The organism is Neisseria mucosa (assembly GCA_003028315.1).
Taxonomy (GTDB): domain Bacteria; phylum Pseudomonadota; class Gammaproteobacteria; order Burkholderiales; family Neisseriaceae; genus Neisseria; species Neisseria mucosa.
Genome location: CP028150.1, coordinates 2,527,052 through 2,642,394, shown reverse-complemented (window position 1 = coordinate 2,642,394; position 115,343 = coordinate 2,527,052). Strand labels below are relative to the sequence as shown.

The 115,343-nt window shown below is 50.2% G+C and carries 90 protein-coding genes, 1 tRNA gene, 12 pseudogenes and 1 riboswitch (1 of these 104 cut by a window edge); of the genes and pseudogenes, 40 read left to right on the top strand and 63 right to left on the bottom strand.

All coding sequences use genetic code 11. From position 1 onward, the window contains the following. Positions 1 to 597 precede the first annotated feature (597 nt). Complete coding sequence (locus tag NM96_13360) at positions 598 to 1,809, bottom strand: acetate kinase (GenBank protein ID AVR80162.1); 1,212 nt, start codon at positions 1,807 to 1,809, stop codon at positions 598 to 600. A 55-nt stretch (positions 1,810 to 1,864) separates the two neighbouring features. On the opposite strand from NM96_13360, the pseudogene NM96_13355 reads away from it, so the two are divergent. Beyond that, positions 1,865 to 2,114 (top strand): annotated as a pseudogene (locus NM96_13355) (hypothetical protein). Between the two features lie 2 nt (positions 2,115 to 2,116). Here the strand turns inward: NM96_13355 and prpF are convergent. The 11 genes and pseudogenes from prpF to NM96_13300 form a co-directional block, all read right to left on the bottom strand. Next, positions 2,117 to 3,286 (bottom strand): 2-methylaconitate cis-trans isomerase PrpF, encoded by a 1,170-nt coding sequence (gene prpF / locus NM96_13350; GenBank protein ID AVR80161.1) that lies wholly within the window; start codon positions 3,284 to 3,286, stop codon positions 2,117 to 2,119. 41 nt (positions 3,287 to 3,327) lie between these two features. Continuing rightward, on the bottom strand, positions 3,328 to 5,937 hold the full coding sequence (gene acnD, locus NM96_13345; GenBank protein AVR80160.1) for a Fe/S-dependent 2-methylisocitrate dehydratase AcnD: 2,610 nt from the start codon (positions 5,935 to 5,937) through the stop codon (positions 3,328 to 3,330). Between the two features lie 79 nt (positions 5,938 to 6,016). Further along, positions 6,017 to 6,226, bottom strand: coding sequence for a hypothetical protein (locus NM96_13340; GenBank protein AVR80159.1), 210 nt, complete (start codon positions 6,224 to 6,226; stop codon positions 6,017 to 6,019). Between the two features lie 117 nt (positions 6,227 to 6,343). After that, positions 6,344 to 7,498, bottom strand: a complete 1,155-nt coding sequence (locus NM96_13335) for a 2-methylcitrate synthase (GenBank protein ID AVR80158.1) — start codon at positions 7,496 to 7,498, stop codon at positions 6,344 to 6,346. An 80-nt stretch (positions 7,499 to 7,578) separates the two neighbouring features. After that, positions 7,579 to 8,457, bottom strand: a complete 879-nt coding sequence (locus tag NM96_13330; protein AVR80157.1) for a methylisocitrate lyase — start codon at positions 8,455 to 8,457, stop codon at positions 7,579 to 7,581. A 1,059-nt stretch (positions 8,458 to 9,516) separates the two neighbouring features. Beyond that, positions 9,517 to 10,950: an MFS transporter gene (locus tag NM96_13325; GenBank protein ID AVR80156.1), complete on the bottom strand. Its 1,434-nt coding sequence runs from the start codon at positions 10,948 to 10,950 to the stop codon at positions 9,517 to 9,519. 84 nt (positions 10,951 to 11,034) lie between these two features. Next, positions 11,035 to 11,185: pseudogene (locus NM96_13320) on the bottom strand (IS5/IS1182 family transposase). Between the two features lie 142 nt (positions 11,186 to 11,327). Next, positions 11,328 to 12,098 (bottom strand): hypothetical protein, encoded by a 771-nt coding sequence (locus tag NM96_13315; protein ID AVR80155.1) that lies wholly within the window; start codon positions 12,096 to 12,098, stop codon positions 11,328 to 11,330. 19 nt (positions 12,099 to 12,117) lie between these two features. Continuing rightward, complete coding sequence (locus NM96_13310) at positions 12,118 to 13,380, bottom strand: putative DNA modification/repair radical SAM protein (protein AVR80154.1); 1,263 nt, start codon at positions 13,378 to 13,380, stop codon at positions 12,118 to 12,120. Positions 13,381 to 13,502: 122 nt separating this feature from the next. Then, positions 13,503 to 13,724 carry a hypothetical protein gene (locus NM96_13305; protein AVR80153.1) on the bottom strand — a complete coding sequence of 74 codons (222 nt, stop codon included), beginning with the start codon at positions 13,722 to 13,724 and terminating at the stop codon, positions 13,503 to 13,505. A 76-nt stretch (positions 13,725 to 13,800) separates the two neighbouring features. Then, positions 13,801 to 14,514 (bottom strand): nicotinamide riboside transporter PnuC, encoded by a 714-nt coding sequence (locus NM96_13300; protein AVR80152.1) that lies wholly within the window; start codon positions 14,512 to 14,514, stop codon positions 13,801 to 13,803. A gap of 395 nt (positions 14,515 to 14,909) precedes the next feature. On the opposite strand from NM96_13300, the gene NM96_13295 reads away from it, so the two are divergent. Beyond that, positions 14,910 to 15,482, top strand: coding sequence for an NAD(P)H-dependent oxidoreductase (locus NM96_13295; protein AVR80151.1), 573 nt, complete (start codon positions 14,910 to 14,912; stop codon positions 15,480 to 15,482). A 91-nt stretch (positions 15,483 to 15,573) separates the two neighbouring features. Here the strand turns inward: NM96_13295 and nhaC are convergent, their stop codons facing one another. The 7 genes from nhaC to NM96_13260 form a co-directional block, all read right to left on the bottom strand. After that, on the bottom strand, positions 15,574 to 16,962 hold the full coding sequence (gene nhaC / locus NM96_13290) for a Na+/H+ antiporter NhaC (protein AVR80150.1): 1,389 nt from the start codon (positions 16,960 to 16,962) through the stop codon (positions 15,574 to 15,576). 246 nt (positions 16,963 to 17,208) lie between these two features. Beyond that, entirely contained in the window at positions 17,209 to 17,865 is a 657-nt protein-coding gene (locus NM96_13285) for a hypothetical protein (protein ID AVR80149.1), read from the bottom strand. A 193-nt stretch (positions 17,866 to 18,058) separates the two neighbouring features. After that, positions 18,059 to 18,946, bottom strand: a complete 888-nt coding sequence (locus NM96_13280) for a cell division protein (protein ID AVR80148.1) — start codon at positions 18,944 to 18,946, stop codon at positions 18,059 to 18,061. A 182-nt stretch (positions 18,947 to 19,128) separates the two neighbouring features. After that, a complete protein-coding gene (locus tag NM96_13275) occupies positions 19,129 to 20,928 on the bottom strand; it encodes a bifunctional biotin--[acetyl-CoA-carboxylase] ligase/pantothenate kinase (GenBank protein ID AVR80147.1) in 1,800 nt (599 codons plus the stop codon). Next, positions 20,925 to 21,431 carry a D-glycero-beta-D-manno-heptose 1-phosphate adenylyltransferase gene (rfaE2, locus tag NM96_13270; protein ID AVR80146.1) on the bottom strand — a complete coding sequence of 169 codons (507 nt, stop codon included), beginning with the start codon at positions 21,429 to 21,431 and terminating at the stop codon, positions 20,925 to 20,927. The genes NM96_13275 and rfaE2 overlap by 4 nt, the downstream gene beginning before the upstream one ends. 189 nt (positions 21,432 to 21,620) lie before the next feature. Continuing rightward, positions 21,621 to 23,033, bottom strand: coding sequence for a PepSY domain-containing protein (locus NM96_13265; protein ID AVR80145.1), 1,413 nt, complete (start codon positions 23,031 to 23,033; stop codon positions 21,621 to 21,623). A gap of 320 nt (positions 23,034 to 23,353) precedes the next feature. After that, positions 23,354 to 23,830, bottom strand: a complete 477-nt coding sequence (locus tag NM96_13260) for a cyclic pyranopterin monophosphate synthase MoaC (GenBank protein AVR80144.1) — start codon at positions 23,828 to 23,830, stop codon at positions 23,354 to 23,356. Positions 23,831 to 24,092: 262 nt separating this feature from the next. Here NM96_13260 and NM96_13255 point away from each other — a divergent pair, with 262 nt between their 5' ends. Further along, positions 24,093 to 26,795 (top strand): phosphoenolpyruvate carboxylase, encoded by a 2,703-nt coding sequence (locus tag NM96_13255; GenBank protein ID AVR80143.1) that lies wholly within the window; start codon positions 24,093 to 24,095, stop codon positions 26,793 to 26,795. A 198-nt stretch (positions 26,796 to 26,993) separates the two neighbouring features. Here NM96_13255 and NM96_13250 read toward each other — a convergent pair. Then, positions 26,994 to 27,141 (bottom strand): annotated as a pseudogene (locus tag NM96_13250) (IS5/IS1182 family transposase). 77 nt (positions 27,142 to 27,218) lie between these two features. Here NM96_13250 and NM96_13245 point away from each other — a divergent pair. The 3 genes from NM96_13245 (at position 27,219) to NM96_13235 (ending at position 29,416) form a co-directional block, all read left to right on the top strand. Continuing rightward, on the top strand, positions 27,219 to 27,587 hold the full coding sequence (locus NM96_13245) for a hypothetical protein (protein ID AVR80142.1): 369 nt from the start codon (positions 27,219 to 27,221) through the stop codon (positions 27,585 to 27,587). A gap of 88 nt (positions 27,588 to 27,675) precedes the next feature. Continuing rightward, positions 27,676 to 28,032, top strand: a complete 357-nt coding sequence (locus tag NM96_13240; protein ID AVR80141.1) for a hypothetical protein — start codon at positions 27,676 to 27,678, stop codon at positions 28,030 to 28,032. Between the two features lie 37 nt (positions 28,033 to 28,069). Further along, positions 28,070 to 29,416: a chloride channel protein EriC gene (locus tag NM96_13235; GenBank protein ID AVR80140.1), complete on the top strand. Its 1,347-nt coding sequence runs from the start codon at positions 28,070 to 28,072 to the stop codon at positions 29,414 to 29,416. Between the two features lie 50 nt (positions 29,417 to 29,466). On the opposite strand, the gene NM96_13230 is transcribed toward NM96_13235, so the two are convergent. Continuing rightward, entirely contained in the window at positions 29,467 to 29,790 is a 324-nt protein-coding gene (locus NM96_13230; GenBank protein ID AVR80139.1) for a hypothetical protein, read from the bottom strand. Positions 29,791 to 29,835: 45 nt separating this feature from the next. Continuing rightward, positions 29,836 to 30,717 (bottom strand): lauroyl acyltransferase, encoded by an 882-nt coding sequence (locus tag NM96_13225; protein AVR80138.1) that lies wholly within the window; start codon positions 30,715 to 30,717, stop codon positions 29,836 to 29,838. Between the two features lie 560 nt (positions 30,718 to 31,277). On the opposite strand from NM96_13225, the gene NM96_13220 reads away from it, so the two are divergent. Then, positions 31,278 to 31,559 carry an ArsR family transcriptional regulator gene (locus NM96_13220; protein ID AVR80137.1) on the top strand — a complete coding sequence of 94 codons (282 nt, stop codon included), beginning with the start codon at positions 31,278 to 31,280 and terminating at the stop codon, positions 31,557 to 31,559. A gap of 189 nt (positions 31,560 to 31,748) precedes the next feature. Continuing rightward, on the top strand, positions 31,749 to 32,519 hold the full coding sequence (gene xth / locus NM96_13215) for an exodeoxyribonuclease III (protein AVR80136.1): 771 nt from the start codon (positions 31,749 to 31,751) through the stop codon (positions 32,517 to 32,519). A gap of 131 nt (positions 32,520 to 32,650) precedes the next feature. On the opposite strand, the gene prmC is transcribed toward xth, so the two are convergent. The 8 genes from prmC to NM96_13175 form a co-directional block, all read right to left on the bottom strand. Further along, a complete protein-coding gene (gene prmC, locus NM96_13210) occupies positions 32,651 to 33,514 on the bottom strand; it encodes a peptide chain release factor N(5)-glutamine methyltransferase (GenBank protein ID AVR80135.1) in 864 nt (287 codons plus the stop codon). A gap of 516 nt (positions 33,515 to 34,030) precedes the next feature. Continuing rightward, a tRNA-Asn gene (locus NM96_13205) sits at positions 34,031 to 34,106 on the bottom strand. Between the two features lie 95 nt (positions 34,107 to 34,201). After that, the gene (locus tag NM96_13200) at positions 34,202 to 34,561 is read right to left on the bottom strand and encodes a hypothetical protein (protein AVR80134.1); all 360 of its coding nucleotides are present in this window, start codon (positions 34,559 to 34,561) and stop codon (positions 34,202 to 34,204) included. 39 nt (positions 34,562 to 34,600) lie between these two features. Next, positions 34,601 to 35,242 (bottom strand): peptidase M23, encoded by a 642-nt coding sequence (locus NM96_13195; protein ID AVR80133.1) that lies wholly within the window; start codon positions 35,240 to 35,242, stop codon positions 34,601 to 34,603. A 5-nt stretch (positions 35,243 to 35,247) separates the two neighbouring features. Further along, complete coding sequence (locus NM96_13190) at positions 35,248 to 35,784, bottom strand: GTP-binding protein (protein AVR80132.1); 537 nt, start codon at positions 35,782 to 35,784, stop codon at positions 35,248 to 35,250. 12 nt (positions 35,785 to 35,796) lie between these two features. After that, entirely contained in the window at positions 35,797 to 36,888 is a 1,092-nt protein-coding gene (locus NM96_13185) for a response regulator (protein AVR80131.1), read from the bottom strand. Positions 36,889 to 36,912: 24 nt separating this feature from the next. Continuing rightward, the gene (locus NM96_13180) at positions 36,913 to 38,364 is read right to left on the bottom strand and encodes a 23S rRNA methyltransferase (GenBank protein ID AVR80130.1); all 1,452 of its coding nucleotides are present in this window, start codon (positions 38,362 to 38,364) and stop codon (positions 36,913 to 36,915) included. A 145-nt stretch (positions 38,365 to 38,509) separates the two neighbouring features. Next, positions 38,510 to 39,886, bottom strand: a complete 1,377-nt coding sequence (locus tag NM96_13175; GenBank protein ID AVR80356.1) for a 23S rRNA (uracil(1939)-C(5))-methyltransferase RlmD — start codon at positions 39,884 to 39,886, stop codon at positions 38,510 to 38,512. Positions 39,887 to 39,983: 97 nt separating this feature from the next. Between NM96_13175 and NM96_13170 the strand changes: the two genes are divergently transcribed. Together NM96_13170 and NM96_13165 are read left to right on the top strand one after the other, a co-directional pair. Further along, positions 39,984 to 40,982: a L,D-transpeptidase gene (locus NM96_13170; GenBank protein ID AVR80129.1), complete on the top strand. Its 999-nt coding sequence runs from the start codon at positions 39,984 to 39,986 to the stop codon at positions 40,980 to 40,982. Between the two features lie 283 nt (positions 40,983 to 41,265). Then, positions 41,266 to 42,309 (top strand): N-acetyl-gamma-glutamyl-phosphate reductase, encoded by a 1,044-nt coding sequence (locus tag NM96_13165; protein AVR80128.1) that lies wholly within the window; start codon positions 41,266 to 41,268, stop codon positions 42,307 to 42,309. A 63-nt stretch (positions 42,310 to 42,372) separates the two neighbouring features. Here NM96_13165 and NM96_13160 read toward each other — a convergent pair. After that, a pseudogene (locus NM96_13160) lies at positions 42,373 to 42,489 on the bottom strand (transposase). Here NM96_13160 and NM96_13155 point away from each other — a divergent pair. Then, a protein-coding gene (locus tag NM96_13155; GenBank protein AVR80355.1) for an IS5/IS1182 family transposase occupies positions 42,486 to 43,278 on the top strand; the annotation gives its coding sequence in 2 pieces (ribosomal slippage) (positions 42,486 to 42,751 and positions 42,750 to 43,278; 795 coding nt in all). The pseudogene NM96_13160 and the gene NM96_13155 overlap by 4 nt on opposite strands. A gap of 77 nt (positions 43,279 to 43,355) precedes the next feature. On the opposite strand, the gene NM96_13150 is transcribed toward NM96_13155, so the two are convergent. After that, complete coding sequence (locus tag NM96_13150) at positions 43,356 to 44,435, bottom strand: 3-dehydroquinate synthase (protein ID AVR80127.1); 1,080 nt, start codon at positions 44,433 to 44,435, stop codon at positions 43,356 to 43,358. Positions 44,436 to 44,630: 195 nt separating this feature from the next. Continuing rightward, positions 44,631 to 45,179, bottom strand: a complete 549-nt coding sequence (locus NM96_13145) for a shikimate kinase (GenBank protein AVR80126.1) — start codon at positions 45,177 to 45,179, stop codon at positions 44,631 to 44,633. Between the two features lie 386 nt (positions 45,180 to 45,565). Here NM96_13145 and NM96_13140 point away from each other — a divergent pair. Beyond that, a pseudogene (locus NM96_13140) lies at positions 45,566 to 45,757 on the top strand (IS110 family transposase). On the opposite strand, the pseudogene NM96_13135 reads toward NM96_13140, so the two are convergent. After that, positions 45,669 to 46,070: pseudogene (locus NM96_13135) on the bottom strand (IS5/IS1182 family transposase). The pseudogenes NM96_13140 and NM96_13135 overlap by 89 nt on opposite strands. Positions 46,071 to 46,120: 50 nt before the next feature. On the opposite strand from NM96_13135, the gene NM96_13130 reads away from it, so the two are divergent. Then, positions 46,121 to 46,968 (top strand): IS630 family transposase gene (locus tag NM96_13130; protein ID AVR80125.1). Its coding sequence is split into 2 segments (ribosomal slippage): positions 46,121 to 46,436 and positions 46,436 to 46,968, totalling 849 coding nucleotides; the frame shifts between segments, so codons are not numbered across the junction. A 2-nt stretch (positions 46,969 to 46,970) separates the two neighbouring features. On the opposite strand, the pseudogene NM96_13125 reads toward NM96_13130, so the two are convergent. From NM96_13125 to NM96_13090, 8 genes and pseudogenes are all read right to left on the bottom strand, one after another. Further along, positions 46,971 to 47,579, bottom strand: a pseudogene (locus tag NM96_13125) (IS5/IS1182 family transposase). 97 nt (positions 47,580 to 47,676) lie between these two features. After that, positions 47,677 to 48,093 (bottom strand): DNA modification methylase, encoded by a 417-nt coding sequence (locus tag NM96_13120; protein AVR80124.1) that lies wholly within the window; start codon positions 48,091 to 48,093, stop codon positions 47,677 to 47,679. Between the two features lie 211 nt (positions 48,094 to 48,304). Further along, positions 48,305 to 49,152 (bottom strand): IS630 family transposase gene (locus tag NM96_13115; GenBank protein ID AVR80123.1). Its coding sequence is split into 2 segments (ribosomal slippage): positions 48,305 to 48,837 and positions 48,837 to 49,152, totalling 849 coding nucleotides; the frame shifts between segments, so codons are not numbered across the junction. A 166-nt stretch (positions 49,153 to 49,318) separates the two neighbouring features. After that, positions 49,319 to 51,454, bottom strand: a complete 2,136-nt coding sequence (locus tag NM96_13110; protein AVR80122.1) for a type IV pilus secretin PilQ — start codon at positions 51,452 to 51,454, stop codon at positions 49,319 to 49,321. 18 nt (positions 51,455 to 51,472) lie between these two features. Then, positions 51,473 to 52,027 carry a pilin assembly protein gene (locus NM96_13105; protein AVR80121.1) on the bottom strand — a complete coding sequence of 185 codons (555 nt, stop codon included), beginning with the start codon at positions 52,025 to 52,027 and terminating at the stop codon, positions 51,473 to 51,475. A 17-nt stretch (positions 52,028 to 52,044) separates the two neighbouring features. Then, complete coding sequence (locus NM96_13100; protein ID AVR80120.1) at positions 52,045 to 52,731, bottom strand: pilus assembly protein PilO; 687 nt, start codon at positions 52,729 to 52,731, stop codon at positions 52,045 to 52,047. Next, complete coding sequence (locus NM96_13095; protein AVR80119.1) at positions 52,732 to 53,346, bottom strand: pilus assembly protein PilP; 615 nt, start codon at positions 53,344 to 53,346, stop codon at positions 52,732 to 52,734. A 1-nt stretch (position 53,347) separates the two neighbouring features. After that, a complete protein-coding gene (locus tag NM96_13090; protein AVR80118.1) occupies positions 53,348 to 54,457 on the bottom strand; it encodes a pilus assembly protein PilM in 1,110 nt (369 codons plus the stop codon). Between the two features lie 146 nt (positions 54,458 to 54,603). On the opposite strand from NM96_13090, the gene NM96_13085 reads away from it, so the two are divergent. Together NM96_13085 and NM96_13080 are read left to right on the top strand one after the other, a co-directional pair. Continuing rightward, positions 54,604 to 57,003 carry a penicillin-binding protein 1A gene (locus tag NM96_13085; GenBank protein AVR80117.1) on the top strand — a complete coding sequence of 800 codons (2,400 nt, stop codon included), beginning with the start codon at positions 54,604 to 54,606 and terminating at the stop codon, positions 57,001 to 57,003. A 257-nt stretch (positions 57,004 to 57,260) separates the two neighbouring features. After that, positions 57,261 to 58,268 carry an IS5/IS1182 family transposase gene (locus NM96_13080; GenBank protein AVR80116.1) on the top strand — a complete coding sequence of 336 codons (1,008 nt, stop codon included), beginning with the start codon at positions 57,261 to 57,263 and terminating at the stop codon, positions 58,266 to 58,268. Here NM96_13080 and NM96_13075 read toward each other — a convergent pair. From NM96_13075 to NM96_13065, 3 genes and pseudogenes are all read right to left on the bottom strand, one after another. Continuing rightward, positions 58,237 to 58,386: pseudogene (locus tag NM96_13075) on the bottom strand (IS110 family transposase). The gene NM96_13080 and the pseudogene NM96_13075 sit on opposite strands and share 32 nt — an antisense overlap. Before the next feature lie 621 nt (positions 58,387 to 59,007). Beyond that, positions 59,008 to 60,456: a hypothetical protein gene (locus NM96_13070; GenBank protein AVR80115.1), complete on the bottom strand. Its 1,449-nt coding sequence runs from the start codon at positions 60,454 to 60,456 to the stop codon at positions 59,008 to 59,010. A 50-nt stretch (positions 60,457 to 60,506) separates the two neighbouring features. Next, complete coding sequence (locus tag NM96_13065) at positions 60,507 to 61,001, bottom strand: MarR family transcriptional regulator (protein AVR80114.1); 495 nt, start codon at positions 60,999 to 61,001, stop codon at positions 60,507 to 60,509. 463 nt (positions 61,002 to 61,464) lie between these two features. Beyond that, positions 61,465 to 61,509: riboswitch (PreQ1 riboswitch) on the top strand. Positions 61,510 to 61,513: 4 nt separating this feature from the next. Here NM96_13065 and NM96_13060 point away from each other — a divergent pair. The 4 genes and pseudogenes from NM96_13060 to NM96_13045 all read left to right on the top strand — a co-directional run bounded on the left by NM96_13060 (position 61,514) and on the right by NM96_13045 (position 64,059). After that, a complete protein-coding gene (locus NM96_13060) occupies positions 61,514 to 61,987 on the top strand; it encodes an NADPH-dependent 7-cyano-7-deazaguanine reductase QueF (protein ID AVR80113.1) in 474 nt (157 codons plus the stop codon). 75 nt (positions 61,988 to 62,062) lie between these two features. After that, positions 62,063 to 62,746, top strand: coding sequence for a 7-cyano-7-deazaguanine/7-aminomethyl-7-deazaguanine transporter (locus NM96_13055; GenBank protein ID AVR80112.1), 684 nt, complete (start codon positions 62,063 to 62,065; stop codon positions 62,744 to 62,746). A gap of 268 nt (positions 62,747 to 63,014) precedes the next feature. Continuing rightward, positions 63,015 to 63,807 (top strand): IS5/IS1182 family transposase gene (locus NM96_13050; GenBank protein AVR80111.1). Its coding sequence is split into 2 segments (ribosomal slippage): positions 63,015 to 63,280 and positions 63,279 to 63,807, totalling 795 coding nucleotides; the frame shifts between segments, so codons are not numbered across the junction. A 7-nt stretch (positions 63,808 to 63,814) separates the two neighbouring features. After that, a pseudogene (locus NM96_13045) lies at positions 63,815 to 64,059 on the top strand (transposase). Between the two features lie 190 nt (positions 64,060 to 64,249). Here NM96_13045 and NM96_13040 read toward each other — a convergent pair. Further along, positions 64,250 to 65,057 (bottom strand): annotated as a pseudogene (locus NM96_13040) (IS481 family transposase). 319 nt (positions 65,058 to 65,376) lie between these two features. On the opposite strand from NM96_13040, the pseudogene NM96_13035 reads away from it, so the two are divergent. Then, positions 65,377 to 65,502 (top strand): annotated as a pseudogene (locus NM96_13035) (transposase). 169 nt (positions 65,503 to 65,671) lie between these two features. Here the strand turns inward: NM96_13035 and NM96_13030 are convergent. After that, complete coding sequence (locus NM96_13030; GenBank protein AVR80110.1) at positions 65,672 to 66,994, bottom strand: peptidase M23; 1,323 nt, start codon at positions 66,992 to 66,994, stop codon at positions 65,672 to 65,674. Between the two features lie 286 nt (positions 66,995 to 67,280). Here NM96_13030 and NM96_13025 point away from each other — a divergent pair, with 286 nt between their 5' ends. Continuing rightward, entirely contained in the window at positions 67,281 to 68,282 is a 1,002-nt protein-coding gene (locus NM96_13025; GenBank protein AVR80109.1) for a hypothetical protein, read from the top strand. 196 nt (positions 68,283 to 68,478) lie between these two features. Here NM96_13025 and NM96_13020 read toward each other — a convergent pair whose 3' ends face one another. The 5 genes from NM96_13020 to NM96_13000 form a co-directional block, all read right to left on the bottom strand. Continuing rightward, the gene (locus NM96_13020; GenBank protein ID AVR80108.1) at positions 68,479 to 82,266 is read right to left on the bottom strand and encodes a hypothetical protein; all 13,788 of its coding nucleotides are present in this window, start codon (positions 82,264 to 82,266) and stop codon (positions 68,479 to 68,481) included. Between the two features lie 474 nt (positions 82,267 to 82,740). Next, on the bottom strand, positions 82,741 to 82,944 hold the full coding sequence (locus NM96_13015; GenBank protein ID AVR80107.1) for a hypothetical protein: 204 nt from the start codon (positions 82,942 to 82,944) through the stop codon (positions 82,741 to 82,743). Positions 82,945 to 83,009: 65 nt separating this feature from the next. Beyond that, positions 83,010 to 83,630 (bottom strand): hypothetical protein, encoded by a 621-nt coding sequence (locus NM96_13010; GenBank protein ID AVR80106.1) that lies wholly within the window; start codon positions 83,628 to 83,630, stop codon positions 83,010 to 83,012. A 168-nt stretch (positions 83,631 to 83,798) separates the two neighbouring features. After that, positions 83,799 to 84,077: a hypothetical protein gene (locus NM96_13005; GenBank protein AVR80105.1), complete on the bottom strand. Its 279-nt coding sequence runs from the start codon at positions 84,075 to 84,077 to the stop codon at positions 83,799 to 83,801. After that, positions 84,074 to 84,964 (bottom strand): LysR family transcriptional regulator, encoded by an 891-nt coding sequence (locus NM96_13000; GenBank protein AVR80104.1) that lies wholly within the window; start codon positions 84,962 to 84,964, stop codon positions 84,074 to 84,076. The genes NM96_13005 and NM96_13000 overlap by 4 nt, the downstream gene beginning before the upstream one ends. Positions 84,965 to 85,084: 120 nt before the next feature. On the opposite strand from NM96_13000, the gene NM96_12995 reads away from it, so the two are divergent. The 15 genes from NM96_12995 (at position 85,085) to NM96_12925 (ending at position 103,180) form a co-directional block, all read left to right on the top strand. Then, the gene (locus NM96_12995; GenBank protein ID AVR80103.1) at positions 85,085 to 85,741 is read left to right on the top strand and encodes a histidine kinase; all 657 of its coding nucleotides are present in this window, start codon (positions 85,085 to 85,087) and stop codon (positions 85,739 to 85,741) included. 425 nt (positions 85,742 to 86,166) lie between these two features. After that, entirely contained in the window at positions 86,167 to 87,474 is a 1,308-nt protein-coding gene (locus tag NM96_12990; protein ID AVR80102.1) for a nucleotide sugar dehydrogenase, read from the top strand. A 164-nt stretch (positions 87,475 to 87,638) separates the two neighbouring features. Beyond that, a complete protein-coding gene (locus tag NM96_12985) occupies positions 87,639 to 89,057 on the top strand; it encodes a hypothetical protein (protein ID AVR80101.1) in 1,419 nt (472 codons plus the stop codon). A 169-nt stretch (positions 89,058 to 89,226) separates the two neighbouring features. Then, entirely contained in the window at positions 89,227 to 90,504 is a 1,278-nt protein-coding gene (locus NM96_12980; protein AVR80100.1) for a hypothetical protein, read from the top strand. 13 nt (positions 90,505 to 90,517) lie between these two features. Further along, positions 90,518 to 91,591, top strand: coding sequence for a hypothetical protein (locus NM96_12975; protein AVR80099.1), 1,074 nt, complete (start codon positions 90,518 to 90,520; stop codon positions 91,589 to 91,591). A gap of 14 nt (positions 91,592 to 91,605) precedes the next feature. Continuing rightward, a complete protein-coding gene (locus NM96_12970) occupies positions 91,606 to 92,778 on the top strand; it encodes a hypothetical protein (GenBank protein ID AVR80098.1) in 1,173 nt (390 codons plus the stop codon). Then, positions 92,771 to 93,388 (top strand): sugar transferase, encoded by a 618-nt coding sequence (locus NM96_12965; GenBank protein ID AVR80097.1) that lies wholly within the window; start codon positions 92,771 to 92,773, stop codon positions 93,386 to 93,388. Before NM96_12970 ends, NM96_12965 begins: the two co-directional genes overlap by 8 nt. Beyond that, on the top strand, positions 93,375 to 94,349 hold the full coding sequence (locus NM96_12960; GenBank protein ID AVR80096.1) for a carbamoyl phosphate synthase large subunit: 975 nt from the start codon (positions 93,375 to 93,377) through the stop codon (positions 94,347 to 94,349). The genes NM96_12965 and NM96_12960 overlap by 14 nt, the downstream gene beginning before the upstream one ends. Then, positions 94,336 to 95,022, top strand: a complete 687-nt coding sequence (locus tag NM96_12955) for an HAD family hydrolase (GenBank protein ID AVR80095.1) — start codon at positions 94,336 to 94,338, stop codon at positions 95,020 to 95,022. Before NM96_12960 ends, NM96_12955 begins: the two co-directional genes overlap by 14 nt. A gap of 47 nt (positions 95,023 to 95,069) precedes the next feature. Next, on the top strand, positions 95,070 to 95,852 hold the full coding sequence (locus NM96_12950) for a formyl transferase (GenBank protein ID AVR80094.1): 783 nt from the start codon (positions 95,070 to 95,072) through the stop codon (positions 95,850 to 95,852). Beyond that, on the top strand, positions 95,845 to 97,020 hold the full coding sequence (locus NM96_12945) for an aminotransferase (protein ID AVR80093.1): 1,176 nt from the start codon (positions 95,845 to 95,847) through the stop codon (positions 97,018 to 97,020). The genes NM96_12950 and NM96_12945 overlap by 8 nt, the downstream gene beginning before the upstream one ends. 195 nt (positions 97,021 to 97,215) lie before the next feature. Beyond that, a complete protein-coding gene (locus tag NM96_12940) occupies positions 97,216 to 99,108 on the top strand; it encodes a nucleoside-diphosphate sugar epimerase (protein AVR80092.1) in 1,893 nt (630 codons plus the stop codon). 91 nt (positions 99,109 to 99,199) lie between these two features. After that, positions 99,200 to 100,333, top strand: coding sequence for a polysaccharide export protein Wza (locus tag NM96_12935; GenBank protein ID AVR80091.1), 1,134 nt, complete (start codon positions 99,200 to 99,202; stop codon positions 100,331 to 100,333). Between the two features lie 159 nt (positions 100,334 to 100,492). After that, positions 100,493 to 100,939: a low molecular weight phosphotyrosine protein phosphatase gene (locus NM96_12930; protein ID AVR80354.1), complete on the top strand. Its 447-nt coding sequence runs from the start codon at positions 100,493 to 100,495 to the stop codon at positions 100,937 to 100,939. 48 nt (positions 100,940 to 100,987) lie between these two features. Next, entirely contained in the window at positions 100,988 to 103,180 is a 2,193-nt protein-coding gene (locus NM96_12925) for a tyrosine protein kinase (protein AVR80090.1), read from the top strand. Between the two features lie 309 nt (positions 103,181 to 103,489). On the opposite strand, the gene NM96_12920 is transcribed toward NM96_12925, so the two are convergent. Together NM96_12920 and NM96_12915 are read right to left on the bottom strand one after the other, a co-directional pair. Next, a complete protein-coding gene (locus NM96_12920) occupies positions 103,490 to 104,185 on the bottom strand; it encodes an LrgB family protein (protein ID AVR80089.1) in 696 nt (231 codons plus the stop codon). A gap of 12 nt (positions 104,186 to 104,197) precedes the next feature. Then, a complete protein-coding gene (locus NM96_12915) occupies positions 104,198 to 104,677 on the bottom strand; it encodes a hypothetical protein (GenBank protein ID AVR80088.1) in 480 nt (159 codons plus the stop codon). A 14-nt stretch (positions 104,678 to 104,691) separates the two neighbouring features. Between NM96_12915 and NM96_12910 the strand changes: the two genes are divergently transcribed. Beyond that, positions 104,692 to 105,576 (top strand): LysR family transcriptional regulator, encoded by an 885-nt coding sequence (locus NM96_12910; protein AVR80087.1) that lies wholly within the window; start codon positions 104,692 to 104,694, stop codon positions 105,574 to 105,576. Positions 105,577 to 105,649: 73 nt separating this feature from the next. Here the strand turns inward: NM96_12910 and NM96_12905 are convergent, their stop codons facing one another. Continuing rightward, positions 105,650 to 106,003: a hypothetical protein gene (locus NM96_12905; protein AVR80086.1), complete on the bottom strand. Its 354-nt coding sequence runs from the start codon at positions 106,001 to 106,003 to the stop codon at positions 105,650 to 105,652. A gap of 150 nt (positions 106,004 to 106,153) precedes the next feature. Between NM96_12905 and NM96_12900 the strand changes: the two genes are divergently transcribed. Together NM96_12900 and NM96_12895 are read left to right on the top strand one after the other, a co-directional pair. Further along, positions 106,154 to 107,281, top strand: a complete 1,128-nt coding sequence (locus NM96_12900; GenBank protein ID AVR80085.1) for an oxidoreductase — start codon at positions 106,154 to 106,156, stop codon at positions 107,279 to 107,281. Then, positions 107,278 to 107,937 (top strand): NAD(P)H-dependent oxidoreductase, encoded by a 660-nt coding sequence (locus NM96_12895; protein AVR80084.1) that lies wholly within the window; start codon positions 107,278 to 107,280, stop codon positions 107,935 to 107,937. The genes NM96_12900 and NM96_12895 overlap by 4 nt, the downstream gene beginning before the upstream one ends. A gap of 163 nt (positions 107,938 to 108,100) precedes the next feature. Here NM96_12895 and NM96_12890 read toward each other — a convergent pair whose 3' ends face one another. After that, on the bottom strand, positions 108,101 to 109,183 hold the full coding sequence (locus NM96_12890) for a phospho-N-acetylmuramoyl-pentapeptide-transferase (GenBank protein AVR80083.1): 1,083 nt from the start codon (positions 109,181 to 109,183) through the stop codon (positions 108,101 to 108,103). Here NM96_12890 and NM96_12885 point away from each other — a divergent pair. Next, positions 109,182 to 109,343: pseudogene (locus tag NM96_12885) on the top strand (sugar ABC transporter permease). The gene NM96_12890 and the pseudogene NM96_12885 sit on opposite strands and share 2 nt — an antisense overlap. Before the next feature lie 35 nt (positions 109,344 to 109,378). Here the strand turns inward: NM96_12885 and NM96_12880 are convergent. The 7 genes from NM96_12880 to NM96_12850 form a co-directional block, all read right to left on the bottom strand. Continuing rightward, a complete protein-coding gene (locus NM96_12880; protein AVR80082.1) occupies positions 109,379 to 109,567 on the bottom strand; it encodes a hypothetical protein in 189 nt (62 codons plus the stop codon). Between the two features lie 2 nt (positions 109,568 to 109,569). Then, complete coding sequence (locus NM96_12875) at positions 109,570 to 110,937, bottom strand: UDP-N-acetylmuramoyl-tripeptide--D-alanyl-D-alanine ligase (GenBank protein AVR80081.1); 1,368 nt, start codon at positions 110,935 to 110,937, stop codon at positions 109,570 to 109,572. A gap of 50 nt (positions 110,938 to 110,987) precedes the next feature. After that, positions 110,988 to 111,719: a hypothetical protein gene (locus NM96_12870; GenBank protein ID AVR80080.1), complete on the bottom strand. Its 732-nt coding sequence runs from the start codon at positions 111,717 to 111,719 to the stop codon at positions 110,988 to 110,990. Between the two features lie 40 nt (positions 111,720 to 111,759). Further along, positions 111,760 to 112,620 carry a peptidase gene (locus NM96_12865; GenBank protein ID AVR80079.1) on the bottom strand — a complete coding sequence of 287 codons (861 nt, stop codon included), beginning with the start codon at positions 112,618 to 112,620 and terminating at the stop codon, positions 111,760 to 111,762. Between the two features lie 24 nt (positions 112,621 to 112,644). Next, a complete protein-coding gene (locus NM96_12860) occupies positions 112,645 to 113,166 on the bottom strand; it encodes a M23 family peptidase (GenBank protein AVR80078.1) in 522 nt (173 codons plus the stop codon). Between the two features lie 187 nt (positions 113,167 to 113,353). Continuing rightward, positions 113,354 to 114,832 carry a UDP-N-acetylmuramoyl-L-alanyl-D-glutamate--2,6-diaminopimelate ligase gene (locus NM96_12855; protein AVR80077.1) on the bottom strand — a complete coding sequence of 493 codons (1,479 nt, stop codon included), beginning with the start codon at positions 114,830 to 114,832 and terminating at the stop codon, positions 113,354 to 113,356. A 24-nt stretch (positions 114,833 to 114,856) separates the two neighbouring features. After that, on the bottom strand, positions 114,857 to 115,343 hold the 3' portion of the coding sequence (locus NM96_12850; protein AVR80076.1) for a penicillin-binding protein. It continues 1,262 nt past the right edge of the window; the window shows 487 of its 1,749 coding nt (coding positions 1,263-1,749); its start codon lies off the right edge, out of view; the stop codon is at positions 114,857 to 114,859.

Sequence of the window (115,343 nt, the reverse complement as noted above, 5' to 3'; positions counted from 1 at the left end):
TTTACCTTGATTTCAAAAACAAGATCAATCTAAGGATTCGCAAAAAACCTAATATCGAATATTATTTTATGTTTATTAAATAATAATATCTTATTGATTTAATTTAAACGTCAAATAAGATATAGGGAAACGGGCATTCTATATCCGCACCATTACTCAATCAAGTAACTATTTTAAATGAAATATGACAAACCATCCCTTTAATAATTTATTGTCATTTTTCTTTACTCAATATAATGATTATTTAGAGAATAATTTGCAGGCATTCTAATCCCATACGGAATGTAAAACATATCTGAATTACGTTTCATTGTTGCTTACTTACCTCTTTTAATTTCTTATGAAACTATTTCAATATTTCAAATTAACATAATAAACATTTATTCCTAAAATTTAACTTTTTCCTGAGTCGGGAAAGTATCTGTTTCATAATCTTGCTTTTAAGCTGAAAAACATCCCCTACCCTCTTAGTTCTCTTCCAAATAACAAAGAAAAGCATAAGATCGTCTTTCCAAACAAAGAGGTCGTCTGAAACCTATCTTTCAGACGACCTCTTTTCTATTTCATTGTTATTTCAAAAACGTGCTGCCTCAGCCCCTAGCCTGCTTCTTGTAAGAAGCCTGCCAGTTCGGCGGTGTCGAGTGCGATCATCAGTTCTTCGTTAGTCGGTACGACCAAAACGGCGGGATTGGAACCTGTCGGGCTGATGATACCTGAGTTGCCGTAGCGTTTTTCCATATTGGCTTTGGTGTCGATGTGCAAACCCAAATAGTCGAGGTAGGCGACGGTTTTGGCGCGGATGTTGCGGGAGTTTTCGCCGATGCCGCCGGTGAAGACGAGGGCGTCTATGCCGCCGCAGGCAACCGACATCGAGGCGATGTATTTGGCGAGGCGGTAGGTCATGACTTCGAGGGCGAGACGTGCGCCTTCGTGGCCTTCGTCGGCGGCGATTTCGAGGGTGCGGCAGTCGTTGGAGAGTTCGGAGATGCCGAGCAATCCTGATTTTTTGTTCAGCATTTCATCGACTTGCTCGATGTTCATGCCGGCGTGGGCGGTCAGGTAGCTGTACACGCCGGGGTCGATGTCGCCGCAGCGGGTACCCATGACGAGGCCTTCAATGGGGGTGAAGCCCATGCTGGTATCGACGGATTTGCCGTTTCGGATGGCGGTGATGGACGCGCCGTTGCCGAGGTGGGCGACGATCATGCGCAAATCTTCCAGCGGTTTGCCCAAAATCCGCGCGGCTTCGGGGGCGACGTAGCGCATGCTGGTGCCGTGGAAGCCGTAGCGGCGGAAGGCGTGTTTTTTGCGCAATTCGCGCGGTACGGCGTAGGTATAGGCGCGTTCGGGCATGGTTTGGTGGAACGAGGTGTCCATCACGCCGACGTTGGGCAGGCCGGGGAAGTGTTCCTGCGCGGCGAGGATGCCGCTGATGTTGGCGGGGTTGTGCAGCGGGGCGAGCGGGATGCAGGCTTTCAGTTCGTCGAGGACGTCTTGGTCGATGAGGACGGACTCGTGATATTTTTCGCCGCCGTGGGCGATACGGTGGCCGATGGCTTTGATGCGGTCGTGCAGGCCGTGTTTTTCCAGTTCGTTCAACAGCATACCCACCGCGCCGGCGTGGCAGTTGCGGCCGGTCAGGGGAACTTGGCGTTTGTTGCCGTCTTTGCTGAAGGTGATGACGGCTTCGGGCGTACCCAAACGTTCGCCGAGGCAGCTTAGGACGACGCTGCCGCTTTTGCGGTCGATAACGGCACCTTTGAGCGAGGAACTGCCGCAGTTCAGGACGAGGATGAGTTGGTCGGACATGATATTTCTCCTTGTAGTTTGTGGTTGTTTTTTTGGTGGGGTCGTCTGAAAAAGGATGGGCGTTGGGCGGGGTGTGTTTCAGACGACCTTTTGGGCAAGCTTATGCCGCATTTTCTATCGTCATTCCCGCGCAGGCGGGAATCCATATTTGCTCACAAGCAAGCTCTGATAAAAATCAGGAAACAGAATATCGACTGTGGATTCCCGCCTGCGCGGGAATGACGGCGGTTAGACTATTCGACTTTATTGCAATCCTTTATCAAATGTCGTCTGAAACAGTGGACAGTGATGTCCGTCCTACATGATTTCAAAAACAATCATCGGGAACGCGCACCCGCCCTTCCATAATCACGCGCGCACTGCGGCTCATAACGGCTTTTTTCACCACCCAGATGCCGTCCGAACACTCTGCCGCCGCGCCGACGCGCAATGTGCCGGAAGGATGGCCGAAGCGCACTTCGTTGCGCGTTCCGCCGCCTGCGGCGAGGTTGACCAGCGTGCCGGGGACGGAAGCAGCAGCGGCGATGGCGACCGAGGCGGTGCCCATCATGGCATGGTGCAGTTTGCCCATGCTCAGGGCGCGTACCAGCAGATCGATGTCGGCAGCGTTCACGGTTTTGCCGCTGGAGGCGGTGTAATCGGCGGCGGGGGCGACGAAGGCGACTTTCGGCGTGTGCGCGCGGGCGGCGGCCTCGGACACGTCGTTAATCAAGCCCATTTTCAGCGCACCGTAAGCGCGGATTTTCTCGAATTTTTCCAGCGCAGCGGCATCGTTGTTGATGTCGTCCTGCAACTCTTTGCCTGTGTAACCCAAGTCGGCGGCGTTCAGGAAAACGGTTGGAATGCCGGCATTGATGAGCGTGGCTTTCAGACGACCTATGTCCGGAACGTCCAGCTCGTCCACCAGATTGCCGGTCGGAAACATACTGCCTTCGCCGTCGGCGGGATCGAGGAATTCGATTTGCACTTCGGCGGCGGGAAAGGTAACGCCGTCCAACTCGAAATCCCCCGTTTCCAACACTTCGCCGTTTTGCATAGGAACGTGGGCGATGATGGTTTTGCCGATGTTTTTCTGCCAGATTTTCACCGTGCAGATGCCGTCTGAAGGGATTTTGCCTTTATCGACCAAGCCCTGCTCGATGGCGAACGCGCCCACGGCGGCGGTGAGGTTGCCACAATTACCGCTCCAATCGACGAAAGGCTTGTCGATGGAAACTTGCCCGAAAAGGTAATCGACGTCGTGGTCGGCACGTTCGGACTTGTCCAAAATCACCGCCTTGCTGGTGGACGAGCTGGCGTTGCCCAAACCGTCTATCTGCTTGCCGTAGGGGTCGGGGCTGCCGAGTACGCGCAACAGGATTTTGTCGCGCGCGCTACCCGCTTCCCGCGCCGCCTCGGGCAGGTCGGATCGTTTGAAAAACACGCCTTTTGATGTACCGCCGCGGTAGTAAACGGCGGGGATTTTGATTTGCGGCATTCTGTTTCTCCTTGTTTCTGATTCGGGTTTTCAGACGACCTCTACGCCGCGTTTCCTTCCAAAAAGTCCTGTGCAAACCGTTGCAGCACGCCGCCGGCTTCGTACACCAGCACTTCCTCTGCGGTATCGAGGCGGCAGGTCACGGGGACTTCGACGGTTTCGCCGTTTTTGCGGTGGATGACGAGGGTCAGGTCGCCGCGCGGTTTGCGTTCGCCGACCACGTCGTAGGTTTCCGTGCCGTCCAGTTGCAGGGTGTGGCGGTTGGTGCCGGGTTTGAATTGCAGCGGCAATACGCCCATGCCGATAAGGTTGGTGCGGTGGATGCGCTCGAAGCCTTCGGCGGCGATGGCTTCCACGCCCGCCAGCCGCACGCCCTTCGCCGCCCAGTCACGGCTGGAACCTTGGCCGTAGTCCGCGCCGGCGATGATGATGAGCGGCTGTTTGCGGTTCATATAGGTTTCGATGGCTTCCCACATGCGCATGGTTTCGCCCTCGGGTTCGACGCGGGCGAGCGAGCCTTGGCGTACGCTGCCGTCTTCGTTTTTCACCATTTCGTTAAACAATTTGGGATTGGCGAAAGTGGCGCGTTGGGCGGTGAGGTGGTCGCCGCGGTGGGTGGCGTAGGAATTGAAGTCTTCTTCGGGCAAACCCATTTTCGCCAGATATTCGCCCGCCGCACTCGCCGCCAGAATCGCGTTGGAAGGCGAAATGTGGTCGGTGGTGATGTTGTCGGGCAGAATCGCCAAGGGGCGCATTCCCGTCAGGCTGCGTTCGCCCGCCAGCGCGCCTTCCCAATAGGGCGGACGGCGGATGTAGGTGGACATCGGGCGCCAGTCGTACAGCGGACTCGGAGCTTTTTGTGCTTTGCCGGTGTCGAACATCGGTACATACACGTCGCGGAATTGCTGCGGTTTCACATATTCGGCAACAACGGCATCGATTTCTTCGTCGGTCGGCCAGATGTCTTTCAGGCGGATTTCCCTGCCGTCGTCTGAAACGCCGAGCACGTCGTTTTCAATATCGAAACGGATGCTGCCTGCGACGGCGTAGGCCACCACCAGCGGGGGCGAAGCGAGGAAAGCCTGTTTCGCATACGGGTGGATGCGACCGTCGAAGTTGCGGTTGCCCGACAGTACGGCGGTGGCATACAAATCGCGGTCTATGATTTCCTGTTGGATTTTCGGGTCGAGCGCGCCGCTCATGCCGTTGCAGGTGGTGCAGGCGAAGGCGACGATGCCGAAGCCGAGTTTTTCCATTTCGGGCAACAGACCTGCTTCTTTCAAATAGATTTCCGCCACTTTCGAGCCGGGGGCGAACGAAGTTTTGACCCACGGTTTGCGTTTCAGCCCGAAGCGGTTGGCGTTGCGCGCCAAAAGCGCAGCGGCAACGACGTTGCGCGGGTTGGAAGTGTTGGTGCAACTGGTAATCGCGGCGATGATGACCGCGCCGTCGGGCATGAGGCCGTCTGAAGGCTCTTCGTAGGGCTTCGCCAGCCCTTTCGCTGCCAAATCGACGGTGGCAAAACGCGCGTGCGGGTTGCTCGGGCCTGCCATGTTGCGCGTTACGCTGCTCAAATCAAACTTCAACACGCGCGGATAAACGGCGGTTTTCAGGTCGTCCGTCCACAGTCCGGCGGTTTTGGCGTAGGTTTCCACCAATTTCACCTGCGCGTCGTCGCGGCCGGTCAGTTTCAAATAATCAATGGTTTGCGCATCGATGGCGAACATGGCGGCAGTCGCGCCGAACTCCGGCGTCATGTTGGAAATGGTCGCGCGGTCGCCGATGGACAGGCTTCTCGCGCCCTCGCCGAAAAATTCGACAAACGCCCCGACCACGCGTTCTTTGCGCAGAAACTCGGTCAGCGCCAACACAATATCCGTCGCCGTAATGCCCGGCTGGCGTTTGCCCGTCAGCTCCACGCCGACAATATCAGGCAGACGCATCATGGAGGCACGACCCAACATCACGGTTTCGGCTTCCAAACCGCCCACGCCTACGGAAATCACGCCCAATGAATCGACGTGCGGCGTATGAGAGTCAGTACCCACACAAGTATCAGGGAATGCCACGCCGTTTTTGACTTGGACAACCGGAGACATTTTTTCCAAGTTGATTTGGTGCATGATGCCGTTGCCCGCCGGAATCACGTCCACATTTTCAAAAGCGGTTTTCGTCCAGTTGATAAAGTGGAAACGGTCTTCATTGCGGCGGTCTTCGATTTCGCGGTTTTTGCGGAACGCATCGGGGTCGTAGCCGCCGCATTCCACTGCCAGCGAGTGGTCGACGATAAGCTGCGTCTGCACCACCGGATTCACTTTGGCAGGATCGCCGCCCTTCTCTGCAATCGCATCGCGCAAGCCCGCCAAATCCACCAGCGCGGTCTGCCCCAAAATATCGTGGCACACCACCCGCGCGGGATACCACGGAAAGTCGATTTCCTGCTTGCCTTCTATCAACTGGCCCAGCCAGCTTTGCAGCGTCGGCAAATCAACTTTGTCCGCGCGGTTGACCAAGTTCTCCGCCAAAATGCGGCTCGTGTAAGGCAGCTTGTCGTAAGAGCCGGCTTGAATGTCCTCACACGCCGCACGCGCGTCGTAGTATTCCAAATCCGTACCGGGCAGCGGTTTGCGGTAACGTTGGTTGGCAGCCATGTTCAGTTCTCCTGTGGATCTATTTTTCTTGTGGTTTGAGGTTTCAGACGACGTTTGTTGGAAGGGGTCGTCTGAAACTTTAATATTCAGTTTTTAATGGATAACAACGATTGCACGTTGTCTGAAATCCGTTCGGCTCGCGGGCTTTTCCTGCATTTTGGCGAAACCGTGAAAAAAGTTGCCGCGCTGCCTCCGTCATTCCCGCCGCGGCCTGTCCTCGCTTAGGCGGGGGCGGGAATGACGGCAGACGTTGCGGCTGGTTTTTCAGACGACCTTCTCTCTCTCGCATATTTCAACAGGCCGTCTGAAAAGCGGAACCGTAGGCGAATCTCAGTTTTCCGCGGGTAAAACCCACGCTACACGTCGTCTGAAATCCGATTGGTATTTCCTACGGCTGTGGTCCGTCTCAGCGTTCCTCAATCTCCACAAACGCCAAATCTTCAGGGCCGGTGTAGTTCGCGCTCGGACGGATGATTTTGCCGTCTTTGCGCTGTTCGAGGACGTGTGCCGCCCAGCCGGTGGAGCGCGAAATCACGAAAAGCGGCGTGAACATGGCGGTCGGTACGCCGAGTTTTTGGTAGGACACAGCGGAGAACCAGTCTAAGTTGGGGAACATCTTTTTCTCTTCCCACATCACGCTCTCCAAGCGTTCGGCGATGTCGAAGAGGCGCATGTCGCCCGCTTCGCGGCTCAAACCGCGCGCCACTTCTTTAATCACGACGTTGCGCGGGTCGGAAATGGTGTAAACCGGATGGCCGAACCCGATAACGATTTCTTTGCGGGCGATGCGTTCGCGGATGTCGGCTTCGGCTTCGTCGGCGTTGCGGTAGCGTTTTTGGATGTCGTAGGCAACTTCGTTCGCGCCGCCGTGTTTCGGACCTTTGAGCGCGCCGATGGCGCCGGTGATGCAGGAATACATGTCCGAACCCGTACCGGCAATCACGCGGGCGGTGAAGGTGGAGGCGTTGAACTCGTGTTCCGCATACAGAATCAGTGAAACGTGCATGGCCTTAACCTGCGATTCGGTCGGGCGTTTGCCGTGCAAAAGGTGCAGGAAGTGGCCGCCGATGGTGTCTTCCTTGCTTTCGACGTCGATGCGTTTGCCGTTGTGCGAATATTGATACCAGTAGAGCAGGATGCTGCCGAGGCTGGCAATGAGTTTGTCCGCAATATCGCGCGCTTCGCTTTCGGGGTGGCTTTCGCGTTCGGGATGAACGCAGCCGAGCATGGACACGCCGGTACGCATGACGTCCATCGGATGCGTGTGCGCAGGCAGGCTTTCCAAAACCTTAATCACGCGGATAGGCAGGCCGCGCATGGATTTGAGCTTGGCTTTGTAGGCGGCGAGTTCGAATTTGTTGGGCAGGTGGCCGTGAATCAGCAGGTAGGCGACTTCTTCAAACTCGCATTTCTGCGCCAAATCGAGGATGTCGTAACCGCGGTAGCTCAAATCGTTGCCGGTGCGGCCGACGGTACACAGCGCGGTATTGCCCGCCGCCACGCCGGAGAGGGCAACGGATTTTTTCGGTTTGAAGGTCGGGGTTTCGGTGGTTGCAGTCATGGTATTTCTCCTTTGTGTTTTATGGGTTTTGGGTTTTCAGACGACCTATTCAAGGTTGAGGGTCGTCTGAAAACGGTTTTTTACTTCTGAAACAATTTATCCAGCTTCTGCTCGAAGTCGTGATAATTCAAATGCTCGTAAAGCTCGGCGCGGGTCTGCATGGTATCGACCACCGCCGCCTGCGTGCCGTCGCGCATAATCGCCTCATAAACATTCAGCGCGGCCTTGCTCGCGGCGCGGAACGACGAGAGCGGATACAGCACCAGCGACACGCCGTTGTCCGCCAGCTCGCGCTGCGTATAAAGCGGCGTCGCGCCGAATTCGGTAATGTTCGCCAACACGGGCACTTTCACCGCGTCCGCAAATTGCCGGTACATCGCCAAATCCGTCATCGCTTCGGGGAAAATCATGTCCGCGCCCGCTTCCACGCAAGCCTGCGCCCGCTCGATGGCGGCATCCAAACCTTCCACCGCCAGCGCGTCCGTCCGCGCCATAATCACAAAATTCTCATCCACGCGCGCATCGACGGCGGCTTTAATGCGGTCTACCATTTCATCTTTAGAAACAATGGCCTTGTTCGGACGATGCCCGCAACGCTTCTGCGCCACCTGGTCTTCGATATGCACCGCTGCCACACCCGCACGCTCGAAGTTGCGAATCGTGCGCGCGATATTGAACGCCCCGCCCCAGCCGACATCGATGTCCACCAGCAAAGGCGTATCCACATTGTCCGTAATCCGCCGCGCATCAATCAGCACATCTTCCATCGTGGTGATGCCCAAATCCGGAATCCCGCACGAACAGGCCGCCACGCCGCCGCCCGACAGATACACCGCCTTAAACCCGCTCTGCGTCGCCAGCCGCGCAAAATAAGCGTTCACGCAGCCGACCACGGCAAGGGGATTCGACTCCTTCACAGCTTGGCGGAAACGGGTGCCGGCAGAAAGTTGGCTCATGATATTTCTCCTTTGTAGATTAGATTTTTTTCAGTATCGACTCAGCGGCCCGGTTTCCGCAAAACCTGAAACGAACCGTTCAAAAAGAAACAATGGTTTCAAAACCGTTTTCAGACGACCTTTCAAAACCCAAACCTACCAGGTCGTCTGAAAAATCAAAATCAATAAAAACAATCAGTTAACAAATTTAATACAAACAATTCGGCTAAGGCAGAGGTATATGGAATTTTTAATAATTTTTAAATTCGGAAAGGAAATACAGTTGGAAAGACAGAATTTTCAAAACCCAAACCGTCCGCAGAAATGCGGAAACCCCGGTTCGGGCGAAGAGCCGTCAGACCGCCGCGACTGCCCAAAAGCAGACGACGACGGATGCGGCAGAGATAGAAGACGATCTATAACAAGACGGAGAAGTTTGGTACAGATTCATGATAGGGTTCCTTTGTAGTACTATGTAGTTTTTATAAGTATGGACAAATTTAAAAAATAATTTTCAGGCTGTCAAACACTTTTTCTAAAATATTTTTAAAAAATTCAATCATTAATAAACAATACTTCATAAATAAAACCAAAAACTCCCGCCTTAAAACAACCCAAATCTATAACTGACGGAGATTATACCGTTCCAAACCAATCAGAACGATTTTAAACAATCTATCTCAAAAACAAATATAATTAATTCATTTTTCGAGAATTTTTATTCAAGCGCGAAAATAGGTATCCACACCACCCAAACCGCCCAATTTTGCACTCACTTACTTTCAGACGACCAAAATCAAGATAGCATCATGATTTTGAATTAAAAATAATAAGATTTAAAAATGTAGTCATATGTAGTTTTAAATATAAAAAGGTCGTCTGAAAACCGTAACCCTATGATTTCAGATGACCTCACTCCCAGCCGTCGTTTTTGGTTTACCTGTCAGAGAAAGTTTTGTATTTCATGAAAAAGTTGTTTACTTATATCAGATTCAGGTTCATCCACCCTAAAACACAAAAAGGTCGTCTGAAACCTATAAACACATGGTTTCAGACGACCTTTTCTCACATTCTCAGCACGCGCTATGACTCTGTTTGATGCCGCTTTAGGCGCATGGCGAAAAACACCATCACCGCGCCCAACACTAGCGCGCTGCCCATCGCCAGATGGATGCCGTCGAGCATGGCCTGTTGCGGCGAGGCGGCGGAGGACAGTTTCTCGCCGATATTGGTCGCGCCGACGAAAAATGCCGCGCCGATCGCGCCGGCAATCGGGTTGATGGTGGTCAGAATCGCCGCGCCGTGGGGATTGAGTTTTTTCGGCAGCGCGTTCAAGCCGTGGGTTTCGCCCGTTACGCAGGCGGATACAGACACCGCCATCAGCGTGAACATGGCGGTCAGCATCATGACTTGCGTGTCAATCCGCAAAAACAGCCACAACACCGCCAGCGACACCGTCAGCATCACCGTGGCGGGCAACACGACAAACCGTCCGCCTTTCTTGTCCAGCAGTTTGCCGAACAAAGGCGCGGCAACCGCTTGGGCGATACTCGCGGGCATCAAAATCAGCCCCGTCGCCGTACCCGTCAGCATCAGCACCTGCTGCGTGTACATCGGCATCAGCAGTTCCAAACCTAAAAACAGGAATACCGCGCCCGCCAGAATCACGACGCAGTGGCGGAACTGCTTATATTCAAACGCCCGAAGGTTCAGCAGCGGCGTCGCCAAGCGGGACTGGCGGTATGCGAACCAGCCCACCAGCGCGACGGAGGCGGCAAACAGCAGGATAAATTCCGCCAGCGGCAGACTGGCGAAATTACTGCTCGCATACACCAGCCCGCCGAAGCCAACAATCGACAGTACGGCAGACAAAATATCAATCTTCGGACGGCTGATGGTGCTCAAATTAACCGTCAGATACTTGCCCACCAACGCCATCGCCGCCAGCATAAACGGCGCGGTAAAGCCGAACAGCACGCGCCAATGCGTGTGGTCGATGATGATGCCCGACAGCGTCGGCCCTATCGCGGGCGCGGCGGTGAACATCATGGTAATCACGCCCATCGCCGTTCCGCGTTTGTTCGGCGGGTAAATCGACAAAACGCCGTTAAACAGGAGCGGCACGAAAAACGCGGCAGACACCGCCTGCACCATCCGCCCCGCGACCAGAATCCCGAAAGTCGGCGCAAACGCGCAAATCAGCGAACCCGCCAGAAACGTCGCCTGCGTAAACAACACCATCTTGCGCGTTTCAAACCATTGAATCACGCCTGCCGTAATCGGCGTGAACGCGCCCATCACCAGCAAAAAGCCCGTCGTCAGCCATTGGACGGTGGTCTTATCGACACCGAAGTCCTTCATAATCGGCGTGAGCGCGACATTTAAAAGCGTGTCGTTGAGATAGCCGAAAAACGCGCCGATAAACAGCGTCGCCACAACGGTTTTGGCAGGAAAATCGGGATTGTCGGCGTGGTATTCGTGAGCCGTATCGTCTGTTTCAAAATCGGAAGCGTGCATAACATCGTATTGAAATGTTTGAGGAACACGGATTTTAGCATGGAGATGCAAAAGGTCGTCTGAAACTATAGTGGATTAAATTTAAATCAGGACAAGGCAACGAAGCCGCAGACAGTACAGATAGTACGGAACCGACTCACTTGGTGCTTCAGCACCTTAGAGAATCGTTCTCTTTGAGCTAAGGCGAGGCAACGCCGTACCGGTTTAAAGTTAATCCACTATACAACGCGACAATAAAATTATTGGGTATACACTCGATGAGTAGGAGCAGTTATTCAGGGCCGTATGGCCTCCTGCTGAAAAATGTCAGCCTCAAGATAAGTAATAAGTTTATTCGCTATAAAGCCTGTCCGAACCTGTTTTCGATAGGCATTTTTTTATTTTAAAACAGCAGGTTGTTTTTCAGTAAGGTATTTCCAATAGCGTTGCGGCATTTGTTGGCGGTGCAAGCGGGGATTGCGTCGGGATGGAATATTGCTGCTGTTGAAATAGTCCTGCCAAAGGGCTTGGTAACTGCGTTCGTCAGGGGTGTACGATGTTTGGATGCGGTCGGCTTCAAGCCCGTTGATTGCGTGCAGGCCGTTTGGGTCGCTTAAGATGCCGTAATGGCGCTGCATATCGAATATTGCCCATTGCTGTTGCGGATAACGGTTGCGGAAATGGCGTGTAATCAAGGGCAACACATCGTATTGAGGTTCGATACGCGCGAGATACAGACCGTCTGTCAGCTCTTCAAAACGGACAAACGCTTCCATCCGGTGTTTTTCATGTCCGACGGTTTTCACCCATTGCGCCCATTGCATCACATCGTAAAGACCGTAATCGCAGAGCACGTCTTTGCGCATCGGGCGGGCAAGCATCAGGCTGACGATGCGCAGAAAAGTGTCGGGCATCTCAGGTAGGGCGATTAAAAAACCATACAGCAGTTTGACCATACCGCTGCGCCCGATTTGCTGTTCGAGCCGTTTGAAAACGCGCTGGGCGCGTTCGGGGGAGGTGGTAACGGTTTCGCTGTGGCTGAATAAATCCGTATCCTGCGCATCATGGGTAATATGCACGTTTTCAGGAGCGTATTTGCAGGCGTAAACATGAAACACGGTGCTTAACAGGCCGTCGAAGCTGCCGTCGTAGTGCAAAGTGAGTTGCATAATGTTGACCTTTTCGTTATCAGCCGAACAAATCGGTTTGCACGGCATCGCTTTGGCTGAATTTGGAGCGTGTGTTTTGTAAAAGCAGGCCGCGCAGTTGCGGGCTGTCGATTAGGTCGGCGTAGCGGTTGGGTTCGGGCAGGGTGATGAAATAGCGTGCGCGGTTTAGTGCCACGCCCATTTTGCGCAGGTGTGCCATGGTAATCATGCGGAAGCGGCGCGCCTGTACGATTTTACGGGCGGACTTCACGCCGATACCGGGCACGCGCAAGATGATTTCAAGCGGCGCGTGTTGCAGCGGCACGGGAAACCATTCGCGGTGGCGCAGCGCCCAAGCGAGCTTGGGGTCGAAATCCAAGTCGAGAAAAGGTTGCTGTTCGTCTAAGATTTCATGATCGGAAAAGCCGTAAAAACGCATCAGCCAATCTGCCTGATAGAGCCGGTTTTCGCGTCGCAGCGGCACTTGTGTCGATAAAGGCGGCAGGCGTTTGTCTTCCAATACCGGTACATAGCCCGAGTAATACACGCGTTTGAGGCCGTAATGGCGGTAAAACCCGCCTGCGGCGCGGATGATTTGGCGGTCGGTTTCGCCTGCCGCGCCGATAATGAACTGCGTGCTTTGTCCGGCAGGGGCGAACTTGGGCGTGGATTTGATGGTTTTGCGGCTGTCGGCAAAGGCGGTGATTTCGTTACGGACAAACGCCATCGGTTGCGTCATATCGCTGTGTTTTTTTTCGGGCGCGAGCAGCTTGAGGCCGGAAACGGTGGGGATTTCCATGTTGACGCTGAGGCGGTCGGCATACAGCCCGGCTTCGTGCAGGATTTCGGCAGACGCTTTCGGAATGGTTTTGAGATGGATGTAGCCGTTAAATCGATGTTCTTCGCGCAGTTTTTTAGCAATCCGCACCAAGCGTTCCATGGTGTAGTCGGCGTTTTTGAAGATGCCGGAACTCAAAAACAGTCCTTCGATATAGTTGCGGCGGTAAAAGCTCATGGTCAAATCCACCACTTCATCGACCGTAAACGCCGCGCGCGGGATGTCGTTGCTGCGGCGGGAAGCGCAATAAGCGCAGTCGTAGATGCAATGGTTGGTCAGCAGGATTTTCAGCAGCGATACGCAGCGGCCGTCTTCGGTGAAACTGTGGCAGATGCCCGCGCGCGAAGAGTTGCCCAAGCCTTGTCCGTCGTTGCCGCGCGAACCGCCGCTCGACGAGCAGGAAACATCATATTTGGCGGCATCGGCTAAAATTTCGAGCTTACGGCTGATTTTTTGATAGTCCATAGCTTATCTGTTATTAGAGAAAGTTAAGTTTTTTTATTATAATTGTAAGATTTTATTTAGTCAGCTAAATTTTTCCTTAGTTTGAAGGATGATTCAGACAGACATGATGCCTGTCTAAGCATTTATGAAGGTTTGTAACGCGACAGAATGCTACGTTTTGGATTGAAAGCAAAATGCAAGATATTCGGGTTAAGCAGGAGTATGATGAAAAACGCGCCGATAAACAGCGTCGCCACAATGGTTTTAGAAAGGAAGTTGGGATTGTCGGCGTGGTATCCGTGAGCCATATTTTCTGAGTCAATATCGGAAGCGTTAATATCAACATATTGAAATATTTTAGGCATGCAGATTGGCATGGATATGCAAAAGGTCGTCTGAAACCCGATACCGGATTTTCAGACGACCTTTGAAGCTTGATAATTATTTTCCCGAATGCCGTTTTACCAGCTTCGTCCAGTTGATATAGCCGTAAACCGAATTGCACAAATACATGACGTACATCAGCAAAAGCGGCAGGCTCGTTTCTCCGTTTTTCAACCATGCCGCAGCCCACAGCGAAATCGTCAGGATATTGACCACAATCCACAATGCCCATTGCTCGCGGTAGCGCAGAATCATCAACACCTGAGCCACAATCGACACGACGACCGTTACGCCGTCAAGGGTCGGCAACGCGCTGCCTAAGTGGTGCAGCCATTCGATATATGCCGAAGTCCCCACAACGGACACGGCAACCACCAGCAACCACTGCCTGACCGTCAACGCCTTCGCCTTCACTTCCTCCGTTTCCGCCGTTTCGCCCAGAGCCATATGTCTGCGCCACATAGCGAAACCGACAAACTGGACAGGCACATACACCAATAAATTCAGCATCATCTCGCCGTAGAGCTTAAACGTATAGGAAACATAAGCATACAGCGATACGGAAATCAGCCCAAACAAATAATTGCTGATTTTCCCTTTACCGACGAAGACGACGCACAAAATGCCCGTTACCGCCGCAATGCTCGCCAGCCATGAGTCGGGATTGAAGACGAACACGACCGCCTGTATCCCCAAAAACATCAGCAGCCACACCGCTTCGAAATGCGTCCAACCGCCGAACAATTCGCGTTTCCACCAGTCTAATGACATGATTTTTCCCTCTTTTTTCTTTATTGATGCTCGATGTGGGATGCCTCTCAAACCCAAAAATCCATCCCATATTGCATATGTTTTACATTATGCGTAAGTTTCAATTCGCACGCAATAAAACAATTACTAAAGTTATATATCTAATTAAAACTGTTGCCCAAGGAATACAGTGAATCCGAAAAAAACAAGGCTTTCCATCTGTCGATATGTCTTCAAGCAACTGAATTTTCATCAAAATTCCCATAACAACCGCAAAGAAACGAAATCTCAGCGTGTACGACCTGCCCGTAGATAAAGCCGCCTTAACGCGATGCCCTAATCTTGACCGTTATCCGCGCCCATTTTAAAATGAATTTACGAATCGTTTTTATTTTCACACAATCAGGAGAAAATTCATGGCAAAAAAAGTCAGCATTTTAGTAGGCAGCCTGCGTAAAGGCTCGTTTGCCCGCAAAGTGGCGCAAAACGTCATCCCCATGTTCCCCGAAGGCTACGAAGCCCAAATCGTCGAAATCGGCGGCTTGCCGCTCTACAATTTCGACTACGACGACCCCGCCGAAACCGACTTCCCCACGCCCGAAAGCTACACTGCCTTCCGCGAAACCATCAAAGCCTCCGCCGGCGTATTGTTCGTTACCTCCGAAAACAACCGCACTGTCCCCGCCTGTCTGAAAAACGCGGTAGACATCGGCTCCAAACCCAACGCCGACGTCGCATGGAAAAACACGCCCGCAGGCATCATCAGCCATTCCGTCGGCAAAATGGGCGGTTACAGCTCGCAAAAAAACCTGCGCCTCGCCTTGTCCTACTTCAATATGCCGCTGACCGGACAGCCCGAAGTCTTCCTCGGCAACTCCCCTACTCTGTTTGAGTTTGACGATAACGGCAAACTCATCGAATCGGCACGCAGCTTCGTCCAAGGCTATATCGATCAACTCGTCGCCCTGATCGAGAAAAATCCCAAATAAGCCGTCATCTATTCCGTCAAAGCATTTCCATAAAAAAGGTCGTCTGAAAACCTATGCCGAAGGTTTTCAGACGACCTTTGTATCCCCTGCTTTACGCAGTTTCTTTCTTGCTCAACGTCAGACCTGTCCAACCGAACAGCAGCGTCAAAATCAGGCTCAAATAGCAGAAGAAGGCATAAGGCAGGTATTCCCAAACGGGTACGCCGAGGGCGTGGCTGATGAACACGCCGCACACGCTCCACGGCACAAGCGGATTGATGACCGTACCCGCGTCTTCCAGCGTGCGCGAAAGGTTGCGCGAATGCAGTCCGAGCTTGTCGTACACGGGTTTGAAGGTTTCGCCGGAAAGCAAAATACTCAAATATTGTTCGCCGATGAGGAAATTGACGCCGACCGACGTGGCGGCAACGCTGAATGTAGCGCGTCCGGCGGTAGTCAGGAACGCGCGGATGGCGTCCAGCAGCGACGGAATCACGCCGAGCGTAAACAATAATCCGCCCAAACTCATGCCGAGAATCACGATGGTTTGCGTGAAGAACATGCTTTCCAAACCGCCGCGCGAAATGAGTTTGGCGATGTCTTGAAACGCTTCGCCTTCGAGTTTGTAGCCGCCGTAAAACCATGTGCCGAGCTGGTTCAAGTCGGGCGTGCTGTGGAAATAAGTTACCGCAAGCGCGGCGAGGATGGTGAAGAGCATGGCGACAACGGCGTTGATGCGCAACAGCGCCAGCACGACCAACAGCGCAAACGGAATCAGCGAATAGCCGTGCACCAAGCCCGTCGCTTCAAGCTGGCTGCGGAAGGATTCGACGCTGTTCAAATCGTGGGCGGCAACATTGGGCAAGAGCCACAGCATCAATGCCGCGCTGATGAGCCACGCGGGAATGGTGGTGTACATCATGTTTTTGATGTGTTCGAACAAATCAATGCCGACGATGGAGGCGGAAATACCCGTGGTATCGGAGAGCGGGGACATTTTGTCGCCAAAGAACGCGCCGGAAACAATCGCACCCGCCGTCATCGCCAAATCGGCATGAAACGCCGCCGCCATGCCCATAAAGGCAACGCCGACGGTGGCGCAAGTGGTCAAACTGCTGCCGATGGACACACCGATGACGGAACAAAGCGCAAAGGCGGAGAAATAGAAATAAGTAGGGGAAATAAGCCCGAAACCGTAATACATCAGCGTTGGAATCGCGCCGCTCATCATCAGCGCGCTGACCATCAGCCCGATGAAGAAAAACAGGTAAATCGCGCCCATGCCCTGCCCCACCGCGCCGACCATGCCTTTTTGCATGTCGTTATATTTCAACCCGCGCGCGAGGCCGTAGAGGATAAGGACGGTAATGGCGGCAATGATGGACATATGGGGCAGCCAGCCCAGCGAAATGATGGTGTAACCCATCGCCCCGATTAACGCCACGACGACGGCAAGAGCTTCTCCGCGCGGCATATCGAGCAGTGATTTGAATGTAAACATATTGCTTTGCCTGTTTTGTGTGTATTTAACGAAGTTTAGCACACGGGGTCGTCTGAAAAACCGCTTTTCAGACGATCCCGTGATTTTTTATGAATGTAGCAATAGATTTTTATTAAAACAATATAATTTTAAATTGGATTTTTTAGAAGAAAATATCTATTTTTTAGTATTTAAGAAATATTATGGCTTTTTATACCACAGATAACCATATCGGCCATCATATGAAAATACTGGGCGAATTTCGTTTTATTCCGCTTCACACTGTTTCAAGTTAAACCTTGCCGCAGACGCTTCGCGTTTGTAATCTGTTTCGTTGATGTAATTTGGCCGATAATCCCGCAGCCATTCGGACAATGGGGCAAGCGTTTTGCGGCAGGCCGCTTTATCTCCGGCATTTTTAAAGCTGACTGCCAAGTCATTCAAAACCCGCATCCAGTCGGTCAGATAGAGGAATCTGCCGCATTGGTTCAGATATTGCCGCTTTAGGTTTGCCGCCTCTCGGAAACGTTTTTCCCGATAGGCAGCCCGGAAACGCCGCTCTGCCGCTTCTGCATATTTCGGGGCGCAGGCCGTCGGCATTTTATAATAAACCCTGTCGAAAAAAGCATTATGCCCGCAATAGCTTTGACAGGCTTCTCGGGCGGTTTCGGGGATGTCCAAACGCACGCTGTCGCGCTTGAAACTGAAATGCACGACACAGCCCTCCCCGTCACTGGCAATACGGTTGCGAACGATGCCTTCATAATCGCACACATTGCCGTTTGGATTGACTGTACTGACGGAAAAACTGCTGCCCTCAAGCGTCAACACCCCGCTACTGAGCCGGTCGTCGGCAATGACGTAGTTTTGTGCGGCAGCATGCAGGGATAACACGGCGGGAAGTAAAAAGATTAAGGGTTTCATCAATACGGACACTCCTCAGAATTGACGGTCTCAGGCACTTGGCAAAGCTTTCACGCCCGAAATGGATTCATTAAGAAAATACCCTTACCTCCTTTTCCACCCAAGCAGGAAGGAAGGCAGGAACTTTCACGGTTTGAATGGGCTATATTTCTGTAAAAAGGTCGTCTGAAAACGTTCAGACGACCTTTGGGTTTTATTTGCAGGTTTTCATATTCAGGCTGCCGTAGCGGCCGACGATGTTGCGGATTTCCTGTGCGTCTTTTTCATCGACCGACATGAAGATGACGGTCATGCGGGAAACGCTGAGGGTGCTGTCGGCGGCGTTGCCTTTGTCGTCTTGTTCGACGATGCGCGCGCCGCCGAAGCCTGCTGCGGACAGGCGCGAGATGAGGACTTGTGCGGAGGAGCGGCTCTTCATCACGCCGAGGCTGATTTCGCCGTTGTGAAGCGTGCCGTTGAAGCCTTTGTTGCCGAGCGCTTCGAGGCGGTTCATGGCTTCGCTGTCGGCGGGCAGCACGACGCGGAAGGTTTTGGCGGCGTGGTCTTTCGATGCACCGCGTTTTTCTACGGTGCGGCTGGCGGCGTGCGGCCAGCGGGTCAGCAGGCCTTTGATACGGTGGTAGTCGTCTTCGTCCAGGGTAACGCTGGCGTTAGACGTACATTGGCGGGCGGCGGATGCGTTTTTGGCGGCGGGATTTTCGTTGGCGGCAGCAGCCGGATTGGTGTTTTCGGCGGCGGCTTTTTCTTTTTCGCGGCGGGCTTTTTCTTCACGTTCTTTTTTTTCTTTTTCGCGGCGCGCCTGTTCCTCTTCTTCTTTTTTCTTGCGTTCGGCTATGGCTTCTTCGGATTCGGGCTCGGGCAGGTCGGCTTGTGTTTCGTCGGTTTGCAGCCAGTCGGGTTGCGCGTTGTCGGCAGGCGCGGGGGCTTGCTGAGGGCGCAGGGATTCGGGTTGGGCGAGTTCGTGGGCGCCGCCTTCTACGGGCGCGGCGTTGGGGGATTTGGCGTTGTTGAGGCGGTGCGTAATCATGCCGCCGAAGACGATGATGTTGAGTGCCACGAGGGCGGCGAAAAGCCATTTCATGAGTTGTTTTCCTTTTTTGTGTTCGGTTGCCGTTGCGGTGTGCGGGCGGTTTTGTGTTGTTATTGGTTGTGGCGGATCGGCGTCAAAGCCAACCGGCTGAAGTTTGCTGCGTCTGAAGGTCGTCTGAAAAGCGGTGTTGCGTTTCAGACGACCTTTTTGAATCTGTGCTACGGCATTGCTGCTTATTCGGGCAATTTATCAGGCTGTTCCTGCTCTTGCGCGACCCAGTTCAATAAGCCGTAAATGACGAGATTATCTACAATTTTTACTGTATTGTCCAAAACAAACTGCTTGGGCAGGGCGTTGACGACTTTGCTTGCGCCGCCGCCGGTGATGATGACGTCGACGGGTTTGCCTTCGCCCGTTTTTTGTTGCAGCCGCCCGTGCATCATGATGACGGCTCCGCAAACGGCATCCATCATGCCGCTGGTGATGGCGTTGGGCGTGGTGGTGGGGAAGGGGTACACTTTGCCGGCGGGGCGGTCGAGGTTGGCGGTTTTGGCGGCGAGGGCTTCTTTCATGAGGTGGAAGCCGGGCATGATGGTGCCGCCGAGGTAATGGTTGTCTTCGGTGAGCGCGTCGGTGGTTACGGCGGTGCCGCAGCTGACGACGACGCAGGCATTTTGGCTGAAACGGCGGCTGCCCAAGGCGTTGAACCAGCGGTCGGAGCCGTGTTCGGCGGGGTTGCGGTAGTGGTTGCGGATGCCGAGCGCCTGCGGCATGGAGGGCAGCCAGCGGACGGGCGCGGTCAGGTGAGCTTCGACCAGGGCTTTTTTGAGGTCGCCGCACACGGCGCAACCGACGATACGGGTGCGGTCGTCTGAACGCGCTGCCCATTCTTCGCCAAGCTTGCTCAAATCGCGGTACGGCGCGCGGGTGACTTCGTTGAACACGCCGTTTTCCACCCATGCCCATTTGAGCTGGCTGTTGCCGCCGTCGAGCAGGAGGAGGCGTTCGGGCGGGCGCGGCGCGGCGGCGCGGGGCGTGTCGTCGGGGCGCAGGCTGATTTCGCCGCTGACGACGGTTTGTTCGCCTGCGGCTGTCATCAAGTGCAACGCGCCTTGTGCATCGACGCTGAGGACGGTGCCTTCGTTTACGGTCTGCCCGTCGCGCAGGAGCAAGACGGGTCTGCCGTGGTCGCGGTGGGCGGTTTGGTATTCTTCGAGGAAGGGGGCGAACCCGTTTTGCGCGTATTGCGTCAGCACGGCATTGAGTTCGCCCAATAATTTGTCCAACAGCGTTGAAGCGGGAATGCAGTGTACGGAGGCGGTGCCGCGGGCAAGCTGCGCGTTGTGGAAGAGGGCTTGGACGGAAGCGGCGTTTTCGACTTCTTTGGGCAGGACGAAATTGATGCCTATGCCGATGACGGCGGCGGTTTTGCCTTCGTTGCGGACGGTTTCGATCAGGATGCCGCCGAGTTTGTCCCTGCTGGCGACCAAATCGTTCGGCCACTTGATTTGTATGTCCAAACCCGATGCTGCCAAGGCGCGGCGGCAGGCGAGCGCGACGGCGGGGGCGAGTGAGCCGAGTTCGTGCTGCGGTTTGTCGAATACCCAGCCAAAGCTGAACATCAGGCATTCGCCCAGCCGGTGTGTCCACTTGCGTCCCTGCCGCCCGCGGCCTTTGGTTTGCAGATGTGCGACGCAGAGCGATTTATGGGCTTGTTCGGGCGAAGTGCGTGCCAGATTCAGGATTTCGTCGTTGCTGGACGTGCATTCGTGTTTTAAGGTCGTCTGAAAACCGCGTTCCGCGCCCAAGCGCTGCAAGGCTTCTTCGTCAAACAAAGCAAGCGGGCGCACGAGCCGCCATTGCCCGTCGTGCTGGCGCAGCAGTCCGCGGATGTGTGCGGGCATCTGTTGCCAAAAGCCGTTGAGCTGGTGCGGCTTCACGCCCGCGATACGCGCGAGATGGGAAACGTGTTGCGGCAGACCGTCGGCGAGTTCCGCCAAAACCCGACTGTGCGGCAGTTTCAGCGCGGTCATTTGCCGCCCTCGGCTGCGCGGATTTTTTCCAGCGTTTTCGTGGTGGAAGTCTGGTGCAGGAACGGAATGGAAAACACTTTGCCGCCGCGCGCCAGCGTTTCTTGCGCGCCGACGATTTTTTCGACCGGCCAGTCGCCGCCTTTAATCAGGATGTCGGGTTTGATTTGCTCGATCAACTCGGCGGGCGTGTCTTCGTCAAACCAAGTGACCAAATCCACGCTTGCCAATGCCGCCGCCACCGCCGCGCGGTTTTCCAGCGGGTTGACGGGACGGTCGTCCCCCTTGCCCAAACGGCGCACGGACGCATCCGTGTTCAAAGCCAGCACCAATGCCACCCCCGCCGAACGCGCCTGCGCCAGATAGGTAACATGCCCCCTGTGCAGAATATCGAAACAGCCGTTGGTAAACACCAGCGGGCGGGGCAGTTCGTGCAGACGTTGCGCCAATTCTTCGGGCGGGCAGATTTTGCGTTCGAAATCGGGGAGGGACCAGTCAGACATAATCGGGATTCCGTCAGGGATAAACAGACAGGCGGTATGATACCGAAGCGGGCGGAAAAGGAAAACCGCGGGGTAAAAATAAGGAAAGGTCGTCTGAAAACCAAAATCGGATTTTCAGACGACCTTCAAACCCATCCTATTCGCGGGCGATGCCCACGCTGCGTATCGGTTTGCGGGAAACGGCTCAAACCATTATTTGAACCACCTCGACAGCACCGGAATCCGCGACAGCAACGCCATATCCAAGAGCCAAATCACGGCGATGGCGGCGATGGCGGTCGGAAACAATACCGCCACGATCAAAAGCGGCACAGCCATTGCCCACCATACCGGCAGCTCGATTTTCTGCGCCGGAGGAACCAGTCCGCCCGCTTTGGACGGGCGGCGTTTCCACCACATCACGCAGCCGCTGATGCAGATGAAAATAACCGCCAGGCAGAACAAAACGTTCGCCAACACGCTCCACCAGCCCAGCGTTCCCATGTGCAGCGCGATGCTGGCCGCCATGAATTTGCCGAAGAAGTTGTAATCGTCGAAACGGATGTCGGCCAGGATTTTGCCGCTGTATTGGTCGATGTGCACCGTGCGGTCGGCGGTCGGGCTGACCATGTCGTAGCTCATCGAATCCTGCGACAGCGTCCACACGCCCGTTTCGCCTTTGGGCAGGTTGAGCTGGTAGCGGCCTTTGAAACCGATTTCGCGGGCGAAGCGGTCAACCGTTTCCAAAGTCATCGGTTCGCTCGGATTGATGCCGTTTTCGCCCTTCGTCGTACCGGAAACAGGCATGGGCGTGAGTTCTAGAATCCACGGCACTTCTTTGGTTTTGCCGTCGTTCAACACATCGCCGTGGGTCGGCACGACGGATACGGGGTTCGGTTCGACCCCCCATTTGCCGGCGGGGAACTGGCTCCAAGACTGAACGAACTTACCGCCCCAAATGCCCGCCCAAGCAACACCAGACAGGCAGAACAACAATAAAATCAAAGAAACCCAAGTGCCGAATGCACCGTGCATGCTACGCCACCACGAGCGTCCTTTGCCCGTTTGCGGCACAAGCATGGATTTCAGGCTGCGCTGTTTCGCCCACCAAAGATAAATCCCCGTAATCATCATCAGGATGGTCAGCGATGCGGCAGTTTCTATCAGATAATCGCCCGCCGTGCCGAGCATCATATCGCCGTGGATTCCGTCCATCGTGTGATACCAGCCCTCATTGCGCGGCATGGAACTGACGACTTTCGCCGTGTAAGGATCGACGGCGACCATGGTCGCTTTGTCGTCGTTGTTTACGCGGAACACGGCAACCATATCGTCGGCGCGCGGCGCGATATATTGCACCACCGAAGCGGTTTCAGGGTTCACAGACTGCCGCGCCGCTTCCGCCTGTGCCGACAAAGGCTGCACCTGCGCCTGCGGGGTAACGTGTATGCGCTCGCCCTCTTTACCGGTGATGTTGGCGAATAGAAGCATGCCTAGACCTGTTACGGCAAGCAGGGTCAGAAAGGGCGCGACCAATAGCCCGAAATAAAAATGCCACCGCCACACGGTCAGATAGCGGCGGTTGGCTTGTTGGTCGGAACGGGGCGCAGGTTGGGATGTGTCCATAAATTCTCTCTGTTGTTTTATCGTGGGTTAAAAAAGAAAAACGCCTGCCCGCGCGGGAATGACGACATAGGTATTCCCTATTTGAATTTGTTGCAATACTATACAAAATAACTAAAAAACTAATACTTTATAAGTATAATCGAATTTTCAAACATGAACAATTTCTGATAATACTGCCTCATCATAAGACAGCACCAACAAAAAACCGTATCAAACAAAAACAGCTCCCTGTCCGAAAGCGTTTCATCATAAAGCTTTGCTGAAAAACAAGGTCGTCTGAAACCTCAAACCGGGTTTTCAGACGACCTTTGTTTGTTCAATCAGAATTCGATGTTTTCGTAGGCATCGTCGAATACAAACGGGCCGCGTTCGCCGCCGCTTTCGGATTCGAGGTGGATGCGGGTCATCATCATGGACTGGTCGACTTCTTTCATCATGTCGTAGATGGACATGAGGGCAACGTTGACGCCGGTAATGGCTTCGGTCGTGATGCTTTTGCCGCCTTCCGAAGTGACGGTTACGGTAGCTTTGACGTAGGCGAGTTCGAGATCGACATCGAAATCGACGCGGACGTGTTGCAAGACAGCGGGTTGGTAAAGCGGGACAATCAGTCCGACCTGCTTGATGCCTTGGACGGCGGCAACACGGGCGACGTTGAGGATGCCTGCGTTTTGGGTGGCGTTTTCCGCCAAAACTTTGATGGCGGAGGTACTCATGTTGATGGAGCCGCTTGCCACTGCGGTGCGGACGGTGGGTTGGCGTTTGTCGTTTTCGCGTACGGAATTGAAGTTGAACATACTGTGCCTGCGTGAAAATAGGATTTTATGTCGTAGTATTTTACGGGATTTCTACGCTTCGGACTATGCTGCGGATACGAACGGCAGAATAATCGGACTGAAATGCACGGACGGCTTTGTTAAGGAATTAACGGCTTGACTTGTGCGGACGCGGGTTACATCAAGTTTCGGTGTTTTGCAACACCTTTTCCGATGGCGGTTTCAGACGACCTGCTATACAATGTTTTACGTTTGTTTTTAAGATAAATAAAGAGAGAAAATCATGCAACTGCATATCCTGAACAATCCCAAAGACGCGGCTCTAGCGGCAGACGCGGAATTTTTGAAACAATCTTTGTACAAACTCCTGCACGAAGAAGCCTCGCCTTTGGTAGTGGAAACGGTCAAACTGTTGTCCACTTCGGACGACAGCGCGGCTTTGATTGAGAAGGTTTTGCCGCAACTGGACGAACAGCAAACCCACGACCTGACGCTTGCCTGCGGCTTGTTCGCGCAGATTCTGAACATCGCCGAAGACGTACACCACGAACGCCGCCGCCAAATCCACGAAGAGGCGGGACACGGCGGCGCGGAAGGCAGCCTGGCGGAAACGGTACGCAAACTCAAAGCGGCGAAAGTCGGCGGCAAAACGGTTCAAAAACAATTAAATACGACCAATGTTACCGCCGTTCTGACCGCGCACCCGACCGAAGTGCAACGCCAAACCGTGTTGAACTTCAACCGCCGCATCCGCGCCCTCCTGCCCCGCCGCGAACGCTGCACCCATGCCGACGCGCTGGCGGAATTGCGCCGCGAAATCGACACCATCTTGTTGGGCTTGTGGCAAACCAGCGAAACGCGCCACCACAAACTCAGCGTCAACGACGAAATCAACAACGGCGTATCCATCTTCCCGATGAGTTTCTTCGAGGCACTGCCCAAACTCTACCGCAGCATGGAACGCGAGTTTCAGACGACCTATCCTGATGTGGACGTGCCCGACATCTTAAAAATCGGCGGCTGGATAGGCGGCGACCGCGACGGCAATCCGTTTGTCTCCGCCGAGACCCTGCGTTTTGCTTTCCGCCGCCATGCCGACGCGGTGTTCCGTTTTTACCGTGGTGAACTCGACAAACTCTACCGCGAGCTGCCGCTTTCCGTCCGCCGCGTCAAAGTCAACGACGACGTGATGGCGTTGTCGGACGAATCGCCCGACGAAGAAATCGCCCGCACCGAAGAGCCGTACCGCCGCGCCATCGCCTACATCATGGCGCGCGTGATGGGCAAAGCCCGCTCGCTCGGCTTGGGTATGGGCTGCAAATTCGGCTTTATGATGCCTTACGCCTCCGCGCAAGAATTTTCAGACGACCTCCACAAGCTGCAACGCTCCCTGCGCGACAACGGCAGCGCGCTTTTGGGCGAAGGCAGGCTCGCCGACCTGATCCGTTCCGTATCCGTGTTCGGCTTCCACATGATGCCGCTCGACTTGCGCCAACACGCGGAAAAACACGCCGATGTCGTCGCCGAACTCTTCAAACACGCCGGTTTGGAAGACTACGGCAGCTTGTCTGAAACGGAAAAACAAACCGTCCTGCTGCGCGAGCTGAAACACCAGCGGCCGCTGTCCAGCCCGTTCATCACTTACAGCGAACACACCCGCCGCGAAATGGCGATTTTTAACGAAGCGCGCAACATCAAAGACGAATTCGGTGAAAACGCCGTTACCCAAAGCATCATCTCCAACTGCGAACAGCCCAGCGACCTGCTCGCCCTCGCGCTGTTGCTTAAAGAAAGCGGCCTGTTGACGGTTGAAAACGGCAAACCGCAAAGCCGCATCAACATCGTCCCCCTCTTCGAAACCATCGAAGCCCTCGAAAACGCCTGCCCCGTCATGGAAACCATGTTCAGCAACGAATGGTACCGCGACCTGCTGCAAAGCCGCGACAACATTCAAGAAATCATGCTCGGCTATTCCGATTCCAACAAAGACGGCGGCTACGTTACTAGCTCTTGGTGCCTCTATCAGGCGGAATTGGGCTTGGTCGAACTCTTCAAAAAATACGATGTCCGTATGCGCCTCTTCCACGGCCGCGGCGGCAGCGTCGGACGCGGCGGCGGCCCGTCTTACCAAGCCATTCTCGCCCAACCGGCGGGCAGCGTGGCCGGACAAATCCGCATCACCGAGCAAGGCGAAGTCATCACCGCAAAATACGCCGACCCCGGCAACGCCGTGCGCAACCTCGAAACCCTCGTCGCCGCCACGCTCGAAGCCAGCCTGCTGCCCGATCAAAAAGACCCCGAACCCGCGCTCATGCAGGCATTGTCGGACGTATCGTTCAAATACTACCGCGAGCTGATTACCCACCCAGACTTCATCGACTATTTCCTGCAAACCAGCCCAATACAGGAAATCGCCACCCTCAACCTCGGCAGCCGCCCCGCCAGCCGCAAAACTTTGGCGCGGATACAGGATTTGCGCGCGATACCGTGGGTGTTCTCATGGATGCAAAACCGCCTCATGCTGCCCGCGTGGTACGGCTTCGGCAGCGCAGTGGAAAGCCTGTGCGAAGGCAAACCCGAAACCCTTGCCGCCCTGCAGGAACACGCGCACCACAACCCCTTCTTCCAAGCCATGCTCTCCAATATGGAACAAGTCATGGCGAAAACCGACATCACCCTCGCCGAAAACTACGCCGGCTTGAGCGAATCGCCCGAAAAAGCCGCCGTCATCTTCGACATGATTAAGGAAGAATACCAACGCAGCCGCAAAGCCCTGCTCGACCTTTTGCAAACCGACGAACTCTTGCGCGACAACCGCAGCCTTGCCCGCTCGCTTGCCCTGCGGATTCCGTACCTGAACGCGCTTAACGGCCTGCAAGTCGCCATGCTCAAACGCCTGCGCAAAGACCCGCACGACCCGCACACCCTCCTGATGGTGCACCTGACCATCAACGGCGTGGCACAAGGTTTGCGCAATACAGGTTAAGGCAGTACGAAAAAAGGTCGTCTGAAAACCGTTTCAGACGACCTTTAGACCAAGCGCAAACCGTAACGCGGGCTTTATTTGAGAAAGCCCATACTGTTCTGCTGCATCACTGTGTTTACCGGGGTATGGCAGCCGCTTCGGCGTTGCGGATGATCAACGTACTGACACACCTTAGCTCGGTATAGTGGATTAAATTTAAATCAGGACAAGGCGACGAAGCCGCAGACAGTACAGATAGTACGGAACCGATTCACTTGGTGCTTCAGCACCTTAGAGAATCGTTCTCTTTGAGCTAAGGCGAGGCAACGCCGTACTGGTTTAAAGTTAATTCACTATACTGCCCCATATCGCCGCACCATAACATTTCAGACGACCCCGAGGTCGTCTGAAACACAAAAACAGCTTACGTTAAGGCGACTCATTATGTCTGACATTGTCTTTATATTGTTATTCGGCAGGCTTCAACCCCACAGGACACCCGACTCATCCGACTCGCCCGTCCCCTTTTGGCATTCGGCGGCAGGCTCGGCTTTGATTTATTTATGTATACGCACAGTGACAAGCAGCCTTTCTGATTCGATTTCCAAAGCCTTTGACAGCCTCCCCCTCATTCTATTTCAAACTATCTGCATGTTCGGCTGCTTGCTTCTGTATTTCAAAATGTTGCGTACCACATCCAACCCGAAACGCCGCCGGTTTATCTATTGGGGACTGGGCATTCTTTCAGGTATAGCCTTAACCCTACTGACCGAAAAATTGTTTTCTTTGGCAAACTTATTTATTATGCATTGACTGGAGGGGCAATAGGCTACCCCCTCTTTTTTCAGACGACCCCGAGGTCGTCTGAAACACAAAAACAGCTTACTCCAAGGCAATAATCATGTTAGACATTATATTCATATTAACATTAGGCAGACTTCAAGCTTCAGGAACACTAGACTTTCCCGACAAGCCCTATCCCATCTGGAAATGGGCAGTAGGCGCGGGTGTGCTTTATGCCATGACAATGACACTGATAGGGTACGTTCTTCATTCCTCCTTTTCCCCCTTCAGCTTGTTACTGACTGCCGCCATCTCATCCGCCACGTTCGCACTCTATTTCAAACTGCTGCGTGCCACCACTGACAAACCTACGCAGCACCAATGTATTTACTGGGGTGTCGGCATCGCTTCGTCATTGTTGCTGTCTTTCGTTTTTGGCTATCTTAGCGCATTGGCGAACCACCTTCCGCAATAACCCTTTTCAGACGACCTTTTCCACACTTCCGCATACCATGCCGACCAAACCGCCCGCCTACCACATCACGCACAAAATCCACCAAACCCGCCGCATCTCGCGTAAAAGCATTGCTTTTCTGTTCCTGCTGGCAGGTTCGGCATTGGTCGCGCTGACCGCCCTCCTGTTTGCCTGGATGGCAGATTTCGCGTTAGAAATGAATGCGGAGCTGGTGCAAAAATATCCTTGGTTTGCCTGGGTCGCCCTACCCTTCGGGCTGCCACTCATCGTCTGGATCACCCGCCGTTTCGCCCCCTACACCTCCGGCAGCGGCATCCCGCAAGTGCTCGCCAGCCTCGCCCTGCCCTACGGCGCCAACAAAACCCGCCTGATCCGCCTCCGCGAAACCCTCCTCAAAATCCCGCTGACTTTCCTTGCCATGTTTGCAGGCGCATCCGTCGGGCGTGAAGGACCGTCCGTCCAAGTCGGCGCGGCAGTCATGAGCGCGTGGGGCGCATGGTGCAAAAAACACGGCTTCGCCTTTCGCGGCATGCAGGAAAACGACCTTATCGCCGCAGGCGCGGCAGGCGGGCTTGCCGCCGCGTTCAACGCCCCGCTGGCAGGCGTGATTTTCGCCATCGAAGAACTCGGGCGCGAAGTCATGCTGCGTTGGGAGCGGCAAATCCTGCTCGGCGTCCTCGCCGCCGGTTTCATCCAAGTCGCCATCCAAGGCAACAATCCCTATTTTTCAGGCTTCAGCGGCGGCGCGCTCGACAATATGCTCGGCTGGGTATTGGGCTGCGGACTCGCGTGCGGCATCGCAGGCGGACTGTTCGGACGCACCCTGTATCTCGGCGCCACCGCCTTCGCCCCCGCCAAATGGCGCGAACACATCCGCCGCCACCCCCTGATTACCGCCGCCCTCATCGGCATCCTGCTCGCCGCCATCGGCACGCTTTACCAAGGCAAAACCTACGGCACAGGCTACCACGAAGCCGCCCAAGCCCTGCGCGGCATCCACGAAGCCCCCGCCGGACTCGCCGCCGCCAAATGGTTCTCCACCGTCCTGACCTACTGGACAGGTACGCCCGGCGGCATCTTCACCCCCTCCCTGACCATAGGCGCAGTCTTGGGCGAACACATCGCCATCCTCACCGGACTCGACCAAGGCACCCACGTTCTCGTCCTCATCTGCATGGCAGCCTTCCTCGCCGGTGCCACCCAATCCCCGCTCACTTCCGCCGTCGTCGTGATGGAAATGACCGGCGGACAAAACCTCCTCTTCTGGCTGCTCATCGCCTGCATCTTCGCCTCACAAGTCTCCCGCCAATTCTCCCCCCGCCCCTTCTACCACGCCGCAGGCACACGCTTCAAACGACAGGTGGAACAAAGCGGACAGAAGTGAAGCCTGATATTGCCGATGTGGGAAGGTGTAGGAAAGGTCGTCTGAAATGTTTAGCGATTCGTGGGCAAAGCCCACGCTACAAAGTTTATTGACAACACAATTGCCGTAGCGTGAACTCTGTCCACGAAAATGATTGACGCAAAAAGGTCGTCTGAAAACCCGATGTAGGTTTCAGACGACCTTTCATATTTGAACTTTCTATCGGTTTTGGCTGACTCGGTATCCGTAACGTGGGTTCTACCCACGAAGATAATTGACGGACAGATGTTTGAAATTTTGAGTGGCTCGCGGACAAAGCCCTCACTACGGTGTCTGCCGACAACACAAGCACCGTCGCGTGGAATCCGTCCACAAAAATGATTAAAAAAGGTCATCTGAAAACTCAAACCCCAGGTTTTCAGACGACCTTTCACATTTTTTCACCCATGCCCGGGAGGCTCCGGCGCACCTGCGGGCTGTTTGTAGCGGTTGTACATAAACAGATACTGCATCGGGAACCGGCGTATCCAATATTCCGTATTTTCATTGATTACCCGCGCATCGTGTTCTTTATTGCCGTTCAGTTCGCCGCGTAAGGGTTCGATATGTAGGACAAACCCGCGTCCTTGCGGCAGGCGTTCTCCGCAGAAAAACAATGCCTTGACCCCTTTTACCTGTGCGAGCTTGCCTGCCAGCGTCATAGTAAAAGCCGGTTTACCGAAAAACTCTGCCCACACACCGTCTCCGCCTTCTTCGGGTGCGGGGACATGGTCGGGCAAAACGATGGTGGCTTCGCCCGCACGCAAAGCTTTGATGACCTGTTTAACGCCTTGAATACTGGTCGGCGCGGTTTTACCTTTGCCGCGTACGCGCCCCGCCTGCATGACCTCATCCATTGCTTTGAGCTTCGGCGGTTTGTACATCGCCGTGAGCGGGAAAGGAAGCTGTTGGCTGATATATCGTCCGGCAAGGTCGTAGCTGCCGATGTGCGGGGTAATAAACAACAATCCTTCGCCCGCATCCAACGCAGCCTGTACATGTTCCCATCCGCGTACTTCTACAAACAATTTTTCTATGCTTTCAGGTCGTCTGAAAAAAGCCACGGGCAATTCCAACCCGCCTTTGACCGTTTCGCGGAACACAGCCTTGACCGCCGCTTCATCGGGCTGCAAACCGGCCGTCCGCATATTGTCAAATACGCGTTCGCGATCCTCACGGCGCAGATAATAAACCGCGCAGCCCAACACGCCCGCCAATGCGTGCAGCAGGCGCAGCGGCATGGCGGCGAAGAGTTTGAAGAAAAAGGTAATCAGAATATACATAAAGGTATACCAAAGAAAGGTGGTCGGATTGTATAGCCGAATACGCAGGCAGTCGATACCTCGTTGACTGCCTGCACGCCGTTGCCATCAAGATGCACCTTCAAATCAAATAACAAAATTGATAGTAACTGTTGTAAAATTTTTACAGACTAAAAACGTACCGATAAGACTTTCCCTAAAACTTCGTTAATATTCCAAAACAGCCAACCACTATCAATACAAATACCGAAGAACAGTTTTATTTTTATATTTAATTGTTTTATAAATATTTTTTATAAAACCCTAATTCTATACTTCTGCTGTTTTTATTTTCATATAGATTAAGCCTGTTTTTCATTTCTAAAAAATCGTCCCTTTTACCCATTTTAAAATACTTCGGGATTTGCCCAAACAACAATTATTTACGGCAAATTTAAACGCATATGCTCTCTTTTGCACCTGAATGCGGTACACTTACAAACATAAGCATTTGAAATTTCTTAGAAATATAAAAAGAATCACAATCATATTCTTTTTGTAATACTCCTCAAATCAAGCTAACGAATAGAAAGGCATACATCATGGAAACCAAACGTCTCTCTTCCCTTCTCAAACTCATCGCCAACCCCGAACGCATGACCATTTTGTTCATGCTGATGGACAGCGAACGCAGCATCGCCGAATTATCCGAAACGCTCGGACAACCTGCAACCGCCGTTTCCAACCATCTCGCGCGCCTGCGTTCCGAAGGTCTGATCGATTTCACCCGCTACCACCGCATCATCGAATACCGGCTGGTATCCGAAGAAGCCGCCGTCATCCTCGATACGTTGCGCCATTTGGAAAACCGTAAAGCCGCCTAAAGGCTGTTGAGCCTTGTTTTCTCAAACGGATTTTTGTTTCAAAACCGGCAGCCGCCGAAATTCCCTGATGTTACAATAGCGTCCCGTTTACCCAACAAAAGCGGTTTTCATGAACCGCTTTTGTTTTGTCCTTATTTTGCCCGAAAAGCCCGAAACGCTTTTCAGACGACCCTCACACACGGAATCCGCATGAAAATCACCACTTGGAACGTCAATTCCCTCAACGTGCGCCTGCCGCAGGTGCAAAACTGGCTTGCCGACCATCAGCCCGATATCCTCGTCTTGCAAGAACTCAAGCTCGACCAAGACAAATTTCCTGCTGCCGCCCTGCAAATGATGGGCTGGCACAGCGTTTGGAGCGGACAAAAAACCTACAACGGCGTCGCCATCATCAGCCGCAGCGAACCGCAAGACGTGCACGTCGGCCTGCCTGCCCTACCCGACGACCCGCAACGCCGCCTCATCGCCGCAACCGTCAACGGCGTGCGCGTCATCAATGTCTATTGCGTCAACGGCGAAGCCCTCGACAGCCCGAAATTCCAATATAAAGAACAATGGTTTGCCGCATTGACTGAATTTGTCCGCGACGAAATGACCCGCCACGAAAAACTGGTCTTGCTCGGCGACTTCAATATCGCGCCCGCCGATGCCGACTGCTACGATCCTGAAAAATGGCATGAAAAAATCCACTGCTCATCCATCGAAAGACAGTGGTTCAAAAATCTGTTGGATTTGGGCTTGACCGACAGCCTGCGCCAAATCCACCCCGAAGGCGCGTTTTACACTTGGTTTGACTATCGCGGCGCGATGTTCCAACGCAAACTCGGACTGCGCATCGACCACCAACTCATCAGCCCCGCCCTGTCTGCCGTGCTGAAAGACGTTTATGTCGATTTGGACGCGCGCGCGCAAGAACGCCCGAGCGACCATGCGCCGGTCGTGGCTGAATTTGATTTGTAAGGCGTAATCTTAAAAAAAGGTCGTCTGAAAACCAAAAATTGGGTTTTCAGACGACCTTTTTTAAATTCCGGGCTGTATTGGCGTGTACGGGTTTGACGTTTGTTTTTTTATCATTCAAACCACCAAAACTCTTATTCAATATGTCGCCTGATGCCCAAAGTCAGCCTGTCTAAACCTGCCAAATCTTGTCGGGTTTCAATCTCCGTAAAACCATTTTCCGACAAAATCTGCCGTACTGCCCCACCTTGGTTATATCCATGTTCCAACAGCAACCACCCGCCCTCTTTCAAAAATTCAGGCGCACGCTGTGCCAGCTCCCGAATACAGGTCAAGCCGTCGGCAAAATCGGTCAATGCCGTTTGAGGCTCAAAGCGCAAATCTCCTTGATTCAAATGGCTGTCATCTGCCTCAATATAAGGAGGGTTGGAAACAATAATATCGAAACGATATTTGTCTTCAGACGACGTTTTATCTGTATCGAACCATGATCCTGATGCAAACTCAACTGCTGCACCTAAATTTTCTGCGTTTCGACGGGCAACAACCAAAGCCTGCCTGCTAATATCAGACGCGCGTACTTCTGCGTCCTTCCGTTCCAATGCCACCGTAACGGCAACCGCTCCGCTACCGGTACCCAAATCCCAAACCCGTCCGTTTTTCGGAAGATGTTCGATAACCGCTTCAACCAAATGCTCGGTTTCCGGACGGGGAATCAAAACATCAGGGCAGACTTCAAACCAACGGCCATAAAACTCTCGACCACCCATGATATAAGCCATTGGTTCACCATTCAGACGACGCTCCACCAAACTCTCTAGCCGTACGAAAACATCTGCCGGAATCGCTTCTGCTCCCTGCGTTATTAATTGAACACGGCTGTAACCTCCTGCCTTTTGCAAAAGCATACGTGCCTCTATGCGCGGTAGTGGAGACTGCCGTATCCAGTCATCTAATGTCATCACTCTTTTTTCATTCATTTCCATCTCATCATCCATCAACTCTGCCTGCTAAAAACAAACATAAAATACTTCCAAGATTTCCTTGAATTTACCAACATTTAATTTTCCAAGTAGCTTTTTTTGTTCACCAAGCAACAGGATTAAGACGGGAAACATAACAATGCTGGAAGCTTTGTGAGGATTTCCCTATAGAAGATGTCGTTTGATGAAAAAACACAAAAATTATTGAAGGTCGTCCCCCTTATACTGCTTCAAAATTCCTACACATTTATCCTATACCCTATACATTTTCTTATATTTAGTAAATGAACATATCTAATAAAAAGCAACCAGGAAACAGTACAAGCATCATAATTAAACGCTAAACGTTCTTAAACCACTATTTTCCTTGAGTAACCAAGGATTAGGCTGTGTATTCCTGATTGGAAAATTTTCTATAAATAAGGATGCGTCGTATTTAAAACATCATAAAAGCTAAGAGGTCGTCTGAAATATTTCAGACGACCTCTTAGTGAATAAGGCAAAAGCCTGAAACAATCAGGCTTTTATATTTGGCTCCCCGACCTGGGCTCGAACCAGGGACCTGCGGATTAACAGTCCGTCGCTCTACCGACTGAGCTATCGGGGAAAGATTTTGGATTATAGAGAAAGAAGTAACTTACGTCAACACTATTTTAAAAATACAATGGTGTAAGTTCCCAAAATACAGATAAATACCGGAATTTATAGAATTTCAGCAATATGCTTCGCAGCACGCTTGGCATCCAACAAAATCAAGCCCAGCTTACCGCTTTCTCTTGCCATCAAAGCCAAAACAGCGTTTTCTCCTGCCTGACTCAGCAAAATATAACCTGTCTTCCCTTTCACCATAACCTGATCAAGCTCACCACAAGCCAACTCATGGACGGAGCGGTTACCCAATGCCAGCAATGTTGCTGACATTGCACCAACACGGTCTGCATTTAAATGCGACGGCAGCATAGTTGCAATAGGCAAACCGTCAGTAGAAATAACGGCTGAAGCAGTAATATCAGGAGAGGTATTATTCAAATCGCTCAATACAGAAATCAATAATTGTTGCATACATATTCCATTCTAAAATAATAATCGGTATCTAGTGTGTTAACGGCTTCCATAGCGGTGGTATAAAACTTTGACCAAGGTTACAAATGCCTCCTTGTTCAAATCAGGCATACCGCCGATAACCAAAATCAACTTGGTATTACCGATATATAAGGGGAAGAAAGTCAACTCACTTTGTCCTGAAGGATCGCAAATACCCCATGCATTATTATTAATATGCAGATTATTACGGATTAATAGGCGATGGCTGCTGTCCATCTTTGTCACTTCACTGGCCAAAAGCCCCAACTCTTCGGCAGCCTCGTGATGGAAATTCGCATTTGCAAAATACAATCCGTTCTCGTCTGCCAATAATGCCTTACCTGAGCTTGAAAGTTGCTCCAATACAGAAGGCAATTGCTCGTCAGTAAGATGCATATCCTCATTACTGGCATTTTCATCACCATACAAAAACTCAAGGCGTTGTAGGCGGTACAGCAAATTCAAAGCGGTATTGATATCACTGGTATCTGCCCATGCCAAAATTTTCTCACTGCTGATAACCTCTGTCGGGCTTGCTTTCAACAAACTATATAACAAAGTGCGGCTGGCACTGGGAGTATCACTCGTCACCGCATAATATGCCCCTGCCGGTGTAACTTTAGGATATAAATTTGATTGTAAAGAAAGAGTCGATTCCATTTATTTTATACCTCTAAACCCGGGTCGATTGAGAACAACATTGCACTTACCAATTGTTTTACATCATCTTCTCTTCGAGCATCAATCTCAAATACCGGCACATTAAAATTGTTTTGAGCCAAGTATTTCTGATAAACGTCAACGCTTGGCAGTGATCGAATATCCATCTTGGTGACACCGACAACCAGCGGGGCTTTTTTCAATAATTCACGGAAAGCCTCTAAGAAAAATTGCAGGTCTTTTAGTGGGTTAGTACGGGTATTATCCAAAAGTAGAACCAAACCCATACTACCTTGACTTAAAATCTCCCACATAAAATTAAAGCGTTCCTGCCCCGGTGTACCATAAAGGTGGACCTTCACCTCTTCATCCAAATGAATAACTCCATAATCCATTGCTACAGTAGTATAACCTTTTCGCACCAATGTCATATCGGAAGCTGATGCGTCCGTTTGCACAGGAGGTTCATCCGACAAAGCTGAAATAGCTGTTGTTTTACCCACTCCGACCGGACCGGTAAAGATAATCTTATTTTCCTTCATTACATGTCCTTCTTATCGTTTTCCCAATAACTTACGCATCAATCGTTGCAGCAGTCCGCGTGGCTGTTCTTGCGACGGTCCTGCAATCTTCTCAGCATCTTTTACCATCTGACTATCAGGCACATTGCTATTTACATCAACTTGTTCGGAAACATTAGTCTGATTGTGTGCGTATTCAGTGTCCGTTGCCAAGAAACCGGTTACGGAGGTAGCTGCAAGATAATTCAATATATCAGGCATCTCCAACGGCATAACCTTATAGAGGATATTCAGATTAACCGATGTTTTAGTTAGAAAGGCAGATAACCTCATAGATTCAGGGACTGGAGCCAGCCTGGTCAGATTGGGCCAGCGTTTCAATGTAAAAATAGTTTGAGGGGTCATCGGATAAATCAGACGACCTTGTGCAGTCCAAATCGCCATCTGCCACAGACAAGACATAATGGTAACTTTGGCTTTCTCCTTCCATTGAGGATTATCAGGTACTACTTTGCATACCACAGAAAGATTATCATCTTTACAAAGCCCCTCCAAATCATGCGCATTAACAGTCAACAAAACACGCTGAATACTTGGGAAAACTATCAATACCGGCTTGCCCTCATGTAAAACGGCAATATCCTGATGGCCTTGACTAGCGAACTTCAATGCTCCCAACAATCCTTTATTCGGATTAAACCGTTTGATTGTTGCTTTTCGCCCTTCTGTACTACCATTACCCTGAGTATTTTGTTTTGCTGCCTCACTATCAGCAGGATTAAAAACATTGCCACCTTGAGCCAAACTTCTCAATACAGGAAACAAGGTATCAAATTTGACCGGTTTAGGGAGATATGGCGTTTCCACGGAAGGTTCTTGTGAGCAAAACATCGCAACTGGAATATCGGAATATTCGGTTTTTAACGTTTTCCAAGTCTCAATACCGTCAGCCGTATCTGTATCTACCAGAACCAAATCCGGCTTTTCAGCAGAATCCGTACCGATAATTTGATAATTCGTCGTATTGTGCATTTTGAAAGCCATACGGAATACAGCTTCCTGCTGCTCATTCATATCACGAAGCATAACCCGTATGGTTTTAATTTTAGGTAACAGATTGTCCATAGATGGTACTCTCTAAATGTTATTTTATTTTTTTGAATATTGATTTACGCGTTGAAGCAAACGGCTCATAGCCAAAATAACCTCTTCCGGCAAACTGACAACGCGTTCACGCAAGATGCGTAAGAAATGTTCCAAACGTGCCCAGTCTTCAACTCTTTCGTAAAGATCAAACAACATGATATATAGCTGAGACTCTTGCGGATATTGCAGTACAGCCTGCTCCAAAGTATCAACAGCCAAATCTAACTGACCATACATCAATAGCGACTCGACTTCTTTTAGAGCCTCATCAGCAGGTGAAGAATTCATGCTGATAACGGACGAGTCTTTTTGTACCAAATCTCGGTATTTTGCCTTCATTTGCAAAGAAGTAGGTTGCAAATAACCTCTGGCCAAACCGATTTCTTTTACGCGGTTCTCATTTGGTCCCTTTTCCAAATCATCAAAAACCTCATGATAGCCTAGACTATATCCCCAGCCGAGCATACGTTCTTTCACTTGGCGGCCATATTGGCCGAGTGAGTGATAAAGCTTCCACAAATGTTGCGCAAACTGACCAATTTCTTCATTTTGGTAGTCCAATTTCAAAGCATCAATAATTAAGCTGGCAGGTTTAGAAGAGGTTTGAATAGCACGGTTGTATTGTTGTACGGCCGTTTTATAATCAACCTTATCCTTCAAAATTTTCGCACCATGCTCAGGCTTAACAAACCCAATAACTGCACCCATTTCCTCAGGGGTGATGTCATTAAATTCTTTTTTTCCCAACACGATTAAAGAACGTTTTGAAGCTTGAGAAGTTGGAGAAGTGTGCTGCACATCATCTGAAGAAGTTGAATCCGATTCTGAAGAATCTTCAATTCCTGAAGGTTCGCCAATTCTGCGCTCAATTTCCTGCAAGCTCCATCCCAAACGTTCCTCCGCCAAAACCCGCAGGCGCAAGTGCGTCGGCTCAGTCATTAAACCGATCTTAACGTATTCAGCCAAGCTCTCTTCAGGCAAAACCAATCCGTGTTTTTCCAAAGCATCAGCCAACATATCGATATTACCGACACGGAGACTCAGCCCGATTAATTCATGAACCAGCTTTTCGGGAGCTCCATCACCTAATCCGTTCAGATACCCGGCTAAAGACTCCGCAGCCTTGCTTTCATAACCGAACTGTTTGTACACCTGATATTCAGTCAGAGGATCAACTTCCTGGGCAGATACTGATGCTGTTGAGCCAGAGGTCTCTCCACCACCCCATTCCCAATCTTGCTGTTCAGTATTAGAAACGGATTGATTGACCTGATCCATCCAATCAGGAGTGAGAGCATCCTCATCTTTTTGATTTGATTTGTTATGATGTATTGATGATTTGGCAACCTTAGTTGTTTTTTTATGTGTCGTTCCGCTTTGTTTGAAGCGGATAAACAGCAATACAACCAACAAAAGCGCCAACAATACGATTAAAAGTGAATAATCCAAGAACACCTCCCGTTACTGTGGAGCAGCAAACAAACTATATTTTATATTCATATCCAGCAACCATCAAAATTGCCGAATCATCTTATTTTCTGAGTAAATTATGATAACATGATTCAACCGATAATTACATAAAAAACCATTTTGCAAATACCTATATACTATTTTCCAAATCGAAGACACCTATAGATTCGACATGCGAAGTCTGTGCAAACATATTCATTACCCCTGCCAATTTCAGCTTATAGCCCTTATTTACCAGCACTTCCGCATCTCTGGCAAAGGTTGCCGGATTGCAAGAAACATATACTATCCTTACCGGCAAATACGGAGCATGTAGTGATTTGACAACAGCATAGGCACCGCCTCTCGGGGGATCAAGCAACATCTTGTCGAATTGACCCCATGACGCTACCACAACCTCATCTGTTTCAAACAAATCCGCTTCAAAGAAGGATACCCTATCGGAACAACCGTTAGCCGAAGCATTGTTTCGTGCTCGCTTAACCAACGAACCTTCACCTTCGATTCCAACTACCTCAGCCCCGCTTTTTGCCATAGGAATACTGAAGTTTCCAAGCCCGCAAAACAAATCTGCAATACGCTCGTTTTTCTGAATATCTAGAAGTTTCAAAGCCCTGCCAACCATCACTCCATTTAAGCCTGCATTAATCTGGGTAAAATCCCCGGGTTTGTACGGCATTTCAACCTCAAACTCAGGTAAAGCATATCCCAAAGGCTGACAATCTTTCGGATAGAATGGCTGGGCCTCCTGTCTTCGGGCTTGCAGCCAAATCTGCCACTGTTTTTTCTCATGACCGAATATCGTATCAAACCATTTTTCAAGTTGTCTCAATTTTTGACTAGGCGGTTTTTTTCCGGAACAAATGTTCAAAACCGTTAGTTTTTCGCTATTAAAAAACTCAATGAATAGCAAATCCAAATCTATCAAACTTTGCAACATTTGCTTTATTTTTGGCAACTTCTCAGAAATATGAGCCGGCAACACCATACATGAATCGACATCAATCACTTCATGACTCTTTTTTGCCTTAAAACCGATTTTCAGACGACCACCTGCATCCTTTGAAATACTCAGTCTGGCACGCTCCCGATAATGCCATGGTGTTCCATATATAGCTGGGAGAATCTGCTTGGGTCGGATTTTGCCGATGCGTTCCAACTGCTCTTCCATAATGCGTTGTTTAAATGCAATCTGGGCTGTCGAATCAATGTGCTGTATTGAACAACCACCGCATGTATCAAAATACCTACACTTCGGCTCAACTCGATTTTCCGAATATCGGGTAATGTCAATGACCCGTGCTTCATCAAATTGTTTTTTCGAACGGATGATTTCAAACCGCACCCGCTCACCCGGTATCGCTCCTTCAATAAACAATGCCTTACCATTAACGCGCGCGACACCTCTTCCTTCATAATCCAAAGAAAAAATATCCGCCTCGCTCTCATATTGCCTGTTATCTGTCCGCATCTTCATCAAGAAAATCCATTTTGCCCGACAGGGCACATTTTGTTTGCAAAAACGCATATTCTCGCACAAAACCAAAAAGATTCAGGTATGATTGCCCGAAATATTTCCTCCCCCCCTTTTTAAATTTTAAAACATGAAAAAAATTCTCTTCAGTACAAGCCTCGCGGCTCTGACCGCCTACGCAACTGCCAACACACCCGTTCCTGATGTTTCGCCCGTTTCACAAGGTCAACATGTTGTCATCAACATTCCGCAACAGCGTCTGTTCCTCTATACCGACGGACAACTAACAAAAATTTATCCTGTTGCTGTCGGCAAAGCCATGACCCAAACCAACCTTGGGGAACACAAAATCGGAGCCAAAGCTTTTAATCCTACTTGGCACATTCCGAAATCTATTCAGAAAGAACGCGGAGACGGCGTCAAATCCGTACCTCCCGGCCCCAATAATCCTCTGGGTCCTGTTTTTGTCCGTTTGGGCGACCCGAAATTCAGTTTGGGCATTCACGGCACGAACGCGCCTGCCAGCGTACCGGGTGTCCGCAGCCACGGTTGCGTGCGAATGAAATCTCCGGATGCGCTTGAGTTTGCAAAAACCATCGCAACCGGCGCCCCTGCTTCCGTCATTTACCAACTTGCCAGCCTCAACGAAGATGCCAATAAAAATCTTTGGCTGGCTGCATATCGCGATCCTTACAATAAAAAGAACCTCGATACCGATGCCCTGAAAAAAAGTATTGCCGCTTGGGCTAAGGCGCACAGCAAAACGATTAATGCCGCCCGTATCGATGCAATTTTGAAGGCGCGTACCGGGGCGGCAAACTGTTTGACCTGTGCTAAAGGCGTCAAATTGAAAACCCCGCTGAAATCCTTGGCATGGATGAGCGGCTCCAGTACCTTCAGCAAACCGAAAGTCATGCCGAAACCCACCCCTGTGAAAGATGAAGTATTGCCCGCCGGTTCTGAAATCGAAATAGATGCGGAAGATACTCCGACTCCGAAAGCAGCTTCGGCATACTCACCGAGAAAACCCAAAGCTGCCGAATACACCTCTCCACCGGCAGCTTCTACACCTTCCTATCCAAAATATGATCTGCCGGCAGACGGAGATCCTACTTCATTGCTGTTTTGAGTAGAGATTGCTCTATAACTGTTTAAAATAAAATAGGTTCCTCACCATTTATTCTGTATGAACAGGAATAACCATTAGGTGGTTTCCCTTTAAAGGTCGTCTGAAAACTTGTCTTCCATGTTTTCAGACGACTTTTCTTTTATATATGTCAGTACCGTTTCGTATTACTCATAGTGGCTGTTTCCACTATACATCACCGTTCCTCTATAATGGACAACAGTATTCGAACGAAGTCGATACCGGCAAATCTGCCCACATCTAAAAATTACTCTTGGAGAAATCTATGAATTCGAAAATCAAAGTCGGCGTTGTCGGTGCAACAGGCTACACCGGCGTAGAGCTTTTGCGGCTTCTCAGCAGTCATCCGAATATTGAAATTACAACGGTAACCAGCCGCAGCGAGTCAGGTAAAGCAGTTTCCGATTACTTTCCCAGTCTGAGGGGAATCTACGATCTGACCTTTCAAACACCCGAACACGCCGGTTTGGAAAAATGCGATATTGTCTTTTTCGCCACCCCAAATGGAATCGCCATGAACGATGCTCCTCGTCTTTTGGAAAAAGGTATCCGCATCGTCGACTTATCCGCTGACTTTCGTATACAGGATATTTCCACATGGGAACATTGGTACAAAATGAAGCACGCCAGCCCGGATATTGTTCCTCAAGCGGTGTACGGATTAAGTGAATTAAACCGAGATGCCATCGCATCTGCACAAATCGTTGCCAACCCCGGTTGTTATCCGACCTGCGTTTCACTGCCTTTACTCCCTCTGCTGAAAGAAGGTCGTCTGAAACCACATATGCCGCTGATTGCGGACTGTAAATCAGGCGTATCCGGCGCAGGTCGGAAAGCCAATACCGGCTCACTGCTTTGCGAAGCCGGAGATAATTTTAAAGCCTACGGCATTACGGGACACCGACACCAGCCCGAAATTCGGCAAACCATCGCCACATTGCAACCAGGAATTGCCGAACATTTCATCTTCGTTCCCCATCTGACACCCATGATCCGAGGTATGCACGCCACTTTATACCTTCATCTTGAGGACGGTTGCAATCCGGAAGCTGTTTTACGCGAATTTTATCGGGACAGCCCTTTTGTGGACATCATGCCGGCCGGCTCAACACCAGAAACCCGCAGCGTGCGCGGTGCGAACCTTTGCCGTATCAGCATCCAAAAATCTTCATCTGACAATGTATGGATCGCTCTGTCCGTCATCGACAACTTAGTTAAAGGGGCGGCAGGACAAGCTGTTCAGAATATGAATATCATGTTTGGCTTTGATGAAAAACTCGGTTTGATACAAACTCCACTCCTACCTTAATCATATAAAAGGTCGTCTGATAACTTTTCAGAACGTGTCCATTGTCTCAGCCTCTGCTGTAAACTATAGTGGATTAACTTTAAACCAGTACGGCGTTGCCTCGCCTTGCCGTACTATTTGTAATGTCTGCGGCTTCGTCGCCTTGTCCTGATTTAAATTTAATCCACTATATCGGCATGAACAGAAAAACCTACCCAAGCGATATCAGTCGCGAGCAATTTGCGCCTCTCCTTCCCCTGCTGGAAAGTGCCCGTAAACGCACAGCGCCACGCCAGGTGGACTTGTACGATGTCTTTTGTGCCATTCTCTACCTGCAACGCACTGGCTGCTCCTGGCGCGCTTTGCCGGGCGACTTCCCCAAATGGCGCACCGTGCATTCCCACTTCCAGAGATGGACCGAACCACGCGAGAGTGGCATCAGCATCCTTGAGGAAGCATTAAAAAAATCAGGTAGTTGCGGAGCGCCGCAAGCAGGGGCGCCATGAAGCAACTACTTTCCTGATTATTGATGCGCAGAGTGTGAAGAACACGGATACCGCCATGGAAAAAGGCTACGATGCGGACAAGAAGGTTAGCGGTATCAAGCGATATATAGCGGTTGACACGCAAGGTTTGCCGCATGCCCTTGCGGTAACGACGGCGGATGTTACGGATAGAAAAGGCTGCCTGGTGGCATTGGAACGTGGGCGGGATAACCTTGGTGCGATACAAAAAATCCTTGCTGACGGTGGTTACACGGGTAAGGCATTTGCTTCGTCGGTACAGGAGTTGATTGGTGCGGAGGTAGAGATTGCCAAACGAAACGAATTGCACCGTTTTGCAGTATTGCCGAAGCGATGGGTAGTAGAGCGCAGCTTTTCCTGGTTGGAAAAGAACAGGCGGCTTTGGAAAAACTGCGAGCGTAAGTTGAGTACCAGTCTGCAAATGGTAGCTTTGGCTTTCTTGGGAGTCCTGCTACGAAGACTATGAACACGCTCTCAGACGACCTTTTCTATTTTTGACCCATGCGACAATGAATATGCACGGCATATTTACTGGAATGCACATTACAAATACGGCTGCAAAGTCCGCTTTAAAATATCAATATCGCTAACTTCAGTAATATTGGCTTCCCCCAAACGGTTCAGCCCGATAAAACGCATCACGCCGCTACTGACCTTTTTGTCATGGCTCATATGGCTGATCCATTTTTCAAACGGAAATTTAGGCGGAAATGACGGCAATCCTGCAGCATCCATTAAAAAAGCGATTCGACGTGTATCCGCATCGGAAATTTTACCAAATTCTTCGGATAATCTACCTGCCAGCACACAACCCGCTGCTACTGCCTCACCATGCAACCATACTCCGTAACCCATTTCCGCCTCGATGGCGTGTCCGAAAGTATGGCCGAGATTAAGCCACGCGCGGATACCTTGTTCGGTTTCATCTTTGGCAACAATGTCGGCTTTCATTTTGCAGCAGTGATATACCGCCTGCGTCAATTTCTCTTGGTTTTGCACCATCAAATCCTCAATGTTTTGTTCCAACCACTCAAAGAAATCAACATCGCCAAGTGCACCATATTTAATAACTTCCGCCATACCTGCCGATAATTCTCGGCGCGGCAAGGTCTTCAATGTTTCCAAATCAGCCAAGACCGCCTGCGGTTGGTAAAACGCACCAATCATATTTTTTCCAAGCGGATGGTTGATGCCCGTCTTCCCACCTACGGATGAATCCACTTGACTTAACAGAGTTGTCGGGATTTGGATAAACGGCGCACCTCGTTGGTACGTGGCAGCGGCAAAGCCGACCATATCGCCGATTACCCCGCCACCCAATGCAATTAGTGTAGTTTTCCGTTCGGCCCTGTTTTCCATCAATCCGTCAAAAATAAGGTTCAATGTCTGCCAGTTTTTATATTTTTCGCCATCCGGCAAGATAATGCTGAAATGCCTGATACCGATTCTGTCCAAACTCATTTGAAGACTTTTCAGATATAAAGGCGCAACAGTTTCGTTGGTTATGATTGCGGCCGTTTTATTCAAATAAGGCTTGAGTAAACTATCAGCCTGACCGATAAGGTCATACCCGATAAAAATAGGATATTGATGAGACGGAGTTTGAACAGTCAAAGTACGCATAGGAGAAGACTCCTTATCAAAATAAATCATGTGGGAACAACGCAAAATAATATACGCTTGCCGCTCTGTTGAAAACTGACTAGATAAAGAACGTTTTATCAAGCAAAACCAATAGGGCTGCAAACATATAACTAAAGGTCGTCTGAAACCATTTTTATTACATTTCAGACGACCTAATCAACAAAGACAACACTTTTAATCATCATATTCAATGAATTGTCGCTCATCCAAACATTCAACCAATTTTCGAAGGGTTTTAGCACAACTCTCCGACTCTATAACGATATGCGCGGTCTCACGATAAATCGGATCTCGAACCGTATACAATTCACGTAATTTCTTTAAAGGATCGTCCGTTTTTAAAAGCGGGCGGCTGCTATCATAACGTGTACGCTCTAACAGCACTTCAGGTAATGCATGCAAATAAACCACCGTACCATGCTCACGCAGGCAACGTCGGTTTTCTTCACGCAAAACCGAGCCACCTCCCGTCGATAACACAATGCCGTTTAATGCCGACAGCTTTTTCAGCATCAAAGTCTCACGGTGTCGGAATCCTCCCTCTCCCTCCATCTCGAAAATAGTGGAAATAGAAACACCTGATGCTGAGCAAATTTCCAAATCACTATCATAAAACGGGCAGTCGTACATTTGAGCAAACTGCCTTCCCAGCGTTGTTTTTCCTGCCCCCATCAATCCGATAAGAATTAAATTACCATTGAGCTTTTCCATGAAGGTGTTCATCCGATACAAGATTTATGAATACTGCCAGGCATGCGTTGGCACTTATTTATACTTAGTTTTCCGACAATACCGATTATATCGTGTTTAACCCTGCTTACCTAAGACCATGGATGGTATTAAAGATTACGTGATGTTTTCAGACGACCTATTTATAGTAATAGCAGCTTTGCCCCACTCATTTGTCACAAACAATTTAGAATGAAAGTAGCCTCAGTGTATAAAAACCCAATCTCTCGCTCTGCAAGTCTAGATTGAACTCATCAGGGAATAGAAATACATCATCGAATATAGCTATCACCATTTATGGATATTTCACCATATTCCTTCCAAAATAAACAAAAAGAGACCTTTGCAAAAAAGCCTTTCCCCCAACAGCCGAAACCCAAACACAGGTTTTCGTCTATTTCCGCCCCTAATTGCTCCTGATTTTACCCAAATACCCCCTTAATCCTCCCCGGATACCCCATAATCAGGCATCCGGGCCGCCTTTTAGGCGGCAACAGGCACACTTAGCCTGTTGGCCGCTTTCAACAGGTTTAAACACATCGCCTTCAGATGGCTTTGCGCACTCACTTTGAGCAGACCAAAATAGGCTGCCCGGGCGTAGCGGAATTTACGGTGCAGCGTACCGAAGCCTTGTTCGACCACATAACGGGTCTTCGACGAATATCGGTTACGCTTTGTTTGATTTTCCGTCAGCGGACGGTTGCGGCAGGCTTTGCGCATAATGCCGTCTAACAACTGATGCTCTTTCAGATGTTGCCGGTTTTCCTTACTGTCGTAGCCTTTGTCGGCATAGACGGTCGTACCTTCGGCAATGCCTTCCAACAAAGGGGACAGATGGTTGCACTCATGGGTATTGGCAGGAGTGATGTGCAGTTTCTCGATATATAGTCAATTAAAAATAAAATAGTACAATACTCAACTTTGAAGGTCTAACCATGGCATACTCTGCGGACTTAAGAAACAAAGCTTTAAACTATTACGAACAATGCAAAAACATCAGCCAAACCGCAGCAACGTTTAACTTGTCAAGAAACACGCTTTACCTGTGGATTCGCCTTAAAAAACAAACAGGCAGCCTAAAACATCAAGTTACCGGTCTAAATGCCGTCAAATTGGATAGGCAAAAACTGGCTCAATATGTTGGGCAACACCCGGATGCCTATCTGCATGAAATCGCCAAACATTTTGATTGTACGCCAGCCGCCGTTTGCTATGCACTCAAACAGATGGGGATGACGCGCAAAAAAAGACCACCACTTACAAAGAACAAGACCCGGCCAAAGTAACGCATTATTTGACACAGCTGGCCGAATTTTCCGACTACCAACGTGTTTATTTGGATGAAACAGGATTTGACCGCTACCTGTTCCGTCCCTATGCCCGCAGCCTGAAAGGGCAAATAGTGAAAGCGCAGATAAGTGGAAAAAGATACCGACGCTTATCTCTGGTGTCCGCACAAGTCGGCAACCGGCTGATTGCTCCGATGGTTTATCAAAATACGATGACCGGAGTCTTTTTTGAAGCGTGGTTTCAGCAATGCCTACTGCCCGCATTGACTCAAAAATCGGTGATTATTTTAGATAATGCGCGATTTCACCGTATGGGTGTCTTACGGGAAATGGCGGAAAAATGGGGACATAAGGTATTGCCTCTTGCACCTTATTCACCTGAGCTCAACCCGATTGAGAAGGTGTGGGCGAATATTAAGCGGTATCTGCGAACCGTATTGTCTGATTACGCCCGATTTGACGATGCGCTACTGTCCTATTTTGATTTTAATTGACTATAGCCTTCCTCATCGGTACGGGTATGTTGTTTGTAACCGAGTTTGTAGAGGCCGTTTTTCTTTGTCCAACGGGCATCTTTGTCCTTACTCGGTGTGGTTTGTCCGCTGACTTGTCCTTCCTCGTCGACTTCTATGGCCTGACGCTGTTTGCTGCCGGCAGTCTGAATAATGGTGGCATCAATGACGGCGGCGGATGCCTTCTCTAATTTTAGGTTTTTTTCGGCCAGTTGTCGGTTAATCAGTTCCAGCAATTCGGACAGGGTGTCGTCTTGCGCCAGCCAGTTGCGGTAGCGGCATAAGGTGCTGTAATCGGGGATGCTCAGTTCGTCAAAACGGCAAAACAGGTTGAAATCGATGCGGGTGATGAGGCTGTGTTCGAGTTCGGGATCGGAGAGGCTGTGCCATTGTCCGAGCAGGACGGCTTTGAACATGGACAACAGGGGATAGGCGGGACGTCCACGGTGGTCTCTAAGGTAACGGGTTCTTTGACGGTTCAGGTATTGTTCGATCGGTTGCCAATCAATCACCTGATCCAACTTCAATAGTGGGAAGCGGTCGATGTGTTTGGCGATCATGGCTTGTGCGGTTTGCTGGAAGAAGGTGCTCATGGAAAATCCCCTAAATGTCTTGATGGGAATTTAGGGGATTTTGGGGAATTTTGCAAAGGTCTCCAAACATTAATTAAAGTTTAGATAAATCAACAGCCTAATAAACGGATATCAAATGAAGCATACCCTGATCATTCACATAGATAAAAACATTATTTTTTCTAAATACATATATTGAAGAGTTCTTCTCACATAGCCAATTGTACTTTTCAGCAAAATTTAGCCAGTCATCAATACCGGAAAAATCTGAAAACAAATCATTTAAAACTACAGATTTGGCATTTTTGTTCTCAAAATTTATCTGCATACAGATTATTTTTTTATTTTCTAACGAGAACATTATATTTTCATAATTATCTAAAAATATTTTTGATTTTTTAGAAATCCTCATAGGGTTTAATACAAAACCTTTGATTTCTTGGCAAATATCTTCTTGATCATCCCCTACATGAAGCTTACCAATCCTTCCGCTTTCAACAACATCACTAACTAAATACAGTTCACATCGATTCATCACCACTTCCTCACACACAAATTTAGTCTTATACCCACTAACCTTTTTAATTGGCAACCTTATTTATACCGATATCAGGAATTTTCTATTCTTCTAATAAACCCAGGTCGTCTGAAATTTTTCAGACGACCTTTTCACGACCTTTTTTGAATACCAAACAATACATATAAAATTTATTAAACAGGGGTATATCTAGGCAAAGAATTTATAGTTAATTAAAATCAAAATAGGACAGTAACGCATCGTCAAATCGGGCGTAATCAGACAATACGGTTCGCAGATACCGCTTAATATTCGCCCACACCTTCTCAATCGGATTGAGCTCAGGTGAATAAGGTGCAAGAGGCAATACCTTATGTCCCCATTTTTCCGCCATTTCCCGTAAAACACCCATACGGTGAAATCGCGCATTATCTAAAATAATCACCGATTTTTGAGTCAATGCAGGCAGTAGGCATTGCTGAAACCACGCTTCAAAAAAGACCCCGGTCATCGTATTTTGATAAACCATCGGAGCAATCAGCCGGTTGCCGACTTGTGCGGACACCAGAGATAAGCGTCGGTATCTTTTTCCACTTATCTGCGCTTTCACTATTTGCCCTTTCAGGCTGCGGGCATAGGGACGGAACAGGTAGCGGTCAAATCCTGTTTCATCCAAATAAACACGTTGGTAGTCGGAAAATTCGGCCAGCTGTGTCAAATAATGCGTTACTTTGGCCGGGTCTTGTTCTTTGTAAGTGGTGGTCTTTTTTTGCGCGTCATCCCCATCTGTTTGAGTGCATAGCAAACGGCGGCTGGCGTACAATCAAAATGTTTGGCGATTTCATGCAGATAGGCATCCGGGTGTTGCCCAACATATTGAGCCAGTTTTTGCCTATCCAATTTGACGGCATTTAGACCGGTAACTTGATGTTTTAGGCTGCCTGTTTGTTTTTTAAGGCGAATCCACAGGTAAAGCGTGTTTCTTGACAAGTTAAACGTTGCTGCGGTTTGGCTGATGTTTTTGCATTGTTCGTAATAGTTTAAAGCTTTGTTTCTTAAGTCCGCAGAGTATGCCATGGTTAGACCTTCAAAGTTGAGTATTGTACTATTTTATTTTTAATTGACTATAAATTTTGCTAACAGACTATTTTTGCAAAGATCTCAAAAAACCCTAAAACTCCCTACCTACTTCGTATCAATTAAAAAAGGCATATACCCTTCCAAGCATACGCCTTTTCCAATTTTAGTAGCGGAGATTGCTGCCTACACCATCCATAATTCGCGGAGTGATGAAAACCAGCAATTCACGACGTTCTTCTTTTTTCGCACGGGACTTGAACAAATTACCCACCACTGGCAAATCGCCCAATAATGGTACTTTGTTAATCGTATCGCTATTATCTTCTTCGTAGATGCCACCAACGATCAACGTACCACCATCTTCCACCATTGCCTGAGTATTCAAGTTTTTAGTCTGAATACATTTCGTAATCAAAGAGTCCACTGTACAGTCTTGCGGTGTATCCTTGGTAATTTTTACAGTCATGATAACTTGACCATCAGGCGTTACATTCGGCGTTACCGTTAAGCCCAGCACGGCTTTTTTGAACGATACCGAGGTTGCACCACTGGAAGATGCCTCCTGATACGGAATTTCAGTACCAGACTCAATAGTAGCTTCTCTACGGTCTTGTGTCAGGACACGCGGATTAGAAATGGTCTTACTTTTACCGGTAGCTTCCGAAGCAGAAATTTCCAAACCTAATGCACCCGATGACAAAGCTCGCACCAAAGCAATATTATTAGTCGCCGCTGCCGCAGGCAGGCTAATATTCGGTTGCAAAGACCATGTACGGTAATTTGCATCACCTCGCAAAACAGCCGAATTAGTATTATGGTTATCTTGCGCATTACTCCAAGAGTTACCCCAAGCGTTGCGTCCTTTGGAACCTGCGACACCGAATTTCACGCCCAAATCACGCGAAAAACCGTCTTTTGCTTCAACGATACGGGCTTCAACCATAACTTGACGAGTCGGTACATCCAATTCCTCAATCAACTTACGGAATTTTTCTACAACATTTCGATTATCCGTAATAATCAAAGTATTCGTTGCAGGATCAATCAGCGCACTGCCACGGCCGCTCAACAAGGTATTTCTACCATTGGAGTTTCCACTATTGTTGTCGTCCAAACGCAAAATTTTCCGGAACTCTTCTACATTCTTATACTTCAATTGGAAAGTTTGGGAATATAAAGGCCCCAGTTCGGCAATCTCTTTCTCCGCCTGCAAGAAAGCCTTATCTTTAGCCAACAATTCATCACGAGGTGCGATATTGATAATATTGCCTTGTCGGCGCATATCCAAATTACGCGCCTGCATAACCAAATCCAAAGCCTGATCCCAAGGCACATCTTTTAAAGAAAGTGTCATTTTGCCATTCACAGAATCACTGGCTACGATATTAACCCCTGACTCCTTCGCAAGGATTTGCAAAATGGTACGTACTTCAACATCTTGGAAGTCCAGGGAAATTTTACGGCCGCGGAAAGATTTGTTTGGATTTGCATTCAGCCCACTTGATTCCGTACTTGCGGACTTAGGCATTACTTCAAAAGCAAATTGACCATTTGCAGCTTTGGTATTGAAATCCCAATTACCATTATTGCGAATAATGAGTTGAGCATCATTTCCAATACGTTTTAACGTAATATTTTTAACCGGTGTACTGAAATCGGCAACATCCAAACTGCGTTGCGCTTGTGTCGGCAACGGATAATTTTTCAGAGTAATAATAACCCGATCACGTTGTTGCTTCACTTCAGGTTTTCCTGTGAAATCAGGCGCATTCAATTCCACAATACCTGAGTTATGTGCACCCTTCCTGAAGTCAATATTAGCTGAATTTACCGTTTGTTTAACTGCTTCAGACGAGCCTGCCTTCTGACGTGCATTTGCATTATTTGAAATAGCCGTAGAAGTTGTGGTTCGATCAGATGATTCTGTAACGAATACCCATACTTCATTACCATGGACTTCGGTATTATATTGCGCCGCTTTATTCAATCCCAAAACAATGCGAGATCGGTCATTATTCTGAGCCGCAGTAATTTGATTTAACAAAGGATCCGCGTATTCCAATACAGGTTGAGCCAATTGAATATTTGTTTTGGTAAAATCCAAGGCAATTCGGGACGGAGTGGATGTAACAAAGCCGCTCGGGCTAATCACATCCCGGTCAAAACGGATTTTGATAATTTTTTGACTATCCGGCAAAGTTGATACATTAATATCAGTAATATTACCAGCCAATGCAATTTGTGCTGCTGCAATCATACTGATGCCGGCAAATAATTTCGTCATATTCTTAGTTTTCATGAAGTGAGACCCCTTAAATTAGTTTGAATTCGTTGCTGAAGCATTACTGGCATCATTTGAACTATTTTCAGCATTATTGCTTAATGGCAATTCCGCCTTTCGATAAATCCAATTGCCCGAACTATCCTCAACCAACTCTGTCAAAACAATCAAATCATCAGTAATGCTTTGGATTTTTCCATAATTTTGTCCGATATAGTTCCCCGGATAAACTGTATAGACATGTCCATTTACATCAATAAAACCGACAGTTTTACTGCCATTGCTCAGCATCCCTACGTACCGCATATTTTCTAAACTGAATGCTTCCAATGCTTCTTTTGGGCGATTGGGATTTGGAGCGTTGCTACCTTTAGGTGCATTATCCAACCGTCGAAAATCGAATGCATTTAAACCACTGTAAGCTGGTGGATTATAAACAGCCGGAGGGTTCACTACCGGAGCCTCAAATGGAATGATATGAGACTTAGCATCCTGACGTGTCTTAGTCATCCACTCATTCAAATCGTCATATGCCGGTGTACACCCCGTCAATGACAGGATACTTGTAAGTAAGAAAATTTTATTTTTCATGATTTTCCTATCATTTATTATTTTTGTTCAGAATTGGCTTGGCCATTTTCTGAATTCCCCTGTGCCTGACTCTGCTGAGTGGCAAGTTCTGCTGCTACTTCATCTGCTGGGCGGGCTTTATACGTCGTCGCAATTGCTCTGAGTATCAAAGTATCGTTTTTAATATCTTTGCTATTTTTACCATCTGAGACATGCGATATTTTTAACGACTCTAATGTAATAATCCGCGACAACCCACCAACATCTCTAGCAAATTGATTAATCTGATTATATTTGCCCGTAATCGATATTTCATACGGCAACTTCTGTATCGGCCCATCATTGACTGGAACCTGTGGAATTACACTATCTAAACGAAGGCCGTTTGCTGAACCTGCCTGGTGCAATTCTTGAATCAAAGTAGGAATTTCAGCATCAGTCGGCAGCTGTTTTAACAAGATGTCAAATGAAGAACGAATAGAGGCTAATTCGGCTTTCAAGTTATCTAAACTTGCAGCCTCAATGCTCTTTTTCGTATATGTTTCCTTTAACTCGACTTCCCTTTCCTCTTGGGTTGAGAGTGTTTCCAGCTGTTCACGAAATACTGCTGCATAACCAACAGCCAATACTCCTGCAATCGCTAACGCAGCTAATACAAACTTTGCAGCAGGATTCAACAAATATAAATTCTGAATATCCAAATTTTTTACTTTAGCTGAGGCCATTTACTTTTCCTCCCCGTTCTGTGCTTTCGTCGAATCATCATTAATTACTTCTCTCTCCGACTTGACTGGAATACTCGAGGAACCAATCATAGATTTAATATTGAACTCTTGATAATTATCAATTTTCTTAATTTCCAAGAGTTCTGGCTGCATAAAAATACCTGTACTTGGCAAAGACCGCATAAACATGGCAATTTTATTATCGCTAATCGCTCGGCCTGTAATCTTATAAGAGGTCGGATTTTCTGCATCAAGAGATGTGATATAAGTATTATCTGGAATAACCACATTCAAACTGTCGATGATATATGCAGCTTGGGAGCGTTTTTCTTGCAACTCCTCGACTTTTTGCTTTTTAGCCAAGAAGTTTTCTTTTTCCTGCTGTAATTTTTTTATTTCTCCTAAATCATTATCTAACTTGGTAATTTCTGCTTCCAAAAATGCATTCCTACTTTCTTGATCACTAATAGCATTATTGATCGCTAAATAAGCTATTGCAGATAAACCAACTCCTATTAATAACGAAGAAAGCATCAAAATTTTAAATTGCTGTCTTTTACGTTGCTTAATTTCTTCTCTATATGGAAGAAGGTTAATTTTAATTAATTCAGTCATATTACAATCCCCTTAATGCTAATCCAAATGCAAGTGTCAAAGCAGAAGCATCAACTTGTAACTGTGACAAATCGACCTTACCACCTCGCTCCACATATGTAACTGGTTGAATACATTGTGTCGCTGTATTTGTCTGCGAAAAAATGCTTTCAGCCAAACCAGTCTGTTGTGATGCAGAACCAGTTAATAAAATATGCTTCACATTCGAAAAAGCATCTGTCGGCTGTGTGGTGTAATAAAACTGTAGTACTCTTTGCACTTCCTGAGCCACTTGAACATTGAAGCGGTCTGCGATTTGTGTTTGATAATCAGTTGGCTTGCTCGTAGATACCATCATTTGAGCAGCTTTTTCTTCTGTAACCTGATATGTACGTTGAATCAACTGGTTCAATTGCTCAGTACTTACAGGCATTTCCTGCTTGTATAGAATTTGCCCATTCTGAATAATCAGCGCATACATCTGTGTTGCATAAATCCCAAATATAGCAACTTTTTCATTTGTTAATTCAGGAGCGTACTGGTTAATCCAAAATACGAAGGCATTATGCTGCGCCAATAAATCTAAATCTAACGCCGATAAGGACAATCCCGCCCCCTCAAACATTTCGATCATAGGCTCAACATCATCCTTACGCGCTGCAACCGTCAAAATCTGCTGCCCTGCTGGAATAACAGACGCACCTACGACCTGATAATCATAGTTTATTTCATCGATAGGCCCGATCGAGGAGATTTCAGATTCTGCAAATTCATCCAAATCCAACTCAGTATCTTTTTGTGAATAAACCACTTGCTCGATCGTCGCCAATCCTTGAGGGATAGCTGCAATAATATTCTTGCAAGAACTGCGTAATTGCGAATATGCATGTTGCAAATAAGTAACAAGCTGGTCGTAATCTTGAATTTTGTTACCTTTTACAATATTTTTAGGTAATTTAGTAATAACGTATTTTTCCAACTGAATTTGGTTTAAACTACGCCCTGACAGCTGAACCATCTTGATGGCATGCTGACTAATATCGATGCCGATGGAAGAACGGTTGCTTAACCCTGAAGAGGACTTTCCAGCCTTACCAGTTGTATTTTTAGGGTTTTTTGACAAGCCAATCATAAGATTTCCCTGTATTATTAGGAGTGAGTAACTGTTTCGATATCCGTAAAGGACTTCCTCTTTACACGAGAAATGCCGTGTTTTATAGAAATCGATATCTATTTTACTTTATTTAATACCAATAATGGCAAAATTATTACCTAGTCATGATTAAAAAGATTATAACAACCTGTATCGGTTTGATGTTAGGCCTAGCAATTTTTACTACTGGATTGATTGCTATAGCAATTTTAGTAACCTACCCCAAACTCCCCCCCTTAGACTCCTTACAACACTACCAACCCAAAATGCCATTGACCATTTACTCGGCAGACGGGCAAATTATTGGCGTCTATGGTGAGCAACGGCGTGAATTTACCAAAATCAACGACTTCCCCGATATTCTCAAGAACGCGGTTATTGCCGCAGAAGACAAACGCTTTTACGAACATTGGGGCGTAGATGTTTGGGGCATTGCCCGAGCAGCGATTAGTAATATCGTTGCGGGAGGCGTTCAATCTGGTGCAAGCACTATTACGCAACAGGTTGCCAAAAACTTCTATTTAAGCAGTGAACGTACATTTACCCGAAAATTTAATGAAGCACTTTTAGCCTATAAAATTGAACAATCCTTGAGCAAGGATAAGATTTTAGAGCTTTACTTCAACCAAATTTACTTGGGGCAGCGTGCTTACGGGTTTGCTTCGGCAGCGCAGATTTATTTCAACAAAAATGTTAAGGATTTGACTTTGGCCGAGGCTGCCATGCTGGCCGGCCTACCTAAGGCTCCTTCTGCATATAATCCCATTGTGAATCCTGAACGCGCCAAACTGCGGCAAACTTATATCCTGAATAATATGCTGGAAGAAGGGATGATTACGTCTCAGCAACGTGACGACGCATTAAAAGAAGAATTACATTATGAGCGATTTGTACAAAAAATTGATCAAAACGCGTTGTATGTAGCAGAAATGGTTCGTCAAGAACTATATGAAAAATATGGCGAAGAAGCCTACACTCAAGGTTTTCACGTTTATACAACCGTAAATACCGCAAATCAGCGTGTTGCTACCGAAGCATTGCGCAAAGTCTTAAGAAACTTTGACCGAGGCAGCAGTTACAGAGGAGCGGAAAATTATATTGACCTCAGCAAAACAGATGATGTTGAAGAAACAGTCAGCCAATATTTATCTACTTTATATACTGTGGATAAAATGGTTCCTGCGGTTGTATTGGAAGCTTCCCGGAAAGCAGTACAAATCCAACTACCCAATGGCCGTAAAATGACTCTTGACGCTAAATCGTTAGGTTTTGCAGCCAAAGCGGTTAATAATGAAAAAATGGGAGAAGACCGTATTCGACGCGGCTCTGTCATCAGAGTGAAAAATATTGGTAATGGCTGGACTGTTGTACAAGAACCTTTATTGCAAGGTGCATTAGTATCTTTAGATGCCAAAACCGGGGCTGTTCAAGCATTAGTTGGTGGCTATGACTATCATAGCAAAACTTTTAACCGAGCAACTCAGGCCATGCGCCAACCTGGTTCAACATTCAAGCCTTTTGTATATTCCGCTGCATTAGCTAAAGGCATGACAGCCTCAACCATGATCAATGATGCCCCAATATCCCTACCAGGAAAAGGAGCAAATGGTAGCGTGTGGTCACCCAAAAATTCAGATGGGCGTTATTCTGGTTATATTACATTGCGCCAAGCATTAACCGCATCGAAAAATATGGTTTCTATCCGCATCCTGATGTCTATCGGAATTGGATATACCCAGCAATATGCCCAACGTTTTGGTTTCAAACCGTCTGAACTTCCCGCAAGTTTATCAATGGCTTTAGGTACTGGAGAAACCACTCCACTCCGTATTGCAGAAGCATATAGTGTTTTTGCTAATGGCGGATATAAAATCTCAGCTTATGTGATTGACAAAATCTACGATAGCCAAGGTCGTCTGAAAGCACAGATGCAACCCTTAATTGCCGGAGAAAATGCTCCTCAGGCGATTGACCCTCGAAACGCATATATCATGTATAAAATTATGCAAGATGTAGTTCGTGCAGGTACTGCTCGAGGTGCATCAGCATTAGGTCGAAGCGATATTGCCGGAAAAACCGGAACAACCAATGACAACAAAGATGCATGGTTTGTCGGTTTCAATCCTAAAGTGGTAACTGCTGTTTATGTTGGTTTTGACAAGCCCCGCAGCATGGGGCGTGCCGGCTACGGTGGTACGATTGCAGTTCCAGTCTGGGTAGATTATATGCGTTACGCCCTCAAAGGCACTGAAAACAAAGGCATGAAGGCACCTGAAGGCATAGTTTCTAATGGTGGTGAGTATTATATGAAGGAACGACTGACTACCAGCTCCGATTTAGCCTTAGAAAACGGTGGAGTAGCACCACACCCGACCACTCAACCATCTAGACGTACTCGTCAACCTTCTGACAATAATATGTCTGATACCCAAAACTCTAGCCGCCCTGGGCGCCAAGAGTTACAAGAAGAACCGGTTTTGCCAAGCAATACCGGCAATAATAAACAGTTAGACTCCTTATTCTAAAATCAAAATTTTAAATTACTGAAAATAAAGCGGTCTTGTCATTAAAGTAGCAAGGCCGCTTTATTTTAAGGATAATATTTAGATAGATTAAAGAGCCCTACTTGATACAATCAAGCCCCATCAGACTCATAAGAATCTGCTATTTAAAAAATGATATTTGCTTTCTAAACCCCACCTTCTAATTAATACATACCGAGACCTTTGCAAAATTCCCCAAAATCCCCTAAATTCCCACCAAGACATTTAGGGGATTTCCCATGAGCACCTTCTTCCGGCAAACCGCACAAGCCATGATTGCCAAACACATCGACCGCTTCCCACTATTGAAGTTGGATCAGGTGATTGATTGGCAGCCTATCGAACAGTACCTGAATCGTCAAAGAACCCGTTACCTTAGAGACCACCGCGGCCGTCCCGCCTATCCCCTGTTGTCCATGTTCAAAGCCGTCCTGCTCGGACAATGGCACAGCCTCTCCGATCCCGAACTCGAACACAGCCTCATCACCCGCATCGATTTCAACCTGTTTTGCCGTTTTGACGAACTGAGCATCCCCGATTACAGCACCTTATGCCGCTACCGCAACTGGCTGGCGCAAGACGACACCCTGTCCGAATTGCTGGAACTGATTAACCGACAACTGGCCGAAAAAAACCTAAAAGTAGAGAAAGCATCCGCCGCCGTCATTGACGCCACCATTATTCAGACCGCCGGCAGCAAACAGCGTCAGGCCATAGAAGTCGACGAGGAAGGACAAGTCAGCGGCCAAACCACACCGAGTAAGGATAAAGATGCCCGCTGGACAAAGAAAAACGGCCTCTACAAACTCGGTTACAAACAACATACCCGTACCGATGAGGAAGGCTATATCGAGAAACTGCACATCACCCCCGCCAATACCCATGAGTGCAACCATCTGTCCCCTTTGTTGGAAGGCATTGCCGAAGGTACGACCGTCTATGCCGACAAAGGCTATGACAGTAAGGAAAACCGGCAACATCTGAAAGAGCATCAGTTGTTAGACGGCATTATGCGCAAAGCCTGCCGCAACCGTCCACTGACGGAAGCGCAAACCAAACGTAACCGATATTTGTCGAAGACCCGTTATGTGGTCGAACAAAGCTTTGGGACGCTGCACCGTAAATTCCGCTACGCCCGGGCAGCCTATTTCGGACTGATTAAAGTGAGTGCACAAAGCCATCTGAAGGCGATGTGTTTAAACCTGTTGAAAGCGGCTAACAGGCTAAGTTTGCCTGTTGCCGCCTAAAAGGCGGCCCGGATGCCTGATTATGGGGTATCCGGGGAGGATTAAGGGGGTATTTGGGTAAAATCGGTGAATATTTGAAACGAAAACAGCCGAAAATCTGTGTTGGGGTTTCGGTTGTTTGGGGAAAGGCTTTTTTGCAAAGGTCTCATACCGTACGCCAACAAACCAATGGCTGCTCAGAATATCTTATTCGACACCAATAAAATCAACCAGATACCTAATATTTTTATCTTTTACTTTGACCTTCACTCAACCCCAAAAAATAATTTTCATATCTTTCAAAAAGTTATCTTAATTTTAAAAATTTGTTATTGATAATAATTACTATTATTATATAATACCAATTACTCGGATGCCGTCCTGCTTCGAGTCATTAAACAACGATCCCCCTCTTCATTTTCCTATCTTATCGGAGTGCGCATATACGAGACATACTGTTCCCCTTATATCAGATACTCAAAACCGAAAAACACAAAACCCGCTGCTTTTAAGTAACGGGTTTTGTGTTTTTCTCAAGCAAAACATGATTTGAAACCTAGTCATCGCTCCTAAACAATCTATCCCTATGGTTCAAATACACCAAAGGGAAAACTAATATAGTACGTTGGTTGAGGATCATATTGGCATTTCTATAAAACTGTCTTTACATTCCCTAGTTTTTACCAATCCACTTATACTCTATTAGCAATCAAGAGAAAACAAAAATGGCAGCTTGATTAACAAGCTGCCATTAATTTCCTCAGCGTATCTTTTTACCTGTACTTTTTTTTGAGACATTCCGTCCCAAAGGTTCAAGCTTAAACCCTCCGCCCAATTGGGTATTTAAATTGCTCCATGCAATCAATGACTCAGCTTGATATTGTGCTTTCTGCATTTTTAATTGGAGAAGTTCGTTCTGTTTTTGCAGAGCAGATAGACCATTATCTAATCCCGCATTGACACGACTATTCGCATTACGGACTGTTCTTTCTGCAGTTTCCTGCATTTTTTCCCAAATGCTTTGTCGTTTCTGCATATTTTGATAATCAACAACCGCATCGGCAGCAGCACGCATGGCATTTAAAACAGTACGGTCATAAAGGGCTACCTGTTCATTATATTCGGCACGCCGCCCTGCCAACTTAGATTGTAATGCTCCTGAAGTAAAAATTGGCAGATTTAAGGCAGGAAGTACGCCGATCATACCCGATGTACGCCCTCGTACAACATTAAAAGCATCAATATGTGCCAGACCTGCCAAAACTTTGAGTTCTATATTGGGATAGAACTCAGCTTCTGTCGCTTTAACCGTATTGAACCGAGATTCCAACATAGCTTTTTGTGACGCAATATCCGGGCGGGAGCCCAATAAATCTGCATGGATTTTATTGATTGGAACAACAGGAACTGCTGCCATTTTTTCAGGCATATACAAAGATAAACCGTCAGGGGTTGTCCCGCTTAATATTGCTAAAGCATGACGCACTTTAGCAATTCGGCGCTCCAACTCCAGTTTTTCCAACTGCATACTTTGCTGTTGCATTTCAACCGGATAAAGCGATTCTGCAGAAGCCAGGCGGGCATTAATCCTTCTGCGTATCAGTTGCTGCATCTTGTCTGCAGTTTCCATACGCTCGGATAATAGATTTTGTTGTATTAACAACATCTGCCATGTGAAATATTGTGATGCAACCGCATTGGCGATATCAATACGCGTTTGATGAGCCTCGTATAGAATGGCCTTTCGCTTTCCTAATATTGATGCGGCCTGTTTCCGGTTTTTACCCCAGAAGTCAAACGACCAAGTACCCTGTAAAGCAGTATTTGCCAATAATAAGGTATGATCAGTATCAATATGACCAGATGAAGGCTTAGGGGCAACATATGCTCCCACCCCTCGCACGGACAACCCGATTTGCATTTTGCTTGCGGCTTCAGTGATTCCCAGCTGCGCTTGTGCTTGTTCGAAGCGCGCCTTAGCAATACGCAAATCGGGAGCATTACGGATAGAGAGTGCAACTAATTGGTTAAGTTTTGGGTCGTTCAGTTGCATCCACCACGCATCTTGAACCATGGCTGCAGACTTACCTTCAGATAGCCCGTAATTGGTAGGTTCTTCCAAAGGAGCCTGTTTACCGAATTGAGCGCAGGCAGAAAGTAGAATGGCGGTAGCGATACAGATTCCCTGTTTGTAGGGATTGGCTTTCATGGAATACTCCGTTTTATTATCGGTATCCGCCACATCCTGCATCCGCTTTATCAGCCCTCCAGCCGGCGCAGCAGCTTACCCAACAAATATTGCAACTGGTTGTAATCTTCATCGGTGAAATCTTTCCAAGCCTCTTGGCTCGTACTGGAAACCTGCGGCCATACTTTTTGGATAAAAACCTCACCTTCGGGGGTCAATTTTAGCACAATCTGACGGCGGTCCTGCTGGTTGATATAGCGTGCAACCCAGCCCCGGCTGACCATTTCGTCCGACAATCTGGTCGCGCTGGTACGGGTCAGATCCATCAAATCACTCAAGCGTGATGGTAAAATTTCACTGTTCGGGCTGACGTAAACCGCCATCAAGGCAAACCAGAGGTTTTCATTAATGCCATATACTTTCAGATTATCATTCAAATGCGAACTGAGGCGTTCGGTTACAACCCGCAACATCCGCCCTGCCCTAGTCTGCTGCTCGGAAAAATGAGGCAGGCGGTCAGATAGGGTTTTTAATGCCGTGGTCAAATCGGTTTGTGAAAAACTCATGGTTTATTCCTCTTAATTACCAACTTCAATCGCTGCGCCCTTCCGACGGAAGCAACGATGAAAAAATCATTGAATAAAAATACCAAATATTTATTTTATGTGAACATACTAATCTAATTGACTATTCTTCTGATGAAAATCTGACAATCGGTTAAAGTTAATAACGAGTGGTACTTTTTATGCATAAAACATTATTTTGCATTCGGGCGAACTACCAACTTTTGTCTTCCATCAAACCGACTCTTAGAACTTTCATATACCTGCTTAGTTCTTACCACATAGCCTCATTTACCCGCAGTTGACAGAAATAAGCTGAAAATAAAGCAATCATTTGAAAAATTACATTTTTAATCATTTTTTAAAATTGCGGTTACAATTCAAATCGTTTAATTGCAAATAGCTTCAGACGATCCCCGATGCTGCATAAAGGTTACACATCACCCCTGCCTTATATTACAATCCGCCTTTCGTGGTTCGAAAACCTCCCACATTAAAAAACTAAGGAAACCCTCATGTCCCGCAATACCGAAGAGCTGCAAGGCATCTCTCTTTTGGGCAATCAAAAAACCCAATATCCGACCGGCTATGCTCCCGAAATTCTTGAAGCATTCGACAACAAACATCCCGACAACGACTATTTCGTCAAGTTCGTCTGCCCCGAATTCACCAGCCTCTGCCCCATGACCGGGCAGCCCGACTTTGCCACCATCTACATCCGCTACATCCCACACATCAAAATGGTGGAAAGCAAATCCCTGAAACTCTACCTCTTCAGCTTCCGCAACCACGGCGATTTCCATGAAGACTGCGTCAACATCATCATGAAAGACCTGATTGCCCTGATGGATCCGAAATACATCGAAGTTTTCGGCGAATTCACACCGCGCGGCGGCATCGCCATTCATCCCTTTGCCAATTACGGCAAGGCAGGTACCGAGTTCGAAGCATTGGCACGCAAACGCCTGTTCGAACACGACAGCCAATAATCCATCCCCTTTTACGCATTTTCAGACGACCTTTTTCATGAGAAGGTCGTCTGAAAGCCTTTCCGAAAGATTTCCATGTACGAATTTACAACAGCGCAACAACAGAAGGCGCTCTTCTGGCTGGTGCTTTTCCATATCCTCATCATTGCCGCCAGCAACTACCTGGTGCAATTCCCCTTCCAAATTTTCGGCATCCACACCACTTGGGGCGCGTTTTCCTTCCCCTTCATCTTCCTTGCCACCGACCTGACTGTCCGCATTTTCGGTTCGCACTTGGCACGGCGGATTATCTTTTGGGTCATGTTCCCCGCCCTTTTGCTTTCCTACATCTTTTCCGTTTTGTTCCACGACGGCAGTTGGACAGGCTTAGGCGCGCTATCCGAATTCAATACCTTTGTCGGACGCATCGCCTTAGCCAGCTTTGCCGCTTACGCACTCGGACAAATCCTTGATATTTTTGTGTTCAACAAATTACGTCGTCTGAAAGCGTGGTGGATCGCCCCGACCGCATCAACCGTCATCGGCAACGCCCTGGATACATTGGTATTTTTCGCCATTGCCTTCTACGCAAGCAGCGATGAATTTATGGCGGCAAACTGGCAGGGCATCGCTTTTGTCGATTATCTGTTCAAACTCACCATCTGCACCCTCTTTTTCCTGCCGGCCTACGGTGTGATTTTGAATATCTTGACGAAGAAGCTGACGGCACTACATTCTGCTCCCCTCGCCAAACAGACGGTTTCTTTACAAGAAAACTGAAAGGAACGCTAAAAACTGCGTACCCGTATCAAAAAAAGGTCGTCTGAAACCTCAAATTCGGTTTGAAATGCATCCCAAAAGTTGGACATCCCCTCCAACTCACAAGGTGCAGTTTTTTATGAGCAAATATACATTACACTTCAAATACCAAGCCGTACTCCACTACCTGCATATACGCAGCCAACAGCGTACCGCAGACCACTACGGCATTTCCCGAACCCACCTAAGAACGTGTTCATTGTCTCAGCCTCTGCTGTAAACTATCGGCATGAACAGAAAAACCTACCCAAGCGATATCAGTCGCGAGCAATTTGCGCCTCTCCTTCCCCTGCTGGAAAGTGCCCGTAAACGCACAGCGCCACGCCAGGTGGACTTGTACGATGTCTTTTGTGCCATTCTCTACCTGCAACGCACTGGCTGCTCCTGGCGCGCTTTGCCGGGCGACTTCCCCAAATGGCGCACCGTGCATTCCTACTTCCAGAGATGGACCGAACCATGCGAGAGTGGCATCAGCATCCTTGAGGAAGCATTAAAAAAATCAGGTAGTTGCGGAGCGCCGCAAGCAGGGGCGCCATGAAGCAACTACTTTCCTGATTATTGATGCGCAGAGTGTGAAGAACACGGATACCGCCATGGAAAAAGGCTACGATGCGGGCAAGAAGGTTAGCGGTATCAAGCGACATATAGCGGTTGACACGCAAGGTTTGCCGCATGCCCTTGCGGTAACGACGGCGGATGTTACGGATAGAAAAGGCTGCCTGGTGGCATTGGAACGTGGGCGGGATAATCTTGGTGCGATACAAAAAATCCTTGCTGACGGTGGTTACACGGGTAAGGCATTTGCTTCGTCGGTACAGGAGTTGATTGGTGCGGAGGTAGAGATTGCCAAACGAAACGAATTGCACCGTTTTGCAGTATTGCCGAAGCGATGGGTAGTAGAGCGCAGCTTTTCCTGGTTGGAAAAGAACAGGCGGCTTTGGAAAAACTGCGAGCGTAAGTTGAGTACCAGTCTGCAAATGGTAGCTTTGGCTTTCTTGGGAGTCCTGCTACGAAGACTATGAACACGCTCTAAGACGATGGATACGCGCCTATCAAGAAGGCGGTATCGGCGCACTCGAACATCCCCAATCCAAAACCATGCCCCAACACCGCAAAAACCCCTTCATCACCGACAAACCCGACCACGAAAAAACACAGGCAGAACTTATCGAAGAGTTGTGCTATATGCGCGCAGAGGTCGCCTACCTAAAGGAGTTAAAAGCCCTCAGCCAAAACAGACCGCAAAGGACAAAGCCAAACCGTCCAAACACTGAGGGCGCAACACCCGCTCAAATACCTGCTGCACATCGCAAACCTGCCCAAAAGCAGCTTTTACTACCATCACCAAGACCGACCCGACCCCGACGCAGCCGACAAAGCCCTCCTTGTCGAAACCTACCGGCGGCATAAAGGACGCTACGGACAAAGGCGCATTGCCGCCGCTGTAGAAAATCGTCGCGTTGTTTACACAACAGGTTGAGAAAAATAAGCCTGTAAGACCTCAAACGGCGTATCGCCGTTCAAACTGCGGTGTGGCTTCACAGTGTTATAAAAATTAACAAAGCGGCACAACTCCTTTTGCCGATGTTCCGGACTCTCAAACGACTGTTTCTCATGCCACATCTCCATCAGGGTACGGATAACCCGCTCCGCCTTACCGTTGGTCTGCGGACGGGCAACCCGGGTAAACTTTTGACCAATCCCGTTCTCGTAACAGGCTACACCGAAAGCATGGTTGGCCGAGCCTTTGTATTCCGTACCGTTGTCGGAGTAAACGCACTCAATCAGGTATGGGCAGGGATCAATCAGGTGTTCGGTCAGAAACTTGGCGGCGCTGTCTGCGGTTTTGTCCGGCAAAATGGCGGCGTATAGCTCCCTTGAGAAATCGTCGATGGCGACAAACAGGTAATCCCGCTTATCGGTGGCTTTCTGCCCTTTGAGCAGCGGCAGCCGTTTGGTGTCGAGATGCACCAGCTCTCCGGGGTAGGATTTATTGTAGCGTTTGGCCTGCTTTTTGAGTTTTTCCTGAATGCTGCGTTCTACCTTGGCCAGGCGTTTCATTCCGTACTTTGCCTGTTTGAAACGGTTGTTGGTACTGGTTTGCGGTTTGAGCAGCTTGGCCCTTGCGGCTTTAAGGGCGCGGTAAATGGTGACGCGGCTGACTTGGTAGCGGCGTGCCAGGGAGGTGACGCTTTCCTTCCCCTGCGTGTAGGCCAGCCAAATGGCTTGTCGGTGGTGCGGGGGTGAGGCGGGTGTTTTTGTGCATGTTCATGTTTCAGTATTCTCCTGGAAATACTGTAAACAACGCTACTGGTTTCTACATTGAAAAAGCTGAGTCCTGTCGCATACAGAACTCAGCTTGCACAGAGCGCCTGAATAGGCTTTTATGAGTGTCCAAGATTTGGGGGCCAGTTCAGTTTCAGACGACCTTTTTTTTGATAACAAGTCTCTTATGGCAATCACACAACATAACACATGAAATAAAAATATTACCTGTCGCTCTTGCTCAAAAACAAATGTACTCCCTCCCCGCTATGAAGACATGTTTCAAAATGACAGCAAATACATATCTCTAAATCTCTCTCGCAGAAATACCGTCCTGATATGGTGGATTAAATTTAAATCAGGACAAGGCGACGAAGCCGCAGACAGTACAGATAGTACGGCAAGGTGAGGCAACGCCGTACTGGTTTAAAGTTAATCCACTATATCATTGAGATTCTGGCGTATTCTGTTATTTGCAATCCCTCCCAAAAAACTTTCCTCAAGCCATATGAACTGAAAAAAGTTTTCGTATTTATCCCAATGCAAAAGGTTGTCTGAAAACCTTAAACCTGGTTTTCAGACAACCTTTTAAGGCATACCCCAATACTATGGGCAGCCTGATTAATCCAACTGCGCCACAGAAACAGGCAACCCACGGATAGAGGCAAGTATGGTATTTGCCGATTTCTGCTGCTGACGGAATGCAGCCATATTGGTTGGCGTCAGCTTGGGTGTCGGCAGGGCAACCGTAGTCGGGTTGACAGGTTGACTGTTCACGCGTGCTTCATAGTGCAGGTGCGGACCGGTAGAACGTCCCGTCGTACCGACGAATCCGATCACTTCGCCTGCACGCACCACACCTTGGACAGGCGTAAACGCGCTCATATGCCCGTATAAGGTTTCAACGCCGTTAGAATGGCGGATCATAACGGTATTACCGTAGCCGCCCTTCCAGCCTTTGAAGGTAATCACGCCGTCAGCGGTCGCTTTAATCGGCGTACCGGAAGGGGCTGCGTAGTCAATACCGGTATGCATACGGACGGTATGTAAAACGGGGTGGACCCGGTAACCGAACGGGGATGAAATGCGCGTATAGACAACAGGCTCGATGTTGAAGCCCGCTTTTTGCTGGAGCGATTTGCCGCTTTGATCATAATAGCTGCCGCTCTCTTCGTCGCCTTTACCCTGGCTGTAATAATAGGCTTGATAGCTTTTACCGCCTTTGACAATTTCGGCTGCCAGGATATTGCCCGTACCCATTTGTTGTCCGCGGAAATACATGCTGTCATACAGCAATCGTATCACATCGCCTTCTTTCAAATCCTCCAAGCTCAGTACGTCGGAGAAAATTTCGCTCAGCGACTCGCGGATTTCGACAGGAATTTCCGCCTGCGCCATTGCACCGCGCGCGGAAGTGCGGACAACGACGGAACGCAGGGTCGGCATGGTCTTCATATCCACTTCCGATGTAGAAGCCTGCCATTTGCCTTTGACTTTTTCCAAAGCGACAAGATTACGCTCAAGCTCTTCATCCGTGAAAAACTGTACGTCGGTAACTTGTCCCGAAGCATCGATGCGGATATTGACAGACTGGTTGGCGCGCAAATGTTGCATATCGCGTTCCGCACTGTTTTTCGCCATGATTTGCTTGATGTCGGTTTGGGGGACCCCCATGCGGGTAAGCACATCGGCGAGTGAGTCGCCCTGCTGGACGACTTCTTGCGCCCAGTAACTGGACTGAAAATTGCCGGTTTCAATATAAACCGCCGGCAGCTCTTCAGAAACGCGCTCGACTTTAAATCCTTGATACTCGGGAACAGGTTCGGTTACTGCATAGGCAGTCATCGCGCCGGAAACGGGCAAAAGGATGCCCAACAGAGACCAGCGGATAGGTTTGTTGTGCCAAAATCGGCGCAATAAGGGAAATCGGGTTGTTTCGATCACGAATTATCCTTTTAATGCGGCGGTGCGGCTGTTTTATCAATCCGCACGGGCAATGTGATTTTTATTTAAAAGAAGACTGTCTGCTATTTATCCGTCTTTCAGACGACCTTTTTCATAGTCCGGCAAACAGCACAATGGGGAACCAAGGGCGTATTATCAAGGCTATTGTTTTGATTTACACCCGTTTTTTCTGAAATTTACGTCCGTAATTATATCACAATCGCGTATATTGCTTCAAACGTCCCATCCCATAGACATTTGGGAATGGTCGGCATTCTCCCTTAAAATGATGCTTTTTCCCAACCTGCCGCCCGCCATGAACCTGACCCTTGCCGTTCCGTCGCTGAACCGCCAAAGCGACGAATCCGTCCCATCTCTTACCCTGCCCGCCTTCAACCGTCTGCTGCGCTTCGGACATTTACACAAACAAGCAGTTGAAACATCAAAATTTTACGGGCGTTATTTATGGGACGGCAGTCTGCTCGAACACGCAAAAACTGCTGCAAACGTTCCACAGCAACAACCTGCCGCATTGGCTTCCCCGCTATGGCAGCAGATGGGTTTGCACCAAGTCAGCGTCGTTGGCGGCGAATATATCGGTATTGCTACTGACGAGGCAGATGAATTATGTCGCGAACTATCTGATTTTTATCAGGACGAGGGTTGGCGGTTCGTCCCCATTCGCCCCGATTTGTGGCTTGTCTTATTACCCAATCCGCAAGACTGGCAAATTAAGCCTGCATTGGATATTTACGGACAAATGGGGTCGTCTGAACAAGCATCAGGCAAAGATAGCGGACAATGGCTGGCCAAGCAGACAGAAATCCAAATGTGGCTGCACCAACACCCGATCAACAATATTCGCAACCAACTCGGAACACCGCCGATAAACGGTCTGTGGCTGTGGCATGATATTCAAGGGATGCAGCAATCATCCCCCCTATTCTCCGACAGCCCGTGGGCGCAATTTGCCTCCGGCCGCATAGATGCACCATACGACTTTCGCGCTTTTGCCTCTTGGATGCAAGAAACAGGAACAGACACAGCTGTCATTTTTATGGATGATTTAGCCGTTACCGGATCGACGGCGGACGTACTGGCCTATCAAGATATTTTGCAGGATTGGGAACAACGCTGGTTCGACCCGATTTGGCAGGCGCTACACACAGGTCGTCTGAAAAAACTGACCTTGACGACCGATGGGGAAAACGGCGGCGTATTAACACTCACACCCAAATCGCGTTGGAAATTTTGGCGGGCTGAAAAAACGTTTACAGGGATTTGGTAAATTGAATCGCAAAAGGTCGTCTGAAAAGTCGTGATGTCGCTCTAGATTTCAGAAGAAATCCAACTTCCATCATCCTTCCAGCCATGAATTTCAAATAAAACCAATTTATCCCTCATACAAGATATAAAAAGGTCGTCTGAAACCCTGTTTTGGATTTCAGACGACCTTTGCTTTTCTTCAGCTAAGAGCCGTTAGCTTACCACTGGTACAACGCACCTGCCCCGACACCGACGTGGCCGTCTGTGTTGGCAGAGAAGTTGCCTTTAACAACCCAGTTACCGCCGTCGCTCATCGCAGACACGCCGATTGCCATGGCGGATTGACCACCGTAGTAGCCGCTACCCACGCCGATACCGGTTGCACCCGGACGGGTTACTTGCGGAATCGAGCCTTGTGCAATCGCACCTGCCACGCCTGCATAGGCTTTTTTGCCGACGCGTTCGATGTTGTTTTGCAGGGCGTTACCCACGCCGGCGAGCTGGTTCAGGTTGACTGCATCGGTACCTTCTTTCGCCGGAGCGACGTTGGTGATGCGTTGTCCGCCGTTGTTCAGACCGATCGGGCTGAGGCTGACAGTATTCGCCGGATTATGGGCGGTCGGTGCAGCGATGCTGACACCTTGCGCGTTAACGGTTACACCGCCTGCGGTTACGCTGGCTACGTCGAGTTTATCGGCAGTAGCAACGTTGTACACGGTCTGTCCGCTGTTGCCGGTCGTTTGGTTAACGACGACATTCTTACCTGCGGTAACTTCGGTTTTCGCCGCTGTCGCTTGTGTCGCTACGTTAGCAATCGCCTGGTTGGTGTAATACAACTGGCTGCCGTTGATCGCATCGGTCGAATCCGCAGATACCACACCTGCCGCCACGCCTTGAACCTGACGGGTCTCGTCCGTGCCGTTGCCGACGGTGACGACACCGGCGACTTTGTTCGCGGCGGCAGCCGAACCTGCTTTGCCTGCCACGGCTTTGTCGTTCAGGCCGCCGTAGGTGTAGGCTTCGCCTTTGGCCGCATCAGCCGTATGGATGCCTTGGGTTTGGGCGCGGTCGCCGAGGTAGACGGAGTCGTTAACCGTGGCTTTGATGTTGCTGCCCAGTGCGTAGGCGTTGTCGGCGGATACGTTGTTGTTGTTACCGATGGAGTAAGAACTGTTGCCACTTACTACGGTCGGGTCACCGATGGCGCCGGAGTTTTTGCCGCTGACGATGTTGCCGGTACCGATGGCGATGGTGTTCTCGGCGTTGGCTTTGGCGCCTTTACCGATGGCGATGGCGTTGGTGCCTTTGGAGGCGGCTTGGAAGCCGACCGCCGTGGCGTAGGCGCCGCTCGCGCTGGAGTCTTCGCTGTTGCGTGCCTGTACGTCGGGGTTCACTTCGCCGTCGTTGGTATGGAAGAACTTGATGCCTTGTTCGTTCATACGGCCTACGGCTTCGATGACGTTGTTGGTCACGTACATGCCTTGGTCTTCGACGTTGTAGGTCACGAGGCTGTAACCGTTGGACTGGGCAATCTTGGTCTCGTTCGTGACGTTGGTCACGTTCGGATTGTTGCTGTTGTCCACCAGGGTAATGTTTTTGATATTACCCAAGCCTGCTTTGCCGTCTGCTTCGACTGACGGCGGTGCGGTGTTGACGTTGCCGCCGTTGCTGCCGATCAGTTCGTAAACCTGGTGCAGTTGTCCGCCGTTGACGGCATCAGTGCTGCCTGCGGCGACGGTGCCTGCGGCGACGCCGGTCACTTTCTTACCGCCTGCGTTGATGCCCTCGGCAGTGATGTTGACATCGCCTGCTTTCAGACCGTCTTTGCCCAACACCACTTTGTCGCCGACGTTGACGCCGCTGTTGTTCACAACCGTATCGCCTGCTTTGACGCTGTCGACTTTCAGGTCTTTGTTGAGGCCGACCTGAATGCCGTTCGCGCCTGCGGTGGTGGTGATGTTGACATCGCCTTTAACAGCGACGGTATCACCCAGTTTGTTGGCAACGGTCGTACCGCTGTCGCCTGCGAAGCTGATGCCTTTGTTGTCTACTGCGTCTTTCGCCGCTACGCCTTTGGCGATGTCGGCTTTGACGGCTTTAGACAGGTCAACCGCGTAGTCGGTTACGTTGTTGGCGTCTTTGTTGCCTTTGGTCACGACGATATTGTCGGAACCTGCGGAAACGCTCGCGCCGTCTGCGTTCACGGTGTAAACGGTTTGACCGTTCGCACCTTGTTTGCTGCTCACGCTGGCGATGTTGGTACCGGCTTCGACTTCTGTCTTAGCAGCAGCGGTCAGACGGTTCAACTGTCCAACATTTACTGCATCAGTATCTTTCTTGCCTTCAGCAACGTTACTGATGGCTTTGTTGCCTGCATTGATACCGTGGGCAGTGATGTTGACATCGCCTGCTTTCAGACCGTCTTTGCCCAGAGCCACTTTATCGCCGACTTTGACGCCGTCGTTGTTCACAACGGTATCGCCTGCGGTGAAGCTGTCGGCTTTCAGGTTAGGTGCGGTTGCCACGGTGTAAGTGGTACTGCCGTCGGCGTTTTGTTTAGGCGTAACAACGATGTTGTCGTTGCCGCTGTCCACTTTAGACGTGGCTTTCGCTGCGGCTGCTTTGAGCTGTGCAACGTTCACTGCGTCGGTGTCGGCTTCACCTGCGGCTACGTTGGCAATCTTGTTGCCGCCGTTGTTCAGACCGTCTTTGGTCAGGCTGACAGGTTTGCCTGCTTTGCCGTTGCCCACAGTCAGTCCGTTGTCGGTCAGAACGCTATCGCCAACAGTTACTTTGTCGAAGGAGACGTCGTCTGAAGTCGCTACGGTGATGTTCTTACCGTTGCGGCTGACTTTGACGTTTTTACCTTCTTTGAAGGTTACGGTGTCGCCTGCGCCGATTTTTTCAGACGAGGTTTCGTCGTTGGCGTTCAGGTTCCAGCCTTTGTCGGCAGTTTCTTTGACTGCGGCAATGGCGTCATGGACGTTGTCTTTGCCTGTACCGCCGATGTCGGTGGTGGTCACGTTGCCTTTGTTGTTGGCCGCGTTACCGCCGAGGATTTTCGCCAGGTTGGCTTGGGCTGCGTTCAACTGCTCTTCGCTTGCGGCTTGGCCTTTAGTGGCAAAGTCCGCACCGCCCAGGGTGGTGTTGCTCAGACCGGAAATCAGACCGGCGGTACCGTCGATTACGAGCGGTTTGTTGCCGTTGCCTGCTTTGCCGACGGTAATCTTGTCGGCCAGCGAGAAGCCGATGCCGTTTTCGTCGGCGCGGGTCAGGATGTTACCGTCGCCTTTGACGCTCAGGCTGTCACCCAGTTTCTTCGCACCGGTCGTGCCGTTGTCGGCGGCAAAGGTCAGACCTTTGTTGTCCACCGCGTCTTTTGCCGCGACGCCTTTGGCGATGTCGGCTTTGGCTTCGTCAGTCAAATCCAGCGCGTAATCGGTAACACCGTCGGCGTCTTTTGCACCTTCGCTGACTTTAACCGCACCGCCCGCCGCTTGGCTGAGGGTGGTCTTGTCGGCGTTAACCGTGTACTCGGTGTTGTTGCCGTCCACTTTTTCGCTGACGGTAACGTTCTTACCGGCAACGACGGTGGTGGTTTTTTCAGTGGCAGCGAGTTGTTCGTTCAGCTGGGCGACGTTGACGGCGTCAGTGTCGTCCGTACCTTTGGCTACGTTGGCAATCTTGTTGCCGCCGTTGTTCAGACCGGCAGTAGTCAGAGACACTTGGCTTGGCGAACCGTCCGCACCGATCTTCAGACCTTCGGTAGTCAAGACGCTGTTGCCTGCGATAACACTTTCGGCAACTACGCTGGTAGCTTCTACTGAATCAGCTTTGACATGAGCAAACTCAACGTCGTCTTCAGTCTCAACCGTCAGATCTTTGCCGCTGCGTTTCACTCGGATGTTCTTACCTTGTTTCACGGTCACGGTGTCGCCCGCAGCGATTTTCTCGCTGTCGGTCTCGTCGTTCGCTTTCAAGTTCCAGCCTTTGTCAGCAGTTTCTTTAACTGCGGCAATGGCTTCGTGGACGTTGTCTTTACCTGTACCACCAATGTTGTTGGTCGTTACGTTGCCGTTGTTGTTGGCTGCGTTGCCGCCCAAGATGGTTGCCAGGTTCACTTGGGTAGCATCCAGCTGCGCTTCGGTCGCTGCTTTGTTCGATCCTGCCAATGGGGCGCTGCCCAAGGTGGTGTTGGTCAGTCCGCTGACAATGCCTTCTTTACCGTCAATCACTACCGGTTTACCGCCGTTCGCTGCGTCTTTGCCGATGGTGACTTTCTCGGCCAGGCTGAAGTCGATCGCTTTGCCTGTACCGCTTGTGGTAACGATGTTCTTGTCTTTGCTTGTGTAGGTAACGGTATCGCCCAAGTTCACTTTTTCAGACGACCCGTTGTCCGCAACGATGTTCAGACCTTTGCTGACTTCTTCGCCTACTTTATCCAAAGCGTCTTGAACCGTGCCTACGGCTTCATGTTTCGTACCGTCTGCTTTAGTTACAGTAAAGACAGGAGCTTCAATCGCACCAGTAATCGGGTTGATGCTGCTATTCAACGCTTTGGCAATCGGGTTCAGCTGGCTGACGTTAACCGCATCAGTGTCTGCCACACCTTTGGCTACGTTGGCGATTTTGTTGCCGCCATTGTTCAGACCGGAAGTAGTCAGAGACACTTGGCTCGGAGAGCCGTCTGCACCAATCTTCAGACCGTCGGTAGTCAATACGCTGTTGCCTGCGATAACGCTTTCGGCAACCACGCTGGTAGCTTCTACTGAATCAGCTTTGACATGAGCAAACTCAACGTCGTCTTCAGTCTCAACCGTCAGATCTTTGCCGCTGCGTTTCACTCGGATGTTCTTACCTTGTTTCACGGTCACGGTGTCGCCCGCAGCGATTTTCTCGCTGTCGGTCTCGTCGTTCGCTTTCAAGTTCCAGCCTTTGTCAGCAGTTTCTTTAACTGCGGCAATGGCTTCGTGGACGTTGTCTTTACCTGTACCACCAATGTTGTTGGTCGTTACGTTGCCGTTGTTGTTGGCTGCGTTGCCGCCCAAGATGGTTGCCAGGTTCACTTGGGTAGCATCCAGCTGCGCTTCGGTCGCTGCTTTGTTCGATCCTGCCAATGGGGCGCTGCCCAAGGTGGTGTTGGTCAGTCCGCTGACAATGCCTTCTTTACCGTCAATCACTACCGGTTTACCGCCGTTCGCTGCGTCTTTGCCGATGGTGACTTTCTCGGCCAGGCTGAAGTCGATCGCTTTGCCTGTACCGCTTGTGGTAACGATGTTCTTGTCTTTGCTTGTGTAGGTAACGGTATCGCCCAAGTTCACTTTTTCAGACGACCCGTTGTCCGCAACGATGTTCAGACCTTTGCTGACTTCTTCGCCTACTTTATCCAAAGCGTCTTGAACCGTGCCTACGGCTTCATGTTTCGTACCGTCTGCTTTAGTTACAGTAAAGACAGGAGCTTCAATCGCACCAGTAATCGGGTTGATGCTGCTATTCAACGCTTTGGCAATCGGGTTCAGCTGGCTGACGTTAACCGCATCAGTGTCTGCCACACCTTTGGCTACGTTGGCGATTTTGTTGCCGCCATTGTTCAGACCGGAAGTAGTCAGAGACACTTGGCTCGGAGAGCCGTCTGCACCAATCTTCAGACCGTCGGTAGTCAATACGCTGTTGCCTGCGATAACGCTTTCGGCAACCACGCTGGTAGCTTCTACTGAATCAGCTTTGACATGAGCAAACTCAACGTCGTCTTCAGTCTCAACCGTCAGATCTTTGCCGCTGCGTTTCACTCGGATGTTCTTACCTTGTTTCACGGTCACGGTGTCGCCCGCAGCGATTTTCTCGCTGTCGGTCTCGTCGTTCGCTTTCAAGTTCCAGCCTTTGTCAGCAGTTTCTTTAACTGCGGCAATGGCTTCGTGGACGTTGTCTTTACCTGTACCACCAATGTTGTTGGTCGTTACGTTGCCGTTGTTGTTGGCTGCGTTGCCGCCCAAGATGGTTGCCAGGTTCACTTGGGTAGCATCCAGCTGCGCTTCGGTCGCTGCTTTGTTCGATCCTGCCAATGGGGCGCTGCCCAAGGTGGTGTTGGTCAGTCCGCTGACAATGCCTTCTTTACCGTCAATCACTACCGGTTTACCGCCGTTCGCTGCGTCTTTGCCGATGGTGACTTTCTCGGCCAGGCTGAAGTCGATCGCTTTGCCTGTACCGCTTGTGGTAACGATGTTCTTGTCTTTGCTTGTGTAGGTAACGGTATCGCCCAAGTTGACTTTTTCAGACGACCCGTTGTCCGCAATGATGTTCAGACCTTTGTTCAACTCTTTACCAACCTCGTTCAATGCGTCTTGAACGGTGTGTACAGGGGTACCCGCCGTACCGTCGGCATGATTGACGGTAAAGTTGGGCTCTGCGATAGAACCATCCGCACCAACAGTCGTATTCAGCGCTGTTGCCAACGGTTTGATTTGGCTGACATTCACTCCGTCGGTGTCTTCCGTACCTTTGGCTACGTTGGCAATCTTGTTGCCGCCGTTGTTCAGACCGGACTTGGTCAGGGATACGGGATTGGCTCCATTGGCAATGGTCAGACCGTCAGTCGTCAGTACGCTGTCGCCTGCGGTAACTTTAGGCGTGGTCAGTCCGGTAGTGGTCAGTTCGCTGTTGCCGACTGTCACTTTGTTGAATGCAACGTCGTCTTCAGTCTCAACCGTCAGCTCTTTACCGCTGCGTTTCACTCGGATGTTCTTACCTTGTTTCACGGTCACGGTGTCGCCCGCAGCGATTTTCTCGCTGTCGGTCTCTTCGTTTGCTTTCAGGTTCCAGCCTTTCTCGGCAGTTTCTTTAACTGACTTGATCGCGTCGTGAACGTTGTTTGCTCCAGTGTCACCAATGTTGTTGGTCGTTACGTTGCCGTTGTTGTTGGCTGCGTTGCCGCCCAAGATGGTTGCCAGGTTCACTTGGGTAGCATCCAGCTGGGCTTCGGTCGCGGCTTTGTTCGATCCGGCCAATGGGGCAGCACCCAATGTGGTGTTGCTCAGTCCGCTCACTGTGCCGGTCGTACCGTCAATGCTGACAGGTTTGCCACTGTCTTGGCCGATTTTAACGGTGTCGGCAAGTTTCAGTTGTACGCCGCCTTCAACGGTGTCGCTGACAATGTTGCTGTCGCCTTTGATGTTGACAGTGTCGCCCAGTGCGTATTTGTTGCTGCCTTCTGTACCGCCAACGTTGATGCCTTTGGCGATATTTTCGGCATTGGTGTTGGCTTTCTGATCAACTTTGTACAGTTGCGCTCCATTAACAGCATCGGTGCTGTCAGCCGCAAGTGTGCCTTCGGCAACTTTGGTGATTTTGTTACCGCCGTTGTTCAGACCGTTTTTAGTCAGGGATACGGAAGAGCCTGCCGTACCGTTGGAGATGGTCAAACCGCTTCCGTTCAACTCGCTGTCGCCTGCGGTTACTTTAGGCGTATTCAACCCTGCACCTGTCAACTCGCTGCCACCGACGGTAACTTTGTCAAAGGCCACTTCATTCGAAGTCGCTACGGTGATGTTTTTGCCGTCGCGGGTTACTTTGATGTTTTTGCCGTCTTTGAACGTTACCGTTTCGCCTGCTGCTACTTTTTCGGCAGTATCGCCGTTGGCTTGCAGATTCCAGCCTTTTTCAGCGGTTTCTTTGACGGATTTAATCGCATCGCTGACGGTAGTCTTGCCTGTTTCGCCGATGTCGGTAACCGTTACCGTACCGTTTTGGTTGGTTGAACCTGTACCCAAAACATTTGCCAGATTGGTCTGCGCGGCATTTATCTGCTCTTCAGTCGCGGCTTGGCCTTTGGCTGCAAAGTTTGTACCGCCCAAGGTTTTGTTGGTCAGTCCGCTTACCGTGCCGTTCGTACCATCGATAGTAACAGGATTGCCATCTGCCGCGTTTTTGCCGACGGTGACGGTATTGGCAAGGCTGAAATCGATTTCGTTGCTGCCTACAGTCGTAACGATATTTTTATCTTTGCTCGTGTAGGTAACGGTTTCGCCCAAATTGACTTTGTCTGCATTGCCGTTGTCTGCGGCAATGGTCAGGCCTTTATTCAACTCGTCGCTGACTTTATTCAAAGCATCTTGAACGGTATGTACAGCCGTGCCTGCCGTACCGTCAGCTTGTTTGACGGTAAAGCTCGGCTGTCCGACCGTACCGTCCGCACCGACGGTCGTGTTCAATGCGGCTGCAAGCGGTTTGATTTGCTCGACATTTGCCGCGTCGGTGTCTGCCGCACCTTTGGCTACTTTGGTGATCTTGTTGTTGCCGTTATCCAGACCGTTTTTAGTCAGGGAGACAGGGGCGTTTGCCGCACCGTTGGAGATGGTCAATCCGTTATCCTCCAGTACGCTATTGCCCGCAGTTACTTTAGGTGTAACCAATCCTGCAGTCGTCAGCGTGCTGTCGCCTGCTTTCAAGGTAGTGGCAGTTACGCTGGTCACCGTAATATCGTCATTCAGCTTGACGGTAACGTTGTCGTTGTCGGCGGAAGTGGTGATGTTATTGCCGCCTTTGATGCCGACGCGCTCACCCAGTTTTTTGCTTGAGGTCGAAGTGTTGCCGTCCGCATCAAAAGTCAGACCTTTGTCCGCCAACTCTTTAAGCTGTCCATAATTCACAGCATCATCTGCATTTTCACCTTTGGCAACTTTGGTGATTTTGTTGCCGCCGTTGTTCAAGCCGGACTTGGTCAGGGATACAGGATTGTCACCATTGGTAATTTTCAATCCATCACCGTTTAATACATTGTCGCCTGCGGTAACTTGCGGCGTGGTCAGTCCGGCTGTAGTCAGAACACTATTACCCGCTTTGAGTTTGTCGGCATTGACGGTTTGGACGGTGATTTCGTCTTTCAATTTGACTTTAATGCCGTCTGCTCCAGCTTCAGTAACGACGTTTTGGTCGTCGCCTTTAAGGTTGACGGTTTCACCCAGTTTGGCGGCATCGGTTGTTCCGTTGTTACCCGCAAATGCAACACCCTTGCTGTCAACAGCAGTTTTCGCATCCACACCTTTTTGAATCTCGGATTTGGCGGCATCTGTAAGGTCAAGTTCGTAGTTGGTGGTTTTGGTTTGGTTGCTGTTTATCACTTCAGTCGGGTTCAATGCCAACTTACCACCGTCAGCTTTTACGCTCACAGTAGTTTTATCGGCATGAACCGTATAAAGTGTCTCATTACCGGTAACTTGAGAAGCAACATGGGTATTGTCGCCTGCTGCTACGATGCTGGTTTTTTCGCTGTCGGCAACGGCTTTATTAATGGCATTGGCAACATCAGTTGCGGTAGCAAATGCATCGCCGGATGTTCCGGCATTTACCGTACCGCCAGTACCCGCTTTCAAGGTAGATTTATTGACATTGAACGCAATACCGTCAGCTTTGTTTTCAGCAGTCGTACCTGTACCGTCAACGAAGTTCAGCTTGGAATTAGCTTGATTCAGCGTCTTAGCATCTGTACCGTTGACGTGTACGCCGATGTTTTGCAATGCGCTGTCGGCTTTTTTCAAGGATTCTTTGGTTTTGTCTGACAAATCCAAACTGTAGGTAGTGACATTGGTGGTTGTATCTTCAGACGACCCCAGAGTCAGACCGTTGTCTGCGCCCGAGGCGGAAACAACTGTGCCTTTGGCATTGACGGTGTAAATCGCCTGACCGTCCGTACCTTCGGTTTTCTTCACTTCGGCAACGTTTGTACCTTTTTGAACCTCGGTTTTCGCGGCTTTAACTTGTTTGTAGCTTGCTGCGTCGGTATCTACTGCGCCGTCGGCAATGTTGGTAACTTTATTGCCACCGTTGTTCAGACCGTCTTTGGTCAGGGAAACAGGATTAGCACCGTTAGTAATGTTCAGACCGTTGCTGCCCAATACGCTGTCACCAACAGTTACTTTGTTGAACGCTACATCGTCCGCAGTCTCAATAGTCAGCTCTTTGCTGCTGCGTTTCACACGGATATTCTTACCTTGTTTCACAGTCACGGTGTCGTCGGGAGCAATTTTTTCGCTGCCGGCTTCTTCATTGACTTTGAGCTTCCAACCTTTTTCGGCAGTCTCTTTCACTGAATTGATCGCGTCGTGGATGTTGCCTGCACCGGTATTACCAATGTTGCTCATGGTAATACTGCCGTCTTCAGCCAACTTTGCATTACCACCCAATACGTCTTTAACGGTTTTGGCAGTATTACCCAAAACGTTTTGTACCGCGTACAGCTGGCTGCCGTTGATGGCATCGGTAGAAGTGTTAGAGATTTCGCCCGGGGCAACGTTTTTCAATTGGCGTTCGTAGTTTTTAGAACCAAAGGATACTTGGTCGCCTGGATTAACACTGTTGCCGCCTGCAAAACCTGAGTATTTCAGATTATTGACAGTAGCTTCGTTGACACTAGTTGCACCGGTTGTAGTCGTACTGCCCGCACCGATTGCCACAGAGTTGCCTTTTGTGGCTTTCGCGCCCATACCGAATGCGGCAGAGGCGACGCCTTCAGCGATCGTACCCGTACCAAAGGCTGTGGATAATTCGCCTATTGCCTGTGATTTAGTACCAATGGCTACCGCAGCTTCGCTTGAAGTCGTATGAGTATAACTGCCGGTTTCCATCACATCGCCGGTATAGTCTTGATAAACTTGTTTAACCGTTTTACCCATACCGGCCACAGTTTTCACTGCAACGGTATCCCAGTCGTCTGCACCGATGGCGATAGAAGAATTGCCTTTTGCATCTACATTGTTACCGATGGCAGTAGATTGATCACCCCATGCATTGGCATATGCACCGATAGCAACAGTTTGATTGGTATCTTGATTGGATGCGGACATTGCCGGATTGGTTGCAGAAGCGTGATAGCCGATAACGACAGAGCGTGAATTATTGGATTTCGCTTCTTCACCGATAACGATGGAGCTGTATTTCATGGCTTGGGCTTTGTTACCGATAGCGATGGCTGCGGCCTGTGCAGCATTGCTTTCACTGCCGATGGCAACGCCGTGTTCATGTGCATAAGCTTTCTGACCGACAGAAACTGCATTCTGACCGTTGCTCACACTCTCCAAACCAATTGCAATGGCACGCTCACCATTGGAATTCGCACTATTGCCGAACGCCAGAGAATTTACCTTCCATGCATTGCTTTGCTTGCCCAAAGCGATTGCCGACTCCCCTGATGCATTGGCGTTTGAGCCAACAGCTAATGCATCATCCGCATGAGCTTTCGCCTGAACACCTGTTGCGACGGAATTGGTACCTGTCGCCTGGGCACTAGAACCAAAGGCGATTGCCTTAATCGCTGTTGCTTTCGCTTCATCGCCCAATGCAACGGTATATCCGGCAGATGCGACAGTATTCCTACCTAAAGCCATTGCTTGGTTTTGCGAAGCATTTGCGTTGTTACCAAATGCAATAGTATTTTGACCCGTCGCTTTGGATTCATTGCCAAGGGCGACTGCATTATCATTTGTAGCTTGCGCGTTTCTACCTGCCGCCAAAGAGTTTTGGCCGAATGCATTAGCGTAATAACCAAACGCTGACGCACCCGATTTAGTCGCCTGGGCATACGGACCGACAGCAGAAGAAGAATCGTCTGTAGCATTTGCTCCGTCGCCGATCGCTACACTGGATTTGCCCGAGGCTTTGGAATTTTGACCGCCTGCAAAAGAATTCTGACCGAAGGCATTTGCAGCCTGACCGACCGCGGTCGCGTTCGTACCGCTGGCTTTACTTGCAGCACCCACAGCGACCGAGCCTTCGCCCGTGGTCGTACCGTTGACATTGGCAACAGAGCCTGTGGCTGCTTCGACGGAAGCCTTGTTACCGATTACCACCGCATTTTTCGCCGCCGCTTTGGTTTCGCTACCGACTGCGATGGCAGATTCAGCCGATGCCTGCGCCTTCAGACCTACCGCAGTTGTACCATTGGCAGTCGCAGAAGCATCTACGCCTGCAGCAAGCGCGTTGTCGCCTGTCGCACCGTCGTTGTTGTAGTTGCCTTTAGTTTGATCTTCGTTTTTGACGCTGTAAAAATGGGTTTGCGACGTACCGGTCAGCTTACCGTCAACAACCTTGATGGTTTTGTCGTCCACCTTAACGTCGTATTTGATTTTAGTATTGCCGTTTGCTTCGGTATCAACGGTAACGGTAGTTACATTGCCGTCGGCAAATTGCACGCTTTCTCCGGGCGTAACAATGCCCTTCGCCGTGCCTGCATTATCTTTGACGGCAAAGCCTTGGTTGACGTAAGTATTGAGATTGGTCAACGCATCAGCGACGTTCTTAGCAGGAGTTGCATTGAATTTGGCTGTACCATTACCTACCGTATTCGGTGTGTCACTACCTTTAAGCACGTCATAAGTCGGCAAGGTTACGAAAGAACCCTGATTGTTTGTCGGATCATTGCTGACAGCCGCACCACCTCCCAATGCATTGGCAACCGATTTGGCAATATTACCTGCCCCTACATGAAGTGCGTAAAGCTGGCTGCCGTTTATCGCATCGGTGGAAGTTGAGGTAATCGCGCCCGGCGCAACATGCTTGAGCTGACGTTCATAACCTGCCGAACCGAAAGAAACCTGCGAGCCGGTAGTGATATGTTCTGTTCCCGCAAAACCTCTGTAAGTGACACCATTAACTGTTGCTTCAGTCACAGCCGTTGCATCGGTACGTGTATGCGAACCCGCACCAATTGCGACGGATTTATTCTGACTGGCGGTTGCACCTACACCAAATGCCGCCGCACCCACGCCAGATGCGGACGTGCCTGAACCAAAAGCAGTTGATAACGTACCCTCAGCGAGTGCGGCTACACCAATAGCGACGGCGGCATCGCCGGCAGTTGTCCCTTTGAATGGATTTTTATAAGCCTCACCTTGTGCCTTCATTTCCACGCCGGTCAACTCTTGGTATACCTGATGGACCAGTTTATTTCCTGCTGCTGCAACTTGTTTGGTCCGTACGATATTCCAATCATCGCCACCGATAGCAATAGATGAATCCCCGGTTGCGCGAGTATTGTTACCAATAGAAGTGGATTGCGTACCCGAGGCAATGGCATCTGGACCAATAGCAACCGCTTGAGTCGCACCTATTGCTTTTGCAGTCCAACCGATAGCAAGACTTTGTTTTGTGGTTGCTTGCGCCAAGTTTGCACCTTCAGACTTACCAATGGCGATAGAATCCTCTCCTGTTGCCTGTACACCGTAGCCGATGGCAATAGCTCTTCCGTCATCCGTCTGAGTTTTCCCATCTGTACGTGGTGGCTTCACGCCTGAGGCAATCGTATTTACACCAATAGCAATCGAACCCTGTTTTGTTGCTTGTGCACCTTTACCAATAGCAACAGCTTCCACCCCCGTTGCTTGCGTATTTGCACCAACAGCGACCGTACTGATTTCCTTCGCTTGTGCTTCCGTACCCACAGCAATTGCATTGTTACCACGCACTGTTAAGTTACTACCCACACCGATGGCACCATTACCTTGAACACCTTGATTCGTCATTCTGGTCGAATCATTGTTACCAATCGCAATAGCACCTACTCCATTAACAGTAGTATCCGCACCAATCCCTATCGCCTTCGTTCCATCCGCACGGAGATTGACACCGATGGCAATAGCATTATTACCGTTAGAAATTGTTGTATGAGTCGAATTTGGACCAATTGCCAAACCACCATTGATTTTAGCTTGAGCATTATGACCGATAGACATGGAACCTGTTCCGTTTGCGGAAGTCGATCCTGTACCAATAGCAAGCACTGCTCCGCCCGCTACCGATCCTTCCGGAATAGTAGCCCAAGCCCCTTCGGAAAGTCCCAATAATGCCGCGCTCAACGCCGTCAGCCTAAATAAGGTTTTCAGACGACCTTCCTCTGAGGCGCGCACATCCCCTTCAGCACCTTCGCTGCTTGATTTGACACGTCCCTTCGCCAATTCGGAAGTAACGACGAAAGAGCCGATGGTACGGTTCCATACAACTTTGAAAATCTTATTCATAACAATCTCTCTTGGTTGGATTTATTAAAAAATATCAGATTGAATTCAAGCATATACAATCAAAACAAGACGTACTCCCCGCACTGTCCCGCCGCCAAATCTTCTTCTTCAGGCACACGCGGATTTTATGAGACAGGCATTCATTCATTTTGTTTATATATTATTGAAAATCAACCAGGTTGACGTTAATTGTCACTTAAGTACAATTTTTAGAACATATCTATATCGGTAGATATAGTATAGAAACTTCATCAAATTGCCGCTTATGCAAAATAAGCTCCGATAATCTTTAAGTTTCTCTTATTTTTTAACGCATATTTACTTTTATAAGTGGAATTATGTCTAAACCCTGCAATTCTCATGCCAAACTCTCATATTGCATTTATGGATATGTCGTTTAAGACGATATTTATATTTGAATGAAAATATAGAAAAAAATTTGAGACGCTGTTGCAACGGTATTGATTTGTAGAATTAATCCTTCGTCCTGCGCTTACCGCCTTCTATCGCAAGGAAAGAAATTGGCAGCAAGGGTGTGCGCCGGCCTGAGGAAATACAACTTCCCTTCCCCCCGCCAACTGCATTCGCGGGCATAGCCCAAGCTACATTCCGGTCTTTCAAACCCTCGACGACAGGCATGAGGAAAAACAATGCAAAAAGGTCGTCTGAAATATCCATAGCGGGTTTCGCTACTTTTCAGACGACCTTTTGAAGGTGGATTGCAATAAAGCTATAAAAAAGAATCAACGCCCCATTTCGTTCTGCATGGCGCGGATGCTTGCCTGCCTGTCGCTGACATCACGGGTCAGGCGGTTGATTTTTGCCTGATCCCCCTGACGGCGGGCGGCAGCAAGTTGGGATTGGGCGCGGGCGAGTGCGGCCTGCTCGTTGCGGACTTCTTTTTGAAGGATTTGCTTACGCGACATTTGGGGCTTCGCAGGTGCGGATACAACGGGCGCAGGAAGGATTTTGGCTTTGCGGTTCATCTCTGCGGCACGCGCTTTGACGGCTTTGGTATCCGGCTGGTTGCGCAGTTTCACATCCAGGCGGGGATTGGCGGCTTCTGCGGTGTTGGTTACGCTGCTTACTGCCGGACGCGGAAGGATTTTAATGTCGTCGATTTCGGGAGCTGCCTGACCGATGGCTTCTTTTAGGTTGACCGTTTCGGGAACAGCGCTGTCGGCTTCTTCGCTGCTGACGGTCGCGCTGCCGTCAACATGGGACATGGTACATTCGGCACCGGTTTTCTGGTTGGTAAAGACAATGCCGTTTGCGGTTTTGCAGATATAGGTAACGGGATTTGCGGATACGGCTGAGCTGCTGAGGCAGAGCGCAGCCGCAAGGATATAGGGTATCGGTTTCATGGCGGCCTCAAGATTTGCGGGAAGCGGGCATTATACTATGCTGCCGGTTAGAGAATTTCAACTTATCTTTCAAGAATGTTAAATTCAGCGATTTACAGAAAATAGGGGTCGTCTGAATTCTGTTTTTCAGCCGACCTTTTTTCCATATGCCTTCGGATAAAATTCGCACTACCGCTCAGAGGAGGCATTTCCTGCCGCCGCTTCCCACAACTCCCTCTTCTTCCCTGCCGTCAGTTTTTTGATGGCGATTTCCCGTTTCAGCGCCTCGCTTTTGGAGAGGTCGTCTGAAACGATACGCATCGCCGTCGGTTTGTTCAGCCGCGTGTATTTCGCGCCTTTGCCGGCGAGGTGGGCGGCGAACCGCTCTTGCGGGCGGTTGCTGATGCCGCAGTAAAGCGCACCGTTTTCGCACAAAATCAGGTAAACGCACCAATTTTCCGCGCTCATGCGTCTGCTTCCTTGGAGAAACTTTCCGTGAAGATACGGACGGCGGCTTCGGTTTTGGCGGACTGGACGCGGTAAGGCGTAACCAAATAGAGGCTGACCGGCGGCAGCGTCCATTCGGGCAAAACGGTTTTCAGACAACCTTGGGCGATTTTTTCCCGAACTTCGCCGCCCACTTGCAAAGACAAACCGAAACCGCTTTCGGTCAGGCTGCACACGGCGGCCAAATGCGTGCAGGCAATGCTGTCGGCGATGTCGAGAAAATAGCTTTCGCCGCCGTGTTGCAAGGTCGTGCGCACGGGCAGGAAGTGCAGCCAGCGGTGGGCGTGAAGCTGCGAGGGATGGGTGATGGGCGGATGGCGGTCGAGGTAATCGGGTGCGGCGCAAATGGTGTACGGCCAGGTAACGAGATGGCGCGCGACCAGATTGGGATCGTCCAAAGCGCGGTCGCCGCCGCGTATGGCGATGTCGGTCTGATTGTGTTGCAGGTCGTCCAAAGTATCGCTGAAATTGAGGACGGGTCGGATTTTGGGAAACTCGGTTTGCAATCGTGAAAACGCCGTCTGAAAAGCGTGGGAACTAATGACGCTGGACGTTAGGGAGATACGCAATTCGCCGACAGGTTCGGTTTTCAGATTGTCGATAACGGTACGCGTATCGGCGAGGGTAGCGGCGAGGCGGCGGCAGTATTCGCCCAAAGCGCGGCCGGCATCGGTCGGCGCAAGGCTGCGCGTGCTGCGGTTTAACAGCTTGATGCCGTGCAGGGTTTCGAGGCGGTTGATGTGCTGGCTGACGGCAGACGGGGTCATGCCCAGTGCGGCAGCGGCGGCGTTCATGCTGCCGTGTTCGAGGACGGCGGCGAAAACGAGTAGGGGTTTGATGTCTTGCATTCTATTTCTATTATTTAGTTCAACTTCACAATCATAACAGCAAAACAGGGATTATCAAGCGTTTCAGACGACCTTACAATGCGTTCACCTAATTAATCACATCTCAACAAGGAGTCAAACATGAAAATCGCAGTCATCGGTGCAACAGGTTATGTCGGCAACGCAGTGGTTCAAGAATTGGCAGGTCGCGGTCATGAAGTGACCGCTTTCGCGCGCAATACTGATAAAGTGTTCCAGGCGCAAAATGTTGCCGCCGTCTCCGCAGACGTGAACGCGGCAGATTTTGCCGACAAGCTGGCAGGCTTTGACGCCGTGGTCAGCGCGTTCAATCCCGGCTGGACTAATCCCAATATCGGCGCGGATTTTACACGCGGCGCAAACAGCATCGTCGAAGCGGCAAAAACGGCGCAAGTGCCGTATCTCTTAATCGTTGGCGGCGCAGGCAGCCTGTATGTTGCACCTGATTTGCAAGTTGTCGATACGCCCGACTTCCCCAAAGCCATTTACGACGGCGCCAATGCCGCACGCCATTTATTGACCGCACTCCTGCCGCGCCGAGATGTGAACTGGTCTTTCGTTTCCCCTCCGGCACGACTGGGCGCGGACGGCGGGTTCAGCGAAGACAAAACCGGCAAATACCGCTTGGGCAAAGACGATTTGCTGATGGACGGTGAAATTCCGGCAGGCATCAGCGTGGCGGATTTGGCAGTCGCCATCGCCGACGACGCGGAAAACAAAACGCATTTGTTTGAACGCTTTACCGTTGCCGCCGCTTAACCGCCGTCTAGGGCAAAGGTCGTCTGAAAACCTTGGAAATCAGGTTTTCAGACGACCTTTTTAATTTTAGACCGTGCCTTATGAAATCCTTAAGCTTGGTTAATTTACGAAAATATTTTGGAATCCATCACCTATCACTCATTTGTATTTACGATGCAAATTTTTATAACTAGAGAAATAATACACATTAAAAACAACAAGATTTATTGCATTGCGTCATTATTGTTTTATAATATATGCATATTTTACACATGCCATCGTATTTACCTATGCCATATTTTGCATGAAGCGTAAAACTTTTTTTTCCTCTTTTACTCTAAACTTGCGAACAGCTCTACCTCTTTACCTGCCCGCCTCCCACAGGCAGGCACGACGCGAATCCAATAAGGTCGCGTCTATTTGTTTTCCATCACATGAGACCTATCATGAAAAATACCACCATTCAGAAATTTGCAGATAAAACCGCCAAAATCGGTATCGTCGGCTTGGGCTACGTCGGCCTGCCTCTGATGCTCCGTTATGTGGACATCGGTTATCAGGTTTTGGGCTTCGACATCGACAAAACCAAAGTCGACAAACTCAACAACGGCGAGACCTACATCGAGCATATTCCTGCCGAGAAAATCGCCGCCGCTTCAAACAGCCTGTTTGAAGCCACCACCGACTTCTCCCGCATCGGCGAAGTGGAAGCCGTGATTTTGTGCGTACCGACTCCGTTGAACAAATACCGCGAGCCGGATATGAGCTTTGTTATCGACACTACCGACGCGGTGAAACCTTACCTTCGCGCCGGTCAAGTGCTGTCTTTGGAATCCACCACCTACCCCGGCACGACCGAAGAAGAATTGCTGCCGCGTGTTGAAGAAGGCGGCTTGAAAGTCGGTAAAGACGTGTTCTTGGTGTACTCTCCGGAACGCGAAGACCCGGGCAACCCGAATTTTGAAACCCGTACCATCCCGAAAGTCATCGGCGGTCATACCCCTGCTTGTTTGGAAGTCGGTATCGCGCTGTACCAGCCTGCCATCGACAAAGTCGTACCGGTAAGCTCCACCAAAGCCGCCGAGCTGACCAAGCTTCTGGAAAACATCCACCGCGCCGTGAACATCGGCTTGGTGAACGAGATGAAAATCGTCGCCGACAAAATGGATGTCGATATTCACGAAGTCATCGCCGCCGCGGCAACCAAACCGTTCGGCTTCGTCGCCTACTATCCCGGTCCGGGCTTGGGCGGTCACTGCATCCCCATCGACCCGTTCTACCTGACTTGGAAAGCGCGCGAATACGGCGTGAACACCCGCTTCATCGAGTTGGCAGGCGAAGTGAACTCCCACATGCCCGACTACGTCATCAGCAAAGTGGGCCTGGCTTTGAACGAACACAACCGTTCCATCAAAGACAGCAAAATCTTGGTTTTGGGTATCGCCTACAAGAAAAACGTGGACGACATGCGCGAAAGTCCGTCTGTGGAAGTGATGGACCGCCTGCACAAATTGGGTGCAAACATTTCCTACTCTGACCCGCACGTGCTTGAATTCCCATACATCCCCGGCCACCACTACTTCGACCTGAAGAGCGAGCCGCTGACGCCGGAAACCATAGCGAAATACGACTGCGTGGTGCTGACGACCGACCATGACAAGTTTGACTACGACATGATTGCCGAACACGCCAAACTGATTGTCGATACGCGTGGCAAGTTCCCTGCGAAAAACCCGAAAGTCGTGAAAGCGTAACACCTTTGATGATTGAGGCGGACTGCTTGCCGACAGCTCTCGGCAGGCAGTCGGCTTTCTTAGACCGTTTGTTTTCAGACGACCTAAGAAAGCCCTTATTTATATGATGCTGCTGCGTTTTCAGGTCGTCTGAAAATCTTGGCGGCAACAAACCCCACCTATTTATGAATATAAGAAAAATACTCGGTTATGCCTTAGGCCCGATAGGCAGCGCGGCTTTCGGCATCCTCTCGCTTCCGCTGATTTCATGGTACTACCCTGCGGAAGACATCGGCCGTATCGTCTTACTGCAAACCATCTCCGGTCTGGCCATCCTGATTTTGGGGCTGGGTTTGGATCAGGCGTATATCCGCGAATATTACGCCGCTAAAGATAAAGCGTCCCTGTTTAAATCCATCAGCCTGTCGCCGTTCGTTTTGACGACTGTCGTGATTTTGGCGGTGCTTGTATGGAATACGGCTTGGCCGGCAGATTTGATTTTTGATTTGCCAGATAAAACCTTGGGCTTGCTGTTTTTAATTTTCCTGCTGACCTGCCTGTTTGCGCGGTTTCTCTCCCTAATACTGAGGATGCAGGAAAAAGCCGTCGCCTTTTCTCTCAGCCAGCTGACACCGAAATTCCTGATTTTGGCGTTGGTTTTGTTATTCGTTTTCAGCGGTGTCGAAACTGATACCGTCAGTCTTGTCCTTGCCTACACCGTGGCGCAAGTATTGACTGTCGCCGTTTTGACATACCAAACCAGACATGAACTGCGCGCTGCTGCGCGCGCTCCTTGGTCGTCTGAAACCCATCATGCAAGCCTGCGCTACGGTTTGCCCTTGGCATTCGGGAATTTGGCTTATTGGGGATTGACCTCAATCGATCGTTTTGCGCTCAAACAGTGGGCGGGTTTGAATGAGCTTGGCATTTACTCGATGGCGGTCAGCTTCGGCGCGGTTGCCCTGATTTTTCAAAGCGTATTCTCAACCATTTGGGCGCCTTTGGTGTTCAAATGGGTGGAAGACAAAACCCATTTGGATAAAATCGGCGGCATCACCCTTTCGATGACCGAATTAATCAGTGCGATGATTTGTTTTATCGGCATTTTCTCGCCCGTCGTTACTTGGATATTGCCCGACAAATACGCTCCGGTACAGTTTTTGCTGCTCTCATGCATGTTGTATCCGCTGTTTTATACGCTTACGGAAGTCAGCGGTATCGGATTGAACGTTGTCAAACGAACTTGGTTAATTACAGCAGTCAACATTGTCGCTTTTGCCATCAATTTCAGTCTGCTGTCGCTACTGGTTCCCCATTTGGGGGCGCGTGGTGCAGCCATAGCGAGCGCAATATCGTTTTGGGTGTTTTGCATCATCAAAACCGAATTTTCATCTAGGGTGTGGCGTCCTCTGCCGCGGCTGAAAATTTATACCAATACCGCTTTGAGCGTACTGCTTTGCCTGAGCTACACCTATTTCGGCACAAAGGAAAATTATCCGTTGTTCGCCTTGCTTTGGCTGGCAGGACTCTCCTATCTGATATGGCGTCGCAAGTCGTCCCTTATTTCGGCAGCAGCTGCTGTCAAGAGTCGTCTGAAAAGATAATCCGAAGGAAGCGGCAGTTTTCAGACGGACACAAAACCATCGGAACTGAAACTTTTCGACCGATATACCGCCCAATACATTACCGACGCATTCAGTCGGATTCTGCGGTCAGACAAATTGTTTCTGCATATAATAATATTTCCGAAACCGTCCCACCTCAGGAAACAAAGTGAAACTCAAAACACAGACTTTATACATTACGCTGATATACACGATTTCAACCGCCTATATGCTGGGGCCGATGCTGTCGTACAAAGCCGGTATTCCGCGTATCGACAACCCCCTGACCATCCTGCTGCTGCCTACCGCCCTACTGATTTTTGCGTTAGAGTCCAAACGGTTCAACGGCAAAGCAGGCAGGATGTTGGCAGCGCTTGCCATCATGTGCGGTTGGGGCGGCATCCATCTGTTTATTACCACGCTGGATTCGGTCAGGATTATGGATACGTTTTTCTTCCTGTCCCTACCCAGCCTGTTTTATCTGCTGTACCTGGTATTGAGCCGACATGAAAATCCGATGGCGTTTATCCGCCACCTGCTGCTTTTTTTCTGCGCATTTATCATCATCCCGCCCGCTGTGGAGATTTTGACCGGCATCCAATTCGTTCAAGCAGATGAAGTATTGGCCATTGATGCGGGGATTATTAAGGGTTTCTTCTTTAACCCTAACAACTTAGGCACGACCGCCCTCTGTTTTGCGCCTGCCGTTTTAGTATTTTTCAATATTGATGTCAGTAAAAAAGAATACTTGCTCGGCTTGATACTTTTTTTATGTTTGGGCGTAGTCATTTTTGCCAGCGCGTCGCGTACCGCTACCCTGTGTTACATCATTTTGTTTATCCTGAACTTGATTTACCGTAACAACGGGCTGTTTACGCTGATGACCATAGGTGTTACAGGCGCAGGATTGTCGATGATTCCGAAACAGTACATTGCCGATTTCCTGCTCTCCCTGCACGGTAATGCCTTTTTGGAAAATATTTCCTCACGCCTGTATTTGTTCCTGTTTGATTTGGAAAGCGACAATTCGGTCGGCTACCGTCAGGAAATCTATAACTATTTCTGGGAACATCCGCCATTCCTGCTGTTGGGCTATGGTCCGAAAAAATTCCAAGAATATTTCGGCGGCCACTTGAGCGACAGCCTGGCGTTTGAAAACCCGCACAGCTTCCTTATCGAGCTATACCTCGGTTTCGGTCTGATTTCGCTGACGGCTTTTTTGTTCTATGCCGCATACTATTTCTTCTGCGTCGCCGCAGGCAGGAATATGAAAAGCAAGCAGCGCGTCATTGGGTTGGCAGCAATGGGATTGTTCCTTTTGGCAGGTTTTATCCCGTCCACCATTTTTCGTATGCCCTTCATCTGGCTGCCCTGCTTTTTGATTTTCCTATACAGCGTCCTGCCGCAACGCGATACGGCGTATAACGCGTACCGATACACCCCTTGATAGAAAACACGATATGAAAAAAATTGTTTTGACTACTTCCATGTCCGGCCTCGGCGGCACTGAAAACGCGACCTTCCGCTTAGGACGGTTGCTCAGGCAGCGCGGCCACGAGGTTGTCCTTGCCTCTTCCGATGGCCCGCTCATCAAAGAAGCCCAAGCCTTGGGCATCCAATGGCGTCCTATTGATTTTTATCAGGGCGGCATCTTGGGCTACATCAAGGGCATGTTCGCCTACATGAAGATGTTGAAACAGGAAAAACCCGACATCGTCCACTGCCAAATGGCGCGCATCGTTCCCGCCTGTGCCATCGCGGCGAAAATCTCTTCGCCGAAAACCAAAGTGTTCTACCATGCGCGCGGTTTGGATGCCGAAACTTATCCGAAAATCGCCAAACTTTTCGACAAACTGGGCGTATACATCATCGGCAACTGCAGACACGAACAGGAAAAACTCATCCGCCACGGCTTCCCCGCCAACCGCATCACTTACACCTACAACGCCCTGCACAAAGCCGATTACGTTCCTGAAAAAACCGCCAAAGACTACGTCATGCTCGGTACGCTGTCGCGCTTGGACACCGTCCGCGCCGTGCATGTGATGTTGGACATCTTTAAGAAAATGGTCGACCGCGATATGCCCGTACGCCTGAACGTAGCGGGCATAGGCGAAGAGATGGACAATCTGAAAGCGCAAGCGAAGCGTCTGGGCATAGACGATAAAGTCAACTTCCTCGGCGGCGTACGCGATTTGACCGGCTATTTCAAAGACGTGGATATTTTGGTGAACACGCCGCACTGTATCGGCGACCACGGCGCAGGTGTCGGCAACAACATCCTTGAAGCCGGCCTCTACGACACGCCCGTCGTGACCTACAACATGGGCGGCATTTCCGAAATGGTCATTACCGGCGAAACCGGATACTGTTTCCCCTTCGGCGAAGACGAAGCCTTTATCGAAGCCGTCGATCAACTCATCAAGCAGCCCGAGTTACGCGAAAAGATGGGCAAAGCCCTGCATAAACACGTTGAGACCTTGTGTTCCGATGATGAAATCTATCGCACCACAATGGCCGCTTACGATATGTGAGGTCGTCTGAAAATATGAACATCACCATCGTCGCCCCCTACTGTTCGCTGCCGTCCGAGCCGCATTTCAACCGCTTCTGGTATCTTGCCGAGCTGTTGTCGCAGTCTCATGACGTGCTGCTGATTACCAGCAATTTCAAACACTACGACAAATCTTTCAGACGACCTGAAGATGCCGAATCTGCCTCGCAAGGTCGTCTGAAAGTCATGCTGCTGGAAGAGAGCGGCTACGGCAAAAACGTCTCGCTGGACCGCGTCAAAAGCCATCATGTGTTCGTCAAACATTTTGAGCAATGGCTGAACAACTGCCGCCCGGGCGAGCAAGACGTCGTCTTTTCCGCCTACCCGCTGATTGCCACCAATCTGCTCTTGGGTGAACACAAAGCGCGTTTGGGCTACAAGCTGATTATCGACGTGCAGGACGTATGGCCGGAATCCTTCTCCTCGGTCGTGCCGTTTTTGAAAAAAATCCCGCACAACCTGCTCCCCTTCTCCTCCCGCGCCAACCGTGCCTACCGCTACGCCGACGCGCTGGTCGCCGTATCTCAGACCTACCTCGACCGCGCCAAAGAAGCCAATCCGAACGTACCCGGCGAAGTCGTCTATATCGGCGCGGATTTTCCGAAACTCGATGCCGCGCCGGCAAAAGACTTCGGCGACGACAAAACCCGTTTCTTCTATTTGGGTACGCTCAGTTACAGCTATGACGTGGAAACCGTGTGCAAAGGCGTTCGGAAACTGTTGGACGACGGCGAAAATGTAGAGCTGCACATCATGGGCGGCGGCCCCGATTTGGACAGGCTCAAACAATACGCCTGCGACGGTATTAAGTTTTACGGCTACATCCCCTACGCCGAAATGATGTCGGTCGCCAAGGGCTGCGACATCTCGGTCAACGCCATCCATTCCTACGCCATGCAGTCGATTACCAACAAACTGTCCGACTACATGGCATTGCAAAAACCGATTTTAAACAGCCAGGTCAACGACGAAGTTGCCGAAGTCCTCACCCTGCTGCCGCACGCGGACTACCGTTCCGGCGACGTGGACAGCTTCGTCCAAGCCGCCAAAGACATTCTGGCGCGCAAAAACGACCCCGTTCAATCCGACGAAATCGTCCGCCGCTTCAAGCGCGACGTGGCGTATCAAAAAATCGTCAACCTGATTGAAAGATTAGCCCATGAGTAAATTCTTCAAACGCCTGTTTGACATCATCGCCTCCGCCTCAGGACTGATTTTCCTCTCGCCCGTATTTTTGATTTTGATATACCTCATCCGCAAAAACTTGGGCGAACCCGTGTTCTTCACCCAAGAGCGTCCGGGCAAAGACGGCAAACCGTTCAAAATGATCAAATTCCGCTCCATGCGCGACGCGGTCGACAAAGACGGCAACCCGCTGCCCGACAGTGAGCGGCTGACCCCTTTCGGCAAGAAACTGCGTGCGACGAGCCTGGACGAACTTCCTGAGCTTTGGAACGTTCTAAAAGGAGAGATGAGCCTGGTCGGCCCAAGACCGCTGTTGATGAGCTACCTGCCGCTTTACAACGAATTTCAAAACCGCCGCCACGAAATGAGGCCCGGCGTTACCGGTTGGGCGCAGGTCAACGGGCGCAACGCGCTTTCGTGGGACGAAAAGTTCGCACACGATATTTGGTATATCGACCATTACAGTTTTTGGCTGGATATGAAAATCCTGTTTTTGACGGTCAAAAAAGTCTTTATCAAAGAAGGCATTTCGGCTGAGGGAGAAGCCACTATGCCGTATTTCACAGGGAATGACTCAGATGAAAAAAAATAACGTACTTATCCTTTCCGCAGGAAGACGAGTTGAATTGGTACAGGATTTTCAAACCGAAGCCGCCAAGTTTTCAGACGATGTCAAGATTTTGACGACGGACTTGGTACCACGTATGTCTTCCGCCTGCCACGTTTCGGACGGTTCGTTCGAAGTGCCGCTGATCAGTTCGGATTCGTATATCGACAGCATCTTCGATCTGGCGGTACGAGAAAACATCGGTTTAATCATCCCCACCATAGACACCGAACTGCAAAAACTGGCAAACGAACGCGGCCGCTTCGAAGCGGCAGGTATCCACATCATCGTTTCCGATGCGGACTTTATTGCGCGATGCCGCGATAAACGTAAAACCGCCGACCTGTTTGCCCGCTACGGCATACGCTCGCCCGAAATTTACGACCGCGAGAAGTTGGTTTTCCCTTGCTTCGCCAAACCTTACGACGGCAGCCGCGCCATCGGCGCCAAACGGATTGACACACCAGCCGATCTGACACCTGAAGTATTGGCAGATCCCAAATTAATGTTCTGCCAGCTTATCGACATCGAAAACGAATTTTTCGAGTTTACCGTCGATATGTATTACGACCATGAAGGTCGTCTGAAATGCGCCATCCCGCGAAAACGCTTGGAAGTGCGTACCGGCGAAGTCAGCAAAGGCATTACCCGCAAAAACAGCCTCTACCAAACACTGCTGGAAAAAATGGCGGTATTGGAAGGCGCGCGCGGCTGCATTACGGCGCAATTCTTCTGCAACGAAGAAACCGGCGAATTCTACGGCGTGGAAATCAACCCCCGCTTCGGCGGCGGCTTCCCGCTGACGTATGCCGCAGGCGGCAATTACCCAGGCTGGCTGATGCACGAATACTTCCGCAACGAAGAAATCCCGTTTTCAGACGACTGGGAAAACAACCTCATCATGCTGCGCTACGATGCCAAGGTCTTGGTTCATGAAAACGATTAATCCCGAAACCGCCGTCATTGTCTTCGACTTGGACGATACGCTGTACTCGGAATACGAATACAAGCTCTCCGGCATCCGTGCGATCGTCGATACCGTCGCCGCCCTGTATCCCGATTGGGATTCAGACGACCTATGGCGCAGTATCGACCCCGACGGCAAAGACTGGCTGGACAAGTTGTGCCGCCACTGCGGTTTCAACGAATCGGAAAAACAGGTTCTTCTGTGGCAATACCGGCTGCACCGCCCGACGCTGACGCCGTATGCCCCGCATGATTTCCTGTCCGAGCTGACCGCGCCCTTCGCCGCACGCGCACTGATTACCGACGGCAGAAGCCTGACCCAACGCTTGAAACTGGAAGCCTTGGGGCTGTATTCCCTGTTTGACGACATCCTCGTCTCCGAAGCCTGCGCTTCGGAAAAGCCCGACGGCAAACGCTTCCGCTATTTACAAGACAAATATGCCGGCAAGGCAGACTGTTTCATCTACATCGGCGACAACCTTTCCAAAGACTTCATCGCGCCGAACGCTTTGGGCTGGATTACCATAGGCTTGCGTCCCTCCGGGCGTAATATCCACATTCACCCGCCTGGAAGTTTTAGTACAGAATATCATCCCGCTTTTTGGATTGACTCCCTTCAAGATTTAGCTTCCCTAATCAATTCAAGCATTTAGCCATTACATAATCAAACGTACACTCACAATGCCAAAAGGACTATTTCATGACAAAAATATTATTCATGGGACGTAAACGGCTTTCCGCCAACCTGCTCCGGCTCTTATCTTCACAAAACGGCATCGAAATCGTCGGCGTACTGACCGACAGCCACCTGCAAGGCTCACCGACGGCTGCCGCCGCCAAAGAATTGGGCTTGCCGCTCTACACTTTCGACACCGCCTTGGAAGCAATGAAAGAAGGTCGTCTGAAATACGACTTGGGTTTGTCCGTACTCTACTGGCGCAAACTGCGCGACGAATTCCTGACCGTCCCGCGCTTGGGTACGATCAACTTCCACCCGGCCCTGTTGCCCGAATACAAAGGCACGGGCGGCTACAACCTTGCCATCATGGACGAATTGTCCGAATGGGGCAGCACCGCCCACTACGTCGATGCCTCCATCGACACCGGCGAAATCATCGAAGTGGACCGCTTCCCCATTGATTCTTCTGCCGAAACCGCCCAATCGCTCGAACGCAAGACCATGCAGGCATTGGAGCCGTTCGCACAACGCATTATCGCCCGCGCCGTCGAAGCGCAAGCCAAATTGCCGACCACGCCCAACATCGGCGGCCGCTACGTCAGCCGTGATGAAATGGAAGCGATGAAGCAAATCCATGACGGCGACGATGTCGAGAAAAAAATCCGCGCGTTCTGGTTCCCGCCTTACGACGGCGCATACGTCGAAATCGACGGTCAAAAATACACCTTGATCAACCGCCAACTGCTGGAAGAAGTCGCCCCCAAAGACTCCACCAGCCTTTTCGCAGGAAAAGCCAATGCTTAACACATCCCTCTCCCCGTGGCCGAGCTTCACCCAAGAAGAAGCCGATGCCGTTTCCAAAGTCCTGCTGTCCAACAAAGTCAACTACTGGACAGGCACCGAATGCCGCGAATTTGAAAAAGAATTCGCCGCCTTCGCTAGCACGCAATACGCCGTCGCCCTTTCCAACGGCACACTGGCGCTTGATGTTGCGCTTAAAGCAATGGGCATCGGCGCAGGCGACGATGTCATCGTTACCTCACGCACCTTCCTCGCCTCCGCTTCCTGCATCGTTACCGCAGGCGCAAACCCCGTGTTCGCCGACGTGGATTTAAACAGCCAAAATATCAGCGCGGAAACCATCAAAGCCGTGCTGACGCCGAATACCAAAGCCATCATCGTCGTCCACCTCGCCGGTATGCCTGCCGAAATGGACGGCATCATGGACTTGGCAAAAGAACATGATTTATGGGTTATCGAAGACTGCGCCCAAGCGCACGGCGCGAAATACAAAGGCAAATCCGTCGGCTCCATCGGACACGTCGGCGCATGGTCGTTCTGCCAAGACAAAATCATGACCACCGGCGGCGAAGGCGGCATGGTCACCACCAACGACAAAGAGCTGTGGAGCAAAATGTGGTCGTACAAAGACCACGGCAAAAGCTATGACGCTGTGTACCACCGCGAACACGCCCCCGGCTTCCGCTGGCTGCACGAAAGCTTCGGCACCAACTGGCGCATGATGGAAATGCAGGCAGTCATCGGCCGCATCCAGCTCAAACGTATGCCCGAATGGACGGCGCGCCGCCAAGCGCATGCCGCCAAGCTGGCAGAAAGTTTGGGCAAATTCAAAAGCATCCGTCTGATTGAAGTCGCCGACTACATCGAACACGCGCAATACAAGTTCTACGCCTTCGTCAAACCCGAACACCTCAAAGAAGGCTGGACGCGCGACCGCATCGTCAGCGAACTGAACGCGCGCAAAGTCCCCTGCTATCAAGGCAGCTGCTCCGAAGTCTATTTGGAAAAAGCCTTCGACAACACGCCGTGGCGGCCGAAAGAGCGGCTGAAAAACGCCGTCGAACTGGGCGACACCAGCCTGATGTTCTTGGTGCATCCGACGCTGACCGACGACGAAATCGCGTTCTGCAAAGAACACATCGAAGCTGTGTTGGCAGAAGCCACAGCATAAAGTACAAACCGCCGCGCCCGTATCATCGGGACGGCGGCGGTTTACCGCTTCAGCCGAATAAAAAAGGGAACCGGCAAGCAGCCGACACATACGGAAAACCAATGCTCCGTAGCAACAAACGTCTTTTCAGACGACCTTCGTATGGCTGAGGTCGTCTGAAACCCTGTCCGACAACATTACTCAGAATATACCAAAATGAATTTGGAAACCCTGTTATCCCTGCCCCGCAACGTCAAAAAAACCTTCTTCGTCATCCATGATATTTTGATGGTTTTTATCGCCTTTTGGTTTGCACAAAGCCTTAAAGCCCAATATTCCGACGAATGGGCAAGCATGGCGAACTGGCTTGCCTTCGGCTCGACTGCTTTTTTGACCATCGCGCTGTTTGTCAAACTGGGGCTGTACCGAGCCGTTACCCGCTTCGTCAGTACCCGCGTCCTGACCGCTGCCGCATTCGGCAGCCTGATTTCAGCCGTCTTGTTCTGCCTGACTACCCTGATTTTTGAGCGCAAGCTGCACCTTGCCCTGCCCGTCGTTTATTTCTTGCTGCTGGTCGTCTGTATTACCAGTTCGCGCATGATTCTGCGTGCCATCCTGACCGACCGCCACAAAAAACAAATGGTGCCCGTCATCATTTACGGAGCAGGACAATCCGGCCGCCAACTGTTGGAAGCCATCAAACAGGTCAACGAATATTCCGCTGTCGCCTTTGTGGACGACAACCCCAAAATCCGCCGCACCGTCATCTACGACCTGACCGTCTATGGTCCTGAAGACATCCAATCGCTCATCGACCGCTACGGTGTGGAAAAAATCCTGCTCGCCATCCCCAGCTCCACTCAGGAAGAACGCCGCCGCATCATCCAAAGCCTCGAAAAATACAAATGCGAAGTACTGACCATCCCCGGCATGAAAGACTTGGTGGACGGCAAAATCAAAGTCAGCGCGCTGAAAAAAATCTCCGTCGTCGATTTACTCGGCCGCGACCCCGTCGCCCCCCGCCCCGAACTCATGGGTGCGGACATTACCGGCAAAACCGTAATGGTAACAGGTGCGGGCGGGTCCATCGGCTCCGAACTCTGCCGCCAAATCCTGAAATGCCGCCCGTCCAAATTACTGCTGTTCGAACTGTCCGAGTTCTCCCTGTACAGCATAGACAAAGAATTGCGCGAAACTCAGGCAGCTGCCGGCAGTCAAATCGAAGTCGTCCCCCTGCTCGGTTCCGTGCAAAACAAAGAACGCCTGATCAGCGTCATGACCGCGTACGGCGTTGAAACCGTCTATCACGCCGCCGCCTACAAACACGTCCCCATGGTCGAGTTCAACACCATCGAAGGCATTCGCAACAACGTCTTCGGCACGCTCTTGTGCGCGCAGGCCGCCGTCGAATCCGGAGTCAGCACCTTCGTGCTCATCTCCACCGACAAAGCCGTACGCCCGACCAACACCATGGGCGCCAGCAAACGCATGGCGGAACTCTGCCTGCAGGCACTCGCCGCCGAACCCGGCCAACAGACCCGCTTCTGTATGGTGCGTTTTGGCAACGTTTTAGGCTCCTCCGGCTCCGTCGTCCCCGTGTTTGAAAAACAAATCGCCGAAGGCGGCCCCATCACCCTGACCCACCAAGACATCACCCGCTACTTCATGACCATCCCCGAAGCCGCCCAACTCGTCATTCAAGCGGGCGCGATGGGCAAAGGCGGCGACGTATTCGTGTTGGATATGGGCGAATCTGTTAAAATCATTGACTTAGCCAAACAAATGATTACGCTTAGCGGCCTGAAATTGAAAGATGCCCAACATCCCGACGGCGATATCGAAATTAAAATTACAGGACTGCGTCCGGGCGAAAAACTTTACGAAGAGTTGCTCATCGGAGACGAAGTGCAAAAAACCACTCATCCCCGAATTATGACCGCCAGCGAAGTAATGCTGCCATGGGCGCAATTAAATGACATAATTATGCGTATGGACTTAGCGTGCTCAAATTCAGACCAACAAACCCTGCGCGCCCTGCTGCTTGAAGCCCCTGCCGGCTTTAATCCCAAAGACGATATTTGCGATTTGGTTTGGCAGCAGACACATTAAACACCCTACCGATAAAGTAAGATACCCTACAAAAAAGGTCGTCTGAGAGTTTTCGGACGATCCCGATGATAAGATTGACAAGGATACCGACATGAAAAAACAGCTTGCCTTTATCAGCCTGTCGCTGATGGCACTGACCGCCTGCAACAGCACTACCGTCATACCCGGCTCCACCATCAACACACGCAACAAAGCCATCATTTACGATAATGACGAAACCGTAGCAGACACCAAATTCGACAAGCGAGTTGCCATCTATCCGATTACCTTCGGCCTCGTTGAAAAAATGCGCAAACCGCCGGTGTTGTCGCAAACCAACGCAGCCCTCGAACACAGCAGAGCCGCCTACCGATACCATATCGGCAAAGGCGACGTATTGAACATCATGGTCTGGGCGCACACCGACCTCAACTCCCCCGTCCAACAAAGCAGTCCGCAAAGCAACCAAGTCAGCCGAGGCGCCTGGGTGGACGAAAGCGGCTACATCACCTACCCGCTGGTCGGCAAAATCCAAGCGCAAGGCAAAACCATAGACGAGCTGCAAAACATCCTGACAAGTCGTCTGAAACGCTATCTTAAAAACCCCCAAGTTACCATCAACGTAACCGAATTCCGCTCGCAACGCATTTCCATTTCCGGAGCTGTCGGACAAGCCGGACAACTGCCGATTACCAACGTCCCCATGACCATCCTCGATGCCGTCAATCAAGCGGGCGGCGTGGCGCAAAACGCAGACACCCACAACGTCAAATGGACGCACAACGGCGTTGACCGCACCATCTCCCTGCAAAACATCATGCAGTACGGCGATATGTCGCAAAACCACCTCTTAAGCAATGGCGACATCGTTTACATCCCCAACAACAGCAACAGCAAAGTATACATCATGGGCGAAGTCGGCCGCCAAGCCACCCTGCCTATCGACAATCACGGCTTAAATATCACACAGGCACTGGGTGAGGCCGGGGGGATGAACCAAACCCAAGCCGATGCAACCGGCGTATTCGTCATCCGCCGCGCGCCTGAAGACGCAGTCAAACCTATCCACATTTACCAACTTAACCTGAAAGACGCGACTGCTTACGCATTGGGTAACGACTTTGACCTTCGCCCCAACGACATCGTTTATGTAACTGCCGCACCGGTTACCCGTTGGAACCGCGTAGTGTCTCAATTAACCAGTTTCGTAACCAACGTCAACTCTATCGACAACACATTCAAATAACCTGACAGCCTGACAGCAGCCGTTGTCAGGCAAATAGTGGTTCGGGTACGAATCGTCTGAATGGTGCATGAACAAAATTACCATCCGGACCGAAAAATATCCGACCGCAAACTGTTTTATAATGATTTGACCCTACAAGAAAAAAATACCGCTTCCCTTATGTTTCAAAATATTTTAGTAGTATGTATGGGCAACATCTGCCGTTCTCCGACAGCAGAACGTATTTTGCAGAAAAAACTGCCCAACCACCGTATCAGTTCTGCCGGCATTAACGCATTGGCAGGAAAAGATGCAGACTTCCAAGCCATTAAAACCGCCCTCAAACACGGCGTTATCGTCGCAGGACATACCGCCCGCCAACTCACACCCAAAATGTGCGACGAAGCGGATTTGATTTTGGTCATGGAGCTGGCACATATCGACATGGTTGCCGACATCCAGCCGTCTGCGCGCAGTAAAGCCTTTTTGCTTGCCCAATGGCTGCCGAAAAAAAATATACCCGACCCATTCAAACAAAGCAGTGAAATGTTCGAAGCGGTCTTCCTACAAATCGAACAAGCCGCCAATACATGGGCGGATAAACTGAGCGGACAGGCAGAGCAATAATCTCCATCCTCCGCACAACAGAACCCGTTTTAAGAAGAAAGTCCACTGATGTACAAACAATATCCCTCATCAGCCCCTGCCGGCAACGACGAAATCGACTTCGGCCAACAAATGCAAAGCCTGTGGCAAAACAAAAACAAAATCGCCGCCGCAATCTTGGCAGGCGGATTGGCAGGTGCCGTAATCGGTTTGGCCTCCACCCCGCTCTATCGTGCCGACGCCATGTTGGAAATCGAAACCAAACAAAACCAGATTCTAACCGAAATCAACAATATGCTTTCCAACGAACCTGCACCGTCCGAAGCAGAAGTGGAGCTCGTTCAATCTCGTTTGGTATTGGGCAAAACCGTTGAAGACCTGCAACTTGATCAAGAAATCAAAGCCACCTACTTCCCGATTTTCGGGAATATGGTGCACAACCTCAGTAGCAGCGACGACCCGATGTTAAAAATCGGCGCGTTCACCGTTTCTGAGGACTGGATCAACAAACCCTTCAAACTGACTGTCAAAGACAGCAAAACCTACCTGCTGACACTCCCTGACGGTACGACTAAAGAAGGCCATGTCGGTGCGCCCCTTAAAATCAATAACGAAACCGTTCTAAAAGTCGACCGCATTCTTGCTGAGGCAGATCAAGATTTCGAGCTGACCAAATTCTCCAAACTCAGTGCTATCGAAAATCTGAAAAACAAGCTCTCGGTCATCAGTAAAGGTAAAACCAGCCCCATCATCAACCTTTCCTATACCGATACTGATCCTAAAAAAACCAGCACTATTCTCAACAGCATCGCTGACAATTACGTCTCCCAAAACCGCGAACGCGATGTTCAAGTCGCTTCCAGCGGCTTGGCGTTCATCAGCGAAGAATTGCCTCGTCTGAAAGAAACCTTGCAAGATGCGGAAAACAAACTCAACGCCTACCGCGAACGATCCGGTTCTCTAGACATTCCGCTTGAGTCCAAAGGCGCGCTTGAAAGCCTGACCAGCATCGAAACCCAAATCACCCTGCTCAAAACCGAAGAAGCAGGTTTGGCAGAACTATACACTCCGGAGCACCCTTCCTATAAAGCCGTTTTGGACAAATTGGCGGTACTCGAACGCGCCAAGAGCAAAATCAACCAGCAAATCGCCGGCCTGCCCAACACCCAGCAGGAAGTCATCCGCCTGACCCGCGACGTAGAAACCAACCAAGCGACCTACGTCCAACTCTTGGCGAAACAACAAGAACTCAACATCATGAAAGCCAGTGCGCAAGGCAACGTCCGTGTCGTTGACCATGCCTACACGCCGGAAAAGCCGATTGCCCCCCGCAAAGCCGTTATCACAGCGTTGGGCGCGCTTGCCGCAGGCGCACTTGCCTCCATGTGGTTCCTACTGCAAGGCCGCATGCGCCGCGGCATTACGTCGTCTGAAGAAATCGAAGCCCTCGATCTCGAAGTTTCGGCACTTATCCCGCATTCAAAAACCCAGCAAAAACGCGACCTTATCAAACGCAAGTTCAAATCGCTCAAAGGACGTTCCACCTATCTTTTGGCAAACGAAGACAGTACCGACATCGCCGTCGAAGCCATCCGCGCCCTGCGTACCAACATTTACTTCTCCATGCTGGACGCCCGCAATAATATCCTCATGATTACCGGTGCGGCTCCGGAAGCAGGTAAATCCTTCATTTCCGCCAACCTTGCCACCGTGATGGCGCAGTCCGGCAAACGCGTCCTGCTGATTGATACCGATATGCGCAAAGGTTATCTGGATCAGTTGCTGAACGTAACACCTGAATTCGGCCTGTCCGACATTTTGTCTGGAGAAGTTTCCCCTGCCCAAGCCGTTATCCAAACCAATATCCCCAACCTGCACCTCATCAGTGCCGGCAGCTATCCTAAAAATCCGTCCGAACTACTGATGGACAACCGTTTCAAAGAACTGTTGTCAAACGCGCAAAAACGTTACGATTACGTCATCATCGACACCCCGCCCGTTTTGGCGGTAACCGATGCCGTCGTTGTCGGACAACATGCAGGCACAGTCCTACTGGTCAGCCGCTACGGCAATACGACTACCAAAGAGCTGGCTATCAGTGCGGAACGCCTGCGTCAAAACAAAATCACCATCAAAGGCGTTATCCTCAATGGCATGAAACGCGAGGCTAACAGCACTTACGACTACTACTATTCTTACATCACGCCTACCGAAGGCAAAAAAACCGCCAAAAAAACTACGTCAGAAAAACCAAAAGCCTGACGATAGGTAAGGTTTGTCATCAAAAAAGGTCGTCTGAAAATTTTCAGACGACCTTTTTATCATCAACACAGTCAATTCAAAGAAAAGCCCCAATTCCATCATTTTTGCCATAGCCTGGCATAAGCAGGGTGCAACGCCGATATGGGTATTTTCGATTCTGCTGAATCGGTCTCAAACCAAATCATTTTTTCACAGGCAACGCGCCCTCGCTATATTTTGCAATAAATATCAGCAAGGCACCATACTGCCATCAGAATTTACTTAACGGCTTTTCAGACGACGTTGCCAATACCTTTGTAAAACTGCCGTTCAGCCCATCAGCCAAACCACCAAATGCACCATGCTCGGCCCGATGATGACCATAAACAGCCCCGCCAAAATCATGGTCAGGCTCGCCATCACGCCTTCGGTTTCGTGGCGTTGTCCGGCGCGGGAAGTACCGAAGCCGTGGGCGGCGTTGCCCAGTGCGACGCCGTTGGCGGTGTGGAAGCGGATGCGGGTGAACGCTAAAAACAAATCGCCGAATATCATGCCGACGAAGCCGGTGATGATGGTGAACAGTGATACCAGTGACGCCGAGCCGTGGATTTCACTTGCCAATACGACGGCAAACGGCGTGGAAATCGAGCGCGCCATCAGGCTGTTGGTCACTTCGCTGTCGAAGTGGAACATATTGCCCATCAAAAACGCGCTGGCCACGCCGACGAACATGCCGACCAAAATCGCTATCGACAGGATGGGAAGCTGGCGGCGGATGACTTCGCGGTTTTCATAAATCGGAATGGCAAAAGCGACCGTTACCGGCGTGAGCAGGAAAACGATGCCTTGCGTGTATTTGTGGTAAGTGTCGTAGGAAATGCCCAAAAGCAGCATCAGGACGATGGTGCTGACCGAAACGGTCACGACGGGCGAGAAAATCATCAGCGGTTTTTTGCGGTAGATTTTTTTCGCCACAAAATAGGCGAAGCAGGTCCAAGCGAAGCAGGCGAGCGCGGCGTAATCCATTTTTGTTCCCTATCAGGCATGCAGTTTTTTATACAGGCGGCGTTTCCAGCGGTAGCAGAAATTCAGCGTCAACGCCGTGCTGATCATCACCAGCGCAGTGCCGACCGCAATCGTCAGCACGAGCTGCCAGCCTTCCGACATCAGCAAATCGCGGTACTGCAACACGGATACCATAATCGGGATGAAGAAGAACACCAGTTCGCCCAACACCCATTTGGCGCCGCGCTCGACCATGCCGGTTTTAATTACGCCCAAACCCAGCAGCGCAAGCATTAAAAACAGCCCCAATACGCCCGAAGAAACAGGCAGATGGGCAAAGCGCACCATCAAATCAGACACCAGCCACACCAAGCCGACTACGGCAAGCTGCAAGGTCGTCTGAAAAAATCGCGTCAGTGTATCCATAAGGTTTATCCATCCGTAATCCAAAACGAAGGCTTGATTATAAGGATGCGGTTTGCGCATAATATGAATTATCCGCACCAAAATCATGCATGAGAGGAATAATGGACTTCAAAAGCCTGCACTGTTTCGCCGAACTCGTGCGCCTGCAAAGTTTTTCCGCCGCCGCATCCGCGCTCAACCTGACCCAGCCCACCGTCAGCAAAACCATACAGGCATTGGAAGAAGAACTGGGCGTGCCGCTGCTGGTTAAAGAAAACGGCCGCAAAAAACGCCAGGTCGCCACCACGCCCATCGGCGAAGAAGTGTACCGCCACGCGCTGAACCTCCTGCACGAACGCGACCTGCTGCTCGCCCGCATCGACGGCTACCGCCACATCAAAAGCGGCACGCTGCGGCTGGGTTTGGCACTGCTCGGCAGCGACCTGCTCAGCAACGCCCTGTTCCGCTTCCGCCGCCAATGGCCCGGCATCGAACTGACCTTCCTCGAACAAGGTTCGCTCGCCATCGAACAATCCCTGCGCAACAATGAACTCGACGCCGGACAATTGCTCGCCCCCGTCCACGAAGACTTCGACAGCATTACCCTCTGCGACTACCCGCTCGTCGTCCTCATGCCGCGCGCCCACGCCCGCCATGCCGCCCTCAGCCTCAAAAGCCTGCAACACGAACCTTTTATCCTGTTCGGCTCAGGATTTTCCCTCAACGAAACCATCCAAACCGCCTGCCGCAGCCAAGGCTTCACCCCCAACGTCGTCTGCCGCACCGGACAATGGGACCTGCTCGCCGACATGGTGGCGCACCATATGGGCATCGCCCTTCTGCCCGAATACTACGCCCGCAAAATCAACCCCGACACCTTCGCCGCCGTCCCGCTGACCGAACCCGAAATCCGCTGGCAACTGACGATGGCCTGGAAAAAACACCAGCGCCCTACCCCCGCGCTCAGGGCTTGGCTGGACATCGTCAGGGAAGAGTTCAGGAAATAGAAAAGAATTAAAAATATGCGCCCCTGATGGAGCGCAATATATAAGGTCGTCTGAAAACGGTTTTCAGACGATCTCATCGGGAAAATCTACGGAACAAAAAGATAAGGCAAACCACTTCGGCAATCAAAAGAAAGAAATAGTGCCAGATTGAAGAAGCAGTATATACACTGATTATCCGCTGTATCTCTGCGTGTGCGAAAACCATAAAAACCCAGCCCATACATAATGCTGCCGCCTTCAACCACCTGTTTTTGATGATGTAGTTTCCAAATCCGAAACACAGGAAAGCCGATGTTGCCACAACAAATCCGTAAAACATATCGCCTTCCGACGGTAAACTGCCGATAGGGGGAATTAAAACAGAAAATGTCTGTTCCTTCATTTCTACGTCAAACGATGCTGTCTGCACATCATTTCTAGCAAACACTCTAAGAGAGACAAACCAAACCTAAAGTAAAAGGTCGTCTGAAAAACCAAAATCAGATTTTCAGACGATATCTTTGCGCTTTTCCGTCTATAACGCTTCACCAAAATGTCACTATAATCCCCCCCATTTTTTCTGTTACGTCGTCTGAAAATGTCTGAACCCATCTCCGATCGTAAAATCAAATTCGCCTTAGTCGGTTGCGGCCGTATTTCCAACAACCATTTCGGTTCTTTTGAAGTGTTGCAAGAAGATTGCGAACTCGTTGCCGTGTGCGACATTGATCCTGCCGTGCTTGAGGCGGCGGTCAAGCGCACCGGTGCGAAAGGCTATGCCTGCTATACGGACATGCTTGCCGAAACCGATGCCGACGTAATCGTCATCACCACGCCTTCCGGTTTGCATCCCGAACAGGCAGTTGAGGCGTTGGAAGCGGGTTTTCACGTCGTTACCGAAAAGCCGATGGCAACCTGCTTTACGGACGGCGAGCGCATGGTTCAAGCTGCCGACAAAGCGGGCAAACGCTTGTTTGTGGTGAAACAAAACCGCCTCAACGCCACGCTGCAACTACTCAAACGCGCGGTCACGGAACAACGCTTCGGCAAAATCTATATGGTGCATTTGAATGTTTTTTGGACGCGCCCGCAGTCGTATTACGACCAAGGAGGCGGTTGGCGCGGCACTTGGAAGCTGGACGGCGGCGCGTTCATGAATCAGGCTAGCCACTACGTCGATTTGATGGAATGGCTCATCGGCCCGGTGACGGAAGTGCAGGCGATGATTGCGACCCACCGCAAAATTGAAGCCGAAGACACGGGCGTGATGAACCTCCGTTGGCGCGACGGCACGCTCGGTTCGATGGCGGTAACCATGTGTACCTATCCGAAAAACCTCGAAGGCTCGATTACCATTTTGGGCGAAACCGGCACGGTACGCATCGGCGGCATGGCGGTGAACGAAATTCAGGAATGGAATTTTGCCGACGAGCGCGATTACGACGAACAAGTCAAAACCGCCAATTACGAAACCACGTCGGTGTACGGTTTCGGGCATCCGCTATATTATCGCAATGTTGTCGATGTGTTGCGCGGCAAGGCCGATCCTGTTGTCGATGGGCGCGAAGGCTTGAAATCGCTGGAGCTGATTAACACCGCCTACCTTTCTGCACACAACCGTCAAACGGTTTCGATGCCGCTGGTGTTGCAATCTTTGCGAACGTTTGACCATTCTGATTGTCCGAAAGGAAGCCCCTCCCATACTCAATCAAAGGAATCATCATGATACTGACCCGCGAACAAGCCCTCGAAATTTTCAAACGCCGCGTTTCCGTCCGCTATTACGACCCCGTGCGCAAAATCAGTGCCGAAGATTTTACCGCCATCCTTGACTTCGGACGGCTTTCGCCCAGCTCCGTCGGCTGCGAGCCGTGGCAGTTTGTGGTCGTGCAAAACGCGGCATTGCGCGAAAAAATCAAACCCTTCGCCTGGGGGATGCAGGCTTCCATTTCGGATGCCAGCCACGTCGTTTTCCTGTTGGCTCGAAAACACGCCCGCTACGACAGCCCCGCTTTTGAAGAATTGATGGACAGACGCGGTCTGACTGCCGAAGAACGGGCGGGCGCATTTGAACGCTACCGCCGTTTCCAAACCCACGATATGCCCATCGCCGACGACGAACGCGCCCTGTTTGACTGGGCAAGCAAGCAAACCTACATCGCGCTGGGCAATATGCTCACCGGCGCGGCGATGCTCGGCATCGATTCTTGCGCTATCGAAGGCATGGAGTATGCCGCAGTAGAAAAAATCCTTGCCGAAGCCGGATTGCTCGACCCTGAACATTACGGCTTGTCCGTCGCCGCAACCTTCGGCTACCGTGTGCGCGACATCACCCCGAAACCGCGCCGCGATGCGTCGGAAACGGTGATTTGGGCGGAGTAATGCCGATTAAGTTTAAAGGCCTGGACAGCAATCACAGTATCGTTTCAAACAGATACTTTTGCAAGCCGTCAAAGCAAATCCTGTGATTTCTGTTTCTCTCAAAAAATAAAAAAGGTCGTCTGAAATCTGTTTCAGACGACCTTTTCGATATTGATCGGAATATTTAACGGATTTTCAGCGTACTCAATCCGATTAGCACCAAGACGATGGTGATAATCCAGAAACGGACGACGACTTGGGTTTCTTTCCAGCCTTTTTGTTCGTAGTGGTGGTGGATAGGCGCCATCAGGAAGATGCGTTTTTTGGTTCTCTTATACCAGCCGACCTGAAGCATAACGGACACGGCTTCGACGACGAACAGACCGCCCATGATGACGAGGACAAACTCTTGGCGGACGATGACGGCAACGGTACCGAGTGCCGCACCCAGAGCCAACGCGCCGACGTCGCCCATAAAGACTTGCGCAGGATAGGCGTTGAACCACAAAAATCCGAGACATGCGCCGCACATGGCGGTACAGAAAATCACGACTTCGTTCGCGCCTGCGACATAAGGCAGTTGCAGGTATTGGGCGAATTGCGAGTGTCCGCTGGCATAGGCGAAGATGGCGAGGCCGGCGGCAACGAGGACGACGGGGAAGGCGGCAAGCCCGTCAAGACCGTCAGTGAGGTTGACGGCGTTGGAAGTGCCGACGATGGTCAGATAGGTCAGAACGACGAAACCGACCACGCCCAGCGGCAAGGCAACTTGTTTGAAGAAGGGAACGATCAGGATGTTGTTGGAGCTATTGGACGCAAGGTAAAACAGGGCAAGCGCGGCGATAATGGCGACGCTCGACTGCCAAACCATTTTGAATTTGGGAGAAACGCCGTTGGGGTCTTTATAGACAACTTTGCGCCAGTCGTCGTAAAAACCGAGCGCGCCCGTGGCGAGCAATACGCCCAAGAGAATCCAAATATACGGGTTTGCCCAGTTGCCCCACAAGATTGTGGACACGGTGATTGCGGTCAGAATCAGCGAGCCGCCCATCGTCGGCGTACCGTTTTTGATGAGATGGGTTTGCGGCCCGTCGGTGCGCACTGCCTGCCCGACTTTTAATTGCGTCAGTTTGCGGATGGTCCATGGACCGAGCAGCAGGGAAAACGCCAAGGCGGTCAAGGCTGCCATGACGGCGCGGAATGTGGTGTATTGAAAGACATTCAGACCGGACAACCAGTTACTGAAATGTGCAAGCCATAAAAACATGGGGCTTCCTTTTGTTTTTGTTGTTACATTGGGCTTATCGCCCGTTTTAAAGTTTGGTTTTTGGGTCGTCTGAAAAAAGTTTCAGACGACCTTTGTAGATTATCAAGCAGGTTATGACAGTCAGGGCTTAATGAAGTTCACTTTATATTCAGGTTTTTAGGGAACTTTTATCCGTTATCCAGACCGCTGGCGGTGTTATGGAGCGGAGGCGGCGTTCGCGTCTTTCTCAATCACGCAAATCGGATCATTTCCCGGATGCTTGCCGCCGCCCAAGTCCAGACAAAGGTCCTCATAAAGATACGCCTGCGTCCGCATTCCGGCATAAAACGCGCCAATTAACGCGGCAATCAGCAATAAGGCTTTCACAAAGCCGCGACTTTTCATTTTCAGACGGCCTCTTTATCCATCAACGCCTCGACCACTTCTTCCATCTTCATAAAGCGCGAACCTTTCACCAATACGGTGGCGCGTTCGGGCAAATTGTGGCTCAACACTTGAATCAACGGGTCTTTGGCGGCGAACCACAAACCGTCCGCGCCAAACGTTTCCGCCGCTTCGACGCTGTTGTCGCCGACAAAATAAGCCGCTTCGATGCCTTGGTCGCGGGCGTACGCGCCGACTTCGGCGTGCATGGCGGCGGCTTCGTCCTCGCCCAGTTCGCCCATATCGCCCATCACGAAAATACGCGGCGAAGGCATACGCGCCAACACGTCAATCGCAGCTTTCATGCTGTCGGGGTTCGCGTTGTACGTATCGTCAATCAGGGTCGCGCCTTTGATGCCGGCTTTGACGTTCAGACGACCTTTGATATTGCTGAAGCCTTTCAAACCTTCCGCCACATCGTTCAAACTCAAACCAGCCGCCAAAGCCAACGCGGCGGCAGCGGCGGCGTTGTGGATATTGTGGCGGCCGGGAACGGGCAGCACCACGGCTGCGCGCTCGTTGCCGCACACCAAATCAAATTCGCACGATAAAGGTTTCAGCACGATATTTTCCGCGTGGACATTGCCGCTATCGACGCCGAAAGTCTGTTGCTGATGACCTTGGGAGGTCGTCTGAAACACGGCGGCGTGTTCGTCTTCGCACGGAATCAAAGCCAATCCGTTTTCGCCCAAGCCTTGATAAATCTCGCTTTTCGCCTTGGCAATATCGTTCGTGCCGTCAAAACCGCAGCCGACATGGGCGCGCAGGGCGTTGTTGACCAAAGCGGCATCGGGTTTGGCGATTTGCGTCAAAACTGCCAGTTCGCCGAAATGGTTCATGCCCATTTCGATCACGGCATAGCGGTGTTTTTCGTTTAATTTCAACAAAGTCAGCGGAAGGCCGATATGGTTGTTGAAGTTGCCCGCCGTCGCCAACACGGCATCATCGCCGAAACGGCGGCGCAATACCGCAGCCAGCATTTCCTTCACCGTCGTCTTGCCGCCCGAGCCGGTAATGCCGAACACAAACGGGTTCACATTCCCGCGCCACGCCTTCGCCAGCGTTTGCAATGCGGCAAGCGTGTCATCGACTTTCAACGCGCCGTCCATTGCAGCGCAATCTTCGCGCGAAACCACAACCGCCGCCGCACCCGCAGCCAATACGTCTTCAACAAAATCATGTGCGTCAAACCGCTCGCCCGCCAATGCGAAAAACACATCGCCCGCGCGGATGTCGCGGCTGTCGGTTACGATGCGCGACACGGGTTTGTTTTCAGACGGCGTTGGAAGGTTGAGGGTTTGGCAGATGAAATTTAGGTCTAGTGGTTTCATGGTTTCTTTCGTTTGTTTTTTTCAAACAGGCATTTTGTTGCAAAGGCATTTTACACTTTGGCAGAAGGCAGCAACTCTTCGACGAGCACCTTTAAAGCACGCCTTCCTTCTCGATTTCTGGTACTGGGATGAGGTGCTCGGTAACATATTATTTCCTTATTACCTTCAAAAGAAAATTTTTCCAGTTTTCCCTTATTCAAGCCGTTTATGCCTTGATCCGAGCCGGACAAATCAGGAAAGCACTCCCTCCGCGCCGCTACGCCGCCGTCTCCGCTCACGAAAAGAATAATCTGTGGCTTTAAAATTTCAATTTGGGCACGTAACAATTTACAGGAAAGTGTTTTTATATCTTCGAACCAATCCGAATGTTTAGGATGTTTAGTTTTATAGTCCACCGCAAAAATATTAGCCCACAAGATGCCCTCATTCCCACTTCGCTTGGCAACCTTGCGGACGAAATTGAAAAATGTTGCTCCTTTTGTGTTTCTTTTTAAATCCCCAGTCAAATTCCGCCAAATAAAATCTTTGCTTAACGACATCAGTTGCCTTACATTTTCGGCATGATATTCATCAAATTTCTTGCTATCGTACCAACTTCGTGTTTCTCGACCGACAATCAGAATTTTATGTTCTGCGCTTTCATAATGCTCAGGGACAAAGCCCAAATGGATATTGGATAATTTATTGTCTTTATTGCTAATTGCACGCAATAAGTTCTGATGTTCCGGTTTGTTTAAAATCTCTACATACTTATTCAGCAATACTTCTTGTAAATCATTCACTTGACGTATTCCTGTACTATTGAAACCGATTTTCCCACACTCAGCTACCGATTTTTCCGTACTCCTGATAATCGGAGAAACACAATACGATGGTTTTACCGTTTTTACGGTAAGGATGGCAGAGGCTGTAATGACCATCTTCCGCTTCATAGCGCATTTCCTGGGTTTGTCCGGCAAATACTTTTTGCAGGTATTCGCGCCCCTTCAAATCCGGGGAATAGACATAGTCCGTTTTCTTGACCGCCACTTTCTCACCATTTCGATTCACGACGAAATTATCGCTACCTTCTGCATTCTGATTGGCGGCAGGCACGACTTCTTCACTCAGGGTAAGGCGGGTGGAGTCGGCTGAAAAAGCCAGATAAACCGGTTTGTTGCCGATCTTATCCGGCACGATAACCATAGCAGCGTTGAACGAAGAATCGTCTTTAGCCATCAAATCCAAGATTTCCGACGTTTTTCTGATATACGCCAAGTCAAAACGGTAATCGGCCAACGCATCGAGTTGAGCAGAATTGTCTTTGACGATGCGCTCCGACGATTGGATTAAGATATCCCGTTTTTGTTGAATAGTCAGGTAATTGCCGCCGAACAGCAGCGCTGCCAAAATAGGAAATACCGCCAACAGCAGATATACGGTTTTCCTGCCGCCACGGACTTCTTCTTCCTGCCCGCGCTCGGCAATACGGGTCAGATTCAACATGATGTTCAGCATCAGCGTACCGCCCATCACAGCAAAAATCCCTAGAATACTCATCAGGAAAATTTCTGTAATGTGTTCACGGAACACCTTGAGTCCGAAAACTTGAATCAATATCAGCGCGAACACCCAGTACACCAGCAGTGTCACTGCCACCATACCGATAATATTCGTTGCCTTGACCAATTTTTTTGCGTTCATTGCCTCACTCTTTTTTCAGACGACCTATTTGTCCTGATTAATCAGCAGATAGGGATTGATCGCTCCGTTTGGCAAATACACGCCGTAATGCAGGTGCGCCGGCGTAGTTTTGGCATTGCCGGTTTTGCCGACATAGCCGATGACCTGTCCTTCTTTCACACGTTCATACAGGCGGACGTTGGCGAATTTGTTGAGGTGGGCATAATAGTGCCATGCGCCCGGCCCTTGGATGCCGATGACCTTGCCACCCAATCGGTTGCGCCCGATTTTGGTTACAATACCGGGCGTCGTACTGCGTATCGGCGTGTTTTTCTTAGCGAAAATATCCACGCCCTCATGTCTGCGCCCCTGACTGCGCGCTGCGCCCCAAGTATCGTCAAAACGCTTGCCTTTAACAGGATTGGGCAGGCTTTGCGCCGTTGGCGGTTCTTTCGCCCTCAGCTCAGCAATTTCGGCGTTCGGGCGTGGCAGTTGTTTGGTGGTACAGCCCGCAAATAAAATCATGGCTGCACTGATTAAAAGGGGTTTTGTCGGCATTTTCAGCATCAAATCGGTCTCCTCGTTTTTCAGACGACCTTTAAAATTCCAAATCGGGGTCGTCTGAAACAACTGTGATGGGTTTAATGGCTGACGTGCCGTAATGCGTGTGTCGTGTTGCTTTTATTGTAGAGGATAAACGTTTTCAGACGACCTTGATGGCCTTCAGGTCGTCTGAAAACTTTGGTACTCGTTGTTATATCCGCTCTGCCAAGGCTTTTTCTGCAACTTCAAAGTCAGAAAAATGATGCTTCACACCCTGCATGTCCTGATAGTTTTCATGTCCTTTACCGGCAATCAGGATGATGTCGTTTGCGGCGGCACGTTCGACTGCGTAACGAATGGCAGCGGCGCGGTCGGCTTCGACGCATTCGGGCGCGGGCACGGCGGGCAGGATATCGTTGATGATGTCTTGCGGATTTTCCAAACGCGGGTTGTCGCTGGTGACGACGACTTTATCCGCGCCCTGTACGGCTGCCGCGCCCATCAGCGGGCGTTTACCGCGATCGCGGTTGCCGCCACAGCCGAATACGCACCACAAAGCCGCGCCCTGTGGTTTGATTTCCTGCAAAGTGGAGAGTGCTTTTTCTAATGCGTCGGGCGTGTGGGCGTAATCGACAACGACCAAGGGCTTGCCGCTGTTCATGATGCAGTCCATGCGGCCTGAGGCGGGACGGATTTTTGCCAGCACATCCAATACTTTATCAAGCGGATAGCCGTTGGCACAAAGCAAGGCGATGCAGGCGGCAAGGTTTTGTGCATTGAACCGTCCGAGCAGGCGTGTGCGGCAGCGGCCTTCGCCCCATGGCGTTTGGAATACGGCTTCCATGCCATCTGAAGAAGCGGTGAAATGAACAATACGGATGTCGGCGTGTTCGCTGAAGCCGTAGCCGTAAACGATCAAATCGGGGCAGTCTTTTTTCAGACGACCTACGAGTTCTGCGCCGTATTCATCATCTACGTTGATGACGGCGTGTTTCAAGCCGTGCCAGTAAAACAGGCGTGACTTAATGGCGCCATAGGCTTCCATCGTACCGTGATAGTCGAGGTGGTCTCGGGTGAGGTTAGTGAAGATTGCACTGCGGAATGGCACGCCGTTGACGCGCGATTGGTCAAGGCCGTGGCTGGAGACTTCCATCGCGGCGGCTGTTGCGCCTTGTTGACGGAAACGGTAGAGCAGGGTTTGGACATCGACGGGGGCGGGGGTGGTGTGCGTGGTTTCTTCCAATGCGCCCCAAAAGCCGTTGCCGACCGTGCCGATAATGGCGGTTTTTTCGCCCAACAAATCGGCGGCTTGCGCCAGCCATTGTGTGATGGAGGTTTTGCCGTTGGTGCCGGTTACGCCCCAGACTTTGAGGTCGTCTGAAACGTTGCCGTAAACTTGCGCCGCCAACATGCCGGCACGGTGTTTCAAATCTTTGATGCCTTGATTGGGGACTTTCCATTCGGGATTCCACGCAAATTTGCCGTCGTCGTCCCAAAAAACAAAAGCCGCGCCGTTGGCAATGGCAGCGGGGATATAACTGCGGCCGTCTGTATATTCGCCCTGACAGGCAACGAAAATATCACCTTGTTTAATTTGACGGCTGTCTGAATGCAACAAACGCCCTGCTGCGTTTGCACACAGCAGAGGCGGAAAGTTGGTTTCAGCTAAAGGGGTTAACTTGCTGAACATAAAATAATCTCGTTGATACTCGGATTAAGACGGTGTTTTGACGGCTGCAACATTGGTCAGAGGCTTGGTAGGGGAAACGCCCAAGATATTCAAGCTGCCGCCCATGACTTGTTTGAAGACCGGACCTGCCACTACGCCGCCGTAGTAACCATTGGCAGTCGGTTCGTCAATGGTTACCGCCACAATCACGCGGGGATTTTTGGCAGGGGCAAAACCGATGAAAGTTGCGACGTGTTTGTTATCAACGTAACGTCCGTTGACCAACTTACGCGCCGTACCGGTTTTCGCGCCGACGTCGAAACCATCTACCGCACCTGCTGTACCCGTACCACCGGGCTCGGTTACAGAAACCATCAAATCACGAACTTCACGCGCGGTCGAAGCTTTAATGACGCGTTTGCCTTTGGGCGCAACCGCCTGTTTCTCAAAGCTGACCGGCAACAATTCGCCGTCGTGTGTCAACATGGTATAAGCACGCGCCAATTGCAGCAGGCTCAACTGCAAGCCGTAA

Coding starts and splice junctions, on each gene's coding strand:
- NM96_13360 (AVR80162.1), bottom strand. CDS start 1,809: ATGTCCGACCAACTCATCCTCGTCCTGAACTGCGGCAGTTCCTCGCTC.
- prpF (AVR80161.1), bottom strand. CDS start 3,286: ATGCCGCAAATCAAAATCCCCGCCGTTTACTACCGCGGCGGTACATCA.
- acnD (AVR80160.1), bottom strand. CDS start 5,937: ATGGCTGCCAACCAACGTTACCGCAAACCGCTGCCCGGTACGGATTTG.
- NM96_13340 (AVR80159.1), bottom strand. CDS start 6,226: ATGCGAGAGAGAGAAGGTCGTCTGAAAAACCAGCCGCAACGTCTGCCG.
- NM96_13335 (AVR80158.1), bottom strand. CDS start 7,498: ATGACTGCAACCACCGAAACCCCGACCTTCAAACCGAAAAAATCCGTT.
- NM96_13325 (AVR80156.1), bottom strand. CDS start 10,950: ATGCACGCTTCCGATTTTGAAACAGACGATACGGCTCACGAATACCAC.
- NM96_13315 (AVR80155.1), bottom strand. CDS start 12,098: ATGCAACTCACTTTGCACTACGACGGCAGCTTCGACGGCCTGTTAAGC.
- NM96_13310 (AVR80154.1), bottom strand. CDS start 13,380: ATGGACTATCAAAAAATCAGCCGTAAGCTCGAAATTTTAGCCGATGCC.
- NM96_13305 (AVR80153.1), bottom strand. CDS start 13,724: ATGCCTAAAATATTTCAATATGTTGATATTAACGCTTCCGATATTGAC.
- NM96_13300 (AVR80152.1), bottom strand. CDS start 14,514: ATGTCATTAGACTGGTGGAAACGCGAATTGTTCGGCGGTTGGACGCAT.
- NM96_13295 (AVR80151.1), top strand. CDS start 14,910: ATGGCAAAAAAAGTCAGCATTTTAGTAGGCAGCCTGCGTAAAGGCTCG.
- nhaC (AVR80150.1), bottom strand. CDS start 16,962: ATGTTTACATTCAAATCACTGCTCGATATGCCGCGCGGAGAAGCTCTT.
- NM96_13285 (AVR80149.1), bottom strand. CDS start 17,865: ATGAAACCCTTAATCTTTTTACTTCCCGCCGTGTTATCCCTGCATGCT.
- NM96_13280 (AVR80148.1), bottom strand. CDS start 18,946: ATGAAATGGCTTTTCGCCGCCCTCGTGGCACTCAACATCATCGTCTTC.
- NM96_13275 (AVR80147.1), bottom strand. CDS start 20,928: ATGACCGCGCTGAAACTGCCGCACAGTCGGGTTTTGGCGGAACTCGCC.
- NM96_13265 (AVR80145.1), bottom strand. CDS start 23,033: ATGGACACATCCCAACCTGCGCCCCGTTCCGACCAACAAGCCAACCGC.
- NM96_13260 (AVR80144.1), bottom strand. CDS start 23,830: ATGTTCAACTTCAATTCCGTACGCGAAAACGACAAACGCCAACCCACC.
- NM96_13255 (AVR80143.1), top strand. CDS start 24,093: ATGCAACTGCATATCCTGAACAATCCCAAAGACGCGGCTCTAGCGGCA.
- NM96_13245 (AVR80142.1), top strand. CDS start 27,219: ATGTCTGACATTGTCTTTATATTGTTATTCGGCAGGCTTCAACCCCAC.
- NM96_13240 (AVR80141.1), top strand. CDS start 27,676: ATGTTAGACATTATATTCATATTAACATTAGGCAGACTTCAAGCTTCA.
- NM96_13235 (AVR80140.1), top strand. CDS start 28,070: ATGCCGACCAAACCGCCCGCCTACCACATCACGCACAAAATCCACCAA.
- NM96_13230 (AVR80139.1), bottom strand. CDS start 29,790: ATGACCTTTTTTAATCATTTTTGTGGACGGATTCCACGCGACGGTGCT.
- NM96_13225 (AVR80138.1), bottom strand. CDS start 30,717: ATGTATATTCTGATTACCTTTTTCTTCAAACTCTTCGCCGCCATGCCG.
- NM96_13220 (AVR80137.1), top strand. CDS start 31,278: ATGGAAACCAAACGTCTCTCTTCCCTTCTCAAACTCATCGCCAACCCC.
- xth (AVR80136.1), top strand. CDS start 31,749: ATGAAAATCACCACTTGGAACGTCAATTCCCTCAACGTGCGCCTGCCG.
- prmC (AVR80135.1), bottom strand. CDS start 33,514: ATGGATGATGAGATGGAAATGAATGAAAAAAGAGTGATGACATTAGAT.
- NM96_13200 (AVR80134.1), bottom strand. CDS start 34,561: ATGCAACAATTATTGATTTCTGTATTGAGCGATTTGAATAATACCTCT.
- NM96_13195 (AVR80133.1), bottom strand. CDS start 35,242: ATGGAATCGACTCTTTCTTTACAATCAAATTTATATCCTAAAGTTACA.
- NM96_13190 (AVR80132.1), bottom strand. CDS start 35,784: ATGAAGGAAAATAAGATTATCTTTACCGGTCCGGTCGGAGTGGGTAAA.
- NM96_13185 (AVR80131.1), bottom strand. CDS start 36,888: ATGGACAATCTGTTACCTAAAATTAAAACCATACGGGTTATGCTTCGT.
- NM96_13170 (AVR80129.1), top strand. CDS start 39,984: ATGAAAAAAATTCTCTTCAGTACAAGCCTCGCGGCTCTGACCGCCTAC.
- NM96_13165 (AVR80128.1), top strand. CDS start 41,266: ATGAATTCGAAAATCAAAGTCGGCGTTGTCGGTGCAACAGGCTACACC.
- NM96_13150 (AVR80127.1), bottom strand. CDS start 44,435: ATGCGTACTTTGACTGTTCAAACTCCGTCTCATCAATATCCTATTTTT.
- NM96_13145 (AVR80126.1), bottom strand. CDS start 45,179: ATGAACACCTTCATGGAAAAGCTCAATGGTAATTTAATTCTTATCGGA.
- NM96_13120 (AVR80124.1), bottom strand. CDS start 48,093: ATGAATCGATGTGAACTGTATTTAGTTAGTGATGTTGTTGAAAGCGGA.
- NM96_13110 (AVR80122.1), bottom strand. CDS start 51,454: ATGAAAACTAAGAATATGACGAAATTATTTGCCGGCATCAGTATGATT.
- NM96_13105 (AVR80121.1), bottom strand. CDS start 52,027: ATGAAAAATAAAATTTTCTTACTTACAAGTATCCTGTCATTGACGGGG.
- NM96_13100 (AVR80120.1), bottom strand. CDS start 52,731: ATGGCCTCAGCTAAAGTAAAAAATTTGGATATTCAGAATTTATATTTG.
- NM96_13095 (AVR80119.1), bottom strand. CDS start 53,346: ATGACTGAATTAATTAAAATTAACCTTCTTCCATATAGAGAAGAAATT.
- NM96_13090 (AVR80118.1), bottom strand. CDS start 54,457: ATGATTGGCTTGTCAAAAAACCCTAAAAATACAACTGGTAAGGCTGGA.
- NM96_13085 (AVR80117.1), top strand. CDS start 54,604: ATGATTAAAAAGATTATAACAACCTGTATCGGTTTGATGTTAGGCCTA.
- NM96_13080 (AVR80116.1), top strand. CDS start 57,261: ATGAGCACCTTCTTCCGGCAAACCGCACAAGCCATGATTGCCAAACAC.
- NM96_13070 (AVR80115.1), bottom strand. CDS start 60,456: ATGAAAGCCAATCCCTACAAACAGGGAATCTGTATCGCTACCGCCATT.
- NM96_13065 (AVR80114.1), bottom strand. CDS start 61,001: ATGAGTTTTTCACAAACCGATTTGACCACGGCATTAAAAACCCTATCT.
- NM96_13060 (AVR80113.1), top strand. CDS start 61,514: ATGTCCCGCAATACCGAAGAGCTGCAAGGCATCTCTCTTTTGGGCAAT.
- NM96_13055 (AVR80112.1), top strand. CDS start 62,063: ATGTACGAATTTACAACAGCGCAACAACAGAAGGCGCTCTTCTGGCTG.
- NM96_13025 (AVR80109.1), top strand. CDS start 67,281: ATGATGCTTTTTCCCAACCTGCCGCCCGCCATGAACCTGACCCTTGCC.
- NM96_13020 (AVR80108.1), bottom strand. CDS start 82,266: ATGAATAAGATTTTCAAAGTTGTATGGAACCGTACCATCGGCTCTTTC.
- NM96_13015 (AVR80107.1), bottom strand. CDS start 82,944: ATGGATATTTCAGACGACCTTTTTGCATTGTTTTTCCTCATGCCTGTC.
- NM96_13010 (AVR80106.1), bottom strand. CDS start 83,630: ATGAAACCGATACCCTATATCCTTGCGGCTGCGCTCTGCCTCAGCAGC.
- NM96_13005 (AVR80105.1), bottom strand. CDS start 84,077: ATGAGCGCGGAAAATTGGTGCGTTTACCTGATTTTGTGCGAAAACGGT.
- NM96_13000 (AVR80104.1), bottom strand. CDS start 84,964: ATGCAAGACATCAAACCCCTACTCGTTTTCGCCGCCGTCCTCGAACAC.
- NM96_12995 (AVR80103.1), top strand. CDS start 85,085: ATGAAAATCGCAGTCATCGGTGCAACAGGTTATGTCGGCAACGCAGTG.
- NM96_12990 (AVR80102.1), top strand. CDS start 86,167: ATGAAAAATACCACCATTCAGAAATTTGCAGATAAAACCGCCAAAATC.
- NM96_12985 (AVR80101.1), top strand. CDS start 87,639: ATGAATATAAGAAAAATACTCGGTTATGCCTTAGGCCCGATAGGCAGC.
- NM96_12975 (AVR80099.1), top strand. CDS start 90,518: ATGAAAAAAATTGTTTTGACTACTTCCATGTCCGGCCTCGGCGGCACT.
- NM96_12970 (AVR80098.1), top strand. CDS start 91,606: ATGAACATCACCATCGTCGCCCCCTACTGTTCGCTGCCGTCCGAGCCG.
- NM96_12965 (AVR80097.1), top strand. CDS start 92,771: ATGAGTAAATTCTTCAAACGCCTGTTTGACATCATCGCCTCCGCCTCA.
- NM96_12960 (AVR80096.1), top strand. CDS start 93,375: ATGAAAAAAAATAACGTACTTATCCTTTCCGCAGGAAGACGAGTTGAA.
- NM96_12955 (AVR80095.1), top strand. CDS start 94,336: ATGAAAACGATTAATCCCGAAACCGCCGTCATTGTCTTCGACTTGGAC.
- NM96_12950 (AVR80094.1), top strand. CDS start 95,070: ATGACAAAAATATTATTCATGGGACGTAAACGGCTTTCCGCCAACCTG.
- NM96_12945 (AVR80093.1), top strand. CDS start 95,845: ATGCTTAACACATCCCTCTCCCCGTGGCCGAGCTTCACCCAAGAAGAA.
- NM96_12940 (AVR80092.1), top strand. CDS start 97,216: ATGAATTTGGAAACCCTGTTATCCCTGCCCCGCAACGTCAAAAAAACC.
- NM96_12935 (AVR80091.1), top strand. CDS start 99,200: ATGAAAAAACAGCTTGCCTTTATCAGCCTGTCGCTGATGGCACTGACC.
- NM96_12930 (AVR80354.1), top strand. CDS start 100,493: ATGTTTCAAAATATTTTAGTAGTATGTATGGGCAACATCTGCCGTTCT.
- NM96_12925 (AVR80090.1), top strand. CDS start 100,988: ATGTACAAACAATATCCCTCATCAGCCCCTGCCGGCAACGACGAAATC.
- NM96_12920 (AVR80089.1), bottom strand. CDS start 104,185: ATGGATTACGCCGCGCTCGCCTGCTTCGCTTGGACCTGCTTCGCCTAT.
- NM96_12915 (AVR80088.1), bottom strand. CDS start 104,677: ATGATTTTGGTGCGGATAATTCATATTATGCGCAAACCGCATCCTTAT.
- NM96_12910 (AVR80087.1), top strand. CDS start 104,692: ATGGACTTCAAAAGCCTGCACTGTTTCGCCGAACTCGTGCGCCTGCAA.
- NM96_12900 (AVR80085.1), top strand. CDS start 106,154: ATGTCTGAACCCATCTCCGATCGTAAAATCAAATTCGCCTTAGTCGGT.
- NM96_12895 (AVR80084.1), top strand. CDS start 107,278: ATGATACTGACCCGCGAACAAGCCCTCGAAATTTTCAAACGCCGCGTT.
- NM96_12890 (AVR80083.1), bottom strand. CDS start 109,183: ATGTTTTTATGGCTTGCACATTTCAGTAACTGGTTGTCCGGTCTGAAT.
- NM96_12880 (AVR80082.1), bottom strand. CDS start 109,567: ATGAAAAGTCGCGGCTTTGTGAAAGCCTTATTGCTGATTGCCGCGTTA.
- NM96_12875 (AVR80081.1), bottom strand. CDS start 110,937: ATGAAACCACTAGACCTAAATTTCATCTGCCAAACCCTCAACCTTCCA.
- NM96_12865 (AVR80079.1), bottom strand. CDS start 112,620: ATGAACGCAAAAAAATTGGTCAAGGCAACGAATATTATCGGTATGGTG.
- NM96_12860 (AVR80078.1), bottom strand. CDS start 113,166: ATGCTGAAAATGCCGACAAAACCCCTTTTAATCAGTGCAGCCATGATT.
- NM96_12855 (AVR80077.1), bottom strand. CDS start 114,832: ATGTTCAGCAAGTTAACCCCTTTAGCTGAAACCAACTTTCCGCCTCTG.